112 protein-coding genes, 6 tRNA genes, 1 riboswitch and 1 other annotated feature (1 of these 120 running past the window's edge) are annotated in these 115,343 nt (G+C 41.6%); of the genes, 106 read left to right on the forward strand and 12 right to left on the reverse strand.

What is annotated here, in order from left to right:
• The 34 genes from BM049_RS00005 to BM049_RS00170 all read left to right on the forward strand — a co-directional run bounded on the left by BM049_RS00005 (position 1) and on the right by BM049_RS00170 (position 35,570).
• Positions 1-75: transfer RNA gene (locus tag BM049_RS00005), tRNA-Ile, on the forward strand.
• A 26-nt stretch (positions 76-101) separates the two neighbouring features.
• Positions 102-190, forward strand: a tRNA-Ser gene (locus BM049_RS00010).
• Positions 191-207: 17 nt separating this feature from the next.
• Positions 208-279: transfer RNA gene (locus tag BM049_RS00015), tRNA-Glu, on the forward strand.
• A 36-nt stretch (positions 280-315) separates the two neighbouring features.
• A tRNA-Ser gene (locus BM049_RS00020) sits at positions 316-405 on the forward strand.
• Positions 406-489: 84 nt separating this feature from the next.
• Positions 490-562 (forward strand) — tRNA-Asp (locus tag BM049_RS00025).
• A 21-nt stretch (positions 563-583) separates the two neighbouring features.
• Positions 584-656 (forward strand) — tRNA-Phe (locus tag BM049_RS00030).
• Between the two features lie 703 nt (positions 657-1,359).
• Positions 1,360-1,440, forward strand: a riboswitch (SMK box riboswitch).
• The gene (gene metK / locus BM049_RS00035; protein WP_091527653.1) at positions 1,438-2,625 is read left to right on the forward strand and encodes a methionine adenosyltransferase; all 1,188 of its coding nucleotides are present in this window, start codon (positions 1,438-1,440) and stop codon (positions 2,623-2,625) included. It overlaps the preceding riboswitch by 3 nt.
• Positions 2,626-2,716: 91 nt before the next feature.
• On the forward strand, positions 2,717-3,973 hold the full coding sequence (yfmF, locus tag BM049_RS00040) for an EF-P 5-aminopentanol modification-associated protein YfmF (protein ID WP_091527655.1): 1,257 nt from the start codon (positions 2,717-2,719) through the stop codon (positions 3,971-3,973).
• Between the two features lie 5 nt (positions 3,974-3,978).
• On the forward strand, positions 3,979-5,265 hold the full coding sequence (gene yfmH, locus BM049_RS00045) for an EF-P 5-aminopentanol modification-associated protein YfmH (protein WP_245751817.1): 1,287 nt from the start codon (positions 3,979-3,981) through the stop codon (positions 5,263-5,265).
• A gap of 228 nt (positions 5,266-5,493) precedes the next feature.
• Positions 5,494-6,405, forward strand: a complete 912-nt coding sequence (locus BM049_RS00050; protein WP_091527658.1) for a RodZ domain-containing protein — start codon at positions 5,494-5,496, stop codon at positions 6,403-6,405.
• A 69-nt stretch (positions 6,406-6,474) separates the two neighbouring features.
• Positions 6,475-7,062 carry a CDP-diacylglycerol--glycerol-3-phosphate 3-phosphatidyltransferase gene (gene pgsA, locus BM049_RS00055; RefSeq protein WP_091527660.1) on the forward strand — a complete coding sequence of 196 codons (588 nt, stop codon included), beginning with the start codon at positions 6,475-6,477 and terminating at the stop codon, positions 7,060-7,062.
• 148 nt (positions 7,063-7,210) lie between these two features.
• Entirely contained in the window at positions 7,211-8,467 is a 1,257-nt protein-coding gene (locus BM049_RS00060) for a competence/damage-inducible protein A (RefSeq protein WP_091527662.1), read from the forward strand.
• 134 nt (positions 8,468-8,601) lie between these two features.
• Positions 8,602-9,645, forward strand: a complete 1,044-nt coding sequence (gene recA / locus BM049_RS00065; protein WP_091527663.1) for a recombinase RecA — start codon at positions 8,602-8,604, stop codon at positions 9,643-9,645.
• Positions 9,646-9,942: 297 nt separating this feature from the next.
• Entirely contained in the window at positions 9,943-11,499 is a 1,557-nt protein-coding gene (rny, locus tag BM049_RS00070; RefSeq protein WP_425426027.1) for a ribonuclease Y, read from the forward strand.
• Between the two features lie 262 nt (positions 11,500-11,761).
• Positions 11,762-12,568, forward strand: coding sequence for a TIGR00282 family metallophosphoesterase (locus BM049_RS00075; protein ID WP_091528213.1), 807 nt, complete (start codon positions 11,762-11,764; stop codon positions 12,566-12,568).
• 23 nt (positions 12,569-12,591) lie between these two features.
• Positions 12,592-15,189, forward strand: a complete 2,598-nt coding sequence (gene mutS / locus BM049_RS00080) for a DNA mismatch repair protein MutS (RefSeq protein ID WP_091527666.1) — start codon at positions 12,592-12,594, stop codon at positions 15,187-15,189.
• Positions 15,190-15,208: 19 nt separating this feature from the next.
• The gene (mutL, locus tag BM049_RS00085; RefSeq protein WP_091527668.1) at positions 15,209-17,140 is read left to right on the forward strand and encodes a DNA mismatch repair endonuclease MutL; all 1,932 of its coding nucleotides are present in this window, start codon (positions 15,209-15,211) and stop codon (positions 17,138-17,140) included.
• 122 nt (positions 17,141-17,262) lie between these two features.
• On the forward strand, positions 17,263-17,862 hold the full coding sequence (locus BM049_RS00090; RefSeq protein WP_177188536.1) for a DUF937 domain-containing protein: 600 nt from the start codon (positions 17,263-17,265) through the stop codon (positions 17,860-17,862).
• Between the two features lie 8 nt (positions 17,863-17,870).
• Positions 17,871-18,308: a peptide-methionine (R)-S-oxide reductase MsrB gene (msrB, locus tag BM049_RS00095; RefSeq protein ID WP_177188550.1), complete on the forward strand. Its 438-nt coding sequence runs from the start codon at positions 17,871-17,873 to the stop codon at positions 18,306-18,308.
• Between the two features lie 113 nt (positions 18,309-18,421).
• Entirely contained in the window at positions 18,422-19,030 is a 609-nt protein-coding gene (gene ruvA / locus BM049_RS00100) for a Holliday junction branch migration protein RuvA (RefSeq protein ID WP_091527673.1), read from the forward strand.
• Between the two features lie 31 nt (positions 19,031-19,061).
• Positions 19,062-20,075, forward strand: coding sequence for a Holliday junction branch migration DNA helicase RuvB (ruvB, locus tag BM049_RS00105; protein WP_091527674.1), 1,014 nt, complete (start codon positions 19,062-19,064; stop codon positions 20,073-20,075).
• A gap of 29 nt (positions 20,076-20,104) precedes the next feature.
• Entirely contained in the window at positions 20,105-21,154 is a 1,050-nt protein-coding gene (gene queA, locus BM049_RS00110; protein WP_342741346.1) for a tRNA preQ1(34) S-adenosylmethionine ribosyltransferase-isomerase QueA, read from the forward strand.
• 12 nt (positions 21,155-21,166) lie between these two features.
• The gene (gene tgt, locus BM049_RS00115) at positions 21,167-22,312 is read left to right on the forward strand and encodes a tRNA guanosine(34) transglycosylase Tgt (protein ID WP_091527677.1); all 1,146 of its coding nucleotides are present in this window, start codon (positions 21,167-21,169) and stop codon (positions 22,310-22,312) included.
• A 134-nt stretch (positions 22,313-22,446) separates the two neighbouring features.
• Positions 22,447-22,776: a preprotein translocase subunit YajC gene (gene yajC / locus BM049_RS00120; protein WP_091527679.1), complete on the forward strand. Its 330-nt coding sequence runs from the start codon at positions 22,447-22,449 to the stop codon at positions 22,774-22,776.
• Between the two features lie 59 nt (positions 22,777-22,835).
• Entirely contained in the window at positions 22,836-23,111 is a 276-nt protein-coding gene (locus BM049_RS00125) for a post-transcriptional regulator (protein WP_091528214.1), read from the forward strand.
• A 146-nt stretch (positions 23,112-23,257) separates the two neighbouring features.
• Positions 23,258-24,406 carry a DNA polymerase IV gene (gene dinB, locus BM049_RS00130; protein ID WP_091527681.1) on the forward strand — a complete coding sequence of 383 codons (1,149 nt, stop codon included), beginning with the start codon at positions 23,258-23,260 and terminating at the stop codon, positions 24,404-24,406.
• A complete protein-coding gene (locus BM049_RS00135; protein ID WP_091527682.1) occupies positions 24,403-25,707 on the forward strand; it encodes a DRTGG domain-containing protein in 1,305 nt (434 codons plus the stop codon). The genes dinB and BM049_RS00135 overlap by 4 nt, the downstream gene beginning before the upstream one ends.
• A gap of 21 nt (positions 25,708-25,728) precedes the next feature.
• On the forward strand, positions 25,729-26,694 hold the full coding sequence (locus BM049_RS00140) for a DHH family phosphoesterase (protein WP_245751798.1): 966 nt from the start codon (positions 25,729-25,731) through the stop codon (positions 26,692-26,694).
• Positions 26,695-26,788: 94 nt separating this feature from the next.
• Positions 26,789-28,906: a PBP1A family penicillin-binding protein gene (locus BM049_RS00145; protein ID WP_091527684.1), complete on the forward strand. Its 2,118-nt coding sequence runs from the start codon at positions 26,789-26,791 to the stop codon at positions 28,904-28,906.
• A 104-nt stretch (positions 28,907-29,010) separates the two neighbouring features.
• Complete coding sequence (locus BM049_RS00150; RefSeq protein WP_091527686.1) at positions 29,011-29,352, forward strand: YlbF family regulator; 342 nt, start codon at positions 29,011-29,013, stop codon at positions 29,350-29,352.
• 87 nt (positions 29,353-29,439) lie between these two features.
• Positions 29,440-30,672: a metallophosphoesterase family protein gene (locus BM049_RS00155; RefSeq protein WP_177188537.1), complete on the forward strand. Its 1,233-nt coding sequence runs from the start codon at positions 29,440-29,442 to the stop codon at positions 30,670-30,672.
• The gene (locus tag BM049_RS00160; protein ID WP_091527689.1) at positions 30,662-33,451 is read left to right on the forward strand and encodes an ATP-binding protein; all 2,790 of its coding nucleotides are present in this window, start codon (positions 30,662-30,664) and stop codon (positions 33,449-33,451) included. The genes BM049_RS00155 and BM049_RS00160 overlap by 11 nt, the downstream gene beginning before the upstream one ends.
• A gap of 22 nt (positions 33,452-33,473) precedes the next feature.
• Positions 33,474-34,439 (forward strand): 3'-5' exoribonuclease YhaM family protein, encoded by a 966-nt coding sequence (locus BM049_RS00165; RefSeq protein ID WP_091527690.1) that lies wholly within the window; start codon positions 33,474-33,476, stop codon positions 34,437-34,439.
• Positions 34,440-34,595: 156 nt separating this feature from the next.
• Entirely contained in the window at positions 34,596-35,570 is a 975-nt protein-coding gene (locus tag BM049_RS00170; protein WP_091527692.1) for a peptidylprolyl isomerase, read from the forward strand.
• A 94-nt stretch (positions 35,571-35,664) separates the two neighbouring features.
• Here the strand turns inward: BM049_RS00170 and BM049_RS00175 are convergent, their stop codons facing one another.
• Positions 35,665-36,012 (reverse strand): YtxH domain-containing protein, encoded by a 348-nt coding sequence (locus tag BM049_RS00175; protein ID WP_091527693.1) that lies wholly within the window; start codon positions 36,010-36,012, stop codon positions 35,665-35,667.
• Positions 36,013-36,027: 15 nt separating this feature from the next.
• Entirely contained in the window at positions 36,028-36,453 is a 426-nt protein-coding gene (locus tag BM049_RS00180; protein WP_091527695.1) for an HIT family protein, read from the reverse strand.
• A 140-nt stretch (positions 36,454-36,593) separates the two neighbouring features.
• On the opposite strand from BM049_RS00180, the gene BM049_RS00185 reads away from it, so the two are divergent.
• The 5 genes from BM049_RS00185 to trmB all read left to right on the forward strand — a co-directional run bounded on the left by BM049_RS00185 (position 36,594) and on the right by trmB (position 41,046).
• Positions 36,594-37,334, forward strand: coding sequence for an ABC transporter ATP-binding protein (locus tag BM049_RS00185; protein WP_091527696.1), 741 nt, complete (start codon positions 36,594-36,596; stop codon positions 37,332-37,334).
• Positions 37,331-38,536: an ABC transporter permease gene (locus tag BM049_RS00190; RefSeq protein WP_091527698.1), complete on the forward strand. Its 1,206-nt coding sequence runs from the start codon at positions 37,331-37,333 to the stop codon at positions 38,534-38,536. The genes BM049_RS00185 and BM049_RS00190 overlap by 4 nt, the downstream gene beginning before the upstream one ends.
• A 15-nt stretch (positions 38,537-38,551) precedes the next feature.
• Positions 38,552-39,412 (forward strand): D-amino-acid transaminase, encoded by an 861-nt coding sequence (gene dat, locus BM049_RS00195; protein WP_091527699.1) that lies wholly within the window; start codon positions 38,552-38,554, stop codon positions 39,410-39,412.
• Positions 39,413-39,547: 135 nt separating this feature from the next.
• Positions 39,548-40,339 (forward strand): phosphotransferase family protein, encoded by a 792-nt coding sequence (locus BM049_RS00200; protein WP_091527701.1) that lies wholly within the window; start codon positions 39,548-39,550, stop codon positions 40,337-40,339.
• A 59-nt stretch (positions 40,340-40,398) separates the two neighbouring features.
• Complete coding sequence (gene trmB, locus BM049_RS00205; RefSeq protein WP_091527703.1) at positions 40,399-41,046, forward strand: tRNA (guanosine(46)-N7)-methyltransferase TrmB; 648 nt, start codon at positions 40,399-40,401, stop codon at positions 41,044-41,046.
• A 276-nt stretch (positions 41,047-41,322) separates the two neighbouring features.
• Here the strand turns inward: trmB and BM049_RS00210 are convergent, their stop codons facing one another.
• Positions 41,323-41,601, reverse strand: a complete 279-nt coding sequence (locus tag BM049_RS00210) for a PepSY domain-containing protein (RefSeq protein WP_177188551.1) — start codon at positions 41,599-41,601, stop codon at positions 41,323-41,325.
• 233 nt (positions 41,602-41,834) lie between these two features.
• On the opposite strand from BM049_RS00210, the gene pepA reads away from it, so the two are divergent.
• The 21 genes from pepA to pepF all read left to right on the forward strand — a co-directional run bounded on the left by pepA (position 41,835) and on the right by pepF (position 64,744).
• On the forward strand, positions 41,835-42,920 hold the full coding sequence (gene pepA, locus BM049_RS00215) for a glutamyl aminopeptidase (RefSeq protein ID WP_245751801.1): 1,086 nt from the start codon (positions 41,835-41,837) through the stop codon (positions 42,918-42,920).
• A 31-nt stretch (positions 42,921-42,951) separates the two neighbouring features.
• Entirely contained in the window at positions 42,952-43,557 is a 606-nt protein-coding gene (gene ytpR / locus BM049_RS00220) for a YtpR family tRNA-binding protein (RefSeq protein WP_091527705.1), read from the forward strand.
• 33 nt (positions 43,558-43,590) lie between these two features.
• Positions 43,591-44,160: a hypothetical protein gene (locus tag BM049_RS00225; RefSeq protein WP_091527706.1), complete on the forward strand. Its 570-nt coding sequence runs from the start codon at positions 43,591-43,593 to the stop codon at positions 44,158-44,160.
• Between the two features lie 141 nt (positions 44,161-44,301).
• Complete coding sequence (murC, locus tag BM049_RS00230) at positions 44,302-45,630, forward strand: UDP-N-acetylmuramate--L-alanine ligase (protein ID WP_091527708.1); 1,329 nt, start codon at positions 44,302-44,304, stop codon at positions 45,628-45,630.
• 151 nt (positions 45,631-45,781) lie between these two features.
• A complete protein-coding gene (gene polA / locus BM049_RS00235; protein WP_091527709.1) occupies positions 45,782-48,445 on the forward strand; it encodes a DNA polymerase I in 2,664 nt (887 codons plus the stop codon).
• A gap of 70 nt (positions 48,446-48,515) precedes the next feature.
• Positions 48,516-49,349 (forward strand): DNA-formamidopyrimidine glycosylase, encoded by an 834-nt coding sequence (gene mutM / locus BM049_RS00240; RefSeq protein WP_091528221.1) that lies wholly within the window; start codon positions 48,516-48,518, stop codon positions 49,347-49,349.
• Positions 49,325-49,960, forward strand: coding sequence for a dephospho-CoA kinase (gene coaE, locus BM049_RS00245; protein ID WP_245751802.1), 636 nt, complete (start codon positions 49,325-49,327; stop codon positions 49,958-49,960). The genes mutM and coaE overlap by 25 nt, the downstream gene beginning before the upstream one ends.
• Positions 49,961-50,009: 49 nt before the next feature.
• A complete protein-coding gene (gene nrdR / locus BM049_RS00250; RefSeq protein WP_091527711.1) occupies positions 50,010-50,477 on the forward strand; it encodes a transcriptional regulator NrdR in 468 nt (155 codons plus the stop codon).
• 19 nt (positions 50,478-50,496) lie between these two features.
• Entirely contained in the window at positions 50,497-51,894 is a 1,398-nt protein-coding gene (locus tag BM049_RS00255; RefSeq protein WP_091527712.1) for a replication initiation and membrane attachment family protein, read from the forward strand.
• The gene (dnaI, locus tag BM049_RS00260; RefSeq protein ID WP_091527714.1) at positions 51,894-52,823 is read left to right on the forward strand and encodes a primosomal protein DnaI; all 930 of its coding nucleotides are present in this window, start codon (positions 51,894-51,896) and stop codon (positions 52,821-52,823) included. Before BM049_RS00255 ends, dnaI begins: the two co-directional genes overlap by 1 nt.
• A gap of 45 nt (positions 52,824-52,868) precedes the next feature.
• Positions 52,869-53,094 (forward strand) — a binding site (T-box leader).
• A gap of 52 nt (positions 53,095-53,146) precedes the next feature.
• Complete coding sequence (thrS, locus tag BM049_RS00265; protein WP_091527715.1) at positions 53,147-55,078, forward strand: threonine--tRNA ligase; 1,932 nt, start codon at positions 53,147-53,149, stop codon at positions 55,076-55,078.
• 252 nt (positions 55,079-55,330) lie between these two features.
• A complete protein-coding gene (gene infC / locus BM049_RS00270; RefSeq protein ID WP_091527717.1) occupies positions 55,331-55,834 on the forward strand; it encodes a translation initiation factor IF-3 in 504 nt (167 codons plus the stop codon).
• 69 nt (positions 55,835-55,903) lie between these two features.
• A complete protein-coding gene (gene rpmI / locus BM049_RS00275; RefSeq protein WP_091527719.1) occupies positions 55,904-56,104 on the forward strand; it encodes a 50S ribosomal protein L35 in 201 nt (66 codons plus the stop codon).
• Between the two features lie 40 nt (positions 56,105-56,144).
• Positions 56,145-56,504 carry a 50S ribosomal protein L20 gene (gene rplT / locus BM049_RS00280; protein ID WP_091527720.1) on the forward strand — a complete coding sequence of 120 codons (360 nt, stop codon included), beginning with the start codon at positions 56,145-56,147 and terminating at the stop codon, positions 56,502-56,504.
• Between the two features lie 263 nt (positions 56,505-56,767).
• Positions 56,768-58,165: a protoporphyrinogen oxidase gene (gene hemG / locus BM049_RS00285; protein ID WP_091527722.1), complete on the forward strand. Its 1,398-nt coding sequence runs from the start codon at positions 56,768-56,770 to the stop codon at positions 58,163-58,165.
• 134 nt (positions 58,166-58,299) lie between these two features.
• Positions 58,300-59,043, forward strand: coding sequence for an MBL fold metallo-hydrolase (locus tag BM049_RS00290; RefSeq protein ID WP_091527723.1), 744 nt, complete (start codon positions 58,300-58,302; stop codon positions 59,041-59,043).
• Positions 59,044-59,055: 12 nt separating this feature from the next.
• Positions 59,056-60,075, forward strand: coding sequence for a lipoate--protein ligase (lplA, locus tag BM049_RS00295; protein ID WP_091527726.1), 1,020 nt, complete (start codon positions 59,056-59,058; stop codon positions 60,073-60,075).
• Between the two features lie 291 nt (positions 60,076-60,366).
• The gene (gene spxA / locus BM049_RS00300) at positions 60,367-60,774 is read left to right on the forward strand and encodes a transcriptional regulator SpxA (RefSeq protein WP_091527727.1); all 408 of its coding nucleotides are present in this window, start codon (positions 60,367-60,369) and stop codon (positions 60,772-60,774) included.
• A 205-nt stretch (positions 60,775-60,979) separates the two neighbouring features.
• Positions 60,980-61,621, forward strand: a complete 642-nt coding sequence (locus tag BM049_RS00305) for an adaptor protein MecA (RefSeq protein ID WP_091527729.1) — start codon at positions 60,980-60,982, stop codon at positions 61,619-61,621.
• 119 nt (positions 61,622-61,740) lie between these two features.
• On the forward strand, positions 61,741-62,817 hold the full coding sequence (locus tag BM049_RS00310; RefSeq protein WP_091527730.1) for a competence protein CoiA: 1,077 nt from the start codon (positions 61,741-61,743) through the stop codon (positions 62,815-62,817).
• Between the two features lie 115 nt (positions 62,818-62,932).
• On the forward strand, positions 62,933-64,744 hold the full coding sequence (pepF, locus tag BM049_RS00315; protein WP_091527732.1) for an oligoendopeptidase F: 1,812 nt from the start codon (positions 62,933-62,935) through the stop codon (positions 64,742-64,744).
• Between the two features lie 128 nt (positions 64,745-64,872).
• Here pepF and BM049_RS00320 read toward each other — a convergent pair whose 3' ends face one another.
• Together BM049_RS00320 and BM049_RS00325 are read right to left on the reverse strand one after the other, a co-directional pair.
• A complete protein-coding gene (locus BM049_RS00320) occupies positions 64,873-65,493 on the reverse strand; it encodes a DsbA family protein (protein ID WP_091527734.1) in 621 nt (206 codons plus the stop codon).
• Between the two features lie 278 nt (positions 65,494-65,771).
• Positions 65,772-66,350: a CYTH domain-containing protein gene (locus tag BM049_RS00325; protein ID WP_091527735.1), complete on the reverse strand. Its 579-nt coding sequence runs from the start codon at positions 66,348-66,350 to the stop codon at positions 65,772-65,774.
• 95 nt (positions 66,351-66,445) lie between these two features.
• Between BM049_RS00325 and yjbM the strand changes: the two genes are divergently transcribed.
• Genes yjbM through BM049_RS00350 form a run of 5 tightly spaced genes read left to right on the forward strand, consistent with a single transcriptional unit; the run spans position 66,446 to position 70,038 of the window.
• Entirely contained in the window at positions 66,446-67,066 is a 621-nt protein-coding gene (yjbM, locus tag BM049_RS00330; RefSeq protein ID WP_091527737.1) for a GTP diphosphokinase, read from the forward strand.
• Positions 67,067-67,091: 25 nt separating this feature from the next.
• Complete coding sequence (locus BM049_RS00335; RefSeq protein WP_091527738.1) at positions 67,092-67,919, forward strand: NAD kinase; 828 nt, start codon at positions 67,092-67,094, stop codon at positions 67,917-67,919.
• A complete protein-coding gene (locus BM049_RS00340) occupies positions 67,894-68,820 on the forward strand; it encodes an RluA family pseudouridine synthase (RefSeq protein WP_091527740.1) in 927 nt (308 codons plus the stop codon). The genes BM049_RS00335 and BM049_RS00340 overlap by 26 nt, the downstream gene beginning before the upstream one ends.
• Positions 68,795-69,787, forward strand: coding sequence for a ComEC/Rec2 family competence protein (locus BM049_RS00345; protein WP_091527741.1), 993 nt, complete (start codon positions 68,795-68,797; stop codon positions 69,785-69,787). The genes BM049_RS00340 and BM049_RS00345 overlap by 26 nt, the downstream gene beginning before the upstream one ends.
• Positions 69,788-69,792: 5 nt before the next feature.
• The gene (locus BM049_RS00350) at positions 69,793-70,038 is read left to right on the forward strand and encodes a hypothetical protein (protein WP_091527743.1); all 246 of its coding nucleotides are present in this window, start codon (positions 69,793-69,795) and stop codon (positions 70,036-70,038) included.
• Here BM049_RS00350 and BM049_RS00355 read toward each other — a convergent pair.
• Positions 70,035-70,469, reverse strand: coding sequence for a GNAT family N-acetyltransferase (locus BM049_RS00355; protein ID WP_091527745.1), 435 nt, complete (start codon positions 70,467-70,469; stop codon positions 70,035-70,037). The genes BM049_RS00350 and BM049_RS00355 overlap by 4 nt on opposite strands.
• A 138-nt stretch (positions 70,470-70,607) precedes the next feature.
• Here BM049_RS00355 and BM049_RS00360 point away from each other — a divergent pair, with 138 nt between their 5' ends.
• Complete coding sequence (locus BM049_RS00360) at positions 70,608-71,726, forward strand: AI-2E family transporter (protein WP_091527747.1); 1,119 nt, start codon at positions 70,608-70,610, stop codon at positions 71,724-71,726.
• Between the two features lie 11 nt (positions 71,727-71,737).
• The gene (locus BM049_RS00365; protein WP_091527749.1) at positions 71,738-73,330 is read left to right on the forward strand and encodes a peptide chain release factor 3; all 1,593 of its coding nucleotides are present in this window, start codon (positions 71,738-71,740) and stop codon (positions 73,328-73,330) included.
• Between the two features lie 93 nt (positions 73,331-73,423).
• Here the strand turns inward: BM049_RS00365 and BM049_RS00370 are convergent, their stop codons facing one another.
• Entirely contained in the window at positions 73,424-75,682 is a 2,259-nt protein-coding gene (locus BM049_RS00370) for an ATP-dependent Clp protease ATP-binding subunit (RefSeq protein WP_091527750.1), read from the reverse strand.
• 334 nt (positions 75,683-76,016) lie between these two features.
• On the opposite strand from BM049_RS00370, the gene BM049_RS00375 reads away from it, so the two are divergent.
• From BM049_RS00375 to BM049_RS00385, 3 genes are all read left to right on the forward strand, one after another.
• On the forward strand, positions 76,017-76,283 hold the full coding sequence (locus BM049_RS00375; protein ID WP_091527752.1) for a phosphocarrier protein HPr: 267 nt from the start codon (positions 76,017-76,019) through the stop codon (positions 76,281-76,283).
• Positions 76,283-78,007 (forward strand): phosphoenolpyruvate--protein phosphotransferase, encoded by a 1,725-nt coding sequence (gene ptsP, locus BM049_RS00380; RefSeq protein ID WP_091527753.1) that lies wholly within the window; start codon positions 76,283-76,285, stop codon positions 78,005-78,007. The genes BM049_RS00375 and ptsP overlap by 1 nt, the downstream gene beginning before the upstream one ends.
• Positions 78,008-78,073: 66 nt before the next feature.
• Positions 78,074-78,943, forward strand: a complete 870-nt coding sequence (locus BM049_RS00385; RefSeq protein ID WP_091527755.1) for an NAD(P)-dependent oxidoreductase — start codon at positions 78,074-78,076, stop codon at positions 78,941-78,943.
• A 336-nt stretch (positions 78,944-79,279) separates the two neighbouring features.
• Here BM049_RS00385 and BM049_RS00390 read toward each other — a convergent pair whose 3' ends face one another.
• The gene (locus BM049_RS00390; RefSeq protein WP_091527757.1) at positions 79,280-80,461 is read right to left on the reverse strand and encodes an aminotransferase class I/II-fold pyridoxal phosphate-dependent enzyme; all 1,182 of its coding nucleotides are present in this window, start codon (positions 80,459-80,461) and stop codon (positions 79,280-79,282) included.
• A 183-nt stretch (positions 80,462-80,644) separates the two neighbouring features.
• Between BM049_RS00390 and BM049_RS00395 the strand changes: the two genes are divergently transcribed.
• The 28 genes from BM049_RS00395 to BM049_RS00530 all read left to right on the forward strand — a co-directional run bounded on the left by BM049_RS00395 (position 80,645) and on the right by BM049_RS00530 (position 105,126).
• Positions 80,645-80,896: a YkuJ family protein gene (locus tag BM049_RS00395; RefSeq protein WP_091527758.1), complete on the forward strand. Its 252-nt coding sequence runs from the start codon at positions 80,645-80,647 to the stop codon at positions 80,894-80,896.
• An 88-nt stretch (positions 80,897-80,984) separates the two neighbouring features.
• Positions 80,985-81,533: a YqeG family HAD IIIA-type phosphatase gene (locus tag BM049_RS00400; RefSeq protein ID WP_091527760.1), complete on the forward strand. Its 549-nt coding sequence runs from the start codon at positions 80,985-80,987 to the stop codon at positions 81,531-81,533.
• Positions 81,508-82,638 carry a ribosome biogenesis GTPase YqeH gene (yqeH, locus tag BM049_RS00405; protein WP_091527762.1) on the forward strand — a complete coding sequence of 377 codons (1,131 nt, stop codon included), beginning with the start codon at positions 81,508-81,510 and terminating at the stop codon, positions 82,636-82,638. The genes BM049_RS00400 and yqeH overlap by 26 nt, the downstream gene beginning before the upstream one ends.
• 29 nt (positions 82,639-82,667) lie before the next feature.
• Complete coding sequence (yhbY, locus tag BM049_RS00410; protein ID WP_091527763.1) at positions 82,668-82,988, forward strand: ribosome assembly RNA-binding protein YhbY; 321 nt, start codon at positions 82,668-82,670, stop codon at positions 82,986-82,988.
• Positions 82,989-83,003: 15 nt separating this feature from the next.
• Positions 83,004-83,666, forward strand: a complete 663-nt coding sequence (locus BM049_RS00415) for a nicotinate-nucleotide adenylyltransferase (RefSeq protein WP_091527765.1) — start codon at positions 83,004-83,006, stop codon at positions 83,664-83,666.
• Positions 83,635-84,237 (forward strand): bis(5'-nucleosyl)-tetraphosphatase (symmetrical) YqeK, encoded by a 603-nt coding sequence (gene yqeK / locus BM049_RS00420; RefSeq protein WP_245751803.1) that lies wholly within the window; start codon positions 83,635-83,637, stop codon positions 84,235-84,237. The genes BM049_RS00415 and yqeK overlap by 32 nt, the downstream gene beginning before the upstream one ends.
• An 11-nt stretch (positions 84,238-84,248) precedes the next feature.
• Positions 84,249-84,608: a ribosome silencing factor gene (rsfS, locus tag BM049_RS00425; RefSeq protein ID WP_245751805.1), complete on the forward strand. Its 360-nt coding sequence runs from the start codon at positions 84,249-84,251 to the stop codon at positions 84,606-84,608.
• On the forward strand, positions 84,596-85,330 hold the full coding sequence (locus tag BM049_RS00430; protein WP_245751806.1) for a class I SAM-dependent DNA methyltransferase: 735 nt from the start codon (positions 84,596-84,598) through the stop codon (positions 85,328-85,330). The genes rsfS and BM049_RS00430 overlap by 13 nt, the downstream gene beginning before the upstream one ends.
• 11 nt (positions 85,331-85,341) lie before the next feature.
• Positions 85,342-86,529, forward strand: a complete 1,188-nt coding sequence (locus BM049_RS00435) for a nucleotidyltransferase (protein WP_091527768.1) — start codon at positions 85,342-85,344, stop codon at positions 86,527-86,529.
• A gap of 123 nt (positions 86,530-86,652) precedes the next feature.
• The gene (locus tag BM049_RS00440; RefSeq protein WP_091527770.1) at positions 86,653-87,213 is read left to right on the forward strand and encodes a YceD family protein; all 561 of its coding nucleotides are present in this window, start codon (positions 86,653-86,655) and stop codon (positions 87,211-87,213) included.
• A gap of 40 nt (positions 87,214-87,253) precedes the next feature.
• On the forward strand, positions 87,254-87,433 hold the full coding sequence (gene rpmF / locus BM049_RS00445) for a 50S ribosomal protein L32 (protein ID WP_091527771.1): 180 nt from the start codon (positions 87,254-87,256) through the stop codon (positions 87,431-87,433).
• 145 nt (positions 87,434-87,578) lie between these two features.
• The gene (locus tag BM049_RS00450) at positions 87,579-87,953 is read left to right on the forward strand and encodes a DUF3397 family protein (protein WP_177188538.1); all 375 of its coding nucleotides are present in this window, start codon (positions 87,579-87,581) and stop codon (positions 87,951-87,953) included.
• A gap of 172 nt (positions 87,954-88,125) precedes the next feature.
• A complete protein-coding gene (gene mraZ, locus BM049_RS00455; protein ID WP_091527774.1) occupies positions 88,126-88,557 on the forward strand; it encodes a division/cell wall cluster transcriptional repressor MraZ in 432 nt (143 codons plus the stop codon).
• Between the two features lie 26 nt (positions 88,558-88,583).
• Entirely contained in the window at positions 88,584-89,537 is a 954-nt protein-coding gene (rsmH, locus tag BM049_RS00460) for a 16S rRNA (cytosine(1402)-N(4))-methyltransferase RsmH (RefSeq protein WP_091527776.1), read from the forward strand.
• A 39-nt stretch (positions 89,538-89,576) separates the two neighbouring features.
• Positions 89,577-89,951, forward strand: a complete 375-nt coding sequence (ftsL, locus tag BM049_RS00465) for a cell division protein FtsL (protein ID WP_091527778.1) — start codon at positions 89,577-89,579, stop codon at positions 89,949-89,951.
• On the forward strand, positions 89,948-92,122 hold the full coding sequence (locus tag BM049_RS00470) for a penicillin-binding transpeptidase domain-containing protein (protein WP_091527780.1): 2,175 nt from the start codon (positions 89,948-89,950) through the stop codon (positions 92,120-92,122). Before ftsL ends, BM049_RS00470 begins: the two co-directional genes overlap by 4 nt.
• Positions 92,123-92,149: 27 nt before the next feature.
• Complete coding sequence (mraY, locus tag BM049_RS00475) at positions 92,150-93,112, forward strand: phospho-N-acetylmuramoyl-pentapeptide-transferase (protein WP_091527782.1); 963 nt, start codon at positions 92,150-92,152, stop codon at positions 93,110-93,112.
• Between the two features lie 98 nt (positions 93,113-93,210).
• Positions 93,211-94,602, forward strand: a complete 1,392-nt coding sequence (gene murD, locus BM049_RS00480; RefSeq protein ID WP_091527783.1) for a UDP-N-acetylmuramoyl-L-alanine--D-glutamate ligase — start codon at positions 93,211-93,213, stop codon at positions 94,600-94,602.
• Positions 94,603-94,613: 11 nt separating this feature from the next.
• Positions 94,614-95,750 carry an undecaprenyldiphospho-muramoylpentapeptide beta-N-acetylglucosaminyltransferase gene (gene murG, locus BM049_RS00485; protein WP_091527785.1) on the forward strand — a complete coding sequence of 379 codons (1,137 nt, stop codon included), beginning with the start codon at positions 94,614-94,616 and terminating at the stop codon, positions 95,748-95,750.
• Between the two features lie 11 nt (positions 95,751-95,761).
• Positions 95,762-96,568: a cell division protein FtsQ/DivIB gene (locus BM049_RS00490; RefSeq protein ID WP_091527787.1), complete on the forward strand. Its 807-nt coding sequence runs from the start codon at positions 95,762-95,764 to the stop codon at positions 96,566-96,568.
• A 225-nt stretch (positions 96,569-96,793) separates the two neighbouring features.
• Positions 96,794-98,104, forward strand: a complete 1,311-nt coding sequence (gene ftsA / locus BM049_RS00495) for a cell division protein FtsA (RefSeq protein ID WP_091527789.1) — start codon at positions 96,794-96,796, stop codon at positions 98,102-98,104.
• 33 nt (positions 98,105-98,137) lie between these two features.
• The gene (gene ftsZ / locus BM049_RS00500; protein WP_091527791.1) at positions 98,138-99,358 is read left to right on the forward strand and encodes a cell division protein FtsZ; all 1,221 of its coding nucleotides are present in this window, start codon (positions 98,138-98,140) and stop codon (positions 99,356-99,358) included.
• 23 nt (positions 99,359-99,381) lie between these two features.
• The gene (locus tag BM049_RS00505) at positions 99,382-99,849 is read left to right on the forward strand and encodes a cell division protein SepF (RefSeq protein ID WP_091527792.1); all 468 of its coding nucleotides are present in this window, start codon (positions 99,382-99,384) and stop codon (positions 99,847-99,849) included.
• Positions 99,850-99,874: 25 nt separating this feature from the next.
• Positions 99,875-100,174, forward strand: coding sequence for a YggT family protein (locus tag BM049_RS00510; RefSeq protein WP_091527795.1), 300 nt, complete (start codon positions 99,875-99,877; stop codon positions 100,172-100,174).
• Positions 100,175-100,181: 7 nt separating this feature from the next.
• Positions 100,182-100,967, forward strand: coding sequence for a YlmH family RNA-binding protein (locus BM049_RS00515; RefSeq protein ID WP_091527797.1), 786 nt, complete (start codon positions 100,182-100,184; stop codon positions 100,965-100,967).
• A gap of 73 nt (positions 100,968-101,040) precedes the next feature.
• Entirely contained in the window at positions 101,041-101,703 is a 663-nt protein-coding gene (locus BM049_RS00520) for a DivIVA domain-containing protein (protein ID WP_091527799.1), read from the forward strand.
• A gap of 264 nt (positions 101,704-101,967) precedes the next feature.
• Positions 101,968-104,748 (forward strand): isoleucine--tRNA ligase, encoded by a 2,781-nt coding sequence (ileS, locus tag BM049_RS00525; protein ID WP_091528227.1) that lies wholly within the window; start codon positions 101,968-101,970, stop codon positions 104,746-104,748.
• 177 nt (positions 104,749-104,925) lie between these two features.
• Positions 104,926-105,126, forward strand: a complete 201-nt coding sequence (locus BM049_RS00530; RefSeq protein WP_091527801.1) for a cold-shock protein — start codon at positions 104,926-104,928, stop codon at positions 105,124-105,126.
• Positions 105,127-105,180: 54 nt separating this feature from the next.
• Here BM049_RS00530 and BM049_RS00535 read toward each other — a convergent pair whose 3' ends face one another.
• From BM049_RS00535 to BM049_RS00545, 3 genes are all read right to left on the reverse strand, one after another.
• Positions 105,181-105,423, reverse strand: a complete 243-nt coding sequence (locus tag BM049_RS00535) for a GlsB/YeaQ/YmgE family stress response membrane protein (protein ID WP_091489100.1) — start codon at positions 105,421-105,423, stop codon at positions 105,181-105,183.
• Between the two features lie 87 nt (positions 105,424-105,510).
• Positions 105,511-106,719 carry a toxic anion resistance protein gene (locus tag BM049_RS00540; protein ID WP_091527802.1) on the reverse strand — a complete coding sequence of 403 codons (1,209 nt, stop codon included), beginning with the start codon at positions 106,717-106,719 and terminating at the stop codon, positions 105,511-105,513.
• A gap of 47 nt (positions 106,720-106,766) precedes the next feature.
• A complete protein-coding gene (locus BM049_RS00545) occupies positions 106,767-107,459 on the reverse strand; it encodes a 5-bromo-4-chloroindolyl phosphate hydrolysis family protein (RefSeq protein WP_091527804.1) in 693 nt (230 codons plus the stop codon).
• 172 nt (positions 107,460-107,631) lie between these two features.
• Here BM049_RS00545 and BM049_RS00550 point away from each other — a divergent pair, with 172 nt between their 5' ends.
• From BM049_RS00550 to rpsD, 7 genes are all read left to right on the forward strand, one after another.
• Positions 107,632-108,192 (forward strand): NUDIX hydrolase, encoded by a 561-nt coding sequence (locus BM049_RS00550; RefSeq protein ID WP_091527806.1) that lies wholly within the window; start codon positions 107,632-107,634, stop codon positions 108,190-108,192.
• 2 nt (positions 108,193-108,194) lie between these two features.
• Entirely contained in the window at positions 108,195-108,440 is a 246-nt protein-coding gene (locus BM049_RS00555) for a hypothetical protein (protein WP_091527808.1), read from the forward strand.
• A gap of 18 nt (positions 108,441-108,458) precedes the next feature.
• Positions 108,459-109,151: a 5'-methylthioadenosine/adenosylhomocysteine nucleosidase gene (locus BM049_RS00560; RefSeq protein ID WP_091527810.1), complete on the forward strand. Its 693-nt coding sequence runs from the start codon at positions 108,459-108,461 to the stop codon at positions 109,149-109,151.
• A gap of 119 nt (positions 109,152-109,270) precedes the next feature.
• A complete protein-coding gene (locus BM049_RS00565; protein WP_091527812.1) occupies positions 109,271-109,906 on the forward strand; it encodes a DUF1054 family protein in 636 nt (211 codons plus the stop codon).
• Positions 109,903-110,460, forward strand: a complete 558-nt coding sequence (locus BM049_RS00570) for a sugar O-acetyltransferase (protein WP_091527813.1) — start codon at positions 109,903-109,905, stop codon at positions 110,458-110,460. The genes BM049_RS00565 and BM049_RS00570 overlap by 4 nt, the downstream gene beginning before the upstream one ends.
• Positions 110,461-110,627: 167 nt before the next feature.
• The gene (locus BM049_RS00575) at positions 110,628-111,755 is read left to right on the forward strand and encodes a baeRF6 domain-containing protein (RefSeq protein WP_091527815.1); all 1,128 of its coding nucleotides are present in this window, start codon (positions 110,628-110,630) and stop codon (positions 111,753-111,755) included.
• A 307-nt stretch (positions 111,756-112,062) separates the two neighbouring features.
• Positions 112,063-112,668: a 30S ribosomal protein S4 gene (gene rpsD, locus BM049_RS00580; protein ID WP_091527816.1), complete on the forward strand. Its 606-nt coding sequence runs from the start codon at positions 112,063-112,065 to the stop codon at positions 112,666-112,668.
• Positions 112,669-113,099: 431 nt separating this feature from the next.
• Here rpsD and BM049_RS00585 read toward each other — a convergent pair whose 3' ends face one another.
• On the reverse strand, positions 113,100-113,564 hold the full coding sequence (locus tag BM049_RS00585; protein ID WP_091527818.1) for a GAF domain-containing protein: 465 nt from the start codon (positions 113,562-113,564) through the stop codon (positions 113,100-113,102).
• A 128-nt stretch (positions 113,565-113,692) separates the two neighbouring features.
• Here BM049_RS00585 and BM049_RS00590 point away from each other — a divergent pair, with 128 nt between their 5' ends.
• Positions 113,693-115,343, forward strand: partial view of a septation ring formation regulator EzrA gene (locus tag BM049_RS00590; protein WP_091527819.1) — the 5' portion only. Its footprint extends 71 nt past the window's final position; only the first 1,651 of its 1,722 coding nucleotides appear in the window; it begins with the start codon at positions 113,693-113,695; its stop codon lies off the right edge, out of view.

Raw genomic sequence — 115,343 nt, forward strand, 5'->3', positions numbered from 1 at the left:
GGGCCTATAGCTCAGTCCGGTTAGAGCGCACGCCTGATAAGCGTGAGGTCGGTGGTTCGAGTCCACTTAGGCCCATTTATATCAATTATTATTATTGGTATGGGGAAGTACTCAAGTGGCTGAAGAGGCGCCCCTGCTAAGGGTGTAGGTCGGTTTAGCCGGCGCGAGGGTTCAAATCCCTCCTTCTCCGTTTTTTTATATTAGCAAGGCCCCTTGGTCAAGCGGTTAAGACACCGCCCTTTCACGGCGGTAACACGGGTTCGAATCCCGTAGGGGTCATGATACAGCACAGAATGTGTTGTTTAGTAGTATAACGGAGGATTACCCAAGTCCGGCTTAAGGGAACGGTCTTGAAAACCGTCAGGCGTGTCAAAGCGCGCGTGGGTTCGAATCCCACATCCTCCTTTATCATGGTTGTTGCTTCTTCTGAAGATTACAAACATGATACACTTGGACGTTAGTCCACAGTGTTACTTTTAAGCATTTCAAGGTCCCGTAGTGTAGCGGTTATCACGCCTGCCTGTCACGCAGGAGATCGCGGGTTCGATTCCCGTCGGGACCGTTAGTTATGAATAAACCTATTGGCGCAGTAGCTCAGTTGGTAGAGCAACGGATTGAAGCTCCGTGTGTCGGCAGTTCGACTCTGTCCTGCGCCATCATACAAAAACGACGACAGTAACTGGCAACTAGCCACTTACTGTCGTCGTTTTTTGCATTTTAAGGATTGCTTTTTCGTTTTAGGTAGCGTTTAGAGATTGCTGTGATTAGGCAAACTGTTGTTATAACTGAAGCTATACTTAAAGTTACTGATAACGATAAATAACGAACCTGAAGATAATAGGATAATAGGTTGAAGATGATCACTGTAACGTATGAGTACAGGAAAGTATAAAGTTGCTGTAGCTTCATTGAATTGAAAATTGTTTTTGTCTGGATAAAGAATGTCAGAATAAGGAAGATAGGCAAGATAAAGAAAGAAAAACTTATACTGAGATAAAGTAAAATGACTAAATGGATCAATATAATGACCGCTGTTACTTTTTTAGATCGATGATAATCATCTGAGTGCTTTAGCCAGACTTGTGTAGACGTATAGATCAGCAAAACAACAAAAGGCAGCAACACAATATTAGTTTGAAGGTATGCAAAAAGAGCACCTACACTTGTTGAGGTTAGTGGATAGAGTTTGTCGAATGCGGTTGAGGTTTTGTATCGAGTCATGTGGTCACTACTTCCAATAGAACTTGTTTTAACTGTTGCCTTATTTTACCATATTTTTCAGTTAAATAATAAGGCGTTTGAATAACAAATCTTATCTAAATTTCAATGAATATTGGCGTATAATATGTTAAAATGGTAGAGGTTTACAATGAATTCCCGATAGGACGGCCACAACCGGTCGGAAGCCTTGTAACCGCAAATTAAGGGGGAATAATAATGACAGAAAAAAGACTATTTACTTCTGAATCAGTTACTGAAGGACATCCAGACAAAATAGCAGACCAAATCAGTGATGCTATTTTAGATGAGATCTTGATTAAGGATCCGGAAGCTCGAGTCGCTTGTGAAACGATAGTGACGACAGGCCTTGTGCTGATAGCGGGAGAAATCCGGACAGAAACTTATGTAGACATGCAGAAAGTTGCCAGAGACACGATTAGAGAAATCGGTTATACGCGTGCTAAATATGGCTTTGATGCGGATACGTGTGCGGTACTCGTTTCAATTGATGATCAGTCTCCTGACATTGCAGTGGGTGTCGATGATTCTGTGGAGTACAAATCTAAAGTGCATGATGAATTGGATAAAATTGGAGCCGGAGATCAGGGTCTGATGTTTGGCTATGCAACAAATGAAACTGAAGAGCTGATGCCTTTACCTATCTCTTTAAGTCATAAATTAACCAAACAGCTTGCCACAGTCAGAAAAACGAAGGAATTGAAGTATCTCAGGCCTGATGGTAAAGCACAAGTGACCGTAGAGTATGATGAAGACGATAAACCCTTACGTGTAGATGCTATTGTCATCAGTACACAGCATCATCCAGATATCACTTATGATCGTCTTAAAGAAGACATTTTAGAAAAAGTGATTAGACCCGTTATTCCTGGAGATTACCTTGACGAAAATACGAAATATTATATCAATCCAACCGGTCGATTTGTGATTGGCGGTCCTCAGGGTGATGCTGGCTTGACTGGGAGAAAAATCATCGTGGATACTTATGGGGGATATGCTCGTCATGGCGGTGGAGCATTCTCCGGGAAAGACGCTACGAAAGTCGATCGCTCTGCAAGTTATGCTGCAAGGTATATCGCCAAGAATATTGTTGCTGCAGATCTGGCAGATAAAGTCGAAGTGCAGTTGGCTTATGCAATCGGTGTTGCTCAACCAGTATCGATTTCCATCGATACTTTTGAAACAGGTAAGGTTACCAATAGGGTACTGATCAATGCTGTACGAGATATATTTGATTTAAGGCCAGCCGGAATCATCCAGATGCTTGACCTGAAACGTCCTATTTACAGACAGACGGCTGCTTACGGTCATTTTGGCAGAACTGACATTGCACTTCCATGGGAAGAGACAGATAAAGTAGATGAACTGATCCGCTTCGTAAAATAATACTACTGAAAAATACGGGATTTCATAAGAAATCTCGTTTTTTTTTAGCACTATAGCTCGAATTAGGACCAGATCGTCAACGGAGGAAAAAATGATAAAATTGCAACAAGGGATAGTCTTGCATATTTTGCCTACATCGAAATTCAAGACTATATCGATTCAGCTTCGGTTCAGAGCACCCCTTCAAGCTGATATAATAACTAAACGAACGCTTTTAGCCAATATGCTGGAAGTTAACAGTAAATATTATCCTACGCAGATAGATTTCAGGAAAAAATTAAGCGAGTTGTATGGAGCAACTTTCTTCACTGATGTTGCTAGATATGGCAATTATCATGTTTTGTCTCTGAACGTGGATTGTGTAGATGAGAAAATCATTCAGAAGAATGGCATTTTTAAAGAAGTCATGACATTTATACACCAGGCAATATTTGTGCCGAATGTCTGTCATGGAAAATTTCATGAGGCAACTTTCGCTAGAGAAGTGGAAAACTTACGAGATGATTATTTATCGCGGTACGATGATAAAGCAGTATATGCGGATGATAAATTAAATGCCTTGTATTTTGACTTACCTGAGCATCAAATGCTGAGCTACGGTCAAATCTCTGATTTAAATGATACCACCTCATCAGAAACTTATGAGACGTATCTAAGAATGATCAAGGAAGATCAGATCGATATTTTTATCGTCGGGAATGTGACTGAAGAAGAAGTCATTCTATTCATGCAGTCTTTTGATTTTTCTCCGAGAGTACCTTTGAGACGTGACCCTTTTTACCTTAGAGATAACTCTTCAAAAATCAGAGAAGAAACAGAAAGACAGGAAATCAATCAGACCATACTGACTATGGGGTTCACGACTCCGGTATATTATCATGGTAACTATTATTATGCAGGTTTAGTATTCAATGGCTTGTTTGGTGGGATGACTCATTCAAAACTTTTTCAGACTGTAAGAGAAGAAGAAAATATCGCCTATGCTATATCAAGTGACATCGATGCTTTTAGAGGCCTGTTATCTGTGGAAGCGGGTATCGACTACAAGGATATAAAAAAAACACAGTCACTTATAATACAGAAGCTGCAAGAGATCCAAGAGGGTCACTTTACAGATGATGAGCTATTTCAGACAAAAGAGCTGTTGAAGAGTGAACTGCATCAAATCGATGATTCTCCCCATGCAATGATCGAGAATCGTTACAGTTTATCTTTGATTGAACAGAACGACTTGACTATCGATGACTGGATCGAAAGGATTGACGGTGTGAAAAGAGAAGAAGTCGCTCTTTTGGCACAACTGATAAATCTTAAAGCGATATTTAAGTTAATTGGAGAGAACAACTAGTGGATATGAAGACATATAAAGAATTAAATGAAGTGATTTATAGTGATAGATTAAAAAACGGTTTGACTGTCAAAATGATACCGAAAAAGGGGTATCATAGTGTTTATGCCGTGTTGTTCACTGAATTCGGGTCTATCGATCATGAATTTATACCAAGAGGAGAAAAAAAGTATCAAACGTTTCCTTACGGTGTTGCGCATTTTCTGGAACATAAACTTTTTGAGACAAGAGCAGGAGATATCTCACAAGTTTTCTCAGCTCAAGGCGCTTCGATCAATGCCTATACGAGTAATACGAAGACCGTTTTTCTGTGTTCATTCACAAAAAACAAAAGACAAAATATAGAAACACTGCTGGATTTTGTGCAAGAGCCTTTTTTCAGTGATCAGTCAGTAGAAGATGAAAAAAGTATAATATCCCAGGAGATTCTGATGTATAAAGATGATCCTGACTGGATTCTGACCCAGGGACTGATCGAAAATCTCTACCCTGATCATCCGGTCCGCATTGATGTGGCAGGGACATCTGAAAGTGTTGAATCCATAACCTTAGACATGCTGAATAAGAATTATCTGACATTTTATCATCCGGATAATCTGCAGATGGTTTTGGTCGGAAACATTGACCCTGTAGAAACGCTTCAATGGATCAAGCATAATCAGGGAAAGAAGTTTTATCCAAAGCCTATGAAGATAGAACGTATGATAAATACAAAGTCTGGCAAACCCGTCACAAAATCCAGAAACATCACTGTTTCCGTAAATCTTGCTAAGGTATCAGTTGGTGTAAAAGGTCACTGCTTTGAATTAGGTGAGAAAGAGGCTTTCCGTCATATTCTCTGCATGGAGATTCTTCTTGATCTGCTCTTTGGTGAAACGTCAGCAAATTATTTATCCTTATATGATAAAAATCTGATCGATGATAGTTTCAGTTATGATTATATTTTTGAAAGAGGATTTGATTATGTCAGTATAGGCGGAGATTCCAGGCTGCCGAAAGAACTGGCAGAAACCATCCAAACTATTCTTCTGAACAGCTCTCAAAATCCCGATATGACGCCAGCTCATTTTTCATTAGTAAAGAAAAAAATGATTGGAGAGTCCATTCAAAGTCTGAATTCTCTCGGATATATTGCCCAAGAATTTGTTGATCAGCCTTTTTCTGAGCTTACTATTTTTGACTATCTATCCGTCTTAAAGAGCATTAGCTTTGAAGAACTGCAGCACGTTGCCAAGGATTTTTTTAGAGCGGATCAGATGTCTGTGTTCACTGTTGATCCAAAGAGGCAATGATGTGCATGCATAGGGTAGAATGAAGATTCACTCATCTGCGAACAATTATAAAATAATGTAAAACAAATTTAAAAAACGTTTAATCTTAATCCTTTGGATACTCTATACTCGCTTAATCTCGTATGGTATACTTTGAGGGATGGGATCCAACTAAAGGGATCTTTTTATCGATATTTTTTCTCAATCAAATTATTTCGTTAAAGTATTAGGCTAGGTAGGTGAAATCGATTGAACGAAATAGGAGATAGACTTAAAGAAGCAAGAAAAGCTAAAGGCTATACGCTTGATGATCTACAACAAAAAACTAAAATTCAAAAACGTTATTTAATTGCGGTCGAAGAAGGAAACCTTGAGGTGTTGCCAGGTAATTTTTATGCCCGCGCCTTTATAAAACAGTATGCTGACTCTGTCGGTTTAAATGGTGAAGATCTGATTAAAGAACACATGGATGCATTACCTCAAACAAGTAACAGCAGCTATTCAAAAAGTGTGCATAAGGCTCAGACACGATCAAAAACAAAAAACAGTGGATTTTTTGCTACTTTAAAAGACAGTCTTCCTACACTGCTCATCATTCTGCTGGTTATAGCCATTATATTTGCTATATACTTGGCAATAACAACGGGTGATGATTCTGATCTTGACTCTTTTATCAATGAAGATCAACCGTCTACAATTATAGAAGTCGATGATAACGAAGAAGCAGTCAGCGATCAGGATGAAGCAGCTGATGATCAAGAAACGGCTGAAGAACAGACGGATGATACAGAAACCGCTGACGAAGAAGAATCAGTAGAAGATGTTGCAGAAAATCAGGAACAGGTGCTGACTGAAGTGAGCAGTACAGAAACTGCAACAACATATACTGTTTCCGGCCCCCGTCCATCTGAACAGACGATCGTTTTAACGGCAGAAGGTGGCCAGTCCTGGTCAAGTATCACTATCGATGGCGATACGGCTCAAGGTCTCATCGAAGATGGAGAAACATTGTCCGGTCCTGTAGATGAGAATGTATCCTCGATTTATATCGTGGTCGGTAATGCTCCAGTGACCACTATCGAGTTGAACGGACAGGAAGTCCCTTATAATACATCAGACGCCGAAGCCGTCAGACAAGAAGTGACCATTGAATTTGAATAATCATTATATTTAGACCAGTGTTTAACGTTTGACCACTGGTCTATTTTTTAGGAATCAGGAGGTTTACCCGTGAATTTACCCAATAAAATAACACTTTTTCGTATTTTTTTAATTCCGATCTTTATACTTATTCTGGTTTTGCCCTTTGAATGGGGAACACTTGAAATATTGTCCTCGACCATAGAGATCGATCTGTTGGTTGCAGCTGTCGTATTTTCTGTCGCAAGCTTCACTGACTGGCTGGATGGCTACTTAGCAAGAAAGATGAACATTGTTTCAAATTTCGGCAAGTTTGCAGACCCTCTAGCAGATAAAATGCTGGTCATGACTGCGCTGGTCTTTTTAATCGAACTATCTTTAGCGCCTGCCTGGATCGTAGCGATCATTGTTTCCCGGGAACTGGCAGTGACCGGTCTCCGTCTGCTGCTGGTGGAACAGGGCGGACAGGTCATGGCGGCCGGATGGCCTGGCAAAATCAAAACGAACACACAGATGCTGGCTATCATCTTTCTGTTCTTGGATGATTTTCCGTTCGCTTTTACAGGTATTCCTGTCGGGATCTTATTATTATATATCTGCCTGTTTTTCACAATTTATTCCGGAGTTTTATATTTCTACGAGGGACGTTTTGTCTTTAAAGGCACCTTCTCAAAATAATACCCACAAGCAAAAAAACTCAAAAAGTTTAAACTTTTTGAGTTTTTTTGTTTGTGATAGTTTATAGCATCTAATAATTTGAGCATATGCTAAAATAAAAAGTGAGAAATTATTTAATTGGACAATAGTTATATTAGGAGGAATCACAGTGCGAGCTGAAATCATTTCAATTGGAACGGAACTTTTACTTGGCCAGGTTGTGAATTCGAATGCTGCCTTTATCTCGCGGGAACTGGCTGCATTAGGAATAGAAGTTTATCATCATGTTACCGTTGGGGATAACGCTGATCGTCTGACTGAGGCGGTGCAGGCAGCAGAAAAACGAGCGGATCTCATTGTTCTGTCAGGAGGACTCGGTCCAACGGAAGATGATATAACAAAACAGACGATCGCCAAATATCTGAATGTGGATCTCCTCCTGCACGAAGAAACGGAAGATAGAATCATAACATATCACAAGAATTCTGATTTTGAAATGCCGGAAAACAATCAGCTGCAGGCACTGATACTGGCTGAGTCCATACCTTTAAAAAATGATACTGGGCTTGCCGTTGGGATGATATTAGAGCGTGAAGACCATCAGTATGTTCTGCTGCCGGGCCCTCCAGATGAACTTCATCCAATGGTGGAAAATCATTTAAAAGACGAATTGATCAAACGCCTTCTGGATGAACAGGTTCTTGTTTCACGTGTCTTGCGTTTTTTCGGTATAACAGAAGCTCAGTTAGCTAAAAAAATCGAACCCATCGTTAAAGCACAGACCAATCCTACAGTAGCTGTTTATGCAAATGAAGGGGAAATAACTGTGAGGATCACTGCACGGGCCAAAACAGAAGAAGAGGGCAACCGTTGTATTGATGAAATCGAATCCCTGATATTGGAACCTTTAACGGATTACTTTTTTGGATACGGGGAAAAACGATTAGCAGAAGCCGTCAGAGACTTACTGATAGAGCAGGGGTTGACTATTACTGCTGCAGAAAGCCTCACTGGAGGAGCATTTTTGAGCTCTATTACAGCGGATGTATCAGCTGGGTCGGTATTTGAGGGAGGGATAGTTACTTATAGTACAGAAAAAAAACAGAAAGTTCTAAATATATCAGCAGAAACAATTGAAAACTTTGGAGTGGTGAGCCCGGAATGTGCCATAGAGATGGCTGAAAATTCACGGAAAATGTTTAAAGCGGATATCGGTGTAGGGTTAACGGGAGTAGCCGGTCCGGGATCTTTAGAAGACCAGATACCCGGTACAGTCTATATTGGGCTGTCATATAAGGAAGACCCGCCATTTGCCAAGCGTTTCCACTTCGGCTATAAGCGTAATAAAAACCGCCAACTGGCTGTTTTGAATGCTCATGACATGGTAAGACGTTTAATCTTGGGAAAACCGGTAAAAAACGACTAAATTATGACGAAAATCAGTAAAGCGAATAAATGTTCGAAAAACACTTGATTTTTTTTGCACTGAAGCTTAAAATATAGAGAGTAAAGAACAAGAAAATCTCGTATTAGATAGTGATAATCGTAGGAGGAAAATAAATGGCAGACGATCGCGCAAAAGCGTTAGAAACAGCACTGAAAAAAATTGAAAAAGCTTACGGTAAAGGCTCAATAATGAAAATGGGCGAAAAAGTAGATACTCAAGTAAAAACTGTTCCGAGTGGTTCTTTAGCACTGGATGTGGCTCTTGGCATAGGTGGCTATCCTAGAGGAAGAATAATCGAAGTATACGGTCCCGAGAGTTCCGGTAAGACCACTGTATCGCTTCACGCTATCGCATCTGTTCAGGCTAATGGCGGTATTGCTGCCTTTATCGATGCGGAACATGCTTTAGACCCTAAATATGCAAGAGCTTTAGGTGTAAATGTGGATGAACTCCTTTTATCTCAACCGGACACCGGTGAACAAGCTCTGGAGATCGCCGACGCACTTGTTTCCAGTGGTGCAGTGGATATTGTCGTAATCGACTCGGTAGCAGCATTGGTACCGAGAGCAGAGATCGATGGTGAAATGGGAGATACCCACATCGGCCTGCAGGCTCGTTTAATGTCCCAAGCATTACGTAAATTGTCCGGTTCCATCAATAAAACTAAGACGATTGCATTATTTATCAATCAGATCCGTGAAAAAGTAGGGGTCATGTTCGGTAATCCGGAAACAACTCCCGGTGGACGTGCCTTGAAATTCTATTCTTCCGTACGATTAGAAGTCAGACGAGGAGAATCCATTAAATCCGGATCAGATATGACTGGGAATCGCACCAAACTAAAAGTAGTGAAAAACAAAGTGGCGCCACCATTTAAAACAGCTATGGTAGACATCATGTATGGTGAAGGAATCTCCCAAATCGGAGAGATCGTTGACATGGGTGCCGATGCAGACATTATAACTAAAGCAGGCGCCTGGTATTCCTACGGCGATGAAAGAATCGGACAGGGAAGAGAAAACGCCAAGCAGTATCTGAAGGATCATCCTGATTTAAGAATCGAGATCGAAAAACAAGTTAGAACTGCCTACGGTATCGGTGATGAACTTCCTGTCGAAGAAAAAACGGAAGACGCTGAAGTACTTGAATTAGACTGATATATCATATCCTGGATTGGATTTCGATGCTCACTTGCCAGTGAGATAGGAGTTCAATCCTTTTTTTGGAAAACCTCTTACTATCGACCCTCACAAGGAAATATTAAGCCCTTAACAAAATCTATGTTGACAGAAGAACGAAAGAACTATAAAATTAGAATAGTATGTTGCTTTAATTATTAAAGCAAACGTCATCGTGTACTACAAATTAAATATGATATTATCAGTTAATGAGATATCTGATTATTTTTTATTGCATGAAAAACTAAATAATGATACGGAGGTGATGAGATGGAGATAATACCTTTACTAGCCACCGCTATCGTTACTTTAATTATTGGTTTAGTCGCAGGATCTTATTTTACGAAACAAAGTTTTGAAAAAAGATTAGCTAATTCTAAACAAACAGCTGAAGACATTATTGAAGACGCAAATAAAGAAGCTGAAACTTTGAAAAAAGAAGCGTTGCTGGAGGCAAAGGAAGAGATCCATTCTTATCGAACAGAAGTAGAGTGGGAGCTAAAGGAACGCCGATCTGAAGTGTCTCGACAAGAAAATCGTATTGCGCAGCGTGAAGACAATATGGAGCGCAAAGAGACGACTATAGATAAAAGAGAAAGTTCATTGCAAAGCAGAGAAGATAAATTGTCTGCTCGTCAGAAAAAAGTGGAAGAGCTGGAACAAGCTGCAAAAGATTTGTTAGAAGAACAGAACGAAAAACTTCTATCCATTGCAGGTTTATCAGAAGAAGAGGCAAAATCTGTCGTGCTCAAACAAGCAGAACAAGAGTTAACTCGTGATATGGCCATCATGGTGAAACGTTATGAGGATCAGGCAAAAGTTGAAGCTGAAAAAAAAGCGAAAAACATTGTCACTCAAGCGATTCAACGCTGTGCTGCTGATCAGGTCACCGAGTCGACTGTTAGTGTCATCAATCTGCCGAATGATGATATGAAAGGACGTATTATCGGACGCGAAGGACGTAATATAAGGACGCTTGAAAGTCTGACTGGTATGGACCTGATTATCGATGATACACCTGAGGCTGTCGTTCTAAGCGGATATGATCCGATTAGACGCGAAGTGGCTAAGATGGCGTTAGAGAAATTGATTTCTGACGGGCGTATCCATCCAGGTAGAATTGAAGAAGCTGTAGAAAAATCACGAAAAGAAATGGACGAACGCATCAGAGAAATCGGGGAAGAAGCCATGTTTGAGCTTGGCATCCACTCGATTCACCCTGATTTAATGAAAATTATCGGACGTTTGCACTTTAGAACAAGTTATGGTCAAAATGTATTGAATCATTCAATCGAGGTCGCAAAACTTGCTGGTGTAATGGCTGCTGAGCTAGGCGAAGATGTTCAACTGGCAAAACGTGCCGGCTTGCTTCACGATATAGGTAAGGCACTAGATAGTGAAGTAGAAGGTTCACATGTTGAGATCGGCGCACAAATAGCAATGAAATATCAGGAAAATGAAACAGTTATCAATGCGATTGCATCTCACCACGGTGATGTTGATGCAACTTCAGTCATTGCTGTCTTAGTCGAGTCGGCAGATTCTATTTCTGCTGCCAGACCGGGCGCAAGAAGTGAATCCTTGGAGCATTATTTACAACGACTTGAAAATCTAGAGCGAATCTCTAACAGCTTTAAAGGTGTTAAAGAAAGTTATGCGATTCAGGCTGGACGAGAAGTTAGGATCATCGTTAAACCAGATGAATTGGATGACAGCATGGCATCCAAGTTAGCTAGAGATGTACGTAAACAAATCGAAGATGATATGGACTATCCTGGACATATTAAAGTAACGGTTATACGCGAAACTAGAGCAGTTGAATATGCTAAATAAAAGTTAATTTTATAAGGTCAGTCAATGAAGGTCTACTTCTTGACTGATCTTTTTTACTGGGCTGAATGTCCAGCAACCTTTTTAGAATGTCGGACGTATAGATAAAGTGATTCTTGAGGGAACGATCATCAACAAACGAAGTCCGCCAATATGTTTTCAGCAAAAAAACGGGACTAAATGTATCAGGAGACTTCAGTCTGTTTTGATTTTAGGGGTTCAAAACTGGTAAAATGAATAAAGTGAAGAGAAATGAGGAATGATGATGAAACTGCTGTTTATTGGAGATATTGTGGGATCATTAGGAAGAGAAAAGTTAAGTGAATGGCTCCCGAAATTAAAGGATAAATACAAACCGCAGGTAACTATAGCAAACGGCGAGAACGCGGCAGACGGACGAGGAATAACTGAAAAAATCTACAAAGAGATCCTGACGTCAGGTGTCGATCTCGTAACAATGGGCAATCATACTTGGGATAAGAGAGAGATTTTTGACTTTATCGATGCGGCAAAGAAAATGATCAGACCGGCTAATTACCCGGAAACTGCAAATGTACCGGGAAAAGGCATTGCCTATATTAAAATCAACCAGCTGGAACTGGCCGTGATCAATCTGCACGGACGGTCTTTTATGGGAGACTATGAAGATCCTTTCCGCGTGGGAGAAGCCCTTGTGGCAGAAGCTGCCAAACGGACGAATCATATTTTTATCGACTTCCATGCAGAAGCAACGAGTGAAAAAGAAGCTATGGGATGGTTCATGGACGGGAAAGTATCTGCTGTTGTCGGGACGCATACGCATGTGCAGACCAACGATTCACGCATCCTGCCAGGCGGAACAGCCTATCAGACGGATGTCGGCATGACGGGCTTTTATGACGGGATCCTGGGTATGAAGAAAGAACCGATCTTACATAAGTTCACAACTCAGATGCCTCAGAGGTTCGAAGTTCCTGATAAAGGGAGAAGCAGACTGAACGCCTGTCTTGTTGACATAGACGACAAAACAGGCAAAGCGAATAAAATCAAGCCTATTCGAATCGACGATGACATGTCATTATTTGAATTATAGAAATCAATGAGAGAGTGATAGAAGTGCCTCAAAAAACAAAACAGACACCTATGATGCAGCAATATTTAGAAATAAAGCAGCAATATCCGCATGCTTTTTTATTTTACCGTTTAGGTGATTTTTATGAATTATTTTTTGAAGATGCTGTCCAAGTTTCCCGTTTACTGGAGCTGACTTTGACGAGCCGCAACAAAAATGCAGAAGAACAAATACCGATGTGTGGTGTCCCCCATCATTCAGCTAAAGGTTATATCGATACACTGATAGATATGGGTCACAAAGTAGCTATCTGTGAACAAGTTGAAGATCCTAAGACGACCAAAGGTATGGTTAAGCGGGAAGTTGTACAGGTCGTGACGCCGGGAACGGTCATGCAGTCTAAAACGGTCGATGCCAAAGAGAACAATTATATTGCGGCGGTCATGGAACTGGATAAGAAGATAGGGATCGCGCTGGCTGATCTGACTACAGGCGAGATGAAAGTCACGCAGGTAAAAGACACCGATGCGGCAATCAGCGAACTCGCCTCTCTCAACTGTAGAGAAGTCATCTTTCTTCCCGGAAACTTTCTGGAGATGCAGGAATCACTGAAAAACAGATGGAACATGTCCATTTCTCATGCTTCAGAAGAAATCGGCGAACACAGTCTGAATCATCTCACATTCAGCTTTGAAAACTCCCAGATGAAACCAGTGATTGATTTACTGCTCTCTTATTTGTCCGAAACGCAGATGCGACGCCTCGATCATCTTCAGAAAATTGAAGAATATAAAACCAGCCAGTATCTGATTTTCGGTCAAGAGGCAAGAAGAAACCTGGAATTATCCACCTCTTTGAGAGATGGGAGCAAAAAAGGGACTCTCCTGTGGCTGCTTGATGAAACGAAAACAGCCATGGGGGGACGCATGCTGAAGTCCTGGCTGGATAAACCTTTGATACAGAAAGACAAGATCGAAGAGAGAATGGATTATGTCGAAAGCCTGCTCAATCATTTCTTCGAAAGAAGTGATTTGAAAGAGATACTGAAAAAAGTCTATGATCTGGAACGGCTGGCTGGCCGGACTGCTTTCGGGACAGTTAATGCACGTGACCTTGTTCAACTGAAGCATTCGCTCGAACAGATCCCTTTCATCAGAGAAATCGTGGAACTCTTGAATGACGAAGACGAGTGGACAGGTTACCTGGACCAGTTGGATCCCATTCAAGATGTAAAAGATCTGATCGAACAGGCAATCGAAAACGAACCGCCCTTGTCTACAACGGACGGTGAGATAATAAAAAAAGGCTACCACCAGCAGCTTGACGAATATAAAGAAGCTATGACCAACGGGAAACAGTGGATGGCAGAACTGGAACAGAGAGAGCGTGCGGCTACAGGTATCAAAAATCTGAAGATCGGCTTCAATAAGGTTTTTGGCTACTATATCGAAGTCTCCAAAGCCAATGTTTCTAAGCTGGAAGAAGGACGTTATGAACGCAAGCAGACGCTGACGAATGCCGAGCGTTACAGTACACCTGAACTGAAAGATAAAGAATCGCTGATACTGGAAGCGGAAGAGAAGTCCAAGAATCTGGAGTATGAGTTGTTCGTGGATGTCCGAAACCAGGTAAAGGAACAGATCGACCGGCTGCAGCAGTTAGCTAAAATCATCGCTCAAATCGATGTCCTGCAGAGTTTTGCCACTGTGAGTGAAGAATACAACTACGTTCGTCCGTTATTCACGTTGGACAGCCAGGATGTAGCGATCTATAAAGGCAGACATCCCGTCGTGGAGAAAGTTATGGGTGAACAGGCTTACGTGCCTAATGATGTGGAACTTATCGATGAGACAGCCGTCCTTCTGATAACCGGACCGAATATGTCAGGTAAGAGCACGTATATGCGTCAGCTTGCTTTAACGATAATCATGGCACAAATGGGATGTTTTGTACCTGCCGAGAAAGCACAGCTGCCGATTTTTGACCGCTTGTACACGCGTATTGGTGCTATGGATGACTTGATAGGCGGACAGAGTACCTTCATGGTCGAAATGACGGAAACAAATCAGGCACTGGCTAACGCTACACCTAAAAGTCTGCTTCTGTTCGATGAAATCGGACGAGGAACAGCAACCTACGATGGCATGGCCCTAGCTGAAGCGATTATTGAATATGTGCATGATAAAATCAAAGCCAAGACGCTATTCTCTACGCACTATCATGAACTGACTGTTTTGGACGAACGTCTGCCTAAGCTGAAGAACATGCATGTGGGAGCGGTAGAAGAAGAAGGGGACCTGGTTTTCCTTCACCAAATGCTGCCTGGACCGGCCGACAAAAGCTACGGGGTACAGGTCGCCAAACTTGCAGGCTTGCCGCACCCTTTACTAAAGAGGGCTGAGAGCATTTTAAAGGGTCTGGAAATGAAAGAAGACCACTTATTTGAAGAGGAAAACAGTTCGCAGACTGTTCAGGAACAGTCACCGGCATCGTCTCAGGAACAGCTGAATTTATTTGAAGCACTTGATACAAATGAAAAGGCAGTGATCGAACAGCTTGAAAAAATGAATATCCTGGCAACCACACCGCTGGATGCCATTCAGATTTTAAGTGAGCTGCAGCAGAAATTAAAGGATAATTAATGAAAGTTGGTTAAGCAAAATGACAACTAAAATTAAAGTCATGTCTTCGACCCTGGCTAATCAGATCGCAGCCGGTGAAGTGATTGAGCGACCGGCTTCAGTCGTTAAAGAACTTATGGAAAATGCGATCGATGCGGGCAGTACACGCATTGAAGTGTTCGTTGAAGAAGCGGGTCTCAAAAGCATTCAGGTCATTGATGACGGGGAAGGCATTCCTAGAGAAGAAGTGATGTCTGCTTTTGAACGTCATGCGACTTCTAAACTGCTCTCAGACGAAGATCTGTTCAGGATACGCACGCTGGGTTTTAGAGGCGAAGCCCTTCCGAGTATAGCCTCTGTTTCCAAAATCACCGTCGAATCTGCTGAAGAAGGCAAAGTCGGGAAGCAACTCATTCTACACGGTGGGGAGATCATCGATCAGCGGACATCTTCTTCCAGACAGGGCGTCAATATTAAAGTGGAAGAGCTTTTTTATAATACCCCTGCCAGACTAAAATATGTCAAAACCCTTCAAACAGAACTGGCGCACATCAATGATACAGTGAACCGACTGGCTCTTTCTCATCCGGGAATCGCATTCAGGCTGGTTTCAGACGGCAATACCATGATCAAGACGGTCGGTAACGGTGATCAGAAACAGGCTATCGCGGGTGTTTATGGTGTGAATATCGCTAAAAAAATGCGGGAAATCAAAGAGTCTTCTTTTGATTTCGAGATCTCCGGGTACGTGTCTCTGCCTGAAATCACCCGGTCAAACAATAAATATATCACAGTGATCATCAATGGAAGATACATCAAAAACTTTGTCCTGAACAAAGCCATTGTCGACGGTTTTGGTTCAAAGTTGATGATCGGTCGCTACCCTATCGCTGTAATCAATATCACCCTTGATCCGCAGTTATTGGATGTCAATGTGCATCCGACGAAGCAGCAGATCCGGATCAGTAATGAGAAGGAACTGGGTCAGCTGATCAGTTCGGCTATAGAGAAACGGATGAACAAGGAAGTGAGAATACCGAATGCGCTTGACAACTTGAGTCAGCGAAAGAAGCGTTCAGCGTCCTTGCCTAAAGATGAACAAACGCGTCTTGCGTTTGAACAGGGGAGCAATAGAAATACTTCACAGGAATCAGCAGCTGATACTGACAGTTCCATTCCTGAAGGTCTTAAAACAGAAGAGACAGATTCGAATCGGACTCCGTTCGGCGACTATGTAGATGAATCATTTTCTCCTAACTATGAGAGTAAAATCCTCCCCAGTCAGCAGGACCACAGCCCCCTTGTCGATAAAGGGGATGGCCATGAAGAGCCGGTACTCAAGACATTAGAGAAAATAGGCAGAGCTACAGAACAGTCCAAACAGTTTCCTGACTTAGAATATATAGGTCAAATGCACGGAACGTATTTATTTGCCCAAAACGAGGAAGGCCTATATATCATTGATCAGCATGCCGCCCAGGAACGGATCAAGTACGAGTATTATAGGGATACGATCGATCAGACCGGGACAGAACTGCAGGAACTGCTTATACCGATAGTTATAGAATATCCTTCCAATGAAGCAATCACTATCAAGGATAATAAAGATAAGCTGGCAGAAGCGTCGGTTTATCTTGAAGACTTTGGTCAGAACAGTTTTATCATCCGGCATCACCCTACGTGGATGCCGGCTGGACAGGTAGAAGATACGATCAAGGAAATGATCGACTTTTTCCTGGAAAAAGCGACGCTGACTGTAAATAGATTTCGTGAAGCGACAGCCATCATGATGAGTTGTAAACGTTCGATCAAAGCCAATCATTATTTGTCAGATGAGGAAGCTAGAGAGCTGTTGACCCAGCTCAAATACACTAAGAACCCGTATAATTGCCCTCACGGTAGACCGGTAACGGTAAATTTCACAACGAATGACATGGAAAAAATGTTTAAACGCATTCAGGATCCTCATTGATTAGAGGATCCTTTTTTTTGCAGGCTAAGCTAACTAAAGTGCATATAATTGCTATTCCGCCCTCTATCCACTTACAATTACAATAGAGTATGAGGTTAATTACTGGAAAGAGGGATGCAGAAATGGATATCGTATCAATGATCATGAACCAGTTGGGAAACCAAGACCGTTTGAGTTCAGTAGCAAAGAGAGCAAACACAGACACATCGACCGTCCAGAAAATAGCTCAGATCGGTCTGCCTATGATCATGGATGGGTTGAATAAACGAACATCTGAAGACGCAAAAGCTTCAGAAGAACTTGCTAGTACTGCGTCAAGGCATGCCGATGATGACACAGACGATCTGAATCACTTACTTGAAAACACAGATAAGAGTGAAGGAAACCATTTGCTGGACATGGCCTTCGGGTCCAGCGAAACGGAAGTGGAAAAGCGGGTGGCGCAAAAAACCGGGACAGATTCGTCTACAGTCAAATCGATTTTATCTATGCTGGCCCCAGTGGCTCTAAGTATGGTTGCCAAACACAGTTCAAACAGCCAGTCACTTACTGGATCAGGGGTATCACAACTGCTTGACGGATTGACAAACAGTGTAAAACAGCAGTCATCCGGTTCAGGTTATGGAGAAATGTTGTCTTCCGTGCTTGGAGATTCATCTGACAGTCAAAACAACACAGTCAATAAAGCGAAAGATGCTTTAGGCGATCTATTTAACAAGTAAGGAGGGGTATCATGAAGCAATCAAAAGAACAGTTAAAAGAAAAACTCACGCCGATCCAATATGAAGTGACCCAGAATAATGCAACAGAAAGACCGGGAACTGGTGAATATGATGAATTTTTCGAAGAGGGTATTTATGTAGATGTGGTCAGCGGCGAACCGCTGTTCTCTTCCAAGGACAAATATGATGCCGGCTGCGGATGGCCGTCGTTTACAAAACCTATAGAAAAACGAACAGTGAAAGAAAAAAGGGACAGGACCTTCGGCATGGAAAGAACGGAAGTCAGAAGCAGAGAAGCTGATTCTCACTTGGGACATGTCTTTACAGACGGACCAAAAGATAAAGGTGGGCTTCGTTACTGCATCAATTCAGCAGCGATGAGATTCATCCCGAAATCCGAATTGAAAGAAAAAGGATATGAAGCCTATCTAGCTGAATTCGAATAAATGGACACAAATCAAGAGATAAATAGAAACATCTGTTCAGAGAGTTGTTTAATGAACAGGTGTTTTTATGTTATAATAGTGTGGATTGACACTAAGTGGAATGAGGAAATTATATGTACGAATACATAAAAGGCATAATCAAACATATTTATCCGGGCTATGTGGTTTTGGAAGCTAATAGTATCGGCTATAAAATACTGATGGCCAATCCTTTCCGTTATTCAGAAAAATTGCATAACGAGGAAACACTCTATATTTATCATGATGTTAAGCAGGATGCGATGAACCTGTTTGGCTTTGTCTCGCTGCAGGAAAAGAACTTGTTTCTGAAACTGATCAACGTTTCAGGTATCGGACCGAAGTCTGCTTTGGCTATCCTGGCCAACGAGGATCATAACGGTTTCGTCCAGGCCATTGAAGATGAAAATAAAACGTATTTAACTAAATTCCCCGGGGTGGGCAAGAAAACAGCGGCTCAAATCGTTCTGGATCTAAAAGGGAAGCTCTCTGAATTCGACACATCAGAATCTCAAAATCACGCCGCCGACACTTCATCAGACGATTCAGGCAACACTGCTTTTGAAGAAGCCATGGAAGCTTTACTTGTTCTGGGATATACCAGCCGAGATGTAAAAAAGGTACGCAAGCAGATAGACACACAGTCAGATCTTACGACAGATGCGTACATAAGAGAAGCATTAAGCAAACTGATGAAAAAGTAAATTTATCCTACTCGCGTAAAAGGAGAAAGATATGAAAGATAACCAGCCAATCACTTCTGATCAGCTTTTAAATGAGGATGAATTTTCTCTTGAGCGGACACTCAGACCCCAGTCCCTGGCGGATTACCTTGGTCAAAAAAAAATAAAAAAGGAATTAGCCATTTATATTGAAGCGGCCAGACAGCGGGAAGAAGCGCTGGACCATGTCCTTCTGTACGGACCGCCAGGGTTGGGTAAAACAACTATGGCTATGGTCATTGCGAATGAGATGGGTGCGGATATAAGAACAACAAGCGGTCCGGCTATAGAGAAGCCTGGAGACTTAGTTGCGTTACTCAACGATCTGGAACCGGGCGGAATCCTTTTCATAGATGAGATACACCGTATGCCGCGTATTGCAGAAGAGATGTTGTACTCTGCAATGGAGGATTTTTATGTTGACATTATTATCGGTCAGGGTGATACAGCTCATCCAGTCCATTTTCCCCTGCCTCCATTTACTCTGATCGGGGCCACGACGCGGGCTGGCTCTTTGTCTGCGCCTTTAAGGGACCGGTTTGGTATCCTTGCTCATATGGAGTATTATCACAAAGATGAATTAAAAGATATCGTCCTGCGGTCGGCCAACGTCATCCAGACAGAGGTGGATTTAAACGGTGCGTATGAAATCGCACGTCGGTCCAGGGGCACACCGCGTATCGCCAACCGGTTGTTAAAGAGGGTTCGTGATTACGCCGAAGTCAAGGGCGAAGGGATCGTAACTGAACCTATCGCTGCTTTGGCTCTTGATCTTTTGCGGGTGGATCATGAAGGCCTCGATATCGTGGATCAGAAATTCTTATCCACCCTGATCAAGCTTTATAATGGAGGTCCAGTTGGATTGAATACTTTATCGGCCAATATTGGTGAAGAGGTGGATACCATTGAAGATATGGTCGAACCTTATTTACTTCAGGAAGGATTTATTCAACGGACCTCAAGAGGACGTATGGCGACACCTAAAGCATATGAACACCTTGAATTAACCCATCTGATAACTGATTAATTTTATGATAAAGGAGAAACAGTATGAACTTGTCAACAAAAGATTTCGATTTTCAATTACCCGAAGAGCTGATTGCTCAGACACCTTTGGAGAACCGCTCATCATCAAGAATGATGGTGTTAACTACTGAAACAGAGCAAATAGAGGACAAGCAGTTCGAAGATATCATAGATGAACTGCACCCAGGGGATGCCTTGGTCATGAACAACACACGCGTGCTGCCGGCCCGTCTGTATGGCACAAAAGAAGAAACCAACGCCCATGTCGAAGTACTGTTACTCAAAAACACTGAAGGCGACACATGGGAGACACTGATGAAACCGGCTAAGAAAGCCAAGAAGGGTACGGTCATTTCTTTCGGTGACGGGAGACTTAAAGCAACCGTTGTTGAAGAACTGGAACATGGCGGACGCATGGTGGAGTTTTCTTATGAAGGGATTTTTCTGGAAACCCTGGAATCTTTAGGTGAAATGCCGCTGCCGCCGTACATCAAAGAGCGCCTGGAAAACCAGGAACGTTATCAGACAGTCTATGCCAAAGAAAACGGCTCGGCTGCAGCACCAACTGCCGGTTTACACTTTACAGAAGAAATACTGGATAAAATCAAAGCTAAAGGCATTAAGCTCGTCTTTCTGACGCTGCATGTCGGACTGGGGACTTTCCGTCCAGTGAGTGTGGAAAATATCGATGAGCATAAAATGCATGCAGAATTTTATCAGCTATCAGAAGAGGCTGCAGAAGAGTTGAATGAAACAAGAAAGAGCGGTGGACGTATCATCGCTGTTGGAACGACATCTATTCGTACACTGGAGACCATCGGGAAAGCGAACGAGGGTGTCCTGAAAGCAACGAGCGGCTGGACAGATATCTTTATCTCCCCCGGTTATAAATTCAGTGTCGTGGATGCATTCCTGACGAATTTCCATCTGCCTAAATCGACACTGATCATGCTGGTCAGTGCGTTTGCCGGAAGAGAGTTCGTGTTGAAGGCTTATAACCATGCAGTTGAGGAGAAATACAGATTCTTCAGTTTTGGCGATGCCATGTTTGTGAAGAAAAAAGAGTATAAAGAGGATTAGGAGACATTTTAAATGAGTAATCATCCGGTCACATATCAATTAGAAAAAAAAGAAAAACATACGGGGGCGCGTCTGGGAACGATAACGACACCTCACGGTACGTTTGAAACACCCATGTTCATGCCAGTAGGAACACTGGCTACAGTGAAGACTATCGCACCCGAAGAACTGGAAGAAATGGGTGCAGGCATCATCTTAAGCAATACCTATCATTTGTGGCTTCGGCCAGGTGCGGACATCGTGGAAGAAGCCGGCGGCCTGCATAAATTTATGAATTGGGACAAAGGTATTCTGACTGATTCTGGCGGCTTCCAGGTTTTCTCACTTTCAGACCTGCGTGATATTAAAGAAGAAGGTGTTCATTTCAGAAGCCACTTGGACGGGTCTAAGCTTTTTCTGTCACCGGAAAAAGCCATAAATGTACAGAATCAGCTGGGTCCGGATATCATGATGAGTTTTGATGAATGTCCGCCTTATGATGAGAGTTATGATTACGTGAAAAAATCTGTGGAACGGACTTCGAGATGGGCGGAGAGAGGACTTGAAGCGCATAAGAACCCTGATACCCAGGGGCTGTTCGGTATCGTCCAGGGTGCAGGATTTGAAGATTTGAGAAGACAGTCAGCTAAAGATCTAACGAGTATGGATTTTGCGGGCTATTCGATCGGTGGACTGTCTGTTGGAGAACCAAAATCTGAAATGTATCGGGTATTGGATTTTACCACTCCGCTGCTGCCTGAAAACAAACCACGCTATCTCATGGGAGTCGGCACGCCCGATGCGCTGATCGAAGGCGTCATGCGAGGTGTAGATATGTTTGACTGTGTCCTGCCTACGCGTATTGCCAGAAATGGGACGACGATGACAAGTCAAGGACGATTAGTCGTTAAGAATGCCGCATATGCCAGAGACTACAGACCACTGGATGAAAAATGTGACTGTTACACTTGTCGCAACTACTCCCGTGCCTATCTGAGACATCTGATCAAGTCCAACGAGACATTTGGTCTAAGACTGACAAGTTATCATAATCTTTACTTCCTGCTCAATTTAATGAAGGATGTTCGTCAGGCGATCCGCGAAGATAATCTGCTTGAGTTTAAAGAACGGTTTTTTGAAGAATACGGGTATAACAAGCCAAATGCGAAAAACTTCTAAAGTTTATTAATTATCCTAGTAATTTATAAAGAAATTTGCTAAGGTAAGTAATGACACGTTAATCATACTGATTAATCTGTACGCAGTTTAAGACTGACGAAAATAAATTCACAAATTAACGGAGGAATGTTTAAATGGAATTAATCGGAGCAATGCTGCCTTTTATAGTTATTATGGGGTTAATGTACGTGCTGATGATCAGACCACAGCAAAAGAAAGCGAAAGAAACGCAAAATATGTTGAGTTCACTTAAAAAAGGTGATTCGATCGTTACTATCGGCGGGCTTCACGGAGTAGTGGACGAGGTCATTGAATCCAACAATACAGTGGTTATAGACTGTGAAGGGATCTACTTGACGTTCGAACGTCGCGCTATTGCAAGAATCGTTACCAAAGCAGAAACGGCAACCCAAACTGAAGAGTTAGGAACAAATACTCCAGAAGAATCAGTTGACGGCGAATAGATCGAGGGATACTTGTTTTACTCCCTTTTCTATGAAGCGAAGGAGGTAAATTCTTGGACATGACATCCAAAGATTTTTCCCGGTATGATGTTTGGTTAAATCAGAAATTAAACGAGTTGAAGCAGCATGGTTACGATCAGATCAGCCTCGAAGACTTATGGGAATACTGCCTTGATTTTATGTGGAAACACAATGGACGTGAGAGATATTATCAGGAAGTCAATGACATCATGTCTATCAATGCCAATGATTTCTTTAACTATGCGTCACTCAAAGCACAAGTATATAATGTATCCTCTCTTGATGAGATGGAATTTGATGATTTATTAAGCTAATAACTAAACAGGAACAAGTAGAGGGCTTTGGACTCTGCTTGTTTTTTCTTATGCAAAACAGCCGTCATCGCTTCACGTCAGAGGTGTTCGTCATTTTATCAAATTTTTAGTATAATACATGTAAGCAGTAAGGGGGAGTGAGGAAAATGCGTTATGGCATTCTGACGTTTGATGAACCGAAAAAAGATACATCAAGAAAAATCATTCATATCGACATGGATGCCTTTTATGCTTCCGTAGAGATAAGGGAGGACCCTTCCTTGAAAAGTAAACCGGTTGTCATTGCCAGACATCCGAGGGATACTGGAGGCCGCGGGGTCGTTACCACGGCCAATTATGAAGCAAGAAAATACGGCATCCACTCTGCGATGAGTGCACAGAAGGCGTTTGAATTATGTCCGAAAGCTTTATTTGTTCCCCCTCACTTTGAACTATATAGAGAAGCATCCAGTAAGATGCATCAAATCTTTCGGCGTTACACAGATAAGATTCAGCCTCTATCCCTGGATGAGGCCTATCTGGATGTCACAACAAATCATATCGATCAGAAAAGCGCGACGCTCATTGCGGAGAGGATCAGAAAAGAAATTCATTCAGAATTGAACTTGACCTGTTCAGCCGGAGTATCCTATAACAAATTTCTGGCCAAACTGGCTTCCGATTACAATAAACCGAATGGTATCACTGTCATTCCACCGGATAAAGCACACGAATTTCTGATTCACCTCCCCATTGAGAAATATCACGGTGTCGGCGAGAAGTCAGTGGAAAAAATGCATGCTGCAGGGATTTTTAATGGCCAGGATCTATTTGATAAAGAAGAACTGGAACTGGTCAAGCACTTTGGTAAAATGGGACATTCGTTGTACAGGAAAGTAAGAGGCATCGATAATAGCGAAGTGAAAAATGACCGTGAACCTAAATCCATTGGCAAAGAATCGACTTTTACCCATAATCTGACCTCTGATAATGAGGTCATTGGAGCCTTAAGAGAGTTGTCAGCCAAAGTGATGAAAAATATGAACAAGAAACAGAAGCATGGAAAGACAGTTGTCCTGAAGATTCGTTATGAGGATTTTCAGACCTATACGAGACGGCGGACTTTTCCTGATTATATAGACAATGAAGAAGAATTGTTCCAGATTGCTGTCTCTATCTGGGAAGAAGAAAGCCTGGATCTAAGTGTCAGGCTCCTGGGTATCACAGTTACGGGCCTGGACTCGGTGGTTTATGAAAATATCCCGCTACCCTTATGGAAATCATATACCGCAGAAAGGAATGCTGAATCAAAATGAAAACAAAACATGAGCAGATCTTAGCGTTTATTGAATCACTGCCGGTCGGAGAAAAGCTGTCTGTCAGGCTGATAGCTAAAGAACTGAATGTCAGTGAAGGCACCGCGTATCGTGCAATCAAGGAAGCGGATAATCTTGGTCTGGTTTCAACGATCGAACGTGTGGGGACTGTTCGTATCGAATCAAAAAACAGCGAGAACATCGAGAATCTGACGTACGAAGAAATCGTGAAAATTATTGACGGCGAGGTCCACGGCGGCTTCCAGGGACTGAAGAAAACACTGGCCAAATTTGTCATTGGAGCTATGACTGAAGAAGCGATGCTCCGGTATATATCTGAGGAATCCCTGATGATCATCGGCAACAGGGACAAAGCTCAGGAACTCTCATTACTTCAAGGGGCAGCCGTTCTGATCACGGGGGGATTTAAACCGAGTGAGAACGTGGTCCAGCTGGCTAATCAAAAAGAACTGCCGCTGATCAGTACCTCTTATGATACCTTTACCGTGGGGACAATGATCAACCGTGCGATGACCGATCAGCTGATAAAAAAGGAAATCCTGAGGGTTCAGAATATCTATACACCGATCGAACGAACGCAGTACCTTGAGAAGGAAAATACAGTCTATACGTATCGTATGCTGAATCAGAAAAGCACACATTCGCGATTTCCAGTTGTGCTGCCGGATATGAGATTGACCGGTATTGTGACTGCAAAAGATGTTGTTGGTCAGGATGATTCTGTACAGATAGAAAAAGTCATGACAAGGAATCCGGCTTATGCTAAAAAAAATATGAGCGTAGCATCTATTGCACATACAATGATATGGGACGGATTAGAGGTCATGCCGGTCGTGGCAGATGATATGACACTGGTGGGGGTCATATCACGCCAGGATATCATGAAAGCCATGCAGTCCGTTCAAAAACAGCCGCAGTCCGGTGATACGATCGCAGATCAAATCAACCAGATGATCAAAGAATCGGATGATGAGAGCTATATTTTTCAAGTGACCCCTCAATCAACGGACAGTATGGGAACAATATCATTCGGTGTTTTGAGTGAAGTCATCACTGAGTCCGTATATAATTACTTATCGCAGCTAAAAAAGAAAAATTTAGTTGTAGAACAGATGAACCTGCATTATTTCAATATGATCCACCTGGGTAATTCGCTGACGATCAAACCGGTCGTATTCGACGAAAACAGGCGTTCAGCAAGGTTAGATGTACACGTTTATTCGGAAAAAGTACTGGCTGCCAAAGCACTGGTCGTCTGTCAGCTGATTCAAAAAAAATAGCATTATGAAGGAGCAGTATTCATGAAATCGAAATCTGAAAATGTAAAAGACCATGCGATGAAAAAAGCGGTATGGGATATTATAAAAAAATGGGATACGATCATCGTACATCGCCATGTCAGACCTGATCCGGATGCGATTGGTTCTCAATGCGGATTAAAAGAACTTATAAAGACTAATTTTCCCGAAAAAACAGTGTTTGCAGCGGGGACATCGGTGGATGACTTGAATTATCTGGATACCATGGATTATGTAGAGCAGGACGTGTACGATGATGCTCTAGTCATCGTAACGGACACAGCCAATATCAAACGTATCGATGGAGACCATTATAAACTGGCTAAACAGTGGATAAAAATCGACCATCACCCTCTTGATGATCCTTATGGGGAAGTCGAATGGGTCAATACTGATGCAAGCAGCTGCAGTGAAATGATCGCTGACTTATGGCTGACTTTTCCGGATGAAATAAAAATGACGAGCAAAGCTGCACGCCTTCTTTACGGCGGAATCGTCGGCGACACCAACCGTTTTCTGTACGACAGCACATCCCCTTACACGATGAAGGTTGCCAGCGAACTGATGACGTTCGATTTCTCTCATACAGAATTGAACAATAGAATGAATGCGATCCAGCCGCACACGAGTAAACTCATGGGGTATGCCTTAGAGAATTTCACCTTGACTGATGATGGGGTCGGGCATATCATTCTAACTCAGGACATTCTGAAATCCCTGGGGAATGAAGACGGCGACACCCACCCGATCGTCCCGTTTCTCGGAAAAATAGCCGGTGTCAAAGTATGGGCAGTGTTCGTGGAACAGCCTGAAGGAGGATATCGCGCACGTCTAAGATCCAAAGGTCCCGTGATCAATACCATAGCGGTGAATCATCGCGGAGGAGGCCATCCTTTAGCAAGTGGCGCGCATGCTAAAGACAGAGATGAAATAGAAGCCATCATAAAAGAACTGAAGGAAAGTGTCTGATGCACGTGAGCATTTATCCTTCTTAAGTCGGATAGATTAATCCAGTTTATGTGGTAACCTTGATATATATGATAAAAATTATAGAGGGATAATGATGACTAAAAATGAAATGAAAAACAGGATGAAAAATTATACAAAGGCGATCCATCAGCACGTATCGCCACGACTACAGCGCCTGCTCCTGCTTTTAAAGAGGAAGTGGAAAAAAATGCATCTGACTAAACTGCTGATCCTATCCGTATTAACAGTAGCTTTAGGGTTCAGTGTCTATTTAGCTATACTGGCGGAAGCGGCGGATGTAGATTCGCTGCATGCCGGTCTGGCACAGCCGACTACAGTCATGGATGCCTCAGGTGAAGAAGCCGGGCGGCTTTACGCTCAAAAGGGAACTTATATTGAGGGCGATGCGATCTCAGAGAATATTACAGACGCGGTTATTGCTACGGAGGATCAGCGTTTTGAGCAACACAGAGGATTCGATCCTATTGGTCTGGGCCGTGCGGCGGTCGGGTATGTCATCAATAGAGGCCGGATCGTCGGTGGAGGAAGTACCATCACTCAGCAGCTGGCAAAAAACGCTTATCTTTCAGCTGATCAGACGATTATGAGGAAACTGAAAGAACTGTTTCTGGCCATAGAGATAGAGAAAAATTACAGTAAGGATTATATTCTTGAAATGTACCTGAACAATGCGTACTTCGGAAATGGCGTCTGGGGCGTGGAAGATGCCTCGTTAAAGTATTTCGGGAAATCAGCGGATGAAGTGACGATACCGGAAGCCGCTTCTCTGGCAGCAATGCTGAAGGCACCGAGTCATTACAATCCAATCGATGATTATGAGCGAGCGATCGAACGACGCAATGTCGTACTGAAATTAATGGAAGATACCGGAGTCATAACCACTGAGGAAAAACTGGCTTATCAGGATTCAGAACTGACCTTGTCAGATGCCTATGACCGGCAGGATAATTATCGTTACCCTTACTACTTTGATGCGGTGATCAATGAAGCCAGCAACGAATATGGTATCGAAGAAGAAGACTTGCTGAACAATGGTTATACGATTTACACCTCTCTCGATCAGACCCACCAGCAGCAGATGGATGCAGTCTATGAGAACGACCGCTTATTCGAATCAGCGCCCGACGGCACTCTAGCCCAAAGTGCATCCATTGCCATCGACCCTAAAACTGGAGGTGTGACGGCTGTTGTCGGTGGACGCGGAGAGTATACCTTTAGAGGCCTGAACAGAGCGACACAGAGTTACAGACAGCCGGGATCCGTCATCAAACCTTTAGGTGTCTATGCGCCTGCACTTGAAGAAGGCTATGATGCTTATTCCATGCTGGTCGACGAGGAACTGTCGTATGGCGAAACAGCGTACACGCCGACCAACCTTTCAGGTACGTATGAGGGAGAAGTCCCTATGTATAACGCTTTGTCCAGAAGTCTGAATGCCCCGACGGTCTGGCTGCTCAATGAAATCGGCATCGATAAAAGTGTCAGAAAACTGGAAAAATTCGGTCTCGCTGTTGATGACAGTGAAAGAATGCTGGGTACAGTAGCACTGGGAGGGGGATGGAACAGAGGTGTTTCACCATTGGAGATCGCCAGTGCCTACAGTGCCTTTTCGAATAATGGTCTTCGTGCCGAACCGCATTTCATTAAAAAAATCGTCGATGCTACAGGCGCTATCGTCGTGGATAATACAGAAGTGGACACGACACGTGTCATGTCCAAAGAGGTATCCGACGAAATGAACAGTATGCTGCTCAGTGTCTTTGAATCAGGTACGGCGAGAAACAATCAGCCCAATGGCTTTAAAATTGCGGGTAAAACAGGAACGACCCAGACAACTACTGATGTGGGAGCCAATGATCAGTGGATCGTAGGATATACACCGGATGTCGTTCTGGCAAGCTGGACGGGTTATGACCGGAATGCCTATCACCTGACAACATACAGTTCTCAGGGAATCGGCATGGTATTAAAAGCTCAGATGGAAGGCATCCTCCCTCACACAGAACAGGCGGCATTTTTAGTCGAAGAAGCGGGAAAAGGCTATCAGCAAGAGCAGAATGTCTCCATCTTCAATCAGTTCACCGATGGTATGGAGGAAGCTGGCGAGATGATCAAAGAAGGTGCCGCTTTATTTAAAGATAAGACGAGCGACCTCTTTGAACGGTTCAGAAACAGAACACAAAATGAGTAGGCCAGGCAGAAGGAATCTTTTCTGGTATCTGTTTTCTATTCATGATACACTTGTAAAGGAAGCAAAAACGTTCGTATAAGAACGAAAATTGAAGGGATGATAGTATGTCCGTAAATATTTATGACACGGCTAACCAATTAGAACAAGATTTAAGGAAAACAGATGAATTTCAAAAACTTGATGCAGCGTTCAAAGCTGTAAAAGAAGACGAAGAAGCAAATCAAGTGTTCAATGAATTCAGAGAAATTCAGCAAATGATCCAGCAGAAACAAATGAGCGGGCAGCAGATTTCTGAAGAAGAAGCTCAGCAGGCTCAGGAAGTTTCAAATAAAATCAGCGAGAATGAACTGATCACTAACTTGCTTGAAGCTGAAAAAAGCGTTGGACAAATGATCGATGATATTAACCAGACAGTTTTGAAACCTGTCAGAGAATTATATCAATAAGCATTTTTAGAAAGGACTTACTCGTGGAGTGGGTCCTTTTCCTAAAAACACTAAAGAACATACGTGCCCGATAAAGGATGGATGAAAATGGTTCGATACATACACGCAGCAGATCTACATTTGGACAGTCCGTTCAAAGGATTGAAAAATATACCGGAATCACTCTTCACAAAAATCAAAGCCTCGACATTCAATGCATTGAGGAACATTGTCGATGCGGCCATCTTTTATCAGGTCGACTTTGTTCTGCTTGCGGGAGATATTTACGATATCGAAGACCGGAGTATACGTGCACAGGTCCTGCTGCGGAAAGAACTTGACCGATTAAACGAAGCAGAAATAAGAGTATTTCTTATCCACGGCAATCATGATTTCCTGATCAATGATGAACTGCATCTTACTCTACCGGAAAACGTGGAAGTATTTGGACCGAACGTCGAAACAAAGGTGCTGGAAACCACTGGTCATGAAAGAGTGGCGGTCAGTGGCTTCAGCTATGACCGTAACTGGATCGAAGAAAGAAAAATCACAGAGTATCCCCCACGTCATAGGTCTTGCGATTACCATATCGGGATACTGCACGGATACATGGAAGGCCAGGGAGCAGAACATGCCCGGTATGCTCCTTTCAGCTTGACTGAACTTAAAGAAAAGAATTATGATTACTGGGCATTGGGGCATATCCACAAAAGACAGCAGCTCTCAGATGATCCTCTTGTCTATTACAGTGGGAATACCCAAGGCCGGCACAAAAATGAGTCAGGTGAAAAAGGATGTCTGCTTATCGAACTGACCAAATCTGATCAGGACGTGACATTTATACCTACAGCAGATATCAGATGGCAAACAGTTGAGTTGGATGTAACAGATCACAAATCCATAAATGGGATTTTCGATGAAATAAAGAAATCCCTGGATAACGAAGCTTATACGAATTCTCTTGTCACCCTGGAGCTTGAAATATCTGAAGAGACACCCCAGACAGTAATCAGTAAACTGGAGGACGAGGCATTCTATCAGGTGTTTCAAAAAATCGCCCCCTCTGTGTTTGTTTATATCGTTTCTGCGCGAATTAAAGTAACAAAAGCTGATGAACATATCCTCTCTTTGGAAAGTTCATTCCCCTCAGCCTGGAATAAGGCATTAAACGATGTCAGACAAGAAGAAACATTTCTGGAAATGACGCAGGAACTGTTCTCTCAGCACGCTTATGCCAAATATACAGATGAAAATCAGGAGAAAATAAAAAACGACTGCATAGAAGCAGCAAAGCATATCCTGATGAAGGATTTAGGAGACGAGATCAGTTATGATAATTAAGAAGTTGATCATATATGGATATGGTAAATGGATAGATACTGAATTCGATGTCAATGCGCCATTTCACTTGTTCTTTGGCGAAAATGAAGCTGGGAAATCAACATTGATGTCCTTCATTCACAGTATGTTTTTTGGATTCCCTACGCGGCACAGTTCTGCAAAACGCTACGAACCGAAAGAAAGCAGCCGCTATGGAGGTAAAATAATCATTAAGGATAAACGGTTTGGTGAAGTCAGCATCGAACGCGTTTCTGGAAAAGTAACCGGAGACGTCGTGGTTCAGCTGGAAGATGGAACGACTGGGGATGAGTCCCTTTTAACGACACTTTTTTACAGTAAAACACGCTCTTTCTACGAGAGCATCTATTCATTCGACTTGAAGGGGATAGAAAATATTCAGGACTTAAGTAAAGAGCAGCTGAACCGCTTTTTTCTGAGTATCGGAGCACTCGGTCATGAAAACTTTTTAAAGCAGGCAGATTATTATCATACCCAGGCAGGGAAATTGTTTAAACCGATGGGGAGAAAACCTGAGATCAATCAGCTGCAATTGAAGCTGAAAGATAAACAGCGTGAGGTCGAGAAGGCTAAAGAGAAGAATGAGTCATACATTGATCTGATCACATCTCATTTATCAAAACAGGAACAGATGAAAGAAATAGAAAAGAAACTGGCCATTACGGTAGAAGAGTTGAATTACCAGAATGAGTTATCAAAGTATAAAGAAACATTGGAAGAGATCGAGAGAATCAGAGAGCAATTGAAAAAGCTGCCTGATCAAAAGTTGCCAGAAGATGGACTGTATCAGTTAAAGCAGACAAACAGTGAAGTAGAGACATACCAGCAGAAAATAAATGAACTGCAGGATAAGCAAAAAACATTGCAGCATCAGTACAAACCTTCCAGGGAACTCATCCTGTATCAGCAGAATGAAGAAACGTTAAACGGATTTGAACAAGAACTGGATCACTGGGAAGATAAAGTGCAGGAGCTTCAGCTGAAAAAGAAAGATTTATCAAATCTTGAACAGCTGATAACTGAAATGAAAATCCGAGAAGACATTTCTCTTGCTGATGAGATACCGCCTGCACTGGAGCAGTCGGATATTGGTTATCTGAACAGTACACGCAACCGGATCGAAAAACTGGAAAAAAAGCGCGGAGAACTTGAAGATAATCACAGAAACCTGATGTCTCGAATCAATATCAACAATGATATGATGGATAAAATAGAGCCCAAACTCATGTCTCTATCAGAATTCAATGCCCTAGAAGCGATGGATGCTGATTCAACTCTTAAGGGTGAGGAGAAGAAACCTAAGCTGCTTTTGACAGCGGCAGTTTCAGCTGCCTTTCTTTTGAGTGCCTATTTGCTTACTGTTGATGCGTTGTTTGCTCTTGTGACGGCTGTCCTTTTCCTGATAGTCTTTTATATCGGATATCGAATAAAAAAACCGTCAGCCGAAGCCTATTCTGATGACCAGCGTGATTTACTGTATCAGCAGAGAAACTTGCGCGAGCAGTGGAAAGAGCTGCTTGCCATGAATGATGATTATCAGTCAAAACAGGAAGAAACGGCCAATCAGCTTGATAAGATAAAAACGACGCAGCGATTGATCGAAGAGGATTTCAGGCAATGGAAACTGAATCACTCATTCTCAGTGAATGTTGCTCTTTCTGATGTCGAAGACAAACAAGCTGTTTATCACAGACTTAGAGAACTTAAAAAGAGAGAATCTGTATTAAAACAGCAGACTGACGACATTGAAAAGAGACTTAAGACACAGTTGGATGCTTTTGAAGAAGCCTTAACCCGCAAGTTTCTGTCTGAAAGTATCCTGGAAAAGTTTAAGGAAATGCGTAGTATCTTTAGAGAGATAAAGAATGAACAACGGGGCATGCAGGAGTATATCAAACAGACAGAAGCGGTGCAGCATGAAATCAATTATTATGTACAGAAATTAAATGAACTGAAAAAGACTAAGCGGCAGTTTACTGATTCCCTGCAATGTGCAAATGATGAAGAGGTGTACAAGCTATATTCTGAACAGAAAGAAAAACAGGAAAAAGAAACCCGGTTATCTATGCTGTCAGAGAAACTCCCTGTTAAAGAGGGCGATGATACTGTTGGCCTCAAACTGAATCACGTGAAAAAAAATCTGGATGAGCTAAAAAAGAGGCATCAGAAATTAAGTGAAGAACAGAAAGTATGTATGAAAGCCATAATGGCTGATGAAATGAAAATCAGAAGGCTTGAAGATGGCGGGGTATATACGGAACTTCTTCAGGAGTTTGAAAATGAAAAGAGTTATTATCAAGAAGTAGTGAATAAATGGACTACTCTGAAAACAGCTGCAGGAATCATCGAAAAAACCCTGCATTACGCAAAAGAAGATAAATTGCCTCAGGCTCTGTCTATTGCAGGATCCTTTTTCAGCTTTCTGACGGACGGCCGATATCAGTCACTGCTTTTTGAGGATGACGTACTGTTTGTCATAGACAAATTCGGCAGAAGATGGCGAAGTGATGACCTATCCAGAGGGACAGTCGAACCCTTATATATTTCACTTAGACTGGCTTTTATTAAGGCGACCAAAGAAAGCATAAAGTTACCGGTTCTGATCGACGACCCCTTTGTAAACCTCGATGACAAACGTGTCAGAAAAATGTATCAGCTGCTGAACGACTTTGATCCTGACATCCAAATGATTTACTTTTCTTTTGATCCCCGTATACAGGCTTTCATCGAAGAGGACAAATGCGTATACTTAAATAAATAAGCCGGCTAAGGAGAGATGAGCTATGAAGAAAATATATGATTATCAGAAAGATGAGCAAGTAAGTCTGTTTGTGCTTATAAAATCAGCAGATGAAAAAATCACTCGTACGAATAAACCTTATTTGTCATTCACCTTTCAGGATACGAGTGGTGAAATAAGTGCTAATTACTGGGATGTCACACCGGAGGACGTTGAACGGTTCAAGCCGGGGACGGTCATCAGACTTGAAGGTAAACGGGAAGAGTATAAGGGGAATCCCCAGATCCGCATCAATGCCATCCGTCCGGCGAAAGAGGACGAACCCAATAATCCTGAGCTGTATATCGAACGTGCGCCCATAAATAAGGACAAAATGGTAGAAGAGTTCAATCATGCTCTTTTTGATATCACAAACGCCAATATGAACCGCATCGTTCGCTTCATTATGAAAAAATACCAGCACGATTTCTTCCAGAGTCCGGCTGCCAAGACCAATCATCACGCCTTCATGGGTGGGCTGGCTTTTCACACAGTCAGCATGCTGCGCATCGCACGATCGCTTTCCGAGATATACAGTGAATTAGATGTTTCGCTTCTCTTTTCAGGCATCATCCTTCATGATGTAGGAAAAGTCGTTGAACTCAGTGGTCCGACGGCTACTGACTATACACTTGAAGGAAAATTGATCGGACATATCGTAATGATCAATGAAGACATCGTCAAAGCCTGCAGAGAACTGAAGATCGATGAGAACCATGAAGATGTACTGCTCCTTAAACACACTGTTCTTGCCCATCACGGTGAACTGGAATATGGCTCTCCTGTAAGGCCGCTCATACCAGAGGCAGAGATGATCCATTACATCGATCAGATCGATGCAAAAATGAACATGATATCTTCTGCTCTCAGGAAAACTGAGCCTGGAGAGTTTTCAGAGCGGGTATGGGCAATGAATAACCGGTCTTTCTATAAAAAGGCGTATAAAAATCCTGCTTCTCCATCTGAGTAAAACTGGAAGGATTTATGAATTGTTGATGAAAAATTTAAAAGTTTGATTGATACGTTTTCATTTTTAAATGACCTATGGTATATTTATCTAGGTACCGCTTGTTAATTCGTTAATAAGAGGAAATAAAAGAATATAATAGGATGTGTATGAATTAGTATGAAAAAATGGTTAGTAGGCGCAATGGCTTGCTCCGGTTTACTGCTGGCAAGCTGCGCAAATAGTGAAGGCGAAGAAGTAGCATCAACTGAAGCCGGAAGAGTCCGTGAAAGTGAATTATATGAACGCATGAAAAACGAACCCACTCAAGGCGGCATGACATATGGCGAGCAGATGCTTCAGCAAATCCTCCTGGAAGACATCCTGGAGAATGAGTTTGCAGAAGATGTATCTGATGAAGAAGTAGAGGCTGAATTTGAAGATGAAGCAGAACAATACGGTGGGGTTGAAGCGTTTGAAGAAATGCTTGCTCAGCAGGGTATGTCTGTGGATGATGTAAAAGAAAATATCCGTACGTCATTATATGTTGAAGAGGCAATCGTTCAGCATACGGACTTGACTGAGGAAGATATCCAGGCTGCTTATGACGAATATGTTGTCAACTCTACCGTTGCTCATATTCTTGTTGAAGACGAAGAACTTGCTCAAGATATCATTGATCAATTGAACGATGGAGCTGACTTTGGTGAACTCGTAGCTGAATATTCAACAGATACAGGTACCGTTGAAGCCGGTGGAGAGCTGGCGTTAGAACCGGGTCGTTTTGTTCCGGAATTTGAAGAAGCTGCCTTTGAACTTGAAGAAGGCGAAATCACTCAAGAGCCAGTGGAATCTCAATTCGGTTACCATATTATTAAAATGGTAGAAGAGGGAGAAAAAGGCACTCTTGAAGAAGAGCGTGAAAACATTGAAACGATGATCATTGAAGGCTTCATGCAGGATCAGGCAGTGGTCCAGCAGGCTGTCAGTGAAGTCGTTAAGGATGCTAATGTTCAGATAGCTGACGACGAATTATCTGGAGCTATGCAGCAGTTCATGCAAATGCCTGAAGTGGAAGAACCCGCTGAAGAAGCGCCGGATACAGCAATAGAAGAAGATGAAGAACCTGAAGAAGATACTACAGACGAAGAATAAGAAAGATAGAATGTGATGCATTAAAAACACCTTTTCATTTATCAGCTAAGCTATGCTGATAGTGAAAAGGTGTTTTTTTAGTTGAAGATAACTGTCAATAGTTTACACTATCTGTCGTTTCCTGAACGGCAGCCTGTATTTTCTCTGTTTTTTCCTGAATCCTGCGCAGTCGCGGTTCAGCTTCATGCTGGAATTCTTTGGCAATGAGCGTCATCTCGTCCATGACATCATTTTGAACGAACGACACTTCAGCTTTTAACTGATTGATAGAATCTTTTAGATCGCTCACTTTATCTGAGACATCCTGCAGATTCTCTGATGTTTCATCTGCATAATTTTTCAGCGCCTGCTGGTTTTCTTTCCCCGAGCGTGGTGTTTTGATCAAGCCGTAGAGTCCCCCGGCGACTAAACCGGATAAACTTCCTAATATGAAATGTTTCATTTACATCCTCCTCTTTCAGTTCAATTCTTTTTTGATGGCGTGCATGATCTGGTCCAGGTCTTCATCTGAATAGTCATCCGCATGGGTGTCCCATTTTAAACCGAAACCATCTGTTTCATCATATCTCGGCAGCATGTGGATGTGACTGTGAAAAACGCTCTGACTGGCTATCTCTTCATTGTTCATCAACACATTCAGTCCCTTGCAGTCCGGATCAAAGGATTTTACTGCTCTGGCTATATTTGGCACCTTTGAAAAAACTCGAGCCGCCAGTTCATCTGAATAGTCGAGAATGTTTCTGACATGATCTTTGGATATGACCAGTGTATGACCTTTGGTGACTTGAGACATGTCCAGAATCGCAATAACATCGTCATCTTCATATACTTTACGGGAAGGGATGTCTCCTTCAATGATTTTGCAGAAAATACAATCGTCCATATAATCCCTCTTTCAGTCATTTTGTATACACTCAGTTTATCATATAATAGAGGTAAATAATAAAAAGAAGCCTAAAATCCAATCTCCCCTGTTGAGATATGGTAAAATAATTACAATAAATGCAAGGAAGGAACATTTAAATGAGTCTTAAAGTCACAAATCTGACAGGTGGATACAGTCGGACACCTGTCCTGAAAGATATCTCGTTCGATTTAGGCGATGGCGAGCTGATCGGCCTGATCGGATTGAATGGTGCGGGAAAAAGTACGACGATCAAACATATCATTGGCTTGATGGAACCTTTTGAAGGGCAGATACAATTGGATGGGAAAACGCTGAAAGAGGATCCTGCACTTTATAGAAAGAAAATAGGATTTATTCCAGAAACGCCTCTACTGTATGACGAGCTGACTTTGAAAGAGCATATCGAAATAACGGCAATGGCCTATGATGTGCCGCTTTCTACAGCAATGGAGAGAGCGAAACCTCTATTGGATAAATTCCGCCTGAGCGACCGTTTGGAATGGTTTCCAAGCGATTTCTCGAAAGGCATGAAACAGAAGGTGATGATCGTCTGTGCCTTCATCATTGAACCTTCGCTGTATATCATTGATGAACCGTTTTTAGGACTTGATCCCATAGCGATCAGAGATCTGATCCAGATGATGGAACAGAAGAAGAAGGAAGGGGCTTCACTGCTGATGTCGACACATGTTCTGGCTAATGCAGAACGGATCTGCGATACATTTGTGATCATTGACAATGGGGAAGTTTATGCCCAGGGGACGTTAGGTGAGCTGCGTGAAAAATTTGCCATGCCGGGGGCCACACTTGATGAAATGTATACTCAGCTCGCAGACAAAGAAGGTTTCCTGAAATGACGATGGAAGATTTATTCAACACGAGACAATCCCTTTATTACAAGAAAATGAGTAAATATCTGAAATATGTTCTGAATGATCACTTTGTCATATTACTGCTTTTTCTGGGCGGAGCTACAGGTCTGGCTTATCAGAACTATCTGGAAGCTGTCCAGTATGATGCACTGGTTCCCAGATTCCTGCTTCTAGTTATAATTGGACTCACAGTTTTTTCGGGGAGTATCCGTACACTTGTCGAACCTGCGGATGCCGTGTTCCTCTTACCCAAAGAAAAAGCATTCGATCGCGTGATGAAAAAAAATCTGATCTACAGTCTGATTTTTCATAGTTCCTATACTCTACTAATAGGGGGGCTAGCTGCGCCTTTACTTTCAGCGATCGGTCATATGTCAAGTGACGGTGTTGTTTTCTGGCTGATGACGCTGGTATGCTGGAAAGTCATTCATGGGATCCATGCTTATTACTCTCTGAAACAGCACAAAAGTGAAATAAGTAGAAATACCCGGCTTATTATTGGAGTAGTCTCTTTAGTAGGTATCATGGTGAGTCTTTTTATTTCGATTTTGACAGGGTTTATCATTTCGGTGACTACATTGGGACTTTTTTCATTATTCGTCTTCCAATATAATCGATCGGACAGCTGGAGCTGGGAGGCGCTGATCGAAACGGAACAGAGACGAATACAAAAGATATATTCCATCATCAATCTGTTTATCGAGACCCCTTATTCCAAACATAAGGTGAAACGTCTGAAATTTCTGGATTTTTTGTATAAGCTTCCCGTACTTGACCGGAATACCGAAATGTATTTTCTGTCGCGCGTGTTTGTCAGGAATTACAACTTCAGTGGCTTGTATTTGAGGCTGCTGCTGATTGGAAGTGTTGTGATTTATTTTTCTGAGAATTGGATCATCCACACTGTGATAAGCGTACTGTTTTTATATTTGATCGGGTTCCAGCTGATACCATTAAGGCAGACATTCAAAAAAACTGTTTATTTCAGATTGTATCCCAATACAGATACTGATAAAATAAACACGATCAAAAAATTAATTCTGCTGTTGCTGACAGGCGGGTCTCTTGTTTATAGCCTAGCTGCGGTCAACAGTGGCATCCTGGTATTGATACGATTGCTGATTTTCAATGGTATGTTCAGCTTGTTATTTACTTATATATACTTGCCGGGGCGATTAAAAAAATAAAAAGGGGATTTTTATATGAAAGTCATTTGGGGAAATGAAATAGTGGACAGAAATAAAGTTACTATCGATTTTGAAGATCGAGGCTACCAGTTTGGTGACGGGGTATATGAAGTGATCAGTTTTTACAATCGGACATACTTCTGCATGGAGGAACATATCGACCGCTTTTTCTCCAGTGCAAAAAAGATAGAAATGCGGATGCCATTATCTAAATCAGAACTGAAAGAGCTGATAACAGATCTCCTGAATGAATCGGAAGCGACCGATGGATATATTTATATTCAGATGACGAGAGGGAATGCTTCACCAAGAGACCACTCCTATCCTTCTCAAGATGTTGTTCCTTTACTTACAGGTTCGATCGCAGCAGCTGAAAGAGATACGGACAAATTGAAAAAGGGCATTAAGACAACACTCGAAGAGGATATCCGCTGGTTGAGATGCGATATAAAAATGATCTCATTGCTTGGGAATATCATGCTGAAACACGAGGCGCATAAAAAGAATGCAGATGAAGCCATCCTGCACCGGGGCAATATCGTCACTGAATGCTCATCTTCGAATGTTGCCATGGTCAAAGACGGCGCTATATATACACATCCCGATGGAAACCTTATTTTACCGGGCATCACTAAAATCGTCTGGAAGGCGTGTGCAGAGCAGTTGAACATCCCAGTCTATGAGCGGCCTTTTACGACCGAAGAATTACTTGAAGCTGATGAAGTGTTCTGTTCAAGCACGACCAAAGAAGTCATGCCGGTCAATCAGATCGATGATAAAGTCTTCGAACTACCGGAATCAGGCTCGCTCATTCGTTTGCTGCAGTCGTGCTATGAAAAAAAAGTAGTCGAACAATGTGGCGATTTAACGAATTAATGGGGATGATTTCACTTTGAAATAAAAAAAGAACATGCATGCGCTTGACGATAACTGATTTTCTTTCTACAATAGAAGATGCATCAATGTCTTTACCATTGTTTGACTAATGAGATAAAAAAGGATTGAGTAAGTATGGAGCTGGAGAGAGAATCGGGGTGGCAATTGCATCCTATCGGTGGAGAAACAGGTCAGGCATATATGGGGACAAGAAATGAAGAACGGTTATTTTTAAAGCGCAATTCTTCTCCGTTTCTAGCAGCTTTATCGCTGGAAGGTATTTCGCCCAAGCTCGTCTGGACAAAGAGGATCGGTAACGGCGATGTCCTGACGGCTCAAGAATGGTGCAGTGGCCGGACACTTCATAAAGAAGAAATGGACAGGACGAGTGTGTTCAATATCATTCGCAGGGTCCATGGATCCCAGAGTCTAAAACGGATGCTGATGCGACTTGGGGGCAGCGTTTTAAATCCAGCCGATCTTTATAATCAATCGCTTATCGATTTAGCTCCAGACCTCAGAAACCACCCTTTAATCAATAAAGCCACCACTTATATAAAAGAGAATGTACCAGATGAAACAAGTACTGAAAATAAAGTCGTCTGTCATGGCGATATCTCACACAAGAACTTGCTGCTTTCTACTGAGAATCACCTTTATCTGGTGGATTGGGATTCTGTCGTTATCTCTGATGCCTGTTATGACATCAGTCAGCTGATGGAAAGATATATCCATCCGGAAAAATGGGATGAATGGCTTGGGTCGGTAGGGTTTGCAGCAGACGACTATTCGAGAGAGAAAGTTTACTGGTACAGCTTGGTGAACCTGCTTAATGATTTGAAGCATAATCATAAAAAACAGGATTATATAAGAATGAACAATGACTTGATCAAATTAAATAACGTATTAAATCGATTAAAAACTTAAAAGAGGGTCAGGTCTACCAATCTGACCTCTTTTTTATTGAGTTGTAAAGGAGAATTCAAATGAGGTTACGTCACAAACCCTATGCTAAAGAAAAACTGGCAGAATATGATCAGTATGTGGTTACAGAAGCGTTAGGATTAAAAGGACGCTGGCAGGAAAGATTCGGGAATGAAAATCCGATCCATGTAGAAATCGGCTGTGGAAAAGGCCAGTTCATCATCAATATGGCTAAACAGCATCCCGAAATCAATTTTATCGGCATCGAACTGCAGACCAGCGTCATCGTCACTGCTCTTGAAAAACAGATAGAAGAAGATTTACCGAATGTCCAGCTGCTTCAAGCTAATGCAGCTGACTTAACGGAGTATTTCGAAAAGAATAAAGTCGACCGTATTTATCTGACCTTCTCAGATCCGTGGCCTAAAAACCGCCATGAAAAACGTCGCTTGACTTATCAATCATTTTTGAAGGTTTACGAAACAATTCTGAATCCAGAAGGCGAACTTCATTTTAAAACAGATAATCAGAAATTGTTCGAATACTCGCTGGTCAGTTTTTCACACTATTCTGCAAAATTGAAAGACGTGTATCTTGATCTTCACAATAGTGACGTGACAGACAACGTTATGACTGAGTACGAAGAGAAATTCTCTAAAAAAGGGAACAGGATATATAAAGCAGTGCTCACGTTTGACAGCCATGAATAATAATAAAAGGAGTCTCGGACTTGTGTCCGAGACTCCTTTTCAAGTACCCAAAACCCATGCAGTACCGGTCAGCTTGATCTGATCTGTTTTATGAGTGTATGACCATTGCTCCCAGAGTTATGAGAAAAAGCTGATGCCAATATTTTTTTGACATAACGTTTTTTAAATACAGGCACTAGAACGAGAGCTGACTTGTCTGCTCTCGTTCGTAAGTCAAGGCAGAAGAGAGGAGGCGACAAAAGTCCCCTCCTCTCTCTAACAGTTGATAAAAGTCTGTTACACACGGTAGATATCGAGGATACTTCCTGTGTATGCATCAGCGATGAACTCATACTGGGCGAGTTTGTTATCTTCGTAACGGGATATCCCGCCATAGTAAACGTCTGTTTTATGCGCAAATTTTTTCCACGGCACTTTTGTCAGTTCGATCCAAGAGCCCTCTATTGAACCTTCTTCGAGGAAATCCTTTTTAACAGTTTTTAGAATATCATCGGCTTTTAATGCTTTTTTCTTACTGTATTGTCTGAATGATAGAGCACCAACAAGAAAGGACAGGACAAGAACGAGGGAAAGAAGTGACCATTCTTGAGAAGAATAACGGGACCTTTTCAAATTTTCTGAGTGAAACACAGCGACTCCTCCTTTTAAATTTTAGGTTAGGTCCATTTTATCATACAAGTGAGTCAAGTGTAATAGAAAAGGGATAGGAAAGCTTAAAATCCAACAGGTTTTTGTGTATAATAATTAAGACTAGGTCCAATACTATGTTTAGTGAGAGGAAAAGGTAAATGACATTGATGCACAAAAATCTTAATACGAGAGAACTTATAAAAAAAACGACTGAATTACAGGGAACAAGCGGTTTTGAACATGATGTAAGAGCGTTTATGCGTGATGAAATGGCACCGTTCGTGGACAGCATCGATTATGATGGGCTTGGGGGACTTTTCGGGGTCAAAGAGTCATCGGAAAAAGAGGCTCCAAAACTGATGGTGGCAGCACACATGGATGAAGTTGGCTTTATGGTCGCTTCGATCACTGAAAAAGGATTGATAAAAGTCCTGCCGCTGGGTGGATGGAACCCTTACGTCGTATCATCTCAGCGGTTCACGCTGCAGACACGAAAAGGGAGCTATCCTGTCGTGTCTTCCTCAGTCCCGCCTCATCTGATGAAAAACAAAGAGTCATCCAAGTTATCCATTGAAGATATTCTGTTTGACGGTGGCTTTGAATCCAAAGAAGAAGCGGAGTCGTTTGGAGTCAGACCCGGAGACGCGCTTGTACCGGCCGTAGAGACGATCGAAATGGCAAACGGCAAATCTTTCGCTGGTAAAGCCTGGGATAACCGTTTTGGTGTAACTTTGGTGCTGGAACTGCTGAAAATGCTTAAAGATGAACCACTAAAGAGCACCCTGATAGCAGGAGCCAATGTTCAGGAAGAAGTGGGGCTTCGTGGAACAAAGGGAGCGGTGAGGAAATTTGATCCGGATGCTTTTCTGGCTGTGGATTGTTCCCCCGCGAACGATTTGAATGGTGATAAGGAAGCTTTCGGACGCTTGGGAGAAGGCTTTTTACTAAGGATCCAGGATCCGGGGATGATACTGTCAAAAGAAATGAAAGAGTTTCTGCTCGACACAGCAGAAACGAATGCTATCCCTTATCAGTACTTCGTTTCTAAAGGTGGAACAGACGCTGTTGCGGCACACCAGCTTAATCAGGGGATCCCCAGCGCTGTCATAGGTGTACCGGCACGTTACATTCATACTCATCAGTCATTATTCCGAATCGATGATTATGAAGCTGCCCGGGAAATGGTTTATCATGTCGTGAAGGCCTTCGATCGTTCCACACTGGAAACATTAAAGCTGAAATAATAAAATACAGAAAATTAAAGGAGAACATAACATGTTTGTAAGTACGTATAATAATAACGGTTTGAATGATACATTGATGGTTTTACTTGAAAAAAGTGAAAGTGATGTACAGGAATTCGACCGAGTCGACGATCTGGTGAAAATCAGCAGTAAAGAAACAGGACAGGTCGTCGGATATAATTTGTTTAATGCTTCATCTGTTATTGACGGTCTGGAGAACGGACCAGTGTCTTTGTCTGAAGAAGATGTTGCTAAACTGAATGCAATGATAGAACAGGCTGGTTTTAATCAAACACTTGAACCGAATGAAGGACCGCATTTTGTCGTGGGTCATGTAAAATCATGTGAACCGGTGGAGGGATCTGACCATTTGAATGTCACTCAGACTGAAATCAATGACGGTAAAGTTGTTCAGATCGTCTGCGGTGCCGGCAATATTGCTGAAGGACAGAAAGTCGTTGTGGCAACAGTTGGCGCAGTCATGCCTGACGGAATGATCATCTGGCCTGGGGAACTCAAAGGAGTAAAGAGTGAAGGTATGGTATGTTCAGCAAGAGAACTCGGTCTGCCCCAGGAGTCAAAAGGAATCATGGTACTCGATGAAGAACGAGAAACGGGCAAAGCGTTTCAGTTTTAAATCGACTTTCTATTAAGATGAAGGAGGGAAACGATGTCTTCCAAATATACAGATTTTTTTGAAACCGGCCGTAAAGAAGAAAAAAATCAGAACAGCAAAAAGACGAAGCAGGTATCTTTCGATGACTCCTATTCACTTCCTAAACATGTAAAAAGCAGAGAAAGCGTAGAGAAAGGATTTAAAGAATACTTGAGTCATAAAGAGGAAGATAGACGTCGAGGTTATATTTCTCCTCCTTTTGAAGCAAGTAAAGTCCCTTCTCCTATCTATGGCTACCATAAACCAAAAAAAGAGAAGAAACCCTTTGTGGATTACTATAGGCTAAAAGAAGAGATGAAAAAAGAGACCCGTGATCTGATTTTATACGAAGAGTTCTTAACAGAAGAACTTGAAAATGAGTGGCAGAAAGAAACAGCGAAAGACGAAACTCCTCCAAAAAAGGCCCCGAATAGGAAACAAGGTCAGACTAAGATAAAAAAGTTGACCAGAAAAGCCTATGGCCTCAATCGAACGCTGGAATCGATCATGGAAGAGGAAAAAAGCGGGAATAACAGGAATCGACGTAATGTTCCTGGATTATTTGAAAACAAAAAGGATCTGTAGTCCTATTGTATCGGAGATTTTACAAAATTATTAGCATATTTTAACTTTAGAATCTGAGGACTAGCTTTTATCAGTCATTTGTCATATAGTATATAACGATGTGATTTCAGCTTGTTAGAGATAATTGGAGGACTACAAAAAATGATACAAAATACGCTATACCATTTTGTTGGAATAAAAGGATCAGGTATGAGTGCACTGGCACTGATCCTTCATGATAAAGGCTATAACGTCCAGGGATCGGATGTAAAGAAGTATTTTTTCACTCAAAAGAATCTTGAAGAAGCCGGTATTCCGATGCTTGTTTTTGATAAAGAGAATATCAAAGAGGGGATGACCATTATCGCCGGTAATGCATTTCCTGATTCGCATGAAGAAATCGTACGTGCAAAAGAGCTCGGTCTGCCTGTCAAACGTTACCATGACTTTCTTGGGGAATTGAGCAACCAGTACACCAGTATCGCTGTCACAGGATCCCATGGTAAAACCAGTACGACCGGTCTGCTTTCTCATGTGTTGAGCGGCATTAAAGATACCAGTTATTTGATCGGCGACGGTACCGGCAGTGGGGTGAAAGATGCAGAATACTTTGTTCTGGAAGCCTGCGAATACAGAAGACACTTCCTGGCTTATGCGACAGATTATGCAATCATCACCAATGTTGATTTTGACCATCCAGATTACTATAAGAGTATCGATGATGTCCAGGAGGCTTTTTTACAGTTTTCCCAGCAGATAAAAAAAGCGATCTTTGCCTGCGGCGATGATGACAGGCTGCAGAAACTGCATGCCTCTGTCCCCATCGTTTATTATGGCTTTGATGAATATAATGATTTCCAGGCAAAAAATATTGAGCGGTCGACTCACGGCTCATCTTTTGATGTCTATGTACGCGGCGACTTTTATGGACGATTTTCTATCCCTTCATTCGGCAAACATAACATTCAAAATGCTTTATCCGTTATTGCCTTTGCCCATTATGACGGTCTGGATCAGGAAAAAGTCAAAGAACGTCTCATGTCATTTTCCGGAGTCAAAAGACGCTTTACTGAAAAAACTGTCATGGACACCGTGATCATTGATGATTATGCCCACCATCCTGCTGAAATCAAAGCGACATTGGATGCTGCCCATCAGAAATATCCTGATAAGGAGATCGTAGCTGTTTTTCAGCCGCATACATTCAGCCGGACGATCGCATTGATGGATGATTTCGGAGAAGCCCTCGATTTGGCGGATGCTGTTTATCTGTGTGACATCTTCACGTCAGCCAGAGAGCAGAATGGTGAGGTCACCATTCAGGATCTTCTGGAGAAAACAGAAAAAGGAAAAGAAATCATCTCAGAAGAAGATATGTCTCCTCTTTTGAAACATAAACATGAAGTGGTTATCTTTATGGGGGCGGGAGATGTCGAAAAATTCGAGCATGCTTTTGAACGTATTTTGAGTCAGTCGGAAGCTGTGAATTAAAATAATTTAGAGAAGGTACTGAAGAGAAGGCGGAGTGGCCGGAACGCATAGTGTGTTCCGGACGTTCCCTGTCTCCGAGGTACGTTCTCTTTTTCTATCTCTGAAATTTTGGTACTATAGTCTTAGGAATAACAACTGGGAGTGGAGTATATTGACCGATAATAAAAAGCTGCTTTTAATAGATGGGCACAGCGTAGCGTTTCGTGCGTTCTATGGACTGCATAGTCAACTGGAAAGAATGAAAAACAGGAACGGGCTGCATACAAATGCGTTATACGGTTTTCACAACATGCTGGAAGTCATTGTGGACAAAGAGAAACCGACGCACGCTCTCGTAGCTTTCGATGCCGGTAAAACGACATTTAGACATAAATATTTCGAAGAGTACAAGGGCGGACGCTCCAAAATGCCCTCTGAATTTGCAGAACAGATCCCCTATATGAAAGATCTGTTAAAGGGGTTTGGTCTGAAAAGCTATGAACTGCCGGATTACGAAGCAGATGACATTATCGGCACACTGGCCAGAGAAGCAGAAGAAAAGGGGTTCGAGGTCGTCGTTCTGACAGGGGACAGAGACTTGACCCAGCTGGCGTCTGACCATGTACGTATCGACATCACGAAAAAAGGTGTCAAAGACCTTAAAGAACATACAAAAGATTCCATCCAGGAAGAGATGGGAATCAGCCCTGAACAGATCGTTGATATGAAAGGTTTAGCGGGCGATGCTTCAGACAATATTCCCGGCGTAACAAAAATCGGAGAAAAGACAGCACTTAAACTGCTTCATGAATATGGATCCGTTGAAAACCTGTATGAACATATTGATGAAATGAAAAAATCAAAGCGTAAAGAGTATCTGATTGACGAAAAAGAAACAGCTTTTTTAAGCAAGAAACTGGCTACGATAGACCGGGATGCACCTGTTGAGATTTCTCTCGATGAGCTGGAATATGAAGGTCAGGATATGGAAGCACTCATCTCTTTTTACAAAGAAATGGACTTCAATTCCCATTTGAGCAAGCTGGATACGTCCGGCTATATGGAAGAGCTGGCTGAAGACGTCACGGAAATCGATTATACCTTCGCAGAAGAAATCGATGCATCCATGTTCAAGGATGATATGGCGCTTTATACAGAAATGCTTGATGAGAACTACCATCATTCGGAAATCATTTGCGTGGCTTGGGGAAACAAGGACAATGTATATGTTGCAGATCCGAAGACTGCTTTTAAATCTGAGGCATTCAGGAACTGGGTCGAAGACGAAACGATGCAAAAAGTTGTCTATGATGCCAAACAGACCTATGTTGCACTGAACAGACATGATTTGACCATAAAGGGAATAAGCTTCGATATCATGCTGGCGTCTTATCTGCTCACCGCCGAGGACAGCAGCAGCGGGGACCTTGTGGATGTGGCGGTCAAGCATGATTATCAGGGCGTTTCACCGGATGAAATGGTTTATGGAAAAGGCAAGAAAACCAGCAGACCGGAAGACGAATCACTGATGCATGATCACTTAGCCCGAAAAGTCTTAGCTATAACTGTTCTTTCAGAAACGCTCGACAAAGAACTGAAAGAAAATGAACAGGAAGATTTACTGAAAAAAATGGAACTGCCGCTTGCCATGGTCCTCGCAGAAATGGAGATTCAAGGAATCACCGCAGATGCTGAGCGACTGGAAAAAATGAAAGGTGAATTCCAGGAAACTCTTGATAGAGTAGAAAAGCAGATATTCGAAGAAGCAGGCGAAGAGTTCAATATCAATTCGCCGAAACAACTAAGTGTTATTCTCTTTGAAAAAATGGGCTATCCGGTGATCAAGAAAACAAAAACAGGCTATTCTACTGCTCAGGATGTCCTTGAGAAATTGAGAGACCAGGCACCGATCGTCGAATATATTCTGGAATATCGTCAGATATCTAAAATTCAGTCGACCTATATCGAAGGTCTGTTAAAAGTGATCGACCCTGAAACGAGCAAGATACACACCCGTTACCTGCAGACTGTTGCGCGGACCGGCCGGTTAAGTTCGGTGGACCCCAACCTTCAGAATATTCCGATCCGACTGGAAGAGGGCAGAAAAATCCGCCAGGCCTTCATCCCTAGAGAAAATGGATGGAAAATATACGCGTCTGATTATTCCCAGATCGAGCTGCGTATTCTGGCTCATATTTCAGAAGACGAGCATTTCATCAAAGCCTTTAATGATGACGAGGATATCCATACCACGACTGCTATGCGCGTATTTGATGTGGATGATGCTTCTGACATCACTCCGAATATGCGTCGTGATGCAAAAGCCGTGAATTTTGGGATCGTCTACGGTATCAGTGACTATGGCTTGTCTCAGAATTTGAATATCACGAGGAAAGAGGCAAAAGAGTATATCGATACTTATTTTGAACGTTTTCCTGGAGTGAAGAAATTCATTGATGACATAATCCGTCAGGCCAAAGAACAAGGCTACGTTGAGACGCTGTTCCATCGCAGACGTTATTTGCCGGATATCAACTCAAGAAACTTCAATTTACGATCGTTTGCCGAACGCACCGCTATGAATACCCCTATACAGGGAAGCGCTGCGGATATACTTAAGAAGGCCATGATCGAAATGAGTAAACGGCTCAAAGAAGAAAATATGCAGGCAACGATGCTGCTGCAGGTCCATGATGAACTGATATTTGAAGTGCCTGAAGATGAGATCGGAAAACTCGAAAAACTCGTAGAAGAAGTCATGGAAAACACGGTAAAACTTTCTGTGCCTTTGAAGGTCGATAGCAGTTATGGAGACAGCTGGTACGACGCAAAATAATAAAGATCAAGAAGCGGGATTGTTTCTCGCTTCTTTTATTGAATTTAATACTAAAGAAAGAGTTGAGAATATGCCTGAATTACCCGAAGTGGAAAATGTGCGAAATGGATTAAAGCAGCTGATCGTCGGAAAAAGGATCACAGGTGCACGCGTATTGTGGCCCAACATCATAAAGGATCCTTCGGTAACTGAATTTAAACAAAGGATAGAGGGACAGGAAATCAAAGATATTCGACGACGGGGCAAATTTTTATTGTTTGTCCTGAGTCGTGATGTCCTGATCAGCCATTTGAGGATGGAAGGGAAATACCGTCTGGAAGGACCGGAAGTCCCCTTGACCAAACACACCCATGTGATATTTGAACTGGATTCCAAAGAAGAACTCAGATACCTGGATGTAAGGAAATTCGGTAAGATGAGTTTAGTTGAAAAAGCTGATCTGGATGAACATCCATCGATGAGAAGTCTGGGACCTGAACCAACAGACGACACTTTGGAAACAATCTATTTAATAAAAGCACTGAAAAAAACAGAGCGTCCTGTCAAAGCCTGTCTGCTTGATCAGAAAATCGTAGCGGGTATAGGGAATATTTACGCTGATGAAATCTTATATGATGCCTATATCCACCCCGAAAGAAAAGGCAAAGAACTGAATGAAGATGAAATCAAGCGATTAAGAGATTCTATCATCAGTATCATGAACAGAGCCGTAGAAAAAGGTGGCACGACTATCCGTACGTATGCGAATGCGTATGGAGCTGAGGGCAGTTATCAGGAGTGTCTGGCTGTGTATGGAAGAACCGAAGAAGTGTGCCCACGATGTCAGCATACGATCAGAAAAATCAAAGTTGGCCAGCGGGGGACTCACTACTGTCCGCAATGCCAAAAAGCAGGGAGGGAATAGCTATCGCACATGTATTAGGATTGACGGGAGGCATAGCCAGTGGAAAGTCGACTGTCAGCCGATATTTTAAAGAGTCAGGATTTCCCGTCATAGATGCGGACGTCATTGCCCGAAAAGTCATGGAACCGGGGGAACCTGCCTATTTAAAAGTGATTGAACACTTTGGTCAGGAGATCTTAAACAAGGACCGGTCCATAAACAGAAAGAAATTAGGGAACATCGTGTTTAATGACAGCGAGAAACTGCGTCAACTCAATGCGCTTGTTCAAAAAGAGATTTTCACTGAAATAATGAAGAAAAAGCGTGAATTGAGTCAAAACGAACATAAACTGATCGTGCTTGACATACCACTGCTGTATGAGGCCGGCTATGATAAGGCAGTTGATGAAGTCATGGTGGTGTATGTGGATTATTCAACACAGTTGAGTCGGTTAAAGAAACGAGACCAGCTTGCAGAAGGAGCTGCTGTTAAACGCATAGAAGCACAGGAGCCATTAAAATCCAAAAAAGACAAAGCGGATGTCGTTATCGACAACAGTGGATCACGCGAACAGACAAAACGGCAGATCGATGACTGGTTGACAGAAAATGACTATTCGTCACCACTATAGTCATATGGTATAATAACCTTAAGAAATCCAAAGTAAAGGGCTGAAATACATGCATTGTCCAAGATGTCAGCACAATGGAAGCAGAGTGATAGATAGTCGGCCGGCTGACGATGGTCGGGCTATCAGAAGACGACGTGAATGCGAGAACTGCTCGTTTAGATTTACTACATTTGAGAGGATCGAACAAAGTGCTATTTTAGTTGTCAAGAAGAATGGCAACCGTGAAGAATTCAGCAGAGAAAAATTGCTCAGGGGTATTAGACGAGCATGTGAAAAACGTCCAGTTACAGCAGAAGATCAGGAAAATGTCGTAAACAAAGTAGAGCGGAAGATCCGTGATCTAGGACTTAGTGAGGTACCATCAACAAAAATCGGTGAATATGTCATGGAAGAACTTGTCGATTTGGATGACGTCGCTTATATCCGCTTTGCAAGTGTTTACCGTCAGTTCAAAGACATTGAAGTCTTCATGCAGGAGATGAAGGAACTGGAGAAAAAGAGAAAAGATAAAGAGTAAGTGAAAGGATAAACACATAATGAGTTACCCATGGAAAAATCTTCGCCCGAAAGATAGTCTGATACTGACAAAGACAGACATTTTATCTGATTTAAATGTATCCACTGTCCTTTCTTTATATCAGCCTTTAATGGGCGTACAGGCAGCAAGTCTGTATCTGCTGATCAAGGAATATCTGGATACCTCTGAGGTCAGAGAATTGACCCTGTCAGATGTTCTCGCTCAACTGGATATAGGCCTGCGGGAATACTATGAGTCACGGATCAAACTTGAGGCCTATGGATTGCTGAAAGTCTACAAGCATAAGGAGGATGAAGAGACTTATTTATTGAATATCGAAGCCCCCCTGCATCCAAAGCAGTTCTTCCAGGACACGATGTTGAGAATGCTGCTGACTGAAAAACTGGGAGAACGTCTCGTTTCTGAATTAAAGAAAAAATACATCAAAACGGCTCATTTAACTGAACGATACAAAGAAATAACAAAGTCTTTCCATGAAGTGGTCCATTTTAATATGGGAAACTATACCGAAACATTCAATACCGTAGATATGCCCAGTCAGTCGACTAAAAGATCACCGATGGATGATGTATTAAAAGACAGTGATTTCGACTGGGACTTTTTCATCTCGGGATTAAATAAACATTTTATCAGCACCAGATCTCTTACTCCTGACATAACAAAACTGATCGAAACCTTTCATTCGATATACGCTATCAATGAACTGGATATGCAGAAGTTTGTCATGGAATCTGCAGATATTACTTCTGGAGAAGTCAGTGAAAAGAATCTGACTCGCATTATCCATAATCATTTTTTAGGTAAATCGAAACAATTTAAACCTGAACCTGAATCTGCTCTTGATGATAAAAAAAGAATGCAGGAACTGACAGCGAAAGGATTTAAACCGGAAGAAATCGAAATCGTCTTACATGCTGAAAAAACACAGCCCTATGCATACTTGAAATCCATTAAACAGCAGAAAGGCGGATATGTCACGTCAAATGAAACATGGCTGTTAAAGGAGCTGGTTGAACAGGCCCCGTTATCCACAGCTGTGATCAATATATTGATGAATTATATCCTGGTCGTGAAAAACGCGCCGATGCTGGAGAAAAATCTGGCCAGTAAAATTGCCAATGACTGGGCTCAGAATAAAGTGAGTTCGCCCGAAGAGGCTATGCTGAAAGTGAAGGAATTATATGATTCGGTCCGGGATAACAACAGTCAGAAACAATCCCGGCCTAAGTCCAGCTACAAATCGAGCTATAAATCTTCTGCAAGCAGTAGAAAAGAAACCTTACCTTCATGGGCAAAAGAAGCTCAGCAGACAGACGAGAGATTAAGTGTCGAAGAAGAAGAAGCTTTCAGGGAAAAACTGAGAAAAATCCGAAAACAGAGAAGTGGTGACCAATAATGGAAAGTCTTAAAAGTCAACTGGAAAAGATGATGGACGCCAGCAAATTGAACGAGACATATAGAGATATCATGAAAAACCAGGTCTTCACTGATCCCGATGTCCGGGAATTCCTGTCAGCGAATAAAGAGCGTCTGGATAAATCAGCGATCGAAAGAAGTGCCTCAAAACTTTATGAATTCGTTTCAGAAAAGCAGAAAGCACAAAATATGAAGGGGGGGCTTGCCCCGGGGTATGAGCCAAAGCTTATCCTGAACAACCATCGAATCGATGTGACCTATGAACCGACGCCTGAACTGATCAGCAGGCGGTCAAAAGAGAGGATCATGAGTCGAATAAACTCAGTATTCATGCCCAAAGACTTGAAATCAGCTTCATTTGAATCGTTTGAAGTAACGAAAAAAAGACAGGCGGCTGTAGAAAAAGCCATGCTGTTTATTGAATCGTATCTTGATAAACCCGAGGCTTTCCATAAAGGCTTATATTTACATGGTGCTTTCGGTGTGGGGAAAACATACTTGCTGGGAGCCATCGCTCATGAACTATCCGAACAGGGACATCCTTCGACGATCGTACACTTTCCAACGTTTGCAGTTGAAATGAAAAATTCGATAGGAAAAAACACGACGGAAGACAAACTGGACAGTTTCAAGCGAGCAAAGATCCTGATGATCGATGATATTGGAGCAGACTCCATGTCGTCCTGGATCAGAGATGATGTTTTAGGTGTGATCCTTCAATACCGTATGCAGCAGGAACTTCCGACGTTCTTTACTTCGAATTTCGATATGGACCAGCTGGAGAATGAACACCTGACTTTTTCACAGCGTGGAGAAAACGAACCATTGAAGGCGAAGCGTATCATGGAAAGAATCAGATTCCTGGCTGAAGAAGTAGAGATGTCCGGAGAAAACAGAAGACATAAATAGGGGCGGAGTATTGTAAAACGAATGAACTTATGATACGATCATTACAATAAAACGAAGAGAAAGACAGCTGTGACAGCGTAGCTTTTCAGAGAGAGAATGACTGCTGGGACATTCTTAAGACTAACTGCCGCAGACCCCTTTCGAGTACTATTTTGAATCCTGAGTAAAAATAGTCGCAGTCTCAGCGTTATCGAGTAATGAAGATAGAATGTACACGTGTACTTTTCTATAAATTTTGGGTGGAACCGCGTATGATTCTGACGTCCCATTGAATGAGGTATACTTATTCAATGGGACGTTTTTATATATAAGGAGGAATAAAAATGGTCGAACAAATCAATGTCACACTGCCTGACGGTACAGTCAAAGAAGTGGAACAGGGCTCAACACCGAAAGATATAGCCGGGAGTATTGCCAAGTCTTTAGAAAAGAAGGGACTGGCCGCAAAATGGAATGGTGAACTCATAGACTTCAGCCGTGCATTAAATGAAGACGGGATGCTTGAAATCATCACACAAGATCATGAAGATGCCTTGTCAGTCCTTCGCCATTCAACAGCTCATCTGATGGCTCAGGCCATCAAACGCCTGTATCCTGATGCGAAATTTGGCGTAGGTCCGGCTATCGAAAATGGTTTTTACTATGATACAGATACGAGCGAACCGATCACAGATGAAGATTTAGGTAAAATTGAAGATGAGATGATGGCAATCGTCAAAGAGAATCTTCCTATCGTGAGAAAAGAAATCAGCCGGGAAGAGGCATTAACGTTATTTGAAAAGGATCCATACAAAACAGAACTGATCAATGACTTGCCGGAAGATGAAGTCATCTCGATCTATGAACAAGGCGAGTTCGCCGATCTCTGTCGTGGTGTCCACGTTCCTTCAACAGGACGGATCCAGGTCTTTAAACTTCTTTCTCTGGCAGGCGCCTACTGGAGAGGTAATTCAGATAATAAAATGATGCAGCGCGTCTATGGTACTGCCTTTTTTGACAAAAAAGCACTGAAAGAATATCTGAAGATGCGTGAAGAAGCGAAGCAGAGAGACCACCGCAAACTGGGTAAAGAGCTGGACCTGTTCATGCTCAATCCGGAAGTCGGTTCTGGTCTGCCGTTCTGGCTGCCGAAAGGGGCAACGATCAGACGAATCATCGAGCGTTACATTACAGACAAAGAGATCAATCTTGGTTATGAGCATGTCTACACCCCCATCATGGCTAACGTGGATTTCTATAAAAAATCAGGTCACTGGGATCACTATCATGAAGACATGTTTCCGCCGATGGACATGGGTGATGGAGAAATGCTTGTCCTGCGTCCAATGAACTGTCCGCATCACATGATGGTCTTTAAAAATGATGTTCGCAGTTACCGAGACCTGCCTATCCGCATTGCCGAACTGGGTCAGATGCACCGCTACGAAAAGAGTGGCGCGCTATCCGGTCTGCAGCGTGTCCGTGAAATGACACTGAACGATGCGCATGTCTTTGTCCGTCCGGATCAGATCAAGGAAGAATTTAGACGTGTGGTCAATTTGATGCTGGCGGTATATGAAGATTTTGATATAACGGACTATCGTTTCCGCCTAAGCTATCGTGATCCTGAGAATACTGAGAAGTATTTTGATGACGATGCCATGTGGCTGAAAGCAGAATCGATGCTGAAAGATACCCTGGACGAGATGGGTCTGGAATACTTTGAAGCCATGGGCGAAGCAGCTTTCTATGGTCCAAAACTTGACGTACAGGTGAAAACGGCTTTAGGTACAGAAGAAACACTGTCTACTGTTCAATTGGACTTCCTGCTGCCTGAACGCTTCGATTTGACATATGTCGGCGAAGACGGCCAAGATACTCACCGCCCAGTCGTCATTCACAGAGGGATCGTTTCAACGATGGAACGTTTTGTTGCCTATCTGATCGAACGCTACAAAGGGGCATTTCCGACATGGCTGGCGCCAGTCCAGGCTAAAATCATCCCAGTCAACCTGGATATCCATGGTGATTATGCGAAAGACCTGCAGGAAAAACTGTCATTACAAGGTCTGCGTGTGGAAGTAGATATGCGTAATGAAAAAATGGGCTATAAAATTAGGGAAGCTCAGACACTCAAAGTCCCTTATCAGCTTGTCATTGGTGACAGTGAGATGGAAGAGGGCACGATTGCCGTACGTAAATATGGTGAGAAGAAAACAGAGACGGTTGATTTGGATGCATTCATCGAACAGCTGAAAACAGAAGGCAAAAAATAAAAAGTTGAACAATGATTTGACAATACAGATCATTGATGATATTATTAAAAAGTTGAGAAAACAAAGCAGAAGCCCCCGCTTCTCGCCTAAGTGATGCAAATCTCTGGGCAGATATGAACGTATATATAATTAAACGCAATGACTTGTGTTTTTATGCGGAGATAAGGCGGGATTTCTATAGTAAATAGAAATGTCGTCTTTTTCTGTGTTTTTCTCGCAAATACTTTGGAGGTGACCACCATAGCTAAAGACATGATTGTCAACGATCGTATTCGTGCTAATGAGGTACGGTTGATAGGTAAAGACGGTGAACAGATAGGAGTCATTTCACGTAACGAAGCATTGAGATTAGCAGAAGATGCCAGTATGGATCTGGTTCTTGTTTCTCCTAATGCCAAACCCCCAGTGGCTCGTATAATGGATTACGGAAAATATCGCTATGAACAACAGAAAAAAGAACGTGAAGCAAGAAAAAATCAGAAAGTCGTCAATGTTAAAGAGATTCGTTTGAGTCCGACGATCGACGACCACGATTTCAACACTAAATTGCGTAACGCTCGTAAATTCTTAGATAAAGGCGATAAAGTAAAAGTTTCTATTCGTTTTCGAGGTCGAGCTATTACTCATAAGGAAATCGGACGTGAAGTGTTAGAACGCATGGCGGAAGAAACATCTGATATTTCACAAGTTGAATCTAAAGCTAAAATGGATGGCCGCAGCATGTTCTTGATGCTCGCACCGAAAAGTGAGAAGTAATAAGCAATAGAATCAGCACGTTATGATTCTGCTTAAAATTTTAGAGAAGAGTATTGGAGGAAAAGTATTATGCCTAAGCAAAAAACGCATAAAGGATCAGCAAAACGTTTCAAAAGAACAGGATCTGGTAAACTAAAAAGAAGTCACGCAAAACGTAGCCATATGTTTGCGAATAAAACGCAGAAACAAAAACGTAAATTACGTAAGTCTGCCATGGTTTCAGATAGTGATTACAAACGTATCAAACAGCAATTAGCTTACATGAAATAAAAATTTAGATTTCTAGGATTGTATTGAAGGAGGAAAAACAATGGCACGAGTAAAAGGTGGAGTCGTCACTCGCAGACGCCGTAATCGCGTATTAAAATTAGCTAAAGGATATTATGGTGCAAAACATCGCTTGTTCAAGGTTGCAAAACAGCAAGTAATGAAATCATATATGTATGCTTACAGAGACCGTAAGCAGAACAAACGTAATTTCCGTAAATTATGGATCGCACGTATCAATGCTGCGGCACGTATGAATGGTTTAAGCTATTCTAAATTTATGCACGGACTAAAAGTTGCGGGCATCGATATGAACCGTAAAATGCTGGCGGACTTGGCAATCAACGATGCAGCAGCATTTACATCATTGACAGATCAAGCTAAAGAAGCATTAAATAAATAATTAAATGAAACCATATGACAGTGAGCGATGATCGTTCAGTGTCATATGGTTTTTTTTATTAATACAATGTTAATCATACAGTAAAGTTAATTTAATGAATTTTGTTCACTTCATGGTATAATAGAAAAGATTGCTTGAATTAACAGAAAACGTCACAGCTTATCGATAAAAGAGGAATAAGCTGTCAGTGAGCAAGGCTTTGTTAATTCTTGTAAAGACCAATGAAATGTTTCAATTTAATTATAGTTTGTGAGGTATGATGAATGGATAAAAATAAAAAACAAATCGCCATTATCGGGAGCGGCGTAACCGGCCTCACTACTGCTTATCGCCTGCAGCAGCAGGTCATTAAAGAAAAGCTTCCTGTCGAAATCATTGTTTTGGAGTCTTCCATCCGTTCAGGAGGAAAACTCTATACCATGAAGTTTGGTGACGAGTTTATTGATTTAGGGGCCGAGTCGATTGATACACGCCTGCCTGAAGCAATGGAACTGATCAGAGAGTTAAATCTTGAGGACGAAGTGGAACTAAGCCAGAATGGTAAACAGGATGTGTACGCATTCAACAAGTTGTATTATTTTGACTCCCCGACTTACAAAGGGATCCCGGTCAGAAGGACAGATGTATGGAAATATGATTTAGTGTCTTTTCAAGGTAAACTATCTTTTCTGAAAGATACATATTTTTCTGGATCAGAGACAAAAGAAGAACTGACAACCAAACAGTATCTGGCTAAGCGCATTGGAGAAGAAATGGCTGAGTACGTCGCTGAACCTTACTTTTCCAAAATTTATTCCAGTGATATCGATGAGATCGGAATTCACGGTTTCAACGAACCGATAATCAAATTAGAAAAAAAGTACGGGACATGGACGAAAGCTCTGGAGAATCATCCGGAAATGTGGGACGGTGACGGCGCATATGCGACCTTTAAAGAAGGCCTGGAGACCCTGACAAAAGAATTGACAGAAAAAGTCAGTCATACTATCCGTTTCTCTAAAAAAGTGACTGAAATCAAACAAAGTATCAATAACACCTATATACTGGATATAAATAAAAAAGAGCAGCTGAGAGTCGACTCAGTCATTGTTGCGACTGATTCCGGTTCCTACAAGGAATTGTTTAAAGATATCGATCTCAGCGATTACTTCAAAGATATAAAAATGGGATCAGTTGGTTTTCTATTATTCAGCTTTCCTAAAGGTTCGATTAAGAATCCGCCGAGAGGTAATGGGGTCCTGTCTGTCAGAAGGAATAATTCGTACATTCAAAGTATCGTATGGTTGAATAAGAAATGGAATCATTTCAAGGATAAAGACGAAGAACTTCTCGGTGTCTATTTTGGCCGTAGTGGGGACGGCGTCATGATGTCCTTAAGTAACAGGCAGATAGAAGAAGAAATACTTAACGACGTCTCGATCATGCTGAGTGTGGAGAACGAGCCTAATTACAAAATCATCAAGCGCTGGCCGAATGCTATCCCCCAGTTCACCTTGATGCATGAAGAAAAAAGAAAGAACTTGTTTGATTTCTTGAGTGAAACATATCCAGGTTTATATTTAGCCGGGAATGGTATTAAAGGATTTGGCATCAATAATTGTGTGGCTCAAGCGAATGAAGTCAGCCGGGAGACTCTTGAGTATCTCAAAAAAACAATATAGTGTTTTTTTGCAGTGTTATGAGCAGATCCAGAAAATAAACAGCTAAATCTCTGAAACTGAAAGAGATTTAGTTGTTTTTTTTTGACCTTAAACGTATTCTAGTAGTAGAGCTAAGTGAAAGAGGGGAGAATAATATGAAGTTAACGGTGCTGGGTTATTATGGCGGTTATCCTGCCAATGGTGTAGGAACAAGTGCTTACCTGATTGAATCAGAGGGGTTTCGTCTTCTCTTGGACGTCGGCAGCAGCAGTCTGCTGGCTTTAGAGAAGTATGTCGATCCCATAAAACTGGATGCTGTGCTTTTATCCCATTATCATCATGACCATATCGCAGATCTGGGTGTTTTGCAGTTTACGCGATTACTAAAAAAGGATGAGCATGGGAACAAACCGCACCTGCTGCCTATATATTGCCACGATGAAGATAAAGAAAATTTCGCAAAAATGACATTTGAAAATGTCAGTCAAGGCATTTCCTATATTAAAGAACCTGAGCTGACGATCGGACCATTTAAAATAGAACATATGAAAACTCTTCATCCGGTACCCTGTTATGCTTTCCGGATCACTGAGATAAAAACAGGTAAGGCAGTAGTGTTCACAGCTGATTCAGGCTATAAAAAGGACTTTATAGCCTTTTCGGATAATGCTGATTTACTTCTAGCAGACAGTAACTTTTTCAGGGGTATGGAAAACCACTCTGTCCATATGACAGCCAAGGAATGTGGCAGAATTGCTACGCGAGCCGGTGTGAAAAAACTGGTGCTTACTCATTTGCCGCAAAAAGGGGATCTAAACCAGTTAGTTGAAGAAGCAAAGGAAGAAGCACCTGATATACCCGTACAGTTGGCGCAAAAAGATATCACAGTAACCATTTAAGGAGAGATAACGATGTATTATGTAAAGAATGAACGTGATGGTCAGGAGATACATGACCCAAAACTCAATTTGGCCATAGAGTACTACTTGTTGAATGAAGTGAAATTGGATGAACCGATACTGCTCTTCTATATCAATGACAATTCGATCATTATTGGAAGAAATCAGAATACCTATGAAGAAGTCAATACGGCTTATGTCGAAGAAAATGGGGTAGATGTCGTACGCCGATTTTCCGGCGGTGGTGCGGTGTATCACGATATGGGTGTTTTATGTTTCTGTTTTATTACTGAAGACGATGGCAATTCATTCCGGGACTTCAAAAAATTCACTTCTCCAGTGATAGATGCTCTGCATCAGATGGGGGTAGAAGGAGCTGAATTAAAAGGAAGAAACGATTTGGTCATAGATGGCAAGAAATTTTCCGGGAATGCCATGTATTCCAAGAATGGAAGGATGACTGCTCATGGAACATTGATGTTTGATTCTCAAATCGAAGCAGTCGTTAAAGCGCTGAAACCAAAAAAACATAAACTGGAATCGAAAGGCATCAAATCCATCCGAAGCCGTGTAACGAACATCAAACCCTTCCTGGATGATTCCTATCAGTATATGAATGCCAAGGATTTTCGGGAACAGCTGCTTCTATATATCTACGATACAGACTCCAAAGAGAATATAAAGGAGTATGTCCTGACAGAAGCCGACTGGGAAAAAATAGATGCCTTTGCTGCTGAATATACAGCGAACTGGGATTGGAATTATGGGAAATCCCCTGAATTTGATATGGAACGCAGCGAGCGTCTATCTGTAGGAACAGTGGAAGTGAAGATGAACGTCAGAAAAGGTAAGATCGAAGATATTCGTATATTCGGTGATTTCTTTGGGTTAGGAGAAATCGAAGACGTTGAAAAAGAACTGCAAGGGATTCCTTACACAAAAGAAGCGATAAGAGAAGCCATCAACCAGGTGGATGTGAACAAATATTTCGGTAAAGTAGACACGGAGGAATTAGTCGATCTCTTCTACTGATCAACTTTAAATGATACGAAGCGACGTGCCTGCTGGTCAGCGGGCACGTTTTCTTATATACTATTTCGTTCAAATTGTAATTATTATAATCGGTAAACAGCATCCATGTTATTAAAGGGTGGAAAAACGTTGATTTAACAGGTTTTTTTAGTTTTATAAAAAAACATCACGTATTTTTGACAAAGAAATGACAAAAAGGGGTTTACAATTTGTCACATTTAAGCTACTATAATAACTGTAGACAGAGTCATTAGAAACTATTAATCAAACAAGCGAAGGGAGAAATACATAATGGTTACATTATTTACAACACCCAGCTGTACATCTTGTCGAAAAGCAAAGGCCTGGTTAGAGGAGTACGACATCCCTTATAAAGAGAAAAACATGGCCCATACCCCTTTAGAAATCAATGAAATAAAATCGATCATGCGTTTAACTGAGGATGGAACGGAAGATATCATTTCTACTCGTTCAAAAGCATTCAAAGAACTGAACATCGATATAGACGAACTTTCAATGAAAGAATTGTTTGTTCTGATTCAGGAAAATCCAACCCTGATCAGAAGACCGATAATCCTCGATGACAGACGATTACAGATCGGATATAATGAAGATGAAATACGCCAGTTCGTGCCGCGAGCAATCAGAGAAGTAGAACTTCAAAAAGCCCAGAGGCTGGTAGCATTAAAACAAAGCTGAATATAATAAAAGGATCGGCAAACAGATTGCCGATCCTTTTATAAGATAAAGATAAGGTCAGAGGATTTATAAAAGTTGTGACTTGTATTTAAACAGTACCTTTTGTATAATAACTAGAGTGCAGTTTTTTTCGATTGCACGTTAAGAGAAAAGTAAATTTATCCCACAGGGACGTTTATTCCAAGGAAATGTGAGGTGTGGAATAATGGAAATTGAACATATCAACGACGATACGATTCGTGTGGTCATTGAAAATACTGATTTAGAAGAACGTGGTATCACTTTTCTTGATCTTCTGGGGAATCAGAAACAGATCGAAAAATTCTTTTATAGTATATTAGAAGAAGTTGATATCGATGAAGAATTTCAGGAATCTGAAGCAGTCACTTTTCAAGTCATGCCGAATAATAATGGATTAGAATTATTCATCAGTAAGGGAACAAATGGTAAAGAGGAATTAAATTCTTTAGACATGCTGAAAGATCAGTTAAACAAAAATACAAACCAGAATGAGGACTCACTTGATGAAGTTGATGAATATGCTAAAGGTAATAATCCGACCAAAGAAGCAGTGGTTGCTTTAGAGAGCTTTGAACAATTGATAGCCTTGTCTAAATCATTGTATTTAGAAAGCGGGATGTCCACTCTTTACAGCTATAAAAACAAGTATTACCTCCACATAACATTCTTTGTCGAAGAAATGGTAGAAAAGACAAGCGATGAAGAACTGGCAATTGCTCTGGAGTACGGAAACAAGACAAAAACAACACCCGAAGTATTAAATGAATACGCTGAAAAAATAATGGAATCAAACGCACTAGAATTGACGCGTTATTACTTCAAATAAAACAAACAATATAAGAAAGAACCTGCAGAATTTCAGTTCTGCAGGTTTTTTTTCGTTAAAAAATAAATAAATAGTAAATATTAATAAGTGAGGATATTAAAACGTAAAGAAGGGATACTATGTTTACTGCATTGAATAAGCAGCACCATCTGGTAACGGCGAGCGAGTACACCGGTGAGAGGCCATGCTACTGCCCGGGTTGTCGGGAAGAGGTCATATTCAGAAAAGGTAAAATAAATCAGGCGCATTTTGCTCATAAAAATCAGAGTCTCTGTCAGACTTTCTCGGAAGGAGAAACAGTTGCCCATATCGAGGGGAAACTGCTCCTGTATCACTGGTTTAAAAAAGAAGAAATCGAGGTCGAGCTCGAAGCCTATCTACCTGAAGTGAATCAGAGACCAGATCTGCTGATTCAGTACAATGGGTTTTCGGTGGCAATTGAATATCAGTGCAGTCCTATATCGAAGGAAACAATCAGAAGCAGAACAGAAGGATACAACCGGAATAATATCAAAGTGATCTGGATACTAGGTGAAAAATTAAAGGTGAACAAAGCACTCACCACGCGCCACTATGAATATCTTTCCTTAAATACGCATGGATCATACCATCTGTTTCAACTCGATGGAAAGGAAGAACAGCTGGAAGTTATTACAGATATTAAAGGGTATGGTACAAGACAGTCATTTATGATCAACAGGATCGATTATGAGGACGACATCTCCTGTGTGGTAAACATAGTTGAACGCCGATGGCATAATAATTTTCCTGTTTTAAAGTCCAGAATACATGAGGAAAAAAACTTATACCGGCTCTCATTTTATAAAGATCAAAGAGCAAAACGTTTTTTCGAACTGCTCTATTACAATAATATGCATATAAAGACCTTGCCTGATGTAATATTTTACAGTGTTTCAAAAGAATGGTTCATTCGGACATTTTCTTATCAATGGAAACTGATACTCGTTCTGTGGTTGGAAGACTTACATCCGACGCAGGTCATCACTACCGCCGCCCTCAATCGAAAGGTAAAGGGATGGGAGAAAGAGGGAGAAATCATTTTTCATTATTTGCCGGCTATAGAGGAGGATATCAAGATCCTGCCATTCTTTCAGTTTTTGAACCTTTTATGTGACAAAGGTTATTTGTATGAAGTAGCTGAGCATAAATGGGTTCGCTCGGGTACTATTTTATAACTATGAATATTTAATGAGTAAAGATAATGATAAGATTAACAAAAAGAAAGATATTCTATTAGTTTTCAAATTATGTTATCATTAATATGTTGATAAAATTTTAGGAGGATATTTAATGGCTGAATCAAAAGCTTTACCGTTAAGAGAAGAAATACCAGTCGAACAGACTTGGGACCTTACTGTCATCTATAAATCTGATGAGAAGTGGGAAGAGGACTTTAATGAGACTCAAAAATCAGTAGAAGAAGTGAAAGCCTTTCAGGGCAAATTAGCTACCGACAGCGAGACTTTCCTTGAAGCACTTGAAGCGATGTTGAATCTGTCAAGAAAAGTAAGCGCTCTTTATGTCTATGCGCACCTTAAAAATGATCAGGATACAGCGAACAGTACATATCAGGCGATGAACGACCGGGCACGTTACCTTGCAGCCTTGTCTCAGGAAGCCACTTCCTGGTTTGAACCTGAATTGATCGCGCTGCCAGAAGAACAGCTGTCCGGTTATATTGAGGAACAGGAAGCACTAAAACAATATAAACATTATATTACCCAGCTGACTGCAAACAAAGCTCATGTGCTTTCAGCTGAAATGGAAGCACTGCTGGCAGCAGCCAGTGAAGTCCTGACCTCTTCCAGTCAGACTTTCAGCGTATTGAACAACGCAGATCTGAAGTTTCCTATGGTCAAGGGAGAAGACGGGGAAGAGGTCCAGTTGTCTCACGGAATGTATGGAGAATTGCTGGAAAGCACGGACAGAGAAGTAAGAAAAGATGCCTTCGAAAAAATGTACGAGGTTTACGAAAGTTTCAAGAATACATTTGCCAGCACGCTCTCAGCAAATGTCAAGCATCATAATTATCAGGCTAAGGTCCATCGCTACAATTCGGCAAGAGAAAGTGCCTTGTCAGACAATCACATCCCGGAAGCTGTGCACGACACGCTGATAGAGGTCGTTAATGATCATTTACCACTGCTGCACAGATACATGGATCTGAGAAAACAGGTTCTGGCACTGGATGAACTGCATATGTATGACTTGTATACACCGATCACAGGTGAAGCCAGCCTGAAGTTCACGTATGATGAAGCAAAAGAAAAAACGTTTGAAGGACTGGACGTTCTAGGTTCTGAATATAGAGCTGTACTTGACGATGCTTTTAACAGCCGCTGGATCGATGTCGTTGAAAATAAAGGGAAGCGCAGTGGTGCCTATTCTTCAGGTATGTATGATACCAATCCGTATATCCTGCTTAACTGGCACGATTCACTCAATCACCTGTATACACTCGTTCATGAACTGGGCCACAGTGCCCACAGTTACTTTACGAGAAAAAATCAGCCTTACGTTTACGGGAACTATTCGATTTTCCTGGCTGAAATTGCTTCAACGACCAATGAAAATCTGCTGACAGACTATCTATTGGAGACGACAGAAGACCCTAAAGCCAGAGCTTATGTTTTGAATCATTATCTTGACGGATTTAAAGGAACGGTATTCCGTCAGACACAGTTTGCAGAATTTGAACACTTTATGCATGAAGAAGCTGCAAAAGGCACGCCGCTCACAGCCGATTATTTGAGTGAAAGTTACAGAAAACTGAACAGCAAGTATTATGGAGATGCCGTTGAAAAAGATGACGCCATTCAATATGAATGGGCACGCATACCGCATTTCTACTACAACTACTATGTCTATCAGTATTCTACAGGTTTCTGCGCTGCTACAGCATTGGCTGACAAGATCCTTAATAAAGAAGAAGGAGCACTGGACAAGTATCTGTCCTATCTGAAAGCCGGAAGCAGTGATTATCCGATCGAAGTAATGAAAAAAGCAGGCGTGGATATGACCGAAAGAGATTATTTAGAGAGAGCAATGAAAGTCTTTGAAGAACGACTGGATGAACTGGAAAAAGCTCTGGCGTCCATTTAACTCATCTGATCAAACATCAATGAGTTAGTTCCATCTTTTTATCCTTTCAATGTAATAAAAAACAGCCCGTCTCGAGCTGATCGCAATAGCTGAGACGGGCTGTTTTACATATATTTAATTTAAAGATTTTACACCATTTGAATCAGTGACAGATGTTTTGGGGTCGATTTCTTGAGCTGGATTTTTTCATCTGAGAAGCCATGCAGTATCTGTTTAGTAATGGCGGTATCTAAACGATAACCGTATTCGTCATCACCGCTTGGATACAATACACAGGATGGGGCATTTTGTATTTCCATTTCCTGTGCCAGCTTCTGATCTTTTTTGAAGGCCGCTTTAGTAAAATCAGACTCGAAATCTTCTTCGAACATTTCCAGATCCAGTTTGATCATCTCGGCTATTTGAGTAAATAATTCTTTTGTGACTTCTTTTCCTTCATTGATCACTTTATCCTGAAGGGCCATCAGGAATTTTCGGCCTTTCTTCTTGCCCTGCATGGAAGCGGCCTGAAAAGCTAAGCTGGCATGAAAGGAATCGGTGTAAAGCTGATTGCGGTTGGCTAATGTCTGGTTTTCTTTTTCTTTCATAATGTTTCCTATCGTATGGAAATTGAGTAAGGGAATAAAACGTACTTTAACTTTTTCGTCACGTTCATTGGAAAACGACTCTATAATTTTCTCGGTTTCATAACAGGTTGGCCCTAAGGGGTTTACAAACAGGAAAACTTCAATCATATCATTTAAAAACATCTTTAGCACACACCTAATTTTTATTTTTTTATTAGTCAGTATAATAGTTATCCATAGTATGGTATTTCGACTTCACATTATACCTGCTGAGTGTCAAGCAAGTTGAGATCTGTAGCGTCGAGATTTTGCTCTGTCAGTAAGTCTTCATAATCCTTGTTGATTACATTATATAGACTAACAAATATATCTCGTTTTTTGTAATATTCTGCTTAATTAAAAGGCAAAAAAGGCTGTTATTGTGACGAAAATGTCACAACACGTATAAAAAAGGCGAGAATCTACTGAGCAGCGTCAAAGGCGCGTGCGATTTTATTCTGAGTGGCTCTTTCTGGTATAGCATGGTCATTTAGGATTTGGGCAAATAATTTTTTGCCTGTAGCTTTTGAATCAGATTCCACTTCAAGTTCATAGTCTATCTGATTCGAATAATAACTTTTATCAAGTACGATAATGGAATGAGGGTTCACAGCTTCCAGCCGCTCCGTTTTAAGCTGTGCGATCTTGAAAACATCCTGTTGTACTGAGATATTTTCCTGTAGTAGAACAGAGTGAATTGCCTTCGGCAAAGAAAATGATCCAGCTGTAATCAGTTCCCGCGCTCTTTTAGGACTAATGTCCAGGGTAGTCTCAGTATGGTGGCCTTCAAAAGGGGTTTTCAGCGTCATTTCGGCTGAATTGCCTTTTATACGGATGCGGAGTGCACATTGGGCCTTTTTCAATCTGTAATCTTTCGTGTCGAAATAATAGTTTTCCTGAACCTGTGGTGAGGCTTTATCAGTAAATAATATGGCCTTTAATTTATCGTATTCCTGCTTAGTTAACAGGTTTTTGTACTCGATTTCTACTTCTTGTCTCATATAGATAGTTAGACCCCTTGCTACGGTATTTTTTGAAAATATGTTACAATGATATCAATAATAATGACTAAATCAAAGTAAAGAAGGTGAAGGATATGAATAGAGATTGGGAACTATTCCTGCTTCCTTACAAACAGACAGTGGATGAACTAAAAGTTAAACTACGCGGCCTGAGAGGGATGTATCAGTTAAGGAAAGAACATGGCCCTATCGAGTTTGTTACGGGCAGAGTAAAGCCGATAAACAGTATTATAATGAAATCAAAAACAAGAGGTATTTCTTTAGATAAACTTGAGACTGATATGGAAGATCTGGCAGGTATCCGAATCATGTGTCCCTTTGTGGAAGATATCCACGATGTTGTATCTATGCTGAAAAAACGAAATGATCTGACGGTTGTCTATGAAAAAGATTATGTGACCAATAAAAAAGACAGCGGGTATCGTTCATATCACCTGATATGCGAATATCCTGTCCAGCTGATCGATGAAGTGAAAGTGGTTTTAGTGGAAATCCAGATCAGAACGCTCGCTATGAACTTCTGGGCCTCCATAGAACACTCACTGAATTACAAGTATCAGGGTGAGTTTCCTGAGGAAATCAATAACCGGCTACAAAAAGCTGCAGAATCAGCTTTTCAGTTGGACGAAGAAATGTCTACCATTAGAGAAGAAATAAAGGAAATCCAAAAAAACTTCCGTTATTCTCAAGAGTAATTGATGTAAAGGAAGGAAAGTCAACGTGAAAATAGCCATTGTACAGAATAACACCCAGGAATCATTACCTGTTGTAAGGCAGCTTAGAGAACTGCTCAGTGAGGCGGATCTGGAAATTGTGACGCAGAAACCGGATATCATTATTTCAGTCGGTGGAGACGGGACTCTGTTGTCTGCCTTTCACCGATATGCCCACTTACTGGACACTGTTCGATTCATCGGTGTCCATACTGGCCACTTAGGCTTTTACACAGATTGGAGACAGTACAATCTTTCAGAACTGGTCAACAGTCTAAAAAATGATAATGGAGAGTTCATCCAATATCCGCTTTTGGATGTTGAAGTTGTTTATAATAACAGGCGCAAGAACAAGCATTTTCTGGCATTGAACGAGTCTATCGTCAAGATAACTGACGGCACTCTCGTCGGAGATGTTTATATTAAAGAAGAACATTTTGAACGATTCAGAGGCGATGGCTTATGTATCTCTACACCAACCGGTTCAACAGGTTATAATAAATCGATCGGTGGAGCAGTTCTGCATCCCAGACTGGAAGCGTTGCAGCTGACAGAGATTGCTTCTTTGAACAATCGTATTTTCCGTACACTCAGTTCTCCCATGATCATAGCGCGGGACGAATGGATTAAAATAAAACCTATCGACACAAAAGAGTTTACTTTAACAATAGATCAGTTAGTTTCATCAGAAACTGATGTCGAGTACATACGATTTCAAATTGCAAAAGAACGCATCCGATTTGCCCAGTACCAGCATACGCATTTCTGGGATCGTGTGGAAGACGCATTTTTAGGAGCTAAAATGAATAATGAAAATCGAATGGACAGTCACTAGTCAGACCCCTATGACTTTAAAATCATTTTTAAAAACGAAACGCATTTCCAAACGTCTGCTTGCAAAAGTTAAATTTCAGGGAGGACGTCTGGAAGTCAACCGGGAATTGTGCAGAGTCAGAAAACAGGTATCAGAGGGAGACATCGTCACTCTTTGTCTGCCGGACGAACCCGCTAATGACCATTTGAAAATTTCAGACCAGGAAATCACTGTCCTGTTTGAAGACGAACATTTCCTTATCGTTGACAAGCCAAGCAACGTGCCTTCAGTGCCTTCTTCGCTCTATAGTAATCACACGATGGCTAACCGAGTAAAAGGTTATATTGAAAAAGAGGACTATAGACACAAAACGATACACATCGTTACACGGTTGGATAAAGATACCTCCGGGGTCATGATTTTTGCCAAACATGGCTTAGCGCACTCCTATCTGGATCAGCTCTTAAAAGAAAAAGAATTATACAAGGAGTACATTGCGTTTGTAGAAGGTAAACTGGAGAAATCATCGGATCTTATTGACAGACCGATCGGGCGTATGGAGGATTCTATTATAAAAAGACAGGTGACCGCATCTGGAAAACCTTCTTTGACGGAATATTGGGTTCAGAAGCGATACCCTGAGACGACCCAGGTGAAAGTTCAGTTGCATACGGGTCGCACCCATCAAATCAGAGTGCATTTTTCTGATATCGGCCACGCTTTGCTCGGGGATGCTCTTTACAATCTGAAATCAGCAGAAAACAGGATAGACAGACAGGCTCTTCATTGTAACCGAGTCAGGTTTGACCATCCCTTCACCGGTGAAGGACTGTCCGTGGAAGCCCCCTTACCGGATGATTTAACAAGATTATCTAGTCAATTGGAGAGTATGAGCAGTGAAGAGAAAAAACAAACGAAATAATTCAGCGAAAAGTAGAACACGATCGGTTTTACTGACGACACTGCTTGTCAGCATTGCTTTTTTGTTGGGATCGTGGACAGAAAGAAGTAATCTATCCTTTCAGTGGATCAATGATTATGTAAGTGAAATCACTGAGTATGTTAGGACTTATCGTATCCCCTTTAGTGAAGATGAGATAGAAGAAAATATAGCTGAACTGTACTTTTTTGATGTCGGTCAAGGAGCATCGACGCTACTGCAGGCCTATGACGGTACAACTATCCTGATCGATACCGGTAGATCTGACGACAGCGAATTCAAAATCATTGATTATCTTAATGAAGAGATCGGTGTAGGAGGCGTGATCGATCTGCTGATCTTCACTAACAACGATGCCGATCATATCGGTAACGGGGATATCGTCCTTGAGTATTTTCAAGTTGAGGAAGTTTGGATGAACGGTATGGATCATACCTCTCAGACCTACAGTGACCTGTTAGATGCCATGCTGGCAGCAGACGTCACATACCGTGAACCCAAAGCCGGTGAGAAAGCAGAAGTGGGGCCTTTTCTGATTCAGATCCTTCATCCGCTCAAAGATGAAAGAGAACGCACCCAAAATGATCAATCGATCGTTACACGCATCTCAATAGGAAAGACATCACTGGTGCATTCTGGTGATGTCGACACCGAAGTGGAGAAACGTATAATAAATGATAATCTAGGGTCCCTTCATGCGGCTATCATGATTTTAGGACATCATGGCTCCAGCACCAGTACAAGTGCAGACTGGCTGGAAGTAGTGGAACCTGAAGTGGCTGTATATCAGACCGTTCCGGAAAGTCATTATGGTCCCCTTCATAAAGAAACAATGGAAAAAGTTGCGGGGCATTCTGCTGAATTACTTGGAACGGACACGCACGGGGCTATCCAGATCAATGTGAAAAAGGATGATCACTTGGAGATTTTTACTGAGGAGGAAGACTGATCTATGTGGTGTTAGAAGAAATAGAAGACCATGTTGCCCGTCTCGTTCCGGAATTATCCGATGAGCCACTATATGTACCTGTAACGACACTCCCCGACTCATTTGAAATCGGGGATGTTTTTCGTGCTGAAAAGGGGCAAGGCTCAAAGATATGTCTAAAGAGAGACCTGAAAGAAAATGAGGCTACGCGCTCAAAAAGAAAACGACTATTGAGTAAGTCGCAGAACGAAAAAGGGGAAAACGCTGATTAAATTTTTTTCTGCATGAAATGATGAGGGATGCCTGCATCTAGAAAACCGTTTCCTTCTACGCTGTAGCCTTCTTTTTCATAGAAAGGAATGGCGTGATCTTGTGAATCCAGAATAAGACGAGAACCATCTAACTGATTTTTGGCTATAGCCTCAATGTGCTTCATCAGCTGTCTCCCGATGCCGGCTTTACGACTGGAAGAAAGAACGGCCACCCGTTGAACCTTGATGGAGCTGTCATCTTTTTTTAGTAAACGAGCGGTACAGATAGGGGTGCTGTTCTCATAGCCTACGATATGCAATGTCTGATCCTCTAATTCATCTATCTCCAAAGAAGGATCCACATGCTGTTCCTCGATGAAAACTTCCGCTCTGATGGCGATCGAATCCCGGTAGACTTCAGATAATGTATCTGTGGTTGTTTTAAAATCCATTGTATCCCTCTTTTCTGAAATTATGTCTTACTATAGCAATTTTTACGTTTTACGTCAACGTATCAGCGAACTTACTCTTTCAATAGAACGCTGTGTCGCTTATAATGTAAGAGAATCAAATAAAAAGAGGGGGATAAAGTGATCGACTGGAAAGAATCCAAATTAATGTTTTGGACAGTATGGCTGTTAATAGTAGCCGTACTCATTTATGTGCTGCAACGTATCGATTTTATATTAAATCCCTTAGTTGGTATTCTGACTGCCTTATTTATGCCGCTGCTGATAGCCGGATTCCTGTATTATTTACTGAATCCTCTGGTTGAACTGCTGGAACGCTTTAAAGTGAAACGGATTTTTGGGGTTGCTATAGTAATGATATTACTTGTTGGATTTATTGCCCTATCGATCCTTCTGGGTATACCTATGCTCATCGAACAGACATCAAATCTGATTTCCGGCATACCGGTGTTTATTAGCGAACTGGAAATATACGCCAATCGATTAGCTGAAGAACCGTGGATGCAGCAAATCGATATCAGCATGGCTCTTGAAAATCTGGAAATATGGTTGAGAGATATGGGGTCACGTTTCCTCTCTGGAATGGTGTCCGGGGTAGGCAGTGCCATACAGGCCTTTACTGAACTGGCGTTTCTGTTTATCACAGTGCCCGTGATCCTGTTTTATATGCTGCATGATGGTCACAAGTTTCTTCCTTTAGTAGTGGAAATGACACCGACGAAGTACAAGAAAAATATAAAAGAAATGATTATTCAGACAGATGACACTATTTCTAGTTATATCAGCGGAAAAGGCATGGCATCTTTACTGGTTGGCGTACTGCTCTTTTTCATGTATTCGATCGTGGATATGCCTTCAGCTTTCCTGCTGTCATTTTTTGCTGCCATTACCAATTTCATTCCATACATCGGCCCATTCATCGGAGCAGGACCGGCTATTGTTGTAGGTCTCATTGGATCTCCTGCACGGGCCATACTGGCGGCTGTCTTTGTTCTGATTGCTCAGCAACTGGACAGCAACTTTTTTACCCCGCTGCTTGTGGGTAAGTCCCTGGCTATTCATCCGCTGACTGTCATACTGGTGTTGCTGGCATCCGCCAATATAGCCGGACTGATCGGGATGCTGATCGGCGTGCCCGTTTTCGCGATCCTGAAAACGATTGGGATATACCTGGTCAAAATGTATCGGGAACAGAAATTAATGAAGTATTCAATAGAAAAAAATAATATTAAAGAGTAAGGACGTTTATATTGAGTGATAATAAAACCAATACATTAACTAAAGAAGTAAAAAGAAGACGCACATTCGCTATTATTTCCCATCCGGATGCGGGGAAGACGACGATAACTGAACAGCTGCTGCTGTTTGGCGGGGCAATCAGACAAGCCGGAACCGTAAAGGCCAAAAAATCCGGGAAATTTGCGAAGTCTGACTGGATGGAAATCGAGAAGCAAAGAGGGATTTCTGTAACAAGTTCAGTCATGCAGTTCGAATATCAGAATAAGCGGATCAATATCCTGGATACCCCAGGGCATGAAGATTTCTCTGAAGACACATACCGGACATTGATGGCCGTAGATGCGGCTGTCATGGTTGTAGACAGCGCGAAAGGTATCGAGGAACAGACGAAAAAACTTTTTAAAGTCTGCCGCATGAGAGGTATCCCTATCTTTACCTTCATGAATAAACTGGACAGAGATGGAAGAGAACCGCTTGAGCTGATAGAAGAACTGGAAGAAGTCCTTGAAATCGATGCCTATCCCATGAACTGGCCGATAGGTTCCGGAAAGACACTATTAGGCTTATATGATCTTTTCCACAATCGGATCGAAGCATTCAGACCTGATGAAACCAATAATGGTGAACGCTTTATCCCACTCAATGAAGAAGGAGAGATCGAAGGGGATCATAGATTCAAGAAGGAGTCTCTTTATGATCAAGTACTCGAAGAAGCCTTGCTTCTGAAAGAAGCAGGGAACGCGTTTTCCACTGAAGCCATTGCTGCAGGGGAGCTAAGTCCCGTCTTCTTCGGGTCAGCTTTGACTAATTTTGGAGTCCAGACTTTCCTAGAGACGTTCTTGCAGTTTGCTCCTGAACCATCTGCTCATGAAATGAGAGAGAATGACGTCATCAAACCAACAGAACCAGAATTTTCCGGGTTCATTTTCAAAATTCAGGCCAATATGGATCCGCGTCACCGAGATCGGATAGCATTCTTGAGAATTTGCTCAGGTAAATTTGACCGGGGTATGGATGTCACGTTATCACGAACGGGTAAGAAAATCAGGCTGTCAAATTCCACTCAATTTATGGCAGAAAGCAGAGAAACTGTGACGGATGCAGTTGCCGGTGATATTATCGGCCTTTATGATACGGGGAACTTCCAGATAGGAGATACCCTGTATGCCGGGAAAGATGAGATAGAGTTTCAGGAATTGCCTCAATTTACACCGGAACTGTTTATGAAAGTAGAACCGAAAAATGTAATGAAACAAAAATCCTTCCATAAAGGAATCAACCAATTAGTTCAGGAAGGCGCAATCCAGCTTTATAAATCCTATCATACTGAGACTTATATTATCGGTGCGGTAGGTCAGCTCCAGTTTGAAGTCTTCGAACACCGTATGCGTAATGAATACAATTCAGAAGTCATCATGACATCTATCGGCAGCCGCATTGCCCGCTGGATAGATCCGGAACAGTTGGACGAGAATATGGGATCGAGCCGCAATATGCTTGTCAGAGATCGTTTCGATCAGCCGTTATTCTTGTTTGAAAACCAATTTGCCATGAGATGGTTCAGTGATAAATATCCTGATGTAGAACTGACTTCATTGCTATAAGAAACCGAAAAACACAGATCCCCTTCGTTGAACTCAACGTAAAGGGGACCTGTGTTTTTTTATCCGAACTTCAATATTTCGTCGGTACGATCACTAATCATTGTCTTTATTTTGATCAGCTTCTTCATCTGATTTCTGCTGATCTTCATTAGCTGTCTTTTCTTTGGATTTTTTAGTGATCACAATAGAATCGTCTTCTACTGTAGCCATTATATCACCTGGTTCTGGATTATTGATATAAAACTCAGCGATTTTATCTTCGATTTGTTCTTCAATGACCCGTCTTAACGGACGTGCGCCCATCTTAGGATCGTATCCCAAATCAACTAGCTTCTCTTTAGCGGACTGATCGACGTGGACGGTCATATCATGCTGGCTTAATGCTTCATTCACATCAGCTAGCATCAGGTCGACGATTTTCATCAGGTTTTCTTTGGTCAATGAGTGAAATTCGACGATACCATCGAAACGGTTCAGGAATTCAGGCTTAAAGTAGTCCTGGAGATGATTCAGTATCGAATGCTGTTCTCCGCTCATTTGAGCACCGAATCCAACACTTGATTCGACATTGGTCGTTCCGGCATTACTTGTCATGATGATAATCGTTTCTTTAAAATTGACCGTTCTGCCCTGAGCGTCTGTCAAACGGCCATCGTCTAAAATCTGCAGAAACATATGCAAAACATCTGGATGAGCTTTCTCCACTTCATCAACCAGGATCAGACTATATGGGTTACGTCTGACTTTTTCGGTCAATTGTCCGGCTTCATCATAGCCGACATAACCTGGCGGGGAACCGATCAGTTTAGAGGTACTGTGTTTTTCCATATACTCACTCATGTCGAGCCTGATGTAGGCATCTTTGCTGCCAAATAACTCTAGTGCCAAAGTCTTAGCAAGTTCTGTTTTACCTACACCTGTAGGACCAATAAACATAAATGATCCGATCGGCCGATTCTTTTGTTTCAAACCTATGCGGTTACGTCTGATGGCTCTGGCCACCTTGTTAATAGCTTCATCTTGACCAATAACATGTTTTCTAAGTGAACGATCAAGGTCTTGAAGCTGTGCCTGTTCTTTTTCTTTAAGTTCACCCACAGGGATACCTGTTTTGATTTCAATGATATTGATGATGTCCTGTTCTGTGACTTCAGGCTGTTCAGACTGAGGTGTCTGCTGATTGATCATTTCCTTATATTTGCTGACCTGATCGCGATAAAAGGCAGCTTTCTCATAATCTTCCTGCTCCAGGGCTTCTTGTTTATTCTTTTCAGCTACATCTATCTTTTCTTCGAGTTCTTTAGGATCGACCGATTGTATAGACAGATTCTTTTTAGAACCTGACTCATCCAGCAGGTCGATAGCCTTGTCTGGTAAAAAACGGTCCTGGATATAGCGGTGTGACAATTCAACAGCACTTTTTAATGCTTTGTCTGTATACTTGACGTGATGGTAGTCTTCGTATTTAGACTGTATGCCTTTTAAGATGGTCAGTGTTTCTTCAATAGTTGGTTCATTCACTCTTACGGGCTGAAGCCGGCGTTCCAGTGCAGGATCTTTTTCGATTTTTCTGTACTCATTTAAAGTCGTAGCGCCGACCATCTGAAGTTCGCCCGTAGCAAGAGCAGGTTTGAGTATATTACCGGCATCCATGCTGCTTCCTTCTGCTGAGCCAGCTCCAACGAGTTCGTGTACTTCATCGATGAAAAGGATGATGTCATCCGTGGCTTTTAATTCATTCATTAACTGCTGCATACGTTCTTCAAACTGCCCTCTGATACCTGTGCCCTGAACAAGAGAGGCTACGTCGAGTCGGATGACTTCTTTGTTCAAAAGCTTTTGTGGGACTTCACCGTTCACGATTTTTAAAGCTAGCCCTTCAACGATCGCGGTTTTACCCACACCGGCTTCACCTGTTAGAACAGGGTTGTTCTTTTTTCGTCTATTCAAGATCTCGATAACACGTTCAATTTCTTTGTCTCGTCCAATTATGGGATCGATATTGCCTTCTCTAGCCATTTTCGTCAAGTCTATGCCATATTCACCGAGTAAGCCTCCGCGTCCGCCGCCTTTGCGTGGGGGCTGCTGATTGTTACCAGTGAACTGCTGATTAGGAGGGGTAGGTTGCTGAGCATTTGGATTCTGATTCTGATAGAGAGCACGGAACAGGTCGTCAAATTGATTGAAACCAAAGGGGTCCTGGCTGTTTCCTTTATTTAAACGTCCTTGCTGTTCCTGCTGTTTAATTTCACGATAACATTTTTGACAAAGGTCAATTTCACGTCGTTGTCCATTGACGCTAGTTGTTAAATGAATCGTTGCAGGCCGTTCCATACAACGTTGACATATCATGATGAGAAAACTTCCTTTCTATTTAAGTTCTAACTACATTATACGTATTATTCATTCAAAGGTCAGTTCAAAACGTTTGAGTCTTCGTCAAAACGTTTGACCAATGCTGACCTTTGATGTGTATATTATACATTGACCAATTTTGACTTTCAAGGATTAGTTACATGAGTTGAGAAAAAGTAGTTGTAGGTAAAGGAGAAAAGTGGTAATCTGTATAGGAAGAAAGAATAAAATGGCGGTTTAATGGAAACATAAGCATGAGTGCAGCTATTCGTGTGTATCGACATTCTATTCTTTTCATATTAAAATACTTTATTTAAAAGGAGCAGTTCAAATGGAAAAAAGAGAATACACGATTATTGCAGATACAGGGATTCACGCTAGACCTGCAACATTATTAGTACAGCAGGCAAGTAAGTTCAACTCAGATATCACTTTAGACTACAAAGGTAAATCTGTTAACTTGAAATCTATCATGGGCGTTATGTCTTTAGGCGTAGGTAAAGGTGCAGAAGTATCGATTACAGCTGATGGCGCGGATGAAAAAGAAGCCATCGAAGGAATCGAAGAAACAATCAAAAATGAGGGAATGGCTGAATAATGACTTCAAAAGTATCCGGAATTGCAGCCAGTGATGGGATCGCCCATGCAAAAGCTTACTTACTCGTTGAACCAGATTTAACGGTCGAGAAAAATGAAATTTCTGATACTGATGCTGAAATGAAACGCTTAACTGAAGCGACTGATAAAGCTAAAGAACAATTAACTAAAATCAGAGCCATTGCTTCTGAATCATTAGGCGAAGAAGAGGCACAAGTATTTGATGCTCATATTATGGTATTGTCAGATCCTGATTTGATGGATCCGACGAAAGCTGTTATCGATAGTGAGAAAGTAAACGCGGAATTTGCCTTCAAACAGGTGACGAATACATTCATCACCATGTTCGAGGGTATGGAAGACAATGCATATATGCAGGAACGTGCAGCCGACATCCGTGATGTCAGAAAACGTGTGATCGCAAATCTCCTGAACGTGACTTTGCCTTCACCAGCAACCATCGAAGAGGAAGTCATTATCATTGCAGAAGATTTAACACCGAGCGATACAGCGCAGTTGAATAAAAAGTATGTCAAGGCATTCGTCACTAACGTTGGAGGCCGTACATCGCATTCTGCAATCATGGCTAGATCACTTGAAATCCCAGCAATCGTTGGGACTAAAGATATTACTGAACGTGTCTCTGAAAACGATCAGCTTATTGTTGATGGTTTAGAAGGGGATGTTTATATAAATCCTTCTGAAGATGAAGTGTCTTCATTCAACAAGAAAGCTGAAGATTATGACAAGCTGAAACAGGAATGGGATCAGCTGCTCAATGAACCGAGTGTTACAAAAGACGGCAAACATGTCGAACTGGCTGCGAATATTGGTACACCAAAAGACTTAGTCGGTGTTAAAGATAACGGCGGGGAAGGTATCGGCTTGTACCGTACTGAATTTTTATATATGGATTCTGCAGAACTTCCTACTGAAGATGACCAGTATGAAGCGTACAGAAAAGTTCTGGAAGGCATGGAAGGCAAACCGGTCGTTGTCAGAACGATGGACATCGGCGGAGATAAAGAGCTGCCGTATTTAGAATTGCCTAAAGAAATGAATCCGTTCCTTGGTTACCGTGCTATACGCGTGAGTTTAGATCAGGATTCCATTTTCAGAACTCAGTTAAGAGCATTACTGCGTGCGTCAGTTCACGGTGCATTGCGTATCATGTTCCCGATGATTGCGACACTGCAGGAATTCAGAGAAGCTAAAGCCATACTGGAAGAAGAAAAAGCCTTATTGATCAAAAAAGGTGTGGAGGTCTCCGATTCGATCCAAGTCGGAATAATGATCGAGATTCCTGCTGCGGCAGTATTGGCTGACCAGTTTGCTAAAGAGGTAGACTTCTTCAGTATTGGAACAAACGATTTGATTCAATATACCATGGCTGCAGATAGGATGAACGAACAGGTTTCATACCTGTATCAACCGTATAATCCTTCGATCTTGCGCCTTGTAAAAATGGTTATTGATGCTGCTCATAGCGAAGGTAAATGGGCCGGTATGTGCGGAGAGATGGCTGGAGATCAGATTGCCGTTCCACTTCTTATTGGACTGGGATTAGATGAATTCTCCATGAGTGCCACAAGTATTCTTAAAACCAGAAGCCTGCTTAAAAAACTGGATTCTGCGGAAATGAAAGAATTGTCTCATAAGGCTGTTACAGAGTGCACAACGGTAGATGAAGTTATTGAGCTAGTCAACAAATATGTAAAAGATTGATTAGATAGATCGGGTTCCGTTTGGAGCTCGATCTTTTTTCTATATTAAAAATACAGGAGTGAGCGTATGACTGACATCGGATTCATCGGAACAGGCGTCATGGGAAAATCTGTAGTAGAACACTTGCTGGAAAATGATCACGCTGTGACTGTGTACAATCGTACGAGGGCAAAAGCGGAAACACTTTTAACTAAAGGTGCCGTGTGGGCTGAAACGCCTCAGAAGGTTGCGGAAAAATCAGATATCATTTTTACGATGGTAGGGTATCCTATAGACGTAGAAGATGTCTATTATGGAGAAAAAGGCATATTTAAGGCGAATGTAACGGGAAAAGTCCTTATCGATTTAACGACAAGTACACCTTCGCTGGCAGAAAAAATAAGTCAGACAGCAAGGAAGAAGCATGCAGCTGCCTTGGATGCACCGGTTTCCGGTGGAGACCTCGGTGCGAAAAAAGGAACACTTACGATAATGGCCGGTGGGGATGAACAGGTATTCAACGATATGAAAGAGATCTTCAAATTATTCTCATCGTCGCTTGAACTGCATGGGCCTGCCGGCAGTGGTCAGCATACAAAGATGGCTAATCAGATAATGGTCGCAGGCACAATGACGGGACTGACAGAAATGCTTGTTTACGCCGAAAAAGCTCAGCTTGATCTAGACAAAGTAGTCAAGACATTAAGCGGCGGTGCGGCAGGAAACTGGTCTCTGGAGAACTATTCTCCTCGGATACTAAGAGAGGATTATACAGCTGGATTTTTTGTCAAACATTTTATTAAGGATTTGAGTATTGCGCTTGATGAAGCAGAGAAGATGGGGGTGGACTTACCATCCACTAAATTAGCCAAAGCGTTATATGAGCAGTTGAGTCAGCTGGGTCACGCAGAAGACGGGACACAGGCACTGATCAAATTGTGGTGGGAAAACGAATAAGATAGTTACTGGTGTTTGAAGTTAAAGAAGCTGGCGTTTACAATGATCTCAAAAAGTCTAACTTTTTTGGGTCATTATAAACGCCAGCTTCTTTCTTGGTTCAGTCAAGGCAAAGTATTCTTCTGACGTTATTGTGACCAGTTGACGCCGGAAGTCTCCCGGAAGTGGTCTCAAAACCCATTTTAGGAATCCATTGAAACAATAAATGCTAATTTCACCAAATAGTGATTGTGATACCATACACTAAGTAAGTCATCTGGATGTTTTTTGTATAAAGGTCTTTACAAAAAGCAAAAAGACTGGGAGTCTCTTCCCAGCCTCGATTCTCTGCCAACTTCATTCTCTTAACTTATTTACATAGTCGGTCAACCGAACCATTGCTGTCTTGATATCTTCTAAACTCGATGCGTAGCTGATCCTGAAATAGCCTTCACCGGCAGCTCCAAAGGCATCTCCGGGAATCATAGCTACGCGGTATTCCTCTGCAAAGCCGTAGCAGAAATCGTAGCTGCTCATTTGAATATCCTCTGGCAGAGCCGCAAATATATAAAAGGCCCCTTTAGGTTCCGTAACTTTTAAATTCAATTTTTCAAGTGTCTGGATGAGGACATCACGACGTTTTTTATAAGCGGTCTTCATCGGTAGGGCGTCATCCTGACCATTTGTCAAGGCTTCGATCCCAGCAAATTGAGTAATAGTCGAAGCACTCGTGACGAGAGACTGATGCGTTTTGACGAGTTCAGTAGAAATAGGCTGAGGTGCGAAAATCAGACCTAGACGCCAGCCTGTCATGGCGTGCGATTTTGACAGACCGTTGATAACGATCGTCTGCTCCCTGAGATGTTCGCCTAAAGAGATATGTCTGTCGTCATAAACAAGTTCGCTGTATATCTCATCGCTGACCACAAGCATCTGAGGATATGTTGAAAGTGTATGAGCGATACCCTCGACTTCAGCTTTGTTCCAGGTCGTACCTGTTGGGTTATTGGGATAATTTAATATTATAGCTTTAGGGGGTTTATCCAGGGATCGAATCGTTTCCTCGATCAGTTCAGGTGTGACCATAAATCCGGTTCCAGATGTATCCATGTATACCGGGATCGACTGACTCATCTTCACCAGTGAATCGTATAGAGAAAAGGCAGGTGAGGGGATCAGAACATAATCCCCCGGATTAAGTATGGTAAATAGAGTTGTAGCCAACGCCTCAGTGGCCCCCACGGTTGCAATAACTTCAGTTTCCGGTTCGTATGACAGGTTATATTTAGCCGCTGCGAAGGCTGAAGCAGCCTCTCGAAGCTTGATGTCACCCGCAGTCCGTGTATAGAATGAAAAATCAGAATCGATCGCTTTTTTAGCGGCCTCCTTGACATGATCAGGAGTGGGGAAATCTGGCTGGCCGAGTGTCAGTCGGATCAGTGGTTCAAAAGTGCTGACCTGATCATCGAACTGCCTGATTTTAGAGATTTCAAGGTTTGTTATTTGTTTGTTAAGATCAAATTGGATAGGTTTTTTCATGAGTTTCTCCTCCTATATCGTATTAGTTTACCATAATGTGATTTAGAAAAAACAGTAAAAAATCGGATGCAGACCTATATGTGACATTAATCGGTTGAAATCACAGTGCATCTGATGTAATTTAAGCTGAAATCTGGTAAAATGGAGAAGTGAAGAGACAAAAGAAGAGAAAGGGGAAAACAAATGAAACCATCCCAACTTATACCTATTATCAGAAGACTGGACGCAATGCGTGAAGATCAGTCGGATGAAGTTCAAATAAGACGTTTTGAACGAAATGGTGAAGAAAAATGCATCGTACGCTATGATAATAAATCCAATATGTTTGAGCTTGAAGACCGCACGACAGAACAGACCTATGAATTCGATAATATCGATTACGTGGCTGTTGAAATACTTGAACTGGTCCAACCCGCAACATCTACAGAAGAGTAAGAAGTGCACAAAAGGAAGGGCTTTGTGTGCTTCCTTTTTTTTAGAAACTCCCCTTTCGTGCATGTTGATTTCAGTCAGGAGGGAAAATATGTTGAGTAGTTTTAAGCCGACGTGGATGGTTGAATCCATATATCAGATTACACCCGAACAGTTAAAGAGAGAAAATATCAAAGCTGTATTGACCGACTTGGATAATACGCTTATTGCCTGGAATAATCCGGAGGCAACGGAAGAAACGATCGCGTGGATCAAATTAATGAAAAAAAATGATATCAAAGTGGTCATTTTATCCAATAACTCCAGAAAAAGAGTGAAGAAAGTAGCAAGTATCCTTGAACTGGATTTTATACCCAGCGCCCTTAAGCCGTTAACAAGAGGATTTAAAAAAGCTCTTGAGCAATACCCTTTTTCTGAAAGCGAATGGCTGATGGTCGGTGATCAGGTCATCACTGATATAAGAGGGGCGAATAAGGCGGGCATAAAAACGGTACTGGTAAAGCCCATTCTAGATTCTGATGCCTGGAACACACGTTTGAACAGATTTATAGAATTGAAGATAATGAACTATCTGTTAAAAAAAGATCCGGAAATGAAATGGAGAGATACGATACATGGCAGACGAATTAAAGAACAATGAACTAAGGTGTATTGGCTGCGGAGCGGTATTGCAGTCAGAAGACGTAACGAAATCAGGATACCTCCCTGCATCTGTCCTTGATAAAAAAAGCGCAGATGATCCTGTGTACTGTAAACGCTGCTTTCGTCTGAGACACTATAATGAAGTACAGGATATAGAACTGAGTGATGATGACTTTTTGAATATGCTTCACGAGTTGAATGAAGAAAATGCACTGATAGTTAATGTCATCGACATATTTGATTTTAACGGAAGTATTATTTCAGGTATCCAGAGATTTGCAGGGAACAATCCTATCGTTATCGTAGCGAATAAAAGTGATCTGCTGCCTAAATCGCTGGGGGAAGGTAAACTTCGTCAATGGGTCACAGAGCAGGTCCACAGTTATGGTATCAGACCTCAGAACGTCTATTTAATCAGTGCCCTTAATAAAGCGTCTGTTGAAGCTTTCATGGAAGCGCTGGATAAGGAACGTCAGGGGAAAAATGTATATGTTGTAGGGACGACGAATGTAGGGAAGTCGACGCTTATCAATCAAATCATTAACATCGCCACGGATTCAGAAGATACGATCACGACGTCATATTTCCCGGGGACGACGTTAGGTAAAATCGAGATCCCATTAGATGATGAGAAAGTTCTGGTGGACACTCCCGGCATCATTCAAAAAAGTCAATTGTCACACTTTTTAGATGCCAAAGATTTAAAAATCGTCACACCGAGAAAAGAAGTGAAACCGAAAAATTATCAGTTGAACGATAATCAGACATTATTCTTCGGAGGACTGGCTCGCTTTGACTACTTAATGGGTGAAGAAAAAGAATCCTTTGTCTGTTATGTATCGAATGAACTTTATATTCATCGCACAAAAACAGAAAGAGCAGATGAATTGTATGCGAACCAGTTAGGGGAACTGCTTACACCTCCGAATGCTGAGTCGGCTGCTGATTTCCCGGCACTCAAGCGTCATGAATTTAAAATCAAGGAACCGTCTGATATCGTCTTCAGCGGCTTGGGCTGGGTATCGATCGACGCTGCAGATATCACGGTAGCCGGCTGGGCTCCGGAAGGTGTAGACGTTACAATGAGAAAGCAGCTTATTTAAAGAACTTATACTCAGAAAAGAGGATGGATATGAATTTAACAGGTAAACAAAAACGATTCTTGAGATCAGAGGCAAACAGACTGACGCCTATTTTCCAAATCGGAAAAAATGGACTGACCGTTGAAATGGTCCAGGAATTTGAAGATTCACTCGAAAATAAAGAATTAATGAAAGTCCAGTTGCTCCAGAACACAGACTGGACAGCTACTGAAGCTGTTGAGTTTATAGAAGAAAACTCAGATATTACTGTCGTGCAGAAAATAGGCAGGGTATTAGTGTTGTTTAAGCCTTCTGACAAAGAAAAATATCAGCGCTACTCTTCTCGTCTGCCTAAATCCAATCATTCATAAAGGAGAGAACGAGCGTTGGTCGATAAAGTTGCAAATGTCATTGAACCGGAAGTTCTAACTGAATTGTTCGGGGCATCCCCAAAAAGAAAAATCGGGATTTTGGGCGGAACATTCAATCCGCCACATTTGGGACATTTAATCATAGCCGAGCAAGTCAGGGATCAGCTTGATTTAGAAAAAATTCTGTTTATGCCGAGTGCAGAACCTCCACATAAGAAAGTAAAGAAAACCATTGATGGCACATATCGGTCCGCAATGCTGACGGAGACTTTGAAAGGCAATGATACTTTTTCTATAGAAGATGCAGAACTGAAACGCGGAGGAAAAAGTTACACATATGATACCATCGTTGAACTTAAACAAAAAAATCCGGAAGTAGATTATTACTTTATTATCGGGGCGGACATGGTCCAGGATTTGAAAAACTGGTACAAAATCGATGAGCTCATAAAACTGGTTCAATTCGTTGCAGTCAACCGTCCTTATTATAATCTGGATACCTCTTATCCTGTCATCGGTGTCGATGTACCGAATATTGACATCAGTTCCACGCTGATTCGTCAGAAAGTGAAACACGGTTGTTCGATCAGATATTTGGTGCCTCCCGCAGTAGAGAATTATATTGAAAGCAAAGGATTATATAAAAATGAAGAAAATTCAGATGGAATACCAGAATAAGTATCTCCGCTTAAGCAGAGAAGAACTCGTCGACCTCATGCATGAGTCTATGAGTTACCGCAGGTACAAACATGTGTTGCGGGTGGAACAGACTGCTTTATATCTCGCTGATAGATACAACATAGATATGGAGAAAGTCAGTGTTGCTGCATTGGCGCATGATTATGCAAAGGAGCGTCCTGATGCGGAAATGCGTGATCTGATCATCAGTGAGAACCTGGAATTAGATATGCTCCAGTTCGGGAGTAACATATGGCACGGACCTGTCGGGGCCGTACTGATGAAAAATGAATATCAGCTTGAGGATAAAGAGATCCTTGAAGCCATAAAATCACATACTATCGGCAGTCCAACAATGGGAGAAGTGGCACAGATCATTTATGTTGCTGACTATATTGAACCCAAACGTTCTCACAGAGGCGTAGATAAAGCCCGGAGACTCGCAGAAAAGGATTTAGTTAAAACAGTTTCTTACATTACCCGACAAACACTGAAACATTTAGTGAAAAGAGAAAACAAAATATATCCCAAGGCAGTTGAAACATACAATGCTTGGGTCGTAGATAATTAAGGAGAGAAAGTATGACACAAACACCAATGGAAGTACTAGAATATGTAGTGAAGGCGGCTGATTCTAAACAAGCTCAGGATATCGTCGCGCTTGACATGAAAAATGTTTCACTGCTGGCAGATTATTTTGTCATTTTACATGCAAATAATGACAGACAACTTAATGCTATTGCAGAAAGCATCTTAGACGAAGCCGGCAAGCACGATCAGGAAATTAAACGTGTGGAAGGTAAAGACGATGCTAAATGGGTACTCATTGATTTAGGGGATGTGATCGTTCATCTATTCAATCAGGAGGAACGGGAATTCTACAAACTGGAACGCCTCTGGTCAGATGCTGAGTATGTAGATATCGAGAAATGGCTGGACTAATGACGTATAACTGGTTTGCTAAAGTATATGATGATCTGATGGATGACAGCTTATATGAGAAATGGCTGGATTACACAGGAAAATATATTCCTAAAGGAGAAATAATACTGGAACTGGGAAGCGGGACCGGAATATTAGGGCTGAAGCTGAAAGAAAGCGGATATGATATAACCGGACTGGATTTGTCCGATGAAATGCTGAGTCTGGCATATAACAGACAACGTGAGGCCGGATTAATATTCCCCTTGATTCAAGGAGATATGAGAGACCTGAAAGATCTGCCTGCCTACCCGAATGTCATCTGCTACAGTGATGCATTATGTTACATGAAAGACGAGGAGGAACTGTTAGCAGTATTCAAAGAAGTTTACAGCAAACTCGAAAAAGAAGGTATGTTTCTTTTTGATGTGCACTCCATTTATCAGATCGAAGCGTTCCTGAGTACCTCTTTTCACGCTGAAACTGATGGGATCGTATTTTTGTGGGACAGTTTTGAAGGGGAAGCACCCTATTCGGTGGAACATGAATTATCTTTTTTTGTTCATAGTAATGATAACTGCTATGACCGATATGAAGAAACACATAAAGAAAGAACCTATCCACTGGATATGTATAAAAAATTGCTGCAGGAAGCTGGCTTCCAAAAGATAGAAGTCAGTGCCGACTTTACAGAAGAAGTAAAAACCGATAGCAAACGCTGGTTCTTTGCCTGTACGAAGTAAGGAGTTCGTTTATGAAAGTATGTGGTATCGTTGCTGAATATAATCCCTTTCACAATGGGCATTTATATCAGCTGGCAGAGGCAAAAAAGAAAACAGGAGCCGATGTCCTGGTTGTAGCCATGTCCGGGAATTTTCTTCAGCGAGGTGAACCGGCTATTATAGACAAATGGCAGAGAGCTCAGGCTGCCCTTAATCATGGTGCTGACATTGTTTTAGAAATACCTGCGGCGTTCAGTGTTCAGCCGGCTGATTTGTTCGCTAAAGGTGCGATCGAACTGCTGGAACTTATGGGGATAGATGTGCTGAGTTTTGGAAGTGAATCCGGTGAGGGTTCTGATTTTCTTATTTCTGCTCAAGTCTATTTGGAGAAAGAGCAGGAAATCGATGCGCTGTTCCAGAAAGAACAGCAGCAGAAACTTACTTATGCCAAAAATATGAGCCGCCTTCTTTCCAAACACGTTCCAGAGATCAAGCTGGATCTTGCTCAGCCGAATAATATTCTAGGGTTTGCCTACGCTAAAGAATTGCAGAAGAAAAACTGTTCCATCGCTATCGAAACTGTCAGAAGAAGGAGCAGTCACTATCATGATCAAGAAATCAGAGTGAATGAGGAAATAGCCAGTGCAACAGCGATCAGAAAAATGCTGTTTTCATCTGATGATTGGAAAGATAACCAGCACCTGCCTTTTCCGGAAGACACAAAAGTCAGCTTAGAACATAGCAAACTGATCAAATGGGACGATTTCTTTCCGTATTTGAAGTACAGGATCATGACAACATCGCTGGAGGAATTAAGTCATATTTACTTAATGGAACAGGGGTTTGAGTACAGAGTGAAGGCTTTGATAAAGGATGCTGGAAATATGCATGAGTTCCTGACTGCACTCAAGACTAAACAGCTTTCCTGGACCAGACTGCAGCGCTTATGTTTTTATATTCTCCTCGACCAGTCAAAAGAAGAAATGGACAAAAGAACAGATCAAATCGATTATATCCGGTTACTGGGCTTTAACACCTCTGGGCAAACATACTTGAGAGAGATTAAGCGGGAGTTAGAGATACCGCTGGTCACAAATATCAGTCAAAAAAATAACGATCTGGTAGGATATGATATTACAGTAGGTGAAGTCTACAGGCTGGCTGATCAAGACAGCATAAAAAGTCAGGATTATAAAAGAAAGCCTGTAAAAATGGATTGACATTATCCGTTTAAACTTGTATAATTATTTTTGTTGCTCAATTAAGTGAAAACTTTTTACAGTAATGATGTTTATGCCTGTGACATGAATTGACAAAAGACGTTTAACACTGAGGTGAAGTCTATGAAAATAAAATGGGCATTAAATGAATTGAAAAAATATCAGGATTCTCCTTTAACTTTAAATGGAGCTGTCGATCTGGAAAAGTCATTGAAAGAAAGAGATAATGATATCCTGGCGGCAAGTCCAGTTTCCCTGCAGGGGAGCTTGACGGTTGATGAGAAATCTGTTTATTATGTTGATTTGATGGTGAAAGTGAAAGTGACATTGCCTTCTTCACGCTCATTAGAACCTGTTGAAGTGTTAATGACTATTCCATTTTCGGAAATCTACCTGGCCCCTGACTCTCCTGTCAGTCTGGAACAGTTTGCAGAAGAGGAACTGGCAGAACGCTTATCCACCGATACGTTGAATCTTAAGAAGCCCATCGAAGATGCTATATTGACAAGCAAACCTAGTCAAATCTTCACAGCGGAAGAGCTTGAGTCAGATGAGATGCCAAGTGGAAAAGATTGGGTAGTTTTGCCTGAAGATCAGCATAACAATGATATGCATTCATCTAATGATGAAGGAGATCCGAGGTTTGCAGTACTTAAAGATCTCTTCAAAGAAGATAACGAGTAAGCAATAGAATTCGAACCCTTTTAAGGAGGTGTGTTGGAAAATGGCAGTACCTAAAAGAAGAACATCTACTAGCAGAAAAGCGAAAAGACGTACTCATATCAAATTGGACCTTCCAAACATGAGTGATTGTCCTAATTGTGGTGAAGTTAAACGTAATCACCACGTTTGCCCTTCATGCGGACATTACGCAGGCAAAGAGGTAATCAACAAAGAAGGATAATTTAATCTGTCTTCAGGATGAAATTAAATTATATAAAAAGTGTTTATGACTCTTGTTCATAAACACTTTTTTGATTTTCGGTATGGTATGATTTACATATAAGTAGTAGTACCCTCTATATTTGACAAGAAACGGAAGTGACTGTGTGAATACTCTGTCAGATTTACTCCCATTGATCGGCTTTTATTCCCTGCCATTCGCAATATTGCTTTTTTCCAAATGGATCAACAGACAATTTAAACTGCTGCGGCTATCGGTTAAAGTAGTGGATCTCATTATTCCATATATGCTGCTGCTCCTGTTCATTATGAGTCAGCTGTATGTCCCTGTCAATCTCATACCTTATTTTACCCTCGTCATCTCGCTGCTGGGGATCCTTTTGGCCAGTTACTATACTTTTTACGAGAAAGAACTGAAGCTGTATCTTTTTTTCAGGATATGGTGGCGGATCGTTTTTATCACCTGTCTATTATTCTATGTCAGTACTGGGATATGGATGATTTATCAGTGGGTAAATTGAACAAATATGTAGTCATGAAACTTTAATAAACATGCGTTCCCTAGCCATTGGTGTCAGTGGCTAGGTTTTTTTTATTTTCTGGAAAAATTCTGTGTTTTCACTTGGAATGATGTGGTGGAAAGTGGGGAATTGTGGTAGACTTTAACATATAAGTGGGGGAGGGGGCAGTGAAATGCTTTTAGGTGAATACAAACATACAATCGATACAAAAGGACGCCTGATCGTACCTGCAAAATTCAGAGATGATTTGGGTACAACTTTCATTGTGACCCGAGGATTAGACGGCTGTCTTTTCGGATACCCCCTTGAAGAGTGGAAACAACTGGAAGCAAAGCTGAAACAGCTCCCGCTTGCCAAAAAAGAAACGAGAGCGTTTACACGCTTTCTGTATTCAGCAGCGACTGAATGTTCTCTGGACAAGCAGGGCCGCATAAATTTACCCAATACATTGATTGAACATGCCTCGCTTGAAAAGGCGTGTTTTATCATAGGCGTGTCGGATCGTATAGAGATATGGAGCGAAGACCGCTGGACATCGTTTGCGGAAGATGCAAATGAATCATTTGAAGACATTGCTGAAGAAATGATTGACTTTGGATTCTAACACAAAGTTGATAGAGGAGTATGAAAATGGCAGAATTTAAACATGAGACAGTACTTTTGAATGAAACCGTGGAAGGGCTCGATATAAAACCCGATGGAATCTATGTTGACTGTACGCTAGGTGGAGCAGGACATACAGCCCTTATTTTAAGTAAATTGAGTTCTGAGGGCCATTTATATGCCTTTGATCAGGATATGACTGCTATTGATAATGCGCGCAAGTTATTGACTGATGAACTCGAAAGCGGGAAACTGACATTTATTCATGATAATTTTAGAAATCTGAGAAGCGCACTGGAAGCAGAAAATGTGTACAAGGTAGATGGCATCCTTTATGATTTGGGGGTTTCATCTCCTCAGCTGGATGTGACAGAAAGAGGCTTCAGTTACCATAAGGATGCTCAGCTGGACATGCGGATGGATCAGACGCAGGAACTGACGGCTCACTACATTGTAAATCATTGGGACTACAGTGATCTGGTCCGCATATTTTTCCGCTATGGAGAAGAAAAATTCTCAAAACAAATTGCCCGGAAGATAGAAGCCAGCCGAACAGAAGCACCGATCGATACGACCCATGATTTAGTGGATATTATAAAGGACGCTATTCCAGCGCCAGCCCGAAGAAAAGGCGGACATCCGGCCAAGCGTGTGTTTCAGGCATTACGAATAGCAGTCAATGATGAACTTGGAGCATTGGAAGATTCACTTGAACAGGCCGTGGATATGATCAATGTCGGTGGACGGATCAGCGCTATCACCTTCCATTCTTTAGAAGACCGCATAGTGAAACAATTATATAAGAGTTATTCGGAACTGCCCGATTTGCCTCGCGGACTGCCGGTCATCCCGGATAACAAGCAGCCCATATTGAGAATAATAAACAGAAAGCCGATATTGCCTTCTAAAGAAGAGCTGGATAATAATAACCGCTCACGCAGTGCTAAACTTAGGATTGCTGAAAAACAGAGAGAAAAATAATGCATATCTGAATCATTTGCAGAAAGGAGAAGGTTACCAATGATGAACGATAATTTGGCTAGACAGTTCGTGAATGAAGTTCAGCCGATAGAACAGCCGAAAACGAACGAAACGAGAGAGAGTAAAAAAAGACTACATAAAAAAGGACTGACCCGCATGGAGATGGCGGTGAGCAGTCTGTTTGGAGTTGTTCTTTTCGGCATGGCCGTGGGGCATATCGCCTTATCCATGCAGGTATCAACAACGAACAGAAGTATCCAGGATATAGAAGCACAGGCCGCGATGGTACAAGTGGAGAACAGTAATTTTGAACAGAATGTTCAGGAGCTCTCACGCTATGACCGTGTATATTCTATTGCTAAAGAAAATGATCTTAAGATGAATGAAGAACAGATCAGGAATGTATTTAAATGAAACAGATAAAGAGAAAACTAAAAGAATCGAATCCCTTTCGTAATAGAAAATATATAGCGATCATGCTGTATATTTTTTGTTTTATATTGTTTCTCGGTGTTTTCTCGCGTTTTGCATGGATAATGGTTACAGGAGAAGTCAATGGCGAAAATCTCGTATCGAACGTGCACAAGCTATACACCCGTAACAAGACTCTGCAAGCCAACCGTGGAACGATATACGATTCCAGCGGCAATCCGATTGCAATGGATGCCAATTCTTATAAGATGATTGCTGTTTTGACTGATGAATGGTCTACACCAAAGCGCCCGATTCACATTCAGGAACCGGAAGCCGTTGCAGAAGTGTTGGCGAGACATTTATCAATGAGTGAAGAAAATCTGCTCGACAGACTGACTATGGATAATAGTCAAGTAGAGTTTGGCACTGTAGGAAGAAATCTGACGTATGAAATAGTCAGTGCGATCGAAGAAGATCTGGAAAATGCAGAACTGACAGGGATCACTTTTGAAGAGAAAAAAAGCAGACTCTATCCCAACGGTATATTTGCTTCACATACGATAGGATTGGCCCAGAGAGATACTGATGATCCAGAGGACCAGTCTCTTACAGGCGTGATGGGACTGGAAAAAGAATTTGATGAGATATTGAGCGGTGAAGATGGATGGATCGAATATCAGAGAGACCGCTTCGGTTATGTCATTCCGAATCAGGATATCGAAGAAGTAATGCCGACTGATGGAAAGGATATTCAGTTGACTCTGGATAGACGTATGCAGATTTTTCTTGAAAGCATCGTGGGAGATGTCAGCGAGGAGCATACACCAGAAGTCCTCACAGCCACGCTGATGCATGCCAAGACAGGTGAAATACTTGCAACTACGCAGCGTCCGACATTTAACGGGACGACAAAAGAAGGTATAGCTCAGACCTGGCAGAATTATCTGACAGAGTATACGTTCGATCCGGGATCGACGATGAAGGTGCTGACCTTGGCTTCTGCGATTCAGGAAGGAACGTTCAGACCTTATGATTACTACAAGTCAGGTAAGATTCAAATCGGCGGGGGGACAGTTCATGATGTGAAACCGGAAGGCTGGGGGAACATCTCCTATCTAGAGGGACTGGCTCGTTCCAGTAACGTAGCTTTTGTGCATCAAGTGCAGGAGATGGGTTTTGAAACATGGAAAAAACACCTGGACAGTTACGGCTTCGGTCAAAAGACAGGTATATCCTTGCCCAATGAATACAGCGGAGCAAACCCTTATGGCGGAGATTTGCAAAGGGCCAACACTTCGTTTGGCCAGGGGATCTCTGTAACACCTGTTCAGATGCTTCGTGCGTTTTCTTCCATTACTAATGAAGGGAATATGGTCGAGCCGCATTTAGTGAAAAAAGTCATAGATAAAGAGAGTGGTGAAGAAGAAGTATTCGAATCGTCAGAAACAAGCACTTTGATATCTGAAGAAACCGCCGCTCAAACACTTGAATATTTGACCGAAACAGTGTACAGTGACGTAGGTACAGCCAGAGGTTATGCAGTGGAAGGTTTTGAAATAGCAGCGAAAACTGGGACTGCCCAGATGATAGGAGAAAATGGCCGTTACTTGTCCGGAGGCTCGAATTATGTGTACTCTGTTGTAGGTATGGCCCCGGTAGAAGATCCTGAACTCATTTTCTATGTGACTGTTCAGCAGCCTGTTCTGAACGGAGCTGGACATGGCAGTCAGGTTGTTCAGAAGGTTTTTAATCCGGTAATGAAACGGGCGCTGGAGTACTATTCTGCTGAAGAACTGGACAGTGATTTTGAAGAAACATTTGAATCGATGGAGAATCTCATTCAACAGAGCACGCAATCGGTTATTGAAAAATTAAGCGATGCAGGGAAAACATTCAGTATTATAGGATCGGGAGATACGATCGTACAGCAGCATCCCATCGCCGATTCAGAGTTGAGTGATTCGGACAGGATCATGCTGATGACCAACGGTGCAATGACATTACCTGATTTAACTGGCTGGCCTAAGAGTGATGTGCTGAAACTATCAGAACTGACAGGCGTTGAAGTAACGATTGAAGGGGAAGGGTTTGTCGATTCACAAAACCTCCCACCTCAGTCTTTTATAGAAAGCGAATCGAAACTTACGGTGATTTTATCACCGAACGACTAATTTTATTGGAAAGAAAGGAAAAAAATAGTGCAGAGCATTCAATTACTCTATCCGCTTATTTTAAGTGGATCAATCGTCGCAGGTTTGACGCCTGTATTTATCAAGATTTTCAAAAAAAAGCAATTGGGGCAAACGACGCGTGGAGAAGGGCCTTCATGGCATGAGGTGAAATCAGGGACCCCGACAATGGGCGGGATCTCTATCCTTATAGCCGTTTCGATTGCTGCGCTCCTCTTTGGTGCAATATTACCTGTCGACAGCTTGCTGGTCTTCCTGCTTACTTTCATATTGTTAATGTATGGAAGCATCGGCTTTATCGATGATTATATCAAAGTAATGATGAAGCGTAACCTGGGTCTGACCAGCCTTCAGAAACTGATCGGACAAATAGCAGCAGCCGTGCTATTTTATGTCGGTGTTTCACAGATTTTGGACATTCAGAGTGTTGCTCTGCCTTTTGGAGCAGAATTGGAGTTAGGTTTCCTGTATGTCTTTTTCATACTCTTCTGGCTGGTCGGTTTTTCCAATGCAACAAACTTGACTGATGGTTTAGATGGGCTTCTGACCACCACAGGATTCATCGCTTATCTTAGTTACACAGTTATTGCCGTCATTCAAGAGCAGTATGAGGTGGCTGTTTTTACAAGTGCCATCCTGGGTGCTTTGATCGGATTCTTTCTGTTCAATAGAAAGCCAGCTCGGATATTCATGGGAGACGTTGGATCGCTTGCTCTGGGAGCAGGGTTAGCCGCCGTTTCGATAGTCTTGAATCAGGAATGGACGCTGCTGCTGATTGGTCTTATATTTGTCGTAGAGACAGCAAGCGTCATGATGCAGGTGACATCATTTAAATTAACAGGCAAACGATTATTTAAGATGAGTCCGATCCATCATCATTTTGAAATGGTGGGTTGGGGTGAATGGAAGATCGTCATTGTCTTTTCACTGATCACCCTGGGAGCTTCTCTTTTGACACTGCTGATTTTATAAAGAAATCAAAAACTGGTAGTAGTTTTTCTACTTCCAGTTTTTTTAAATTCACTGTACACTTATACATAGGTTAGTTATAAAGAATGAGGGGTTTTTTTATGAAAAATAAAGAATATTTTAAAGATAAAACTGTTCTGGTTCTGGGACTTGCTGTTTCTGGTTATAATGCAGCGCTGCTGCTCGATCGGCTGGGGGCTGAAGTCATTGTCAATGATTTTAAAGATTTGAACGATAATAAAGAAGCTCAGAATTTAAAAAACAAAGGGATTGAAGTGATTTCTGGAGGCCACCCTCTGGATATTCTGGATAGACCATTGGACTTTATTGTCAAAAATCCAGGCATTCCCTACTCTAATCCTCTGGTGAAGCAGGCTTTGCATAAAAAGATAAAAATCATTACAGAAGTCGAACTGGCGTACTTAATATCTGAAAGCCCGATAATCGCCATTACAGGTACAAATGGTAAAACGACAACAACAATGATGATCGAAACGCTTTTAAATGAAAACCGCTCAAAAGGACGGGCTTATGCAGTGGGGAATATAGGTACCCCGGCCAGTCTGGTTGCTCAGGAGTCATCAGAAATCGATGATTTAGTCATGGAAGTATCCAGTTTTCAGTTAATGGGGGTGGAAAAATTTCATCCTTCGATTGCGGTCATCACTAATATTTATTCTGCTCACTTGGATTATCATAAAACACGTGATGAGTATGTGAATGCAAAGATGACCATCACAGAAAATCAGACAGATTCAGACTGCATCGTGTTTAATCGGGATCAAGAGGAGCTTACTGATCTAGTAACAAGTACATCGGAGGCAATGCTGGTTCCATTCTCACGAAAAAAGGAATTGAAAAGCGGCGCGTATATTAAAGACGAGATGATCGTGTTCAATGGTGAAGACGTCATGCCGACAGAAAAAGTGTTGATTCCAGGAGAACATAATTTGGAAAATGCACTCGCGGCAGTTGCTGTTGCAAAGCTTAAAGGTATGGATAACAGAGATATCCAATCAGCATTTGAACATTTTAACGGCGTTAAACATCGTATGCAGCTGGTAGACACAGTAAGTGGTAGAAGATTTTATAATGATTCAAAAGCAACGAATTCATTAGCGACGATTCATGCCTTGGAAGGTTTTACAGATCCTGTCATTCTGGTTGCAGGGGGACTGGACAGAAAAGAATCACTTGATGATTTGATCCCTCTATTGAAGGAACATGTTAAAGCTATTGTAACGTTCGGAGAAACAAAGCAGCAGATGGCCGAAGTAGCGAGAAAAGCTGATATCGAAACTATTATAGTTGCAGATACGGTACCTGAGGCAACCCGGCAAGCATTTGAAACTAGTGAAAATGGAGACGTCATATTACTGTCGCCCGCTTGTGCAAGCTGGGATCAGTATGGAAATTTTGAAGAACGTGGAAATGACTTCATTCAAACTGTCACAGAAATCGATCAGTCAGTCAAAGGGGGGCTAAGCACTTAGGTGCGAACAGGATGAAAATATTAGTTACAGGTGGGGGCACGGGCGGTCATATCTACCCTGCTCTAGCATTGATGAACAGGATGAAAGAACTCGATAACACAGCTGAGATTTTATATGTCGGGACACATCGCGGACTGGAAAGTACGATTGTACCTGAACAGGGATATATGTTTGAACCGTTGAAAGTAGAGGGGTTTAAAAGAGATATAAGTTTCAAGGGTGTAGTGTATAATCTGAATACAGTGAAACTTTTTCTATCCTCTGTATTTAAAGCCAAGAAACTAGTCAAACGGTTTGATCCTGATGTCGTTATCGGCACCGGAGGCTATGTCAGTGCACCCGTATGTTATGCCGCGGCTAAATTAAATGTGCCGACCCTCATCCATGAACAGAATAGTGTGGTCGGTTTGACGAATAAATTTCTTGCTAGACACGTATCCAAGATCGCTATCTGTTTTGAAGAAGCACGTGAACAGTTCGGTCCCAATAAAGACAAAGTGGTCTATACCGGAAATCCCCGCGCGCAGGAAGTCGCAGGATTAGTGAAAACAGACATTTTGAAAGACTATGATTTAGACCCAGATAAACCGACCGTCCTGATTTTTGGGGGAAGCCGGGGGGCTTTTAAAATAAATGAGACGATACTGGACAGTGGGGCTGATTTAATAAGAAAGCCATATCAGATCTTATTTATCACCGGGAAACATCATCATAAATCCATCATGGAAAAATGGCATAACGCTGCTTTTGCCTCGGACCAAGAATCAGGTAACGTAAAAATCGTTCCTTACATCAATAACTTACCAGAAGTTTTTGCCGCGGTTTCTCTGGTTGTTTCAAGGAGCGGGGCCACGACGCTTGCCGAACTGACGGCGTTAGGGATACCGAGTATACTGATCCCGAGCCCGAACGTAACAGAAGATCATCAGACAAAAAACGCCAAAAGTCTTGCAGACAAGGGGGCTGCGTTTATGCTGACAGAATCGGAACTGAGGTCGGAAGTTCTGATCGATAAAATCGATCAGCTGATGACCGACAAGTATAAAAGAGATGAAATGGGTCAGGCATCAAGAGCATTAGGTAAACCTAATGCCTCAGATTTGATTATCGAGACGATTTTAAAACTGTTGAAAAGCGAGCTAACTTAGGAGATAGAACAATGAGTAAGAAAGAGCAGAATCTCATAAAAACTGAAAACGGGAAAGCTGTTCCTGACTCTACTGGGGCTGATGTGAAGAATGACAAAAGAAGGCTGATGAAGTGGGGGCTCGTTGTCACGCTCTTTGTAACTGCGGCGCTTCTCTCACTCTATTTCGTCAGCCCCTATCGTTTGATCGAAAATATTTCTGTTTCGGGATCAGAGGAAGTTTATGACCAGGCGGTCCTTGACTCGAGCGGCTTAAGTTCAGGTCAGTCTATCTGGGAAAATTATTTGAATAGAAACGAGATAGAAGAGCGGATATTGGAAGCTAACCCGCAGGTCAAAAAGGCGGAAGTAGCATTGACGGGCATGCAGACTTTTACTATTACGATCGAAGAATATAGTACGGTCGCTTACTTGTCCAATGATAATTCGTACAAAAAGATACTGGAAAATGGAGATATCTTAAATGAGACTGTGCCCCGTATCCATTCCAGTCAGCCCATACTTAACGATTTCGAAGAAGGTCGGCCGCTGGAAAAGATAATCGTCGAGTATGAAAAAGTGGATGAAGAGGTTAAGGCTCTAATTTCCGAAATCGACTTTTTGAATAATGAACGGAACAGACTGCTGGTTCGTGTCTTTATGAATGATGGGAATGAAGTGCTTGTGAATGTCCCAAATTTTTCGGATCGGTTAAATTATTATCAGGGAATGAAAGAGGCTGTTGAAAATAGAAAGGGCCTATTCGATTTGGAAGCAGGAGCTTACTTTATTCCGTTTTCCACTGAGGAAGAGTCTGAAAAAATAGAAGATTTCGAGTAAAAAGCAAGGGTGGACAACTTGATTCACTCTTGCTTTTTTTATGTATACAGGTCATTTTCCTTTGTTACATAAAAGTAATCGAAAAATACTGATAAATCAGTAAACACTCTTCATTATAGTTGTCATTTTATGGTAAAATGAATTGGAGTAATAACTTTAAAAAAAATATAATCTTTAAAAGACAATATGAACAGTAAGATATTGAAGATAGGAGGTTTCAATAAATTGAAAAATGGTGTTTATACAAGTTTGGATATTGGAACCACTTCAATTAAAGTCATTGTTTCTGAAGTATTGAATGGTCAGATGAATGTTATTGGAGTTGGAAGTGAACGAACAAACGGTATAAGTAAAGGCTTGATTATTGACATAGATGAAACAGCCCAGTCGATCAGAAAGGCTGTGAATCAAGCTGAAGAAAAAGCTGGGGTGACGATCGATTCTCTGATCGTAGGCGTACCTGCATTAAATATTGAAATCAATCCCTTTCATGTAAATGCTGATGTCTCTAGCGCCAACCAGGAAGTCAATGATGAAGTGATTGGAAATATGGTCAAACAGATCCGCGAGAAAAAAGTTTCCTCGGACCAGACACTTTTATCAGTCATGATCGAGGAATTTATTGTAGATGGTTTTGACGGAATCAAGGATCCGAGGAAAATGGTCGGAAATCAGGTCGAGTGTTACGGTACCGCACTAACTGTATCAAAAACTGTCCTGCACAACATTAAAAAAAGTGTGAATAATGCAGGATATGCTGTTGAGGATCTGCTCTTTCAGCCTAAAGCAATGGCTGAGCTGATAATGTCTGAAGATGAAAGACGCTTCGGCACCATACAGATAGATTTAGGAGGCGGACAGGCAACTGTTTCCGCTGTTCATGATCAGCAGGTGAAGTTTTCCAGCATGATCAAAGAGGGCGGATCGAATATCACGAAAGATATTTCAGTCGTCTTGAATACCTCAATGAAAAATGCGGAAAAAATCAAAAGAGAAGTCGGTTACGGTTTTATTGATGACGAGGCTTTAGAAAATGATCAGTCTATATCAATAGACGTCGTGGGACAGGATCAGACAGTCCAGGTCAAAGAATCGTATATTGCTGAAATCATTGAAGCTAGATTAGCTCAGATATTCGAACAGATCAAAATAGAGCTTGATGAAATCGGGGCGCTGGAACTTCCTGGAGGAATTATTCTGACTGGCGGGACATCAGCGATCCCCAGAATAGAAGAGTTGGCTGAAGAGATTTTTAATGTTCATGTGAAGAAATATGTCCCTGACTTTATGGGGGTACGCTATCCTTCATTTACGAATGCGATCTCGTTAGTCCACTACAAAGCAAACATGGATGATGTCCATGAAGTGATGAATCATTATGTGTTATTCGATGAAGAGCAACCGTCTCAGAATATAGTTAAAAATCAGGATACAACTCCTGTGCAGGCGAATGCTAAACCGAATAAAACCAGTGATGCAAACAGTGAAACTTTTATAGATAAAATCAGACATTTCTTAACGCATTTCTTTGATTAATAACTTATATTTTCTACAGGAGGATAAAATAGTATGGATTTAGAATTTGATTCTTTTGCTGCAAATGGAGCAAAATTAAAAGTAATTGGTGTTGGTGGAGCAGGTGGTAATGCCGTCAATCGTATGATCGAGGATGGCGTCCAGGGTGTTGAATTTATTGTAGCAAATACAGATCTGCAGGCTCTGGATATGATGAGTGCAGAAACAAAGATTCAGCTCGGGCCAAAATTGACGCGCGGACTGGGTGCCGGTGCCAATCCGGAAGTTGGAAGGAAATCTGCTGAAGAAAGCGAAGAAGCCATTGCTGAAGCGTTAAGCGGAGCTGATATGGTCTTTGTGACGGCCGGCATGGGCGGCGGAACGGGTACTGGTGCAGCTGGTATCGTAGCGAGAATCGCGAAGGAACAAGGTGCATTGACGGTCGGTGTGATCACTCGACCATTTACATTTGAAGGACCTAAAAAGGGACGGTTTGCTGCAGAAGGCATTGCTTCCATGCGCGAACACGTAGACACGTTAGTCACGATTTCAAACAACCGTCTGCTTGAAATCGTCGACAAGAAAACGCCGATGATGGAAGCTTTCAGGGAAGCCGATAATGTTCTGCGACAAGGCGTCCAGGGAATCTCTGACTTGATCACGAATCCCGGCTATGTAAACCTGGACTTTGCTGATGTCAAAACAGTTATGGAAAATCAGGGTTCAGCCTTGATGGGGATCGGAACAGCTACGGGAGAAAACAGAACAGCAGAAGCGACTAAAAAAGCTATCTCTTCTCCATTGCTGGAAGTCTCTCTGGACGGAGCCGAAAACGTACTGTTAAATATTACAGGCGGGTCCGACTTGACACTGTTTGAAGCACAAGATGCTTCTGATATCGTATCAGCCGCCGCAACAAATGAAGTGAACATTATTTTTGGTACATCAGTCAATGAAGAACTGGGCGATGAAGTCGTGGTCACCGTTATTGCTACAGGGATCGATCCAGAAAAACGAGGATCTCAGTCAAAACAGACAAAACAGAAATCAGCGAGACAGACCCCCGCTTCTAATAAAGAAAAAGATCCCTTCGGCAACTGGGATATCCGCAAAGAACCAAATCTCAGAGATCGACACAATGCAGACTTAGATGAAAAAGCTGAAAGCAAATCAGATTCATCTAAAAATCTCTTTGATCGTGAAGATTCAGCAGAAGATAGATCTAATGATGAGGAAATGGATACACCGCCTTTCTTTAGAAGAAGACGCAAATAGGTCACTAGAAAGGAAGAGTATAAATGAGTTTAAAGGATAAATTCAATGATTATTTTTCTCTGAACGATACAGACGATGACATGGAATATGAGACATCAGTCATGCCACCTGAAAAAGAGACGAAGAAGTCATCAGCTCCTTTAGCAGCATCGGGCAACAAAAAAGTCAGCCATAAAGGAACTAATCAAAATATTGTAGCAATCAATCAGCAGCAGGCTATAAAAAAACCTAGAATCAAAGTGGTTGAACCTCGTTTATACTCTGAAGTTCAATCAATTGCTGATATTTTGCTGAACAATCAGTCTGTCATTCTGAATTTCAGAAGAATGGAAAAAGAACAGGCCAAGCAAATGCTTGATTTCTTAATGGGAACGACATATGCCATTAAAGGAGATATCCAACGGTTAGGTGAAGAAATATTTATCTGTACACCGCAGTCATTTGAAGTCGATGGTTCAGAACTGCAGGTATTAAAAAATACTGATTTTTAATTAGAATGGAGTTCCAAAAGTTACTATGTTAGTACAAATATTATCAGCAGTCTACAGTTTGATCATGCAAGGGATCGATTTGTACAGAATTGCTTTAGTCGTTTATTTTCTATTGTCCTGGATGCCCGGTGGCTACCAGTCGAAACTGGGGCAGTTTCTTATACGGATCTGTGAACCCTATGTCGGGATTTTCCGTCAGTTTGTTCCGCCTATCGGGATGATCAGTTTAGCCGGGATCGTGGCATTCTTTGCCCTGACATTTATAGAGTACGGCGTGATCGCTGTATTTGAGTTTATTATTAATCTTTTAATACAAATTGGATGATGATCAGATGGAAGACTTATACCAGCATTTCAGAGAAGATGAGAAACACTTTATCGACCAGGTGATGGATTGGGTCCAAAAGGTGGAATTTCAATATTCTCCTTACCTTACGCCCTTTTTAGATCCTAGAGAACACTATATCGTAGAATCGATCATTGGCCAGCACAGCGAAGTAAGGGCTGTGTCGTTTGGTGGATATGAAACGGCTGAAAGAAAACGGCTGTTTCTCTCACCACCCTATTTCGAACCTTCCCAGAATGATTTTGAAATTAAAATCGCTGAAATCCGTTATCCTAAGAAGTTTGCTGATTTATCTCATGGGAAAATTCTGGGAACACTTATGGGGACTGGCATCAAACGGGAAATGATCGGAGATATTATCACAGATGGTGAAGACTGGCAGTTTTTTGCAGAGGGTTCCATCCTGCAGTACCTGATTTCATCACTGACTAAAATAGGTAACATAACCATTCAGATTGAAGAAGTATCGTATACAGATATTCTCATTCCTAAAGATTCTTGGGAAGAGAAATACGAAATTGTTTCTTCACTACGGCTGGATGTTGTATTAGCAAGTGTCTTTCATGTTTCCAGGCAAAAATCTAAAGAATTGATTGGATCAAATAAAGTAAAAGTAAACTGGAATGAAACAGAAAGACCGGATATTGTCTTAGGGATACATGATGTCGTATCCATCCGCGGATACGGTCGAATACGCTTAGAAGCGATTGAAGGAAAAACAAAGAAAGAGAAAATCAGATTAAAATTAGGTGTGCTTGATCGAAACAGATAAACTTTGAGTTTTTAGACTTTTAATATATTGTTTAATAATTTAAGGGAAAAAATAATTATGGAGGTGTCGATCCATGGCATTAACACCAATGGATATACATAACAAAGAGTTTCCTGTTAGAATGAGAGGGTATGATCAGGATGAGGTCAACGACTATCTCGATCAGATCATAAAAGATTATGAAATGCTTTTAAAACAGAAAAAAGAAACAGAGAAAAAATTAGATTTAGCTGAAGAAAAATTAGCTAATTATGATCAGATGCATGACTCCTTGAATAAATCGATCCTTGTCGCTCAGGAAGCAGCTGACAGATTAAAACTCAATGCTGAAAAAGAAGCTGAAATGATCGCTAAAGAAGCGAGCACAGAAGCGTCCAACCTTAAACATGAAGCAGAAAATAATGCCGATGAGCTGCTTAAAGATGCAGTGAATAAAGCACGTAAAATCGAACAGGAAACAGAAGAACTAAGAAAACAGAGCAGAATCTTTAGACAAAGACTTCAATTAATGATAGAATCTCAATTGGAGTTAGTGAAAAAAGAAGAGTGGGATGATATATTACAACCGCCAGCTTCCGAACAACCTGAAATAGAAACGATCAAAGAAGTGAAAAAAGAACTGGATGAAAAAGGCGATGAAGAAAAACCTGCTGATTTTATACAGAAGTCTGAAACATCAGTGTCTGTGGAAGAGGAATATGAAGAAGGCATGACGCCGGCAGTGGAACTTCCCTAATAGAATAATCAGAAAATCTTGAACCACCTTTCTTAGTGAAAGCTTAACAGAGAGTCAAATGCTGCTGAGATTTTGACAAGTGGAAACTATGATCGATCATTCAAGTCAACGGATAATGAAGTTAGTAGTTGTCCGCGCTTTCCCGCGTTAAAGGGCTGAGGAAAAGTAAGTATGCTTTTCAAACTAAGGTGGTACCACGAAGATTTCGTCCTTTTGGATGGGATCTTTTTTTTGCATAAAAAATCTAATATCGAGGGTGATGAAATGGAAATGAAAGAAACATTGAATTTGCTTAAAACGAAATTCCCAATGCGAGCAAATTTACCTAACAAAGAACCAGAAAGACAACAGGAATGGAAAGAACAGGATATCTACAACCAGAGACAGGAGCTTAATAAGGATAAGCCATCTTTTGTCCTTCACGATGGACCGCCATATGCGAATGGTAATATCCATATCGGCCATGCTTTGAATAAAATCTCTAAAGATATCATTGTGCGATATAAATCCATGTCAGGCTTCCGTTCACCTTATGTTCCCGGTTGGGATACGCACGGTTTGCCTATTGAACAGGCCCTTACCAATACGGGTGTAGACAGAAAGTCAATGTCCATAGCAGAATTCAGAAAACTCTGTGAAGACTATGCCTGGAAGCAGATCAATAAGCAGCGCGATGATTTTAAACGCTTGGGTGTAGCTGGAGAATGGGATAACCCATATGTGACACTGACTAAAGACTATGAAGCAGAACAGATCCGTGTATTTGGAAAAATGGCGGAAAAAGGCTATATCTACAGAGGATTAAAACCGATATACTGGTCACCTTCCAGTGAATCAGCACTTGCTGAAGCAGAAATCGAATACCATGATGTCCGTTCACCAAATATCTATGTCGCATTTAAAGTGAACGATGGCAATGATGTCCTTGATAATGATACATCTTTTGTTATCTGGACAACAACGCCTTGGACTTTACCGGCTAACTTGGCTATCGCAGTGAAACCTGATGCCAAGTATGGTGTCTATGAAGCGGACGGCAGAAAATTTGTCGTCGCAGCTGAACTGGCTGATAAAGTAGCTGAAACGCTGGACTGGGATGAAGTGGAACTGCTTAAAGAGATCCCTGGGAAAGACCTGGAAGGCATCACTGCTAAACATCCATTCTACGATAGAGATTCAATGCTGATTATTGGTGATCACGTTACTCTGGAAGACGGTACGGGCTTAGTCCATACTGCTCCCGGTCATGGTGAAGATGACTATATCGTCTGTCAGAGATACGACTTGCCAGTCCTTTCACCTGTTGACGGCAAAGGTTTATTTACAGATGAAGCTCCCGGTCTTGAAGGGATATTCTACGACAAGGCCAATAAGACGATCACTGAATGGCTGGACGAGAACGATGCCTTACTGAAACTCGACTTCTTTACGCATAGTTATCCACATGACTGGCGTACAAAAAAACCTGTCATCTTTAGAGCAACGCCACAATGGTTTGCTTCGATCAAAGATTTCAGGCAAGATATTCTTGATGCGATCCAGGATGTCGACTGGCTGCAGCCTTGGGGTATGCAGCGTATCTATAACATGGTCAGAGACCGTGGCGACTGGGTCATTTCCAGACAACGGGCCTGGGGCGTCCCTCTGCCGATTTTCTATGGTGAAAATGGCGAAGCGATCATAACTCCGGAATTAACTGAACATGTCGCTGAACTATTTGCGGAACATGGATCCAATGTCTGGTTTGAAAGAGAAGCTAAAGACCTTCTGCCTGAAGGATTCGAGCATCCGTCGAGCCCCAACGGCCAGTTCGAAAAAGAGACCGACATCATGGATGTCTGGTTTGATTCGGGCTCATCTCACCATGCAGTACTTCGTCAGCGGGAGAATCTGGAATTCCCGGCGGATATGTATCTGGAAGGATCCGATCAATACCGTGGATGGTTCAATTCCAGTTTAACCACTTCTGTAGCTATAAACGGGGTGCCGCCGTATAAATCTGTCTTGTCTCAAGGGATGGTTCTTGACGGTGCCGGCAAGAAAATGAGCAAGTCCATCGGTAATGTCATTGATCCGAACAAGGTAATCAAGCAGATGGGTGCCGACCTGATCCGATTATGGGTTTCCAGTGTGGATACACAGGCGGATGTCAGGGTAAGTATGGATATCCTTAAACAAGTATCGGAAGTCTATCGAAAGATCAGAAACACTATCCGTTTTCTTATTCAAAATACAGAAGATTTCAATTTCGATAAAGATAGTATTGCCTATAAAGACTTAAGACCTGTGGATCAGTATCTAATGAATAAACTCAATATAACTGTTGAACACGTGATCGATGGTTACGAGCGTTACAATTTCTCAGATATCTTTAAAGAAATCAATCATTTCCTGACCCTTGATGTCTCTAATTTCTATGCTAACTTTGCGAAGGATATCCTTTATATCGACGCACCGGATGCGTATGACAGACGTGCGATGCAGACAGTCTTTTATCATATCGTGAGAGACCTGACTAAACTGCTTACCCCGATCCTTCCTCATACAGCTGAAGAAATCTGGAGTTATCTGGAAGAAGAGGAGGATTATGTCCAATTAGCTGAATTCCCGGAAGTGAAAGAATATGATGACTCCAAGGAATTACTGGATCAGTGGAGCGCCTTCATGTCATTACGGGACAAAGTGCTTAAAGCGAATGAAGTAGCGCGTGAAAACAAAATCATCGGTAAAGATTTTGAAGCGAAAACAACGATTTTTGCTTCTCAGTCTGTGAAAGCCTTGATTGATAGCCTGAACAGTGATATCCGACAAATACTGATCGCTTCTGAAATCAACATCAAAGATTTAGAAGAAAAGCCGGATGAGGAACGCATTCTTGATTTTGAGAATGTATCGATTCTTGTAGAAAGAATGCAGGGCGATGTATGCACACGCTGCCGTATAACAACGGAAGACAGCATAAAACTCTCTGAAGATGAATTCCTGTGCCACCGTTGTCATGATATTTGTAAGGAACACTATCCTGAAGTCTTGAACAACAATTAAAGCCTGATAGAACATTTCCTGTTGGCTTAACAGGAAATGTTCTTTTTTATGCATCAAAGTATTGAAATAAAACGGTTTCTTTTGTATAATTTGTTTGTGATAGAAAGTGAAAGAATCGATATAATGAATTTGTATCATGTTTCATGTCTGTTGCAATATATTTTGGGAGGCTACACAATGGTTGAAGGTACAGTAAAATGGTTTAACGCAGAAAAAGGTTTCGGGTTTATTGAAGTCGAAGGACAGGAAGATGTCTTTGTTCACTTCAGTGCAATCAATGGTGAAGGCTACAAGTCATTAGATGACGGTCAAACAGTTGAATTTGAAATCGTTGACGGTGAAAGAGGCCCTCAAGCTGCAAACGTAAATAAAATATAAAAATAAAAAAAGGACTTCCTCGCTATCGGGGAAGTCCTTTTTTATACTAGCGGTTTATAAACGACTGGCAATCAGGTCATATAAGAAGACGATCAAAATAGCTCCGACAATTGCTGGTATGATATAGAAATCAGCTAATTGAGGACCCCACTGGAACAGGGCATGACCAGCCCATGCACCAATAAAACCTATAATGATGTTACCAATAATACCACCGGGAACATCCGTGCCGACGATCGCTTGACCGATTGCACCAATGATTCCTCCGACAATAAGTGACCATATAAATCCTAACATACTTATCTCTCCTCTTTCTTCATTATGACCTTACATATGAAGTATAGGAAATTGTCATATTTTATTCAAATATTTCGACTCATGGATTTATTGATCGTTGTTATTGGGCTCGGTGAGTTTGAGCAACTGATCTCTCAAGCGACTTTCCAGCTGGGTAAGCTGGACTTCAGCCTCTTTCCGTTTCGAACGTCCTTCTTTTTGTATGTTCAAGGTTTCTTCGAGTGTTTCCACTAAATCAGATTGTGTTTTTTCAAGTGTCTCGATATCGATAATACTGCGTTCATTTTCTCTAGCGGTTTCGATAGAAGACTGTTTGAGCATTTCAGAGTTTTTCGTCAATAAATCATTTGTGGTCTCAGAAACTTGTCTCTGAGCTGTAACAGCTTCTTTTTGACGAAGAAGAGTCAGTGCGACCACAATCTGATTTTTCCATAAAGGAATAGCTGTGTTGATCGAGGTCTGTATTTTTTCTGATAAGGCCTGATTAGTGTTTTGGATAAGACGAATCTGTGGTGCCTGCTGGATGGTCATCTGCCGGGCTGTCTTCAAGTCATAAACACGCTTATCCAGACGATTCAGGAACTGATTCAGGTCATTAACTTTTTGAACTTCCATCTGATTGCTGCTGTTTTCAGCATGTTCGATCGCTTTTGGAATGATGTCATTCTGAAGCTCTTCCATTTTCACTTCGCCTGCAGCAATATAAACATTTAACGCTTCGAAGTAATCGTAGTTTTTATCATACAACTCTTCAAGCATCTCATTGTCTTTTAACAGCAGTTCACGTTCTTTGTCGAGTTTGACTGCTATTTTATCGACTTGCGCACCGATTTTCTGGTACTTCGCTGTGGTTTCATAAATAGAACGGTTGATTTTCCTGAAAATCTTTTTGAACAGGTTCTTATTTTCTGCTTTTAGTTCATTTGGATCCGCTTCATTTAATCGGAACATCAAATCGTTAAGAGTCTCTCCAATATGATTTGTTTCCTGATTCTGTACGTGGTTGAGTACACTGTGTGAAAACTCGCCCAATTTCTGCTGTGCTTGAGCTCCGTAATTCAGCAGGGAATCTGTATCGGATATGTCTATCTGCTTAGCCAGCTCATAAGCCTGTGTCCTGCGCTGTTCGCTGAGTGTATCGATCACCTTTTTGGATTCGGTCTTTTTTACCAAAGGCTGTTTCGTTATTTTTGATTCGTTCATCTGTGACTGGTCAGACCCGAATGGATCGGCCAGTAAATCATCGATTTCCGCTGATTTTTGAGTATCAAACTGATTTTCATGATTAGTTGACATAGTTTGCACCTCTTATAAGTAGTCTATTGGGTTGGTTGACAGTAGTATTAAATCGACTTATCAAATGTCTGCGCATCCGACTTGTCTTTGTTAATCGTACGTTTTGCTAATTCAACTTCCACTGACATGTCCTGAATGTCGTCTTCCTTGAATCTAACATAATCTTCGGCGATCTGTTCACACATCTTATCGATGGTAGCCGCAGATTTTTCAAGAATATCATAAGTTGTTTTGCTTTTTGCTTTATGTCCTTCGATTTCAACATATTTTTCAGACAAGTCTGCCAGAGAAGGGAGATGGACGTAAAGGAATTTGTCGACATCATGGAGTCTGTTTGGTTCCTGCGTAATGTTTTTAAATAATTCCTTGGCGAGAGATACTGTATTGTTACGGTGTTCGATCGCTCTTAATTTCCCCGATCGCTGCATATTTTCTTCGATCGTAATGATCTGCTGCTGAGCCTGAAACATCGTGCGTCTGAAGTAATCGATATCCTCTTTAGACAGACCTTTTGAAGAGTAAAACTCTTCCTTTTCCCTGGTCAGTCGAGGTAGTTTTTCTTTAGTCTTTCCACGAGAGTTTTTAGTCATAACGTTCAACAGCAATACGCCGATTCCGATGCTCAATAAAAAGGAGACAAAGATATTGATTTCAAATCCCACCAGCAGTAAAAAGATGAACATGATTATAAATAAGATGAACGCGTAAGTTAAGTTTAAACGTGTATTTGAATGTTTCATTTAAATCCTCCATTCTATTTAATTGATAAATTTCTTCTACCTTAATAATAGCATAAATGGAGAATTTTTTTATATAAGACCTTAGTTGGATTTATAGACTATAAGATCAAAACAGGATGAAAAACATAAGAAAATAGGTTATGATAAAAAATATAAAGAAGGGGATGACTTTATGGAGTTCTACGAAGAAACAATAAAGAGTACATCGATTTACAAAGGTAATGTGACTGAATATATTGTCGAGGATGTGAAACTGCCAAACGGAGAAATGTCTCAGAGAGAAATCGTCCGTCATGACGGGGCTGCAGCTGTTATACCATATACTAAATCCGGCGATCTTGTTCTAGTGAAGCAATACCGCAAAGCTATCGATCAGATAAGTATCGAGCTACCAGCCGGATTAAAAGACGACTCAGATCACGACGGTTTAGAGACTGCGAAACGTGAATTGGAAGAGGAAACGGGGTACAACGCAAAAAAATGGAAATTTATCACCTCATTTTATAGTACGCCTGGTTTTACAGATGAATTCCTGGAGATTTACGAAGCAGAAGATTTGTATTTTGCGGCTAATCCCTTAAGTTTAGATGAAGATGAGACAGTAGAAGTAATCACTGCAACTTACGAGGAAGCCTGGGATTATTACCGCCAGGGAGTACTTAGAGACTCGAAGACAGTGTTTGCCTTGTACTACTGGAAAATGAAAAAATTAGAGATGGAGCTAGGGGAATAGTCATGTCATCTAGAATCAGAAAGAAAGAAGAAGAGAAGACAAAAGAAAAAGAAAGAAAAAAATTAGATAGAGAAAAGAGAAAAGAGAAGAAGCGAAAAGAAAGAAATTTGAATAAAACAGGACGTACAGCTAAAAAGCGGTCAAAAGAAATGGACAGGTATCGACTGGTGGAGAAGCGTCTGACTCTTGCCATCATTATCGTTGCCTTACTGCTGCTGATTGTTTTATCTTATGTTTTCTTTATATAAAAGATAAGGAAGGTTAATATGAAAATAGGCATTATCGCTGCGATGGAACAAGAATCATGTGAAATCATTAGTGAAATCAAATATCTAAAGGAAACGATCAAGGCGAATCAGCACTTTTATGAAGGACAGATCCATGATGTCCAGGTCGTTCTTGTACAGTCTGGCATCGGAAAGGTGAATGCAGCTATTGCAGCGACATTACTGATCGAAGTGTACGAAGTCGAAGCCGTCATCAACACAGGGTCAGCCGGCGGCATTGGTGCAGGTTTAGCGGTGGAAGATCTGGTCATCTCAAGAGAACTTTCATATAACGATGCAGATGCGCGGGCTTTCGGATATGACTTTGGTCAGATACCTCAAATGCCAAGGAGGTACACATCAGATCAGCATCTGGTCAAAGTCTTCAAACAGGCAGCCCAGAAGAAGGACTGGACGATCAAAGAAGGGCTGATCGTCACTGGGGACTCGTTTATCAGTGATCAGAAAAAAGTTGCCAAGATACGGGCGCAGTTTCCTGAGGTTTTGGTAACAGAAATGGAAGGGGCAGCCATCGCGCAGACTTGTTATCAGTTTGGGATCCCCTTTGTGGTGATCCGAGCTGTTTCAGATGTCTCTGATGAAGAAGCTTCACTCTCGTTTGATGAATTCATTGAAAAAGTCGGAAAAAAATCAGCGGAGACCGTCCTTGAATTTATCTGTTTAATTGACTAAGCGATCGGCATCTATAATAAAGAGTAATGGTTATTCTTATAGTGCAGACTTTCGGTTCCTTATATCGAGAGTCTGCTCTTTTTTTGATACAATAGCAGTGAACTTAAGGAGGGAAAAAAGTGAAAAAATATTTTGAAAAATCAGATTTTAATCTTTTTACAATCGAAGGACTTGACGAACGGATGAGTGTCATCAGAGAATCTATCCAGCCGGTGTTCCAGCATTTTGGTGATACCTACATAGAGGATGTGAATGAGTATACGGGATTTGATGGAAGTTTTCACATTGCACAGCATCGAAGACGAACGACTAACCCGCCCGAATCGACCTGGAGCGCGATCGGAGGCAATAAGCGCGGATACAAAAAATATCCGCATATACAGATCGGCATCAATGAAGAGTACATCTTCATGTTTCTTTCGCTGATCGATAATCCCAAACACGAAAAGCTCATGGCCGACTATCTTTTGAATCATCCTACCTTGTGGAACGATCTCCCGGATGATTACTATGTCTCGGGTGACCATACAAAAACAGCCATAGAAAAAGCGGGAGCTGAGACCGTCGAAAAGACGCTGCGGCGTCTGATAAAAGTCAAAAAAGGCGAAATTATGATAGGGCGGATCCTGACACCGGATAGCATGTCCTTGGCGGACCCTGATAAACAGGAGGCGTTCTTTAAAGAAACATTGGACGTCCTGCTGCCCATATACAAAGAATTATTAGACCTTTATCAGGAGGCGGAGGCTAAATGAAGTCAAATAAAGAGAAAATGATTGCCGGGGAAATGTATCTGTCCGCGGATGAGCAATTAGTCAGAGAGAGGACAACTGCTCATCTGAAAGCTCAGGAATTTAATCATGCTGAGACGGATCAGGAAAGACAGGATGTTATTAAAGAACTGTTTGGGACGACAGGAGAAAACATCACTGTGGAACCGACTTTTAGAACGGACTACGGGTACAACATCCATGTCGGTGAAAATTTCTATGCAAATTTTAACTGTGTCTTTCTGGACGTCTGCCCGATCAGGATCGGGAAAAATGCGATGCTGGGCCCCGGAGTCAGCTTAGTAACACCAGAGCATCCATTGGAGGCAGAGGCACGTAATTCAGGTTATGAATTCGGCAGACCAATAACGCTCGGAGATAATTGCTGGATCGGTACAAATGCGACGATCGTTGGTGGAGTCACACTCGGTGATAATGTGGTGGTTGCAGCCGGTGCTGTCGTAAAGAAATCATTCCCAGCTAATGTCGTTATCGGCGGAGTCCCGGCTGGAATAATCCGGACGATCGATAATGATTAGATGCCATGGGAGCAAGGATTCAGTACAAGATGTCATATACACGAGTTTTCAGCATATCTTTAGACTTTTTTTGCTTGTTTAGATATGATGTAAGTATAGAACTCTTCTAAACCGGCTTTGAGCAATTCGGCAGTTTAGAAGAAAATAATGAATGGAAGGTGAAGCACATGAAAGAACTGTTTACATTTCCAACTGATGAACTTCTGCAGGAAAATGAGGTCGTAGTATCCATATCGCTGAACTCTGAATCAAACTCTTTTGAAACAGAAGCTAATCAGATTCAATTTCAAAACTTATTAAAAGAAGCTAAAGAGAAGCTTTGCGAGAAATATGATGAAAAATATTGTGATTCATTGCTTGAAAAGGTGGAGGCACTTAGAGGGAATACTGATTTCTGGAGAAAAGTAACGGAAAGTCTGGTCATCTATATTACTCCAGAGGATGTGTATTATTATAGATTAAGTGTCCCTGTTAAGAGCGGGACAGTCGTGTCGGATCAGGCTTATATTTTACCGCTGATCTCGAACTTTCAATATATCAGTTACTATCATTTGCTTTGCCTGAACCATGACAAATTCAGACTATTCAATGGACGCGGGAATAAAGTTCAGGAAATCGGCCTGCCAGAAGAGGCTCCTACAACGCTGACTAAGGCTCTGGGGGAGGAACTGACTGGGGGCGCACTGAATGTAGCTGACTATGCAGGTGGTGCCGGAACAGGTATGTTCCACGGTCATAATGAGAAAAGCAATGAAGTGGAGATCGATCAGGTGAACTACTTCAGAGCGGTTGATAAATATGTTTTCGAAAACTTTTCTAAACCCACTGAACTGCCGCTTGTGCTGTTTGCTTTACCTGAAAATATCGCTGACTTTGAAAAAGTTTCTAAAAATGAATTCCTGGACGACACCAAAGTTGAAGCTTCACCAGCACAGCTTTCGGTCAATGACATACAGAACAAAACCAGTGAAGTCGTGAACGAGATCGTTAATAAACGTTATCAGAAACTGGTAGACCGCTATGAAGAAACAACCCCGGAATTCAAGCTGGGTGCACAGTACGGTGACTTGGCAATGGCAAGTATCCAAGGGAAGATCGACACACTGCTGCTGGAAGATCATTATCAGGTGCATGGTCGTATCGACGAAAATGGACGTTATCATGAAGGGACGGAAACGAATATTTACGTCAATCAGCTTGTCCACAACGTTTTGAAAACCAACGGCCAGGTATATGTCCTTGAAACGGCCAGCATGCCTTCAGATACAGGGATCGCTGCCCTATTGAGATTCTAGGTGCCGACACTATTTTAATGAATAAAAAGAGACCTCTCAAAACCAGATACGCTTCTGGTTTTGAGAGGTTATTTAATTAGACAACTATTATGTGTTGACTAATCAGGTTGATACAGGTATACTGAAAGTTGTGTAAAATATCGCAGCAGAAAGTGGTAACCGCGTCAACAGTTTCTTGCCATATAAATTATGAGCGCAATTGTGTAACCAGCGGCTGCAAAGGTGAAGATTGAAAAGAAACTGCACGTATTACTGAGCTTTCACACGTTATTTTACTCCATATAATATAAAATGGAGGAATTTTATTATGTCAAGATATACTGGACCATCATGGAAAAAATCAAGACGTTTAGGCATTTCTTTAACAGGAACTGGTAAAGAAATCGCACGTCGTCCTTACGCACCTGGTCAACACGGACCTACAGCTCGTATCAAATTATCAGAATACGGACTACAATTAAAAGAAAAACAAAAATTACGTTTCATGTACGGATTAAATGAACGTCAATTCTTTAACCTGTTCACTGAAGCAGGAAAAATTCGTGAAGGAAAACACGGTGTCAACTTCATGATTTTACTTGAACAGCGTCTAGACAACGTCGTTTACAGACTTGGTCTGGCCACAACTCGTCGTCAAGCACGTCAGTTAGTAAACCACGGACACATCACAGTTAATGGTAAACGCGTTGATATCCCATCATTCCGCGTATCAGTTAATGATGTTGTTGGTGTAAAAGAAAAATCTAGAGATATGAAAATCATCAAAGAATCTGTAGAATCACTCTTTGGTCGTCCTGACTTTGTTTCATTCGATGATGAAAAATTAGAAGGAACTCTTACACGTTTACCATTACGTGAAGAAATGCCTGCTGAAATCGAAGAAGCATTTATCGTTGAGTACTACAACAGATAATAAAATACAAAATAGTATTGAAAAGGCTGAGACATTCAATTGTCTCAGCCTTTTTTTGAGCAGTCAGCGGGACAGCTAAACCTATTTCTTTATCCCCCGTCCAATGCGCCAGTGCTGGATACCTGTCAGAACCTTTTTAATAACTTAATTCAAACTGGACCCCCTTAAACTTTTTGAACACCTGTGTGAAAAGAAACGAAAACATTAAGTTCATCGTATAAGGGACGTCCTGAATGCGACGTTCCGCTGAGAAAGTGGAGTACAGCACTTTTTGAACGGTTTGAACTTAACTATTCAGTGAAAGAGTGGAGGCACAACGGCTATTGACTATAAAAAAGAACGAAAGAACTCTCTATTGGAGAATCCTTCCGATTATTTCTATTATCGTTTTTCTGATTCCTCTGTCCTGGCTATGATAGAAGAGAGGCCTTTTATATGTTCAAGTGTTTCAATAATACCTCAACGAATTCTTCCAGCATCAGACGGTCTTTTTCTGTAAAGCGGTTTTTAACAGGGGCGTCCATATCCAGTACACCTATTTTTTTACCGTTTTTGATCATGGGTACGACGATTTCGGATTGACTGGCGGCATCACAGGCAATATGACCCGGGAAGAGATGGACGTCATCAACAACAAGGGATTGCTGCTCTTGTAAAGCTGTTCCGCAGACACCTTCCCCTTCTCTGATCCGGATGCAGGCTACTTTTCCCTGGAAGGGGCCGAGTATCAACTCGTTGTCAGAGACATCCCACAGGTAAAAACCTGCCCAGTTGATGTTTGAAAATTGTTCGGTCAAGAGAGCCGAGGCATTGCTCAAATTAGCGATCATGTTTGTTTCACCTGCGATGAGAGCCTCCAGTTGTTTATTCAGCATGTACGTGATTTCGTTAGACATAAGTTGATCCCTTCTCTATTAAATTTATCTAATTTGCTTGCTAGTATAACATAATTCACTTAAGTTTGATATACTAGACAAAAGAGTGAGAAAGCCATAAACGGCAAAGAAGTGTTGGAGGCGAAAGCATGACAGTTGAATTAATCATAACCTTGAGTATTATTGTACTTGCTGTACTGATCTATACCGTTACATATTTTGTTAGAAAGAAACATTACGAGCGTATCGATGAGCTGGATCGGATGAAAAAAGAGTTGTATGCTCAAATGCCTTCGAATAAAGTCCGGACCTTGGATAAAATGATGATCACCGGTCAGTCAAAAGAAGTAGCGAATACTGTTATAGCTGATATCAGTCTGATTGAGGAAAAAAAACTTCCGGCTATCGAATCCTATTTATTTGAGGCTGAGCAGGCAACAGATCGCTATCGCTTCAGCCAGTCCACGAAAAGTGAGCAGAAGGCAGAAGAACTGCTGAAAGAGACAGGCGAAAGTATCGGGCGTACTTCTGAGAAACTGGATGAACTGCTGCAGAGAGAACAGGCAAATCTGAGAAAAATCGATTCCATCAAGAAACGTTATCATAAGGTAAGAAAAGAGTTACTGGCAAAGAGCTTTACTTTCGGGGAGTCGATCAACAGTCTTGAAGATAAGCTCGGTGAGATGGAAAACCTGTTCACTTCCTTTTCCGACCTGACTGCCTCTGGCGATCATGAAGAAGCAAAAAAAGTAGTGAATCAGCTGGAATCCCGGTTGAATGAAATGGAAGCTATGATGGCATCAATCCCGGAAATCAACGCTAAGATCGAAAATGATTATGAGAAACAGCTTGAAGAAATCAGAGAAGGATATGAGACGCTGGTCGAACAGAATTACAATTTCCCTGAATCTCTAGATATCGAAGAGCGGATCAGTCACTTAGCTGGTAAGACAGCGCATATAAAAGAACTGCTGGTTCAACTTGAATTAAATGAAATCGAGTCGGAACAAGCGGATGTGGAACAGGCTATTGATGAGCTGTATGATGTTATGGAAAAAGAAATCGACGCCAAGTATGCACTCGAAAAACTATTGAGAAAAATACCCAAAATCATTTATTATGTCACGAACCAGAGTAAGGAACTGAGTTTGGAAATAGATCGTATCGGACAGAGTTATCACCTTTATCAGGGCGAACAGGATACCTATCTGGAAATGAATAATCTGATGAAGGAGCAGAAAAAAATAGTGAACAGTCTTTCCGAGCAGATCGATAAAAACAATATCGCCTATTCGGATGCTGAAGAACTGCTGCTTCAAGCTTTCAGTCAGCTGGAAAACCTTTCACATGCCTACGATAGCCTTTCAGAGAGCTTGTATGCCTACCGGGATAAAGAAAAAGAAATAAAAAAAGACCTGGAAGAAATGGAACATGCGCTTAGAGAAATGAAGAGATATATTCAGGGGAAACACCTCCCGGGGCTTCCTGGAGATTACCTGGATCTGTTCTTCTATACAACCGATCATTTAGAAAAGCTATCAGTAGAATCTGCTCGACCAAAGCTTGACCTTGAGGCAGTCACGCGTCTGCATGCCCTTTGTGATGAAGATATCGAGCATCTGGCAGATAAAACTGAAGCAATTGTCGATAATGCTCTGCTGACAGAATTAACAAGCCAGCGCCTGTATCGGTACAAAGATGAGTATCCGGGAGTCATGGAAACGATCAAGTACAGTGAGGCCTTGTTCCTTGACGATTATGATTATGAAACCTCACTGAAAATGGTGAGAGAAAAGCTGG

Source organism: Alkalibacterium subtropicum (genome assembly GCF_900112455.1).
GTDB classification, from domain to species: domain Bacteria; phylum Bacillota; class Bacilli; order Lactobacillales; family Carnobacteriaceae_A; genus Alkalibacterium; species Alkalibacterium subtropicum.

Excerpts from the sequence above, each read along its gene's own strand:
- metK (WP_091527653.1), top strand. The coding sequence starts at position 1,438 with ATGACAGAAAAAAGACTATTTACTTCTGAATCAGTTACTGAAGGACAT.
- yfmF (WP_091527655.1), top strand. The coding sequence starts at position 2,717 with ATGATAAAATTGCAACAAGGGATAGTCTTGCATATTTTGCCTACATCG.
- yfmH (WP_245751817.1), top strand. The coding sequence starts at position 3,979 with ATGAAGACATATAAAGAATTAAATGAAGTGATTTATAGTGATAGATTA.
- recA (WP_091527663.1), top strand. The coding sequence starts at position 8,602 with ATGGCAGACGATCGCGCAAAAGCGTTAGAAACAGCACTGAAAAAAATT.
- BM049_RS00075 (WP_091528213.1), top strand. The coding sequence starts at position 11,762 with ATGAAACTGCTGTTTATTGGAGATATTGTGGGATCATTAGGAAGAGAA.
- mutL (WP_091527668.1), top strand. The coding sequence starts at position 15,209 with ATGACAACTAAAATTAAAGTCATGTCTTCGACCCTGGCTAATCAGATC.
- BM049_RS00090 (WP_177188536.1), top strand. The coding sequence starts at position 17,263 with ATGGATATCGTATCAATGATCATGAACCAGTTGGGAAACCAAGACCGT.
- ruvA (WP_091527673.1), top strand. The coding sequence starts at position 18,422 with ATGTACGAATACATAAAAGGCATAATCAAACATATTTATCCGGGCTAT.
- ruvB (WP_091527674.1), top strand. The coding sequence starts at position 19,062 with ATGAAAGATAACCAGCCAATCACTTCTGATCAGCTTTTAAATGAGGAT.
- tgt (WP_091527677.1), top strand. The coding sequence starts at position 21,167 with ATGAGTAATCATCCGGTCACATATCAATTAGAAAAAAAAGAAAAACAT.
- yajC (WP_091527679.1), top strand. The coding sequence starts at position 22,447 with ATGGAATTAATCGGAGCAATGCTGCCTTTTATAGTTATTATGGGGTTA.
- BM049_RS00125 (WP_091528214.1), top strand. The coding sequence starts at position 22,836 with ATGACATCCAAAGATTTTTCCCGGTATGATGTTTGGTTAAATCAGAAA.
- dinB (WP_091527681.1), top strand. The coding sequence starts at position 23,258 with ATGCGTTATGGCATTCTGACGTTTGATGAACCGAAAAAAGATACATCA.
- BM049_RS00135 (WP_091527682.1), top strand. The coding sequence starts at position 24,403 with ATGAAAACAAAACATGAGCAGATCTTAGCGTTTATTGAATCACTGCCG.
- BM049_RS00140 (WP_245751798.1), top strand. The coding sequence starts at position 25,729 with ATGAAATCGAAATCTGAAAATGTAAAAGACCATGCGATGAAAAAAGCG.
- BM049_RS00145 (WP_091527684.1), top strand. The coding sequence starts at position 26,789 with ATGACTAAAAATGAAATGAAAAACAGGATGAAAAATTATACAAAGGCG.
- BM049_RS00150 (WP_091527686.1), top strand. The coding sequence starts at position 29,011 with ATGTCCGTAAATATTTATGACACGGCTAACCAATTAGAACAAGATTTA.
- BM049_RS00155 (WP_177188537.1), top strand. The coding sequence starts at position 29,440 with ATGGTTCGATACATACACGCAGCAGATCTACATTTGGACAGTCCGTTC.
- BM049_RS00160 (WP_091527689.1), top strand. The coding sequence starts at position 30,662 with ATGATAATTAAGAAGTTGATCATATATGGATATGGTAAATGGATAGAT.
- BM049_RS00165 (WP_091527690.1), top strand. The coding sequence starts at position 33,474 with ATGAAGAAAATATATGATTATCAGAAAGATGAGCAAGTAAGTCTGTTT.
- BM049_RS00170 (WP_091527692.1), top strand. The coding sequence starts at position 34,596 with ATGAAAAAATGGTTAGTAGGCGCAATGGCTTGCTCCGGTTTACTGCTG.
- BM049_RS00175 (WP_091527693.1), bottom strand. The coding sequence starts at position 36,012 with ATGAAACATTTCATATTAGGAAGTTTATCCGGTTTAGTCGCCGGGGGA.
- BM049_RS00180 (WP_091527695.1), bottom strand. The coding sequence starts at position 36,453 with ATGGACGATTGTATTTTCTGCAAAATCATTGAAGGAGACATCCCTTCC.
- BM049_RS00185 (WP_091527696.1), top strand. The coding sequence starts at position 36,594 with ATGAGTCTTAAAGTCACAAATCTGACAGGTGGATACAGTCGGACACCT.
- BM049_RS00190 (WP_091527698.1), top strand. The coding sequence starts at position 37,331 with ATGACGATGGAAGATTTATTCAACACGAGACAATCCCTTTATTACAAG.
- dat (WP_091527699.1), top strand. The coding sequence starts at position 38,552 with ATGAAAGTCATTTGGGGAAATGAAATAGTGGACAGAAATAAAGTTACT.
- BM049_RS00200 (WP_091527701.1), top strand. The coding sequence starts at position 39,548 with ATGGAGCTGGAGAGAGAATCGGGGTGGCAATTGCATCCTATCGGTGGA.
- trmB (WP_091527703.1), top strand. The coding sequence starts at position 40,399 with ATGAGGTTACGTCACAAACCCTATGCTAAAGAAAAACTGGCAGAATAT.
- pepA (WP_245751801.1), top strand. The coding sequence starts at position 41,835 with ATGACATTGATGCACAAAAATCTTAATACGAGAGAACTTATAAAAAAA.
- ytpR (WP_091527705.1), top strand. The coding sequence starts at position 42,952 with ATGTTTGTAAGTACGTATAATAATAACGGTTTGAATGATACATTGATG.
- BM049_RS00225 (WP_091527706.1), top strand. The coding sequence starts at position 43,591 with ATGTCTTCCAAATATACAGATTTTTTTGAAACCGGCCGTAAAGAAGAA.
- murC (WP_091527708.1), top strand. The coding sequence starts at position 44,302 with ATGATACAAAATACGCTATACCATTTTGTTGGAATAAAAGGATCAGGT.
- mutM (WP_091528221.1), top strand. The coding sequence starts at position 48,516 with ATGCCTGAATTACCCGAAGTGGAAAATGTGCGAAATGGATTAAAGCAG.
- coaE (WP_245751802.1), top strand. The coding sequence starts at position 49,325 with ATGCCAAAAAGCAGGGAGGGAATAGCTATCGCACATGTATTAGGATTG.
- nrdR (WP_091527711.1), top strand. The coding sequence starts at position 50,010 with ATGCATTGTCCAAGATGTCAGCACAATGGAAGCAGAGTGATAGATAGT.
- BM049_RS00255 (WP_091527712.1), top strand. The coding sequence starts at position 50,497 with ATGAGTTACCCATGGAAAAATCTTCGCCCGAAAGATAGTCTGATACTG.
- dnaI (WP_091527714.1), top strand. The coding sequence starts at position 51,894 with ATGGAAAGTCTTAAAAGTCAACTGGAAAAGATGATGGACGCCAGCAAA.
- thrS (WP_091527715.1), top strand. The coding sequence starts at position 53,147 with ATGGTCGAACAAATCAATGTCACACTGCCTGACGGTACAGTCAAAGAA.
- infC (WP_091527717.1), top strand. The coding sequence starts at position 55,331 with ATGATTGTCAACGATCGTATTCGTGCTAATGAGGTACGGTTGATAGGT.
- rpmI (WP_091527719.1), top strand. The coding sequence starts at position 55,904 with ATGCCTAAGCAAAAAACGCATAAAGGATCAGCAAAACGTTTCAAAAGA.
- rplT (WP_091527720.1), top strand. The coding sequence starts at position 56,145 with ATGGCACGAGTAAAAGGTGGAGTCGTCACTCGCAGACGCCGTAATCGC.
- hemG (WP_091527722.1), top strand. The coding sequence starts at position 56,768 with ATGGATAAAAATAAAAAACAAATCGCCATTATCGGGAGCGGCGTAACC.
- BM049_RS00290 (WP_091527723.1), top strand. The coding sequence starts at position 58,300 with ATGAAGTTAACGGTGCTGGGTTATTATGGCGGTTATCCTGCCAATGGT.
- lplA (WP_091527726.1), top strand. The coding sequence starts at position 59,056 with ATGTATTATGTAAAGAATGAACGTGATGGTCAGGAGATACATGACCCA.
- spxA (WP_091527727.1), top strand. The coding sequence starts at position 60,367 with ATGGTTACATTATTTACAACACCCAGCTGTACATCTTGTCGAAAAGCA.
- BM049_RS00305 (WP_091527729.1), top strand. The coding sequence starts at position 60,980 with ATGGAAATTGAACATATCAACGACGATACGATTCGTGTGGTCATTGAA.
- BM049_RS00310 (WP_091527730.1), top strand. The coding sequence starts at position 61,741 with ATGTTTACTGCATTGAATAAGCAGCACCATCTGGTAACGGCGAGCGAG.
- pepF (WP_091527732.1), top strand. The coding sequence starts at position 62,933 with ATGGCTGAATCAAAAGCTTTACCGTTAAGAGAAGAAATACCAGTCGAA.
- BM049_RS00320 (WP_091527734.1), bottom strand. The coding sequence starts at position 65,493 with ATGTTTTTAAATGATATGATTGAAGTTTTCCTGTTTGTAAACCCCTTA.
- BM049_RS00325 (WP_091527735.1), bottom strand. The coding sequence starts at position 66,350 with ATGAGACAAGAAGTAGAAATCGAGTACAAAAACCTGTTAACTAAGCAG.
- yjbM (WP_091527737.1), top strand. The coding sequence starts at position 66,446 with ATGAATAGAGATTGGGAACTATTCCTGCTTCCTTACAAACAGACAGTG.
- BM049_RS00340 (WP_091527740.1), top strand. The coding sequence starts at position 67,894 with ATGAAAATCGAATGGACAGTCACTAGTCAGACCCCTATGACTTTAAAA.
- BM049_RS00355 (WP_091527745.1), bottom strand. The coding sequence starts at position 70,469 with ATGGATTTTAAAACAACCACAGATACATTATCTGAAGTCTACCGGGAT.
- BM049_RS00370 (WP_091527750.1), bottom strand. The coding sequence starts at position 75,682 with ATGATATGTCAACGTTGTATGGAACGGCCTGCAACGATTCATTTAACA.
- BM049_RS00375 (WP_091527752.1), top strand. The coding sequence starts at position 76,017 with ATGGAAAAAAGAGAATACACGATTATTGCAGATACAGGGATTCACGCT.
- ptsP (WP_091527753.1), top strand. The coding sequence starts at position 76,283 with ATGACTTCAAAAGTATCCGGAATTGCAGCCAGTGATGGGATCGCCCAT.
- BM049_RS00385 (WP_091527755.1), top strand. The coding sequence starts at position 78,074 with ATGACTGACATCGGATTCATCGGAACAGGCGTCATGGGAAAATCTGTA.
- BM049_RS00390 (WP_091527757.1), bottom strand. The coding sequence starts at position 80,461 with ATGAAAAAACCTATCCAATTTGATCTTAACAAACAAATAACAAACCTT.
- BM049_RS00395 (WP_091527758.1), top strand. The coding sequence starts at position 80,645 with ATGAAACCATCCCAACTTATACCTATTATCAGAAGACTGGACGCAATG.
- BM049_RS00400 (WP_091527760.1), top strand. The coding sequence starts at position 80,985 with ATGTTGAGTAGTTTTAAGCCGACGTGGATGGTTGAATCCATATATCAG.
- yqeH (WP_091527762.1), top strand. The coding sequence starts at position 81,508 with ATGGCAGACGAATTAAAGAACAATGAACTAAGGTGTATTGGCTGCGGA.
- yhbY (WP_091527763.1), top strand. The coding sequence starts at position 82,668 with ATGAATTTAACAGGTAAACAAAAACGATTCTTGAGATCAGAGGCAAAC.
- yqeK (WP_245751803.1), top strand. The coding sequence starts at position 83,635 with ATGAAGAAAATTCAGATGGAATACCAGAATAAGTATCTCCGCTTAAGC.
- rsfS (WP_245751805.1), top strand. The coding sequence starts at position 84,249 with ATGACACAAACACCAATGGAAGTACTAGAATATGTAGTGAAGGCGGCT.
- BM049_RS00430 (WP_245751806.1), top strand. The coding sequence starts at position 84,596 with ATGGCTGGACTAATGACGTATAACTGGTTTGCTAAAGTATATGATGAT.
- BM049_RS00435 (WP_091527768.1), top strand. The coding sequence starts at position 85,342 with ATGAAAGTATGTGGTATCGTTGCTGAATATAATCCCTTTCACAATGGG.
- BM049_RS00440 (WP_091527770.1), top strand. The coding sequence starts at position 86,653 with ATGAAAATAAAATGGGCATTAAATGAATTGAAAAAATATCAGGATTCT.
- rpmF (WP_091527771.1), top strand. The coding sequence starts at position 87,254 with ATGGCAGTACCTAAAAGAAGAACATCTACTAGCAGAAAAGCGAAAAGA.
- mraZ (WP_091527774.1), top strand. The coding sequence starts at position 88,126 with ATGCTTTTAGGTGAATACAAACATACAATCGATACAAAAGGACGCCTG.
- rsmH (WP_091527776.1), top strand. The coding sequence starts at position 88,584 with ATGGCAGAATTTAAACATGAGACAGTACTTTTGAATGAAACCGTGGAA.
- ftsL (WP_091527778.1), top strand. The coding sequence starts at position 89,577 with ATGATGAACGATAATTTGGCTAGACAGTTCGTGAATGAAGTTCAGCCG.
- BM049_RS00470 (WP_091527780.1), top strand. The coding sequence starts at position 89,948 with ATGAAACAGATAAAGAGAAAACTAAAAGAATCGAATCCCTTTCGTAAT.
- murD (WP_091527783.1), top strand. The coding sequence starts at position 93,211 with ATGAAAAATAAAGAATATTTTAAAGATAAAACTGTTCTGGTTCTGGGA.
- murG (WP_091527785.1), top strand. The coding sequence starts at position 94,614 with ATGAAAATATTAGTTACAGGTGGGGGCACGGGCGGTCATATCTACCCT.
- BM049_RS00490 (WP_091527787.1), top strand. The coding sequence starts at position 95,762 with ATGAGTAAGAAAGAGCAGAATCTCATAAAAACTGAAAACGGGAAAGCT.
- ftsZ (WP_091527791.1), top strand. The coding sequence starts at position 98,138 with ATGGATTTAGAATTTGATTCTTTTGCTGCAAATGGAGCAAAATTAAAA.
- BM049_RS00505 (WP_091527792.1), top strand. The coding sequence starts at position 99,382 with ATGAGTTTAAAGGATAAATTCAATGATTATTTTTCTCTGAACGATACA.
- BM049_RS00510 (WP_091527795.1), top strand. The coding sequence starts at position 99,875 with ATGTTAGTACAAATATTATCAGCAGTCTACAGTTTGATCATGCAAGGG.
- BM049_RS00515 (WP_091527797.1), top strand. The coding sequence starts at position 100,182 with ATGGAAGACTTATACCAGCATTTCAGAGAAGATGAGAAACACTTTATC.
- BM049_RS00520 (WP_091527799.1), top strand. The coding sequence starts at position 101,041 with ATGGCATTAACACCAATGGATATACATAACAAAGAGTTTCCTGTTAGA.
- ileS (WP_091528227.1), top strand. The coding sequence starts at position 101,968 with ATGGAAATGAAAGAAACATTGAATTTGCTTAAAACGAAATTCCCAATG.
- BM049_RS00530 (WP_091527801.1), top strand. The coding sequence starts at position 104,926 with ATGGTTGAAGGTACAGTAAAATGGTTTAACGCAGAAAAAGGTTTCGGG.
- BM049_RS00535 (WP_091489100.1), bottom strand. The coding sequence starts at position 105,423 with ATGTTAGGATTTATATGGTCACTTATTGTCGGAGGAATCATTGGTGCA.
- BM049_RS00540 (WP_091527802.1), bottom strand. The coding sequence starts at position 106,719 with ATGTCAACTAATCATGAAAATCAGTTTGATACTCAAAAATCAGCGGAA.
- BM049_RS00545 (WP_091527804.1), bottom strand. The coding sequence starts at position 107,459 with ATGAAACATTCAAATACACGTTTAAACTTAACTTACGCGTTCATCTTA.
- BM049_RS00550 (WP_091527806.1), top strand. The coding sequence starts at position 107,632 with ATGGAGTTCTACGAAGAAACAATAAAGAGTACATCGATTTACAAAGGT.
- BM049_RS00555 (WP_091527808.1), top strand. The coding sequence starts at position 108,195 with ATGTCATCTAGAATCAGAAAGAAAGAAGAAGAGAAGACAAAAGAAAAA.
- BM049_RS00560 (WP_091527810.1), top strand. The coding sequence starts at position 108,459 with ATGAAAATAGGCATTATCGCTGCGATGGAACAAGAATCATGTGAAATC.
- BM049_RS00570 (WP_091527813.1), top strand. The coding sequence starts at position 109,903 with ATGAAGTCAAATAAAGAGAAAATGATTGCCGGGGAAATGTATCTGTCC.
- BM049_RS00575 (WP_091527815.1), top strand. The coding sequence starts at position 110,628 with ATGAAAGAACTGTTTACATTTCCAACTGATGAACTTCTGCAGGAAAAT.
- rpsD (WP_091527816.1), top strand. The coding sequence starts at position 112,063 with ATGTCAAGATATACTGGACCATCATGGAAAAAATCAAGACGTTTAGGC.
- BM049_RS00585 (WP_091527818.1), bottom strand. The coding sequence starts at position 113,564 with ATGTCTAACGAAATCACGTACATGCTGAATAAACAACTGGAGGCTCTC.